At 41.2% G+C, this 115,343-nt stretch carries 102 protein-coding genes and 9 pseudogenes (2 of these 111 cut by a window edge); 53 read left to right on the top strand and 58 right to left on the bottom strand.

What is annotated here, in order from left to right:
• The 11 genes from NSTCB13_RS15445 to NSTCB13_RS15395 all read right to left on the bottom strand — a co-directional run.
• On the bottom strand, window positions 1-938 hold the 5' portion of the coding sequence (locus NSTCB13_RS15445) for a peptidoglycan-binding protein (RefSeq protein WP_445627814.1). Its footprint begins 484 nt before the window's first position; the window shows 938 of its 1,422 coding nt (coding positions 1-938); it begins with the start codon at window positions 936-938; its stop codon lies beyond the left edge, outside the window.
• A gap of 211 nt (window positions 939-1,149) precedes the next feature.
• Complete coding sequence (locus NSTCB13_RS15440) at window positions 1,150-1,659, bottom strand: SH3 domain-containing protein (protein ID WP_322704527.1); 510 nt, start codon at window positions 1,657-1,659, stop codon at window positions 1,150-1,152.
• A 291-nt stretch (window positions 1,660-1,950) separates the two neighbouring features.
• A complete protein-coding gene (locus NSTCB13_RS15435; protein ID WP_445627815.1) occupies window positions 1,951-3,462 on the bottom strand; it encodes an AAA family ATPase in 1,512 nt (503 codons plus the stop codon).
• A gap of 557 nt (window positions 3,463-4,019) precedes the next feature.
• Window positions 4,020-4,547 carry a YceD family protein gene (locus NSTCB13_RS15430; protein WP_445627816.1) on the bottom strand — a complete coding sequence of 176 codons (528 nt, stop codon included), beginning with the start codon at window positions 4,545-4,547 and terminating at the stop codon, window positions 4,020-4,022.
• A gap of 154 nt (window positions 4,548-4,701) precedes the next feature.
• Window positions 4,702-5,229 (bottom strand): Jag family protein, encoded by a 528-nt coding sequence (locus tag NSTCB13_RS15425; RefSeq protein ID WP_445627817.1) that lies wholly within the window; start codon window positions 5,227-5,229, stop codon window positions 4,702-4,704.
• Window positions 5,226-6,377: a membrane protein insertase YidC gene (gene yidC / locus NSTCB13_RS15420; RefSeq protein ID WP_445627818.1), complete on the bottom strand. Its 1,152-nt coding sequence runs from the start codon at window positions 6,375-6,377 to the stop codon at window positions 5,226-5,228. The genes NSTCB13_RS15425 and yidC overlap by 4 nt, the downstream gene beginning before the upstream one ends.
• Window positions 6,378-6,617: 240 nt before the next feature.
• Window positions 6,618-7,010 (bottom strand): PH domain-containing protein, encoded by a 393-nt coding sequence (locus NSTCB13_RS15415; protein WP_445627819.1) that lies wholly within the window; start codon window positions 7,008-7,010, stop codon window positions 6,618-6,620.
• A complete protein-coding gene (rnpA, locus tag NSTCB13_RS15410; RefSeq protein WP_445627820.1) occupies window positions 6,997-7,419 on the bottom strand; it encodes a ribonuclease P protein component in 423 nt (140 codons plus the stop codon). Before rnpA ends, NSTCB13_RS15415 begins: the two co-directional genes overlap by 14 nt.
• A gap of 26 nt (window positions 7,420-7,445) precedes the next feature.
• The gene (gene rpmH / locus NSTCB13_RS15405) at window positions 7,446-7,580 is read right to left on the bottom strand and encodes a 50S ribosomal protein L34 (RefSeq protein WP_099102484.1); all 135 of its coding nucleotides are present in this window, start codon (window positions 7,578-7,580) and stop codon (window positions 7,446-7,448) included.
• Window positions 7,581-7,686: 106 nt separating this feature from the next.
• The gene (locus NSTCB13_RS15400; protein WP_445627821.1) at window positions 7,687-8,199 is read right to left on the bottom strand and encodes a DUF2808 domain-containing protein; all 513 of its coding nucleotides are present in this window, start codon (window positions 8,197-8,199) and stop codon (window positions 7,687-7,689) included.
• A gap of 370 nt (window positions 8,200-8,569) precedes the next feature.
• Window positions 8,570-8,746, bottom strand: coding sequence for a hypothetical protein (locus NSTCB13_RS15395; RefSeq protein ID WP_448265400.1), 177 nt, complete (start codon window positions 8,744-8,746; stop codon window positions 8,570-8,572).
• Window positions 8,747-9,155: 409 nt separating this feature from the next.
• Between NSTCB13_RS15395 and NSTCB13_RS15390 the strand changes: the two genes are divergently transcribed.
• From NSTCB13_RS15390 to NSTCB13_RS15370, 5 genes are all read left to right on the top strand, one after another.
• The gene (locus NSTCB13_RS15390) at window positions 9,156-10,331 is read left to right on the top strand and encodes a Re/Si-specific NAD(P)(+) transhydrogenase subunit alpha (protein WP_445632182.1); all 1,176 of its coding nucleotides are present in this window, start codon (window positions 9,156-9,158) and stop codon (window positions 10,329-10,331) included.
• Window positions 10,332-10,488: 157 nt separating this feature from the next.
• Window positions 10,489-10,782 (top strand): NAD(P) transhydrogenase subunit alpha, encoded by a 294-nt coding sequence (locus tag NSTCB13_RS15385; RefSeq protein WP_138499926.1) that lies wholly within the window; start codon window positions 10,489-10,491, stop codon window positions 10,780-10,782.
• Window positions 10,779-12,182, top strand: coding sequence for an NAD(P)(+) transhydrogenase (Re/Si-specific) subunit beta (locus NSTCB13_RS15380; protein ID WP_445627822.1), 1,404 nt, complete (start codon window positions 10,779-10,781; stop codon window positions 12,180-12,182). Before NSTCB13_RS15385 ends, NSTCB13_RS15380 begins: the two co-directional genes overlap by 4 nt.
• 291 nt (window positions 12,183-12,473) lie before the next feature.
• On the top strand, window positions 12,474-13,724 hold the full coding sequence (locus NSTCB13_RS15375; protein ID WP_448272871.1) for a DUF262 domain-containing protein: 1,251 nt from the start codon (window positions 12,474-12,476) through the stop codon (window positions 13,722-13,724).
• Window positions 13,693-13,983 carry a hypothetical protein gene (locus tag NSTCB13_RS15370; RefSeq protein WP_448272870.1) on the top strand — a complete coding sequence of 97 codons (291 nt, stop codon included), beginning with the start codon at window positions 13,693-13,695 and terminating at the stop codon, window positions 13,981-13,983. The genes NSTCB13_RS15375 and NSTCB13_RS15370 overlap by 32 nt, the downstream gene beginning before the upstream one ends.
• Window positions 13,984-14,148: 165 nt before the next feature.
• On the opposite strand, the gene NSTCB13_RS15365 is transcribed toward NSTCB13_RS15370, so the two are convergent.
• The 4 genes from NSTCB13_RS15365 to NSTCB13_RS15350 are packed head-to-tail and all read right to left on the bottom strand — an operon-like array spanning window position 14,149 to window position 15,582.
• Window positions 14,149-14,592 carry a type II toxin-antitoxin system VapC family toxin gene (locus NSTCB13_RS15365; RefSeq protein WP_448272869.1) on the bottom strand — a complete coding sequence of 148 codons (444 nt, stop codon included), beginning with the start codon at window positions 14,590-14,592 and terminating at the stop codon, window positions 14,149-14,151.
• Complete coding sequence (locus NSTCB13_RS15360) at window positions 14,589-14,867, bottom strand: hypothetical protein (RefSeq protein WP_448272868.1); 279 nt, start codon at window positions 14,865-14,867, stop codon at window positions 14,589-14,591. Before NSTCB13_RS15360 ends, NSTCB13_RS15365 begins: the two co-directional genes overlap by 4 nt.
• 10 nt (window positions 14,868-14,877) lie before the next feature.
• Window positions 14,878-15,249 (bottom strand): hypothetical protein, encoded by a 372-nt coding sequence (locus tag NSTCB13_RS15355; protein WP_448272867.1) that lies wholly within the window; start codon window positions 15,247-15,249, stop codon window positions 14,878-14,880.
• 6 nt (window positions 15,250-15,255) lie between these two features.
• Window positions 15,256-15,582, bottom strand: coding sequence for a hypothetical protein (locus NSTCB13_RS15350; RefSeq protein WP_448272866.1), 327 nt, complete (start codon window positions 15,580-15,582; stop codon window positions 15,256-15,258).
• Between the two features lie 271 nt (window positions 15,583-15,853).
• Here NSTCB13_RS15350 and NSTCB13_RS15345 point away from each other — a divergent pair, with 271 nt between their 5' ends.
• On the top strand, window positions 15,854-16,072 hold the full coding sequence (locus tag NSTCB13_RS15345; protein WP_445627827.1) for a hypothetical protein: 219 nt from the start codon (window positions 15,854-15,856) through the stop codon (window positions 16,070-16,072).
• A gap of 16 nt (window positions 16,073-16,088) precedes the next feature.
• Here NSTCB13_RS15345 and NSTCB13_RS15340 read toward each other — a convergent pair whose 3' ends face one another.
• The 3 genes from NSTCB13_RS15340 to petN all read right to left on the bottom strand — a co-directional run bounded on the left by NSTCB13_RS15340 (window position 16,089) and on the right by petN (window position 19,664).
• A complete protein-coding gene (locus tag NSTCB13_RS15340; RefSeq protein ID WP_448272865.1) occupies window positions 16,089-19,253 on the bottom strand; it encodes a GAF domain-containing sensor histidine kinase in 3,165 nt (1,054 codons plus the stop codon).
• Window positions 19,254-19,405: 152 nt separating this feature from the next.
• Window positions 19,406-19,567, bottom strand: a complete 162-nt coding sequence (locus tag NSTCB13_RS15335; protein ID WP_094350864.1) for a hypothetical protein — start codon at window positions 19,565-19,567, stop codon at window positions 19,406-19,408.
• Window positions 19,568-19,574: 7 nt separating this feature from the next.
• Complete coding sequence (petN, locus tag NSTCB13_RS15330) at window positions 19,575-19,664, bottom strand: cytochrome b6-f complex subunit PetN (protein WP_017322509.1); 90 nt, start codon at window positions 19,662-19,664, stop codon at window positions 19,575-19,577.
• Window positions 19,665-19,943: 279 nt separating this feature from the next.
• Here petN and NSTCB13_RS15325 point away from each other — a divergent pair, with 279 nt between their 5' ends.
• The 4 genes from NSTCB13_RS15325 (at window position 19,944) to NSTCB13_RS15310 (ending at window position 24,867) form a co-directional block, all read left to right on the top strand.
• On the top strand, window positions 19,944-21,836 hold the full coding sequence (locus NSTCB13_RS15325) for an ATP-binding protein (protein ID WP_448265394.1): 1,893 nt from the start codon (window positions 19,944-19,946) through the stop codon (window positions 21,834-21,836).
• Between the two features lie 144 nt (window positions 21,837-21,980).
• The gene (locus NSTCB13_RS15320; protein WP_448265393.1) at window positions 21,981-23,243 is read left to right on the top strand and encodes a sensor histidine kinase; all 1,263 of its coding nucleotides are present in this window, start codon (window positions 21,981-21,983) and stop codon (window positions 23,241-23,243) included.
• A 125-nt stretch (window positions 23,244-23,368) separates the two neighbouring features.
• Window positions 23,369-23,800 carry a hypothetical protein gene (locus NSTCB13_RS15315; protein WP_448265392.1) on the top strand — a complete coding sequence of 144 codons (432 nt, stop codon included), beginning with the start codon at window positions 23,369-23,371 and terminating at the stop codon, window positions 23,798-23,800.
• A gap of 506 nt (window positions 23,801-24,306) precedes the next feature.
• Window positions 24,307-24,867: an exonuclease domain-containing protein gene (locus tag NSTCB13_RS15310; protein WP_448265391.1), complete on the top strand. Its 561-nt coding sequence runs from the start codon at window positions 24,307-24,309 to the stop codon at window positions 24,865-24,867.
• Window positions 24,868-25,034: 167 nt separating this feature from the next.
• On the opposite strand, the gene NSTCB13_RS15305 is transcribed toward NSTCB13_RS15310, so the two are convergent.
• From NSTCB13_RS15305 to NSTCB13_RS15290, 4 genes are all read right to left on the bottom strand, one after another.
• Window positions 25,035-26,378: a hypothetical protein gene (locus NSTCB13_RS15305; RefSeq protein WP_448265390.1), complete on the bottom strand. Its 1,344-nt coding sequence runs from the start codon at window positions 26,376-26,378 to the stop codon at window positions 25,035-25,037.
• 255 nt (window positions 26,379-26,633) lie between these two features.
• On the bottom strand, window positions 26,634-27,332 hold the full coding sequence (locus tag NSTCB13_RS15300; RefSeq protein WP_445627834.1) for a hypothetical protein: 699 nt from the start codon (window positions 27,330-27,332) through the stop codon (window positions 26,634-26,636).
• Window positions 27,333-28,504: 1,172 nt separating this feature from the next.
• Window positions 28,505-28,777: a GlsB/YeaQ/YmgE family stress response membrane protein gene (locus NSTCB13_RS15295; RefSeq protein ID WP_104909288.1), complete on the bottom strand. Its 273-nt coding sequence runs from the start codon at window positions 28,775-28,777 to the stop codon at window positions 28,505-28,507.
• A 372-nt stretch (window positions 28,778-29,149) separates the two neighbouring features.
• Window positions 29,150-29,650, bottom strand: a complete 501-nt coding sequence (locus NSTCB13_RS15290) for a DUF4174 domain-containing protein (RefSeq protein ID WP_445627835.1) — start codon at window positions 29,648-29,650, stop codon at window positions 29,150-29,152.
• 31 nt (window positions 29,651-29,681) lie between these two features.
• On the opposite strand from NSTCB13_RS15290, the gene NSTCB13_RS15285 reads away from it, so the two are divergent.
• The gene (locus NSTCB13_RS15285) at window positions 29,682-29,879 is read left to right on the top strand and encodes a hypothetical protein (RefSeq protein ID WP_448265389.1); all 198 of its coding nucleotides are present in this window, start codon (window positions 29,682-29,684) and stop codon (window positions 29,877-29,879) included.
• Window positions 29,880-30,049: 170 nt separating this feature from the next.
• Here NSTCB13_RS15285 and NSTCB13_RS15280 read toward each other — a convergent pair whose 3' ends face one another.
• A complete protein-coding gene (locus NSTCB13_RS15280) occupies window positions 30,050-31,030 on the bottom strand; it encodes an aldo/keto reductase (RefSeq protein WP_448272864.1) in 981 nt (326 codons plus the stop codon).
• A 509-nt stretch (window positions 31,031-31,539) separates the two neighbouring features.
• Between NSTCB13_RS15280 and NSTCB13_RS15275 the strand changes: the two genes are divergently transcribed.
• The gene (locus NSTCB13_RS15275) at window positions 31,540-31,722 is read left to right on the top strand and encodes a hypothetical protein (RefSeq protein ID WP_322710478.1); all 183 of its coding nucleotides are present in this window, start codon (window positions 31,540-31,542) and stop codon (window positions 31,720-31,722) included.
• Between the two features lie 207 nt (window positions 31,723-31,929).
• Here the strand turns inward: NSTCB13_RS15275 and NSTCB13_RS15270 are convergent, their stop codons facing one another.
• The gene (locus NSTCB13_RS15270) at window positions 31,930-32,088 is read right to left on the bottom strand and encodes a hypothetical protein (RefSeq protein ID WP_445627838.1); all 159 of its coding nucleotides are present in this window, start codon (window positions 32,086-32,088) and stop codon (window positions 31,930-31,932) included.
• 571 nt (window positions 32,089-32,659) lie between these two features.
• Between NSTCB13_RS15270 and NSTCB13_RS15265 the strand changes: the two genes are divergently transcribed.
• Both NSTCB13_RS15265 and NSTCB13_RS15260 read left to right on the top strand, forming a co-directional pair.
• Window positions 32,660-33,943, top strand: a complete 1,284-nt coding sequence (locus NSTCB13_RS15265; protein WP_448272862.1) for an MFS transporter — start codon at window positions 32,660-32,662, stop codon at window positions 33,941-33,943.
• 182 nt (window positions 33,944-34,125) lie between these two features.
• Window positions 34,126-35,226: an alpha/beta fold hydrolase gene (locus tag NSTCB13_RS15260; RefSeq protein ID WP_448272861.1), complete on the top strand. Its 1,101-nt coding sequence runs from the start codon at window positions 34,126-34,128 to the stop codon at window positions 35,224-35,226.
• A 302-nt stretch (window positions 35,227-35,528) separates the two neighbouring features.
• Here NSTCB13_RS15260 and NSTCB13_RS15255 read toward each other — a convergent pair whose 3' ends face one another.
• Complete coding sequence (locus tag NSTCB13_RS15255) at window positions 35,529-37,055, bottom strand: glycosyltransferase (RefSeq protein WP_448272859.1); 1,527 nt, start codon at window positions 37,053-37,055, stop codon at window positions 35,529-35,531.
• A 408-nt stretch (window positions 37,056-37,463) separates the two neighbouring features.
• On the opposite strand from NSTCB13_RS15255, the gene NSTCB13_RS15250 reads away from it, so the two are divergent.
• Window positions 37,464-37,736 (top strand): Precorrin-3B methylase, encoded by a 273-nt coding sequence (locus NSTCB13_RS15250; RefSeq protein ID WP_099102095.1) that lies wholly within the window; start codon window positions 37,464-37,466, stop codon window positions 37,734-37,736.
• Between the two features lie 6 nt (window positions 37,737-37,742).
• Here the strand turns inward: NSTCB13_RS15250 and NSTCB13_RS15245 are convergent, their stop codons facing one another.
• Window positions 37,743-38,204 (bottom strand): DUF3592 domain-containing protein, encoded by a 462-nt coding sequence (locus tag NSTCB13_RS15245; protein ID WP_448272857.1) that lies wholly within the window; start codon window positions 38,202-38,204, stop codon window positions 37,743-37,745.
• A 205-nt stretch (window positions 38,205-38,409) separates the two neighbouring features.
• Here NSTCB13_RS15245 and NSTCB13_RS15240 point away from each other — a divergent pair.
• Window positions 38,410-40,666: pseudogene (locus NSTCB13_RS15240) on the top strand (glycoside hydrolase family 10 protein).
• Between the two features lie 175 nt (window positions 40,667-40,841).
• On the opposite strand, the gene NSTCB13_RS15235 reads toward NSTCB13_RS15240, so the two are convergent.
• The 8 genes and pseudogenes from NSTCB13_RS15235 to NSTCB13_RS15200 form a co-directional block, all read right to left on the bottom strand.
• Window positions 40,842-41,486 carry a DUF938 domain-containing protein gene (locus NSTCB13_RS15235; RefSeq protein ID WP_448265380.1) on the bottom strand — a complete coding sequence of 215 codons (645 nt, stop codon included), beginning with the start codon at window positions 41,484-41,486 and terminating at the stop codon, window positions 40,842-40,844.
• A gap of 12 nt (window positions 41,487-41,498) precedes the next feature.
• Window positions 41,499-41,966, bottom strand: a complete 468-nt coding sequence (locus NSTCB13_RS15230) for a hypothetical protein (protein WP_445627845.1) — start codon at window positions 41,964-41,966, stop codon at window positions 41,499-41,501.
• A 103-nt stretch (window positions 41,967-42,069) separates the two neighbouring features.
• Window positions 42,070-42,372 (bottom strand): hypothetical protein, encoded by a 303-nt coding sequence (locus NSTCB13_RS15225; protein WP_448265378.1) that lies wholly within the window; start codon window positions 42,370-42,372, stop codon window positions 42,070-42,072.
• A 474-nt stretch (window positions 42,373-42,846) separates the two neighbouring features.
• Entirely contained in the window at window positions 42,847-44,250 is a 1,404-nt protein-coding gene (locus tag NSTCB13_RS15220; RefSeq protein WP_448272856.1) for a glycoside hydrolase 100 family protein, read from the bottom strand.
• A 610-nt stretch (window positions 44,251-44,860) separates the two neighbouring features.
• Window positions 44,861-45,130: pseudogene (locus tag NSTCB13_RS15215) on the bottom strand (SDR family oxidoreductase); the annotation flags it as partial.
• A 404-nt stretch (window positions 45,131-45,534) separates the two neighbouring features.
• Complete coding sequence (locus NSTCB13_RS15210; RefSeq protein ID WP_448265376.1) at window positions 45,535-46,197, bottom strand: class I SAM-dependent methyltransferase; 663 nt, start codon at window positions 46,195-46,197, stop codon at window positions 45,535-45,537.
• Between the two features lie 264 nt (window positions 46,198-46,461).
• Window positions 46,462-47,823 carry an APC family permease gene (locus NSTCB13_RS15205; RefSeq protein ID WP_448272855.1) on the bottom strand — a complete coding sequence of 454 codons (1,362 nt, stop codon included), beginning with the start codon at window positions 47,821-47,823 and terminating at the stop codon, window positions 46,462-46,464.
• 584 nt (window positions 47,824-48,407) lie between these two features.
• A complete protein-coding gene (locus NSTCB13_RS15200) occupies window positions 48,408-48,830 on the bottom strand; it encodes a hypothetical protein (RefSeq protein ID WP_445627850.1) in 423 nt (140 codons plus the stop codon).
• 404 nt (window positions 48,831-49,234) lie between these two features.
• On the opposite strand from NSTCB13_RS15200, the gene NSTCB13_RS15195 reads away from it, so the two are divergent.
• Entirely contained in the window at window positions 49,235-50,656 is a 1,422-nt protein-coding gene (locus tag NSTCB13_RS15195; RefSeq protein ID WP_448273214.1) for a WGR domain-containing protein, read from the top strand.
• Between the two features lie 400 nt (window positions 50,657-51,056).
• Here the strand turns inward: NSTCB13_RS15195 and bchM are convergent, their stop codons facing one another.
• Window positions 51,057-51,743 (bottom strand): magnesium protoporphyrin IX methyltransferase, encoded by a 687-nt coding sequence (bchM, locus tag NSTCB13_RS15190; protein WP_322710586.1) that lies wholly within the window; start codon window positions 51,741-51,743, stop codon window positions 51,057-51,059.
• A 210-nt stretch (window positions 51,744-51,953) separates the two neighbouring features.
• Here bchM and NSTCB13_RS15185 point away from each other — a divergent pair.
• From NSTCB13_RS15185 to NSTCB13_RS15160, 6 genes and pseudogenes are all read left to right on the top strand, one after another.
• Window positions 51,954-53,139 (top strand): annotated as a pseudogene (locus NSTCB13_RS15185) (DUF58 domain-containing protein).
• 206 nt (window positions 53,140-53,345) lie between these two features.
• Entirely contained in the window at window positions 53,346-53,711 is a 366-nt protein-coding gene (locus NSTCB13_RS15180) for a ferredoxin thioredoxin reductase catalytic beta subunit (RefSeq protein WP_099100573.1), read from the top strand.
• Complete coding sequence (locus NSTCB13_RS15175; protein WP_448272853.1) at window positions 53,708-54,100, top strand: DUF309 domain-containing protein; 393 nt, start codon at window positions 53,708-53,710, stop codon at window positions 54,098-54,100. Before NSTCB13_RS15180 ends, NSTCB13_RS15175 begins: the two co-directional genes overlap by 4 nt.
• Before the next feature lie 348 nt (window positions 54,101-54,448).
• The gene (locus tag NSTCB13_RS15170; RefSeq protein WP_448272851.1) at window positions 54,449-54,946 is read left to right on the top strand and encodes an LptA/OstA family protein; all 498 of its coding nucleotides are present in this window, start codon (window positions 54,449-54,451) and stop codon (window positions 54,944-54,946) included.
• Between the two features lie 30 nt (window positions 54,947-54,976).
• Window positions 54,977-55,705 carry an LPS export ABC transporter ATP-binding protein gene (gene lptB, locus NSTCB13_RS15165; RefSeq protein WP_445627854.1) on the top strand — a complete coding sequence of 243 codons (729 nt, stop codon included), beginning with the start codon at window positions 54,977-54,979 and terminating at the stop codon, window positions 55,703-55,705.
• A 464-nt stretch (window positions 55,706-56,169) separates the two neighbouring features.
• A complete protein-coding gene (locus NSTCB13_RS15160; protein WP_448265372.1) occupies window positions 56,170-57,285 on the top strand; it encodes an LptF/LptG family permease in 1,116 nt (371 codons plus the stop codon).
• A 271-nt stretch (window positions 57,286-57,556) separates the two neighbouring features.
• Here NSTCB13_RS15160 and NSTCB13_RS15155 read toward each other — a convergent pair whose 3' ends face one another.
• The 8 genes from NSTCB13_RS15155 to NSTCB13_RS15120 all read right to left on the bottom strand — a co-directional run bounded on the left by NSTCB13_RS15155 (window position 57,557) and on the right by NSTCB13_RS15120 (window position 62,917).
• Window positions 57,557-58,177 (bottom strand): CP12 domain-containing protein, encoded by a 621-nt coding sequence (locus NSTCB13_RS15155; protein ID WP_448265371.1) that lies wholly within the window; start codon window positions 58,175-58,177, stop codon window positions 57,557-57,559.
• Between the two features lie 224 nt (window positions 58,178-58,401).
• Window positions 58,402-58,998 carry a CPBP family intramembrane glutamic endopeptidase gene (locus tag NSTCB13_RS15150; RefSeq protein WP_445627857.1) on the bottom strand — a complete coding sequence of 199 codons (597 nt, stop codon included), beginning with the start codon at window positions 58,996-58,998 and terminating at the stop codon, window positions 58,402-58,404.
• Between the two features lie 154 nt (window positions 58,999-59,152).
• On the bottom strand, window positions 59,153-60,208 hold the full coding sequence (locus NSTCB13_RS15145) for a DUF3326 domain-containing protein (protein ID WP_448272849.1): 1,056 nt from the start codon (window positions 60,206-60,208) through the stop codon (window positions 59,153-59,155).
• 110 nt (window positions 60,209-60,318) lie between these two features.
• Window positions 60,319-60,498 carry a hypothetical protein gene (locus NSTCB13_RS15140; protein ID WP_335192520.1) on the bottom strand — a complete coding sequence of 60 codons (180 nt, stop codon included), beginning with the start codon at window positions 60,496-60,498 and terminating at the stop codon, window positions 60,319-60,321.
• A gap of 113 nt (window positions 60,499-60,611) precedes the next feature.
• On the bottom strand, window positions 60,612-61,427 hold the full coding sequence (locus NSTCB13_RS15135) for an IS5 family transposase (RefSeq protein WP_448273213.1): 816 nt from the start codon (window positions 61,425-61,427) through the stop codon (window positions 60,612-60,614).
• 147 nt (window positions 61,428-61,574) lie between these two features.
• Window positions 61,575-61,895, bottom strand: a complete 321-nt coding sequence (locus tag NSTCB13_RS15130) for a 2Fe-2S iron-sulfur cluster-binding protein (protein ID WP_445627859.1) — start codon at window positions 61,893-61,895, stop codon at window positions 61,575-61,577.
• Between the two features lie 397 nt (window positions 61,896-62,292).
• On the bottom strand, window positions 62,293-62,586 hold the full coding sequence (locus tag NSTCB13_RS15125) for a helix-turn-helix domain-containing transcriptional regulator (RefSeq protein WP_448273211.1): 294 nt from the start codon (window positions 62,584-62,586) through the stop codon (window positions 62,293-62,295).
• On the bottom strand, window positions 62,579-62,917 hold the full coding sequence (locus tag NSTCB13_RS15120) for a type II toxin-antitoxin system RelE/ParE family toxin (protein ID WP_448272848.1): 339 nt from the start codon (window positions 62,915-62,917) through the stop codon (window positions 62,579-62,581). The genes NSTCB13_RS15125 and NSTCB13_RS15120 overlap by 8 nt, the downstream gene beginning before the upstream one ends.
• Here NSTCB13_RS15120 and NSTCB13_RS15115 point away from each other — a divergent pair.
• From NSTCB13_RS15115 to NSTCB13_RS15065, 11 genes and pseudogenes are all read left to right on the top strand, one after another.
• Window positions 62,916-63,053 carry a hypothetical protein gene (locus NSTCB13_RS15115; protein ID WP_448272847.1) on the top strand — a complete coding sequence of 46 codons (138 nt, stop codon included), beginning with the start codon at window positions 62,916-62,918 and terminating at the stop codon, window positions 63,051-63,053. The two genes, NSTCB13_RS15120 and NSTCB13_RS15115, sit on opposite strands and share 2 nt — an antisense overlap.
• A 493-nt stretch (window positions 63,054-63,546) precedes the next feature.
• A complete protein-coding gene (locus NSTCB13_RS15110) occupies window positions 63,547-63,942 on the top strand; it encodes a hypothetical protein (protein WP_448272846.1) in 396 nt (131 codons plus the stop codon).
• Window positions 63,943-64,155: 213 nt separating this feature from the next.
• The gene (locus NSTCB13_RS15105) at window positions 64,156-65,112 is read left to right on the top strand and encodes a DUF4351 domain-containing protein (protein ID WP_448272844.1); all 957 of its coding nucleotides are present in this window, start codon (window positions 64,156-64,158) and stop codon (window positions 65,110-65,112) included.
• 12 nt (window positions 65,113-65,124) lie between these two features.
• Window positions 65,125-65,415: pseudogene (locus NSTCB13_RS15100) on the top strand (DUF4351 domain-containing protein); the annotation flags it as partial.
• A gap of 335 nt (window positions 65,416-65,750) precedes the next feature.
• Window positions 65,751-68,415: pseudogene (gene acnB / locus NSTCB13_RS15095) on the top strand (bifunctional aconitate hydratase 2/2-methylisocitrate dehydratase).
• Window positions 68,416-68,638: 223 nt separating this feature from the next.
• A complete protein-coding gene (locus NSTCB13_RS15090) occupies window positions 68,639-70,552 on the top strand; it encodes a DUF3696 domain-containing protein (RefSeq protein WP_448272843.1) in 1,914 nt (637 codons plus the stop codon).
• Between the two features lie 50 nt (window positions 70,553-70,602).
• Window positions 70,603-71,634 carry a hypothetical protein gene (locus tag NSTCB13_RS15085; RefSeq protein ID WP_448272841.1) on the top strand — a complete coding sequence of 344 codons (1,032 nt, stop codon included), beginning with the start codon at window positions 70,603-70,605 and terminating at the stop codon, window positions 71,632-71,634.
• 42 nt (window positions 71,635-71,676) lie between these two features.
• Entirely contained in the window at window positions 71,677-71,907 is a 231-nt protein-coding gene (locus tag NSTCB13_RS15080; RefSeq protein ID WP_448272840.1) for a type II toxin-antitoxin system MqsA family antitoxin, read from the top strand.
• A gap of 50 nt (window positions 71,908-71,957) precedes the next feature.
• On the top strand, window positions 71,958-72,230 hold the full coding sequence (locus NSTCB13_RS15075; protein ID WP_448272838.1) for a type II toxin-antitoxin system HicB family antitoxin: 273 nt from the start codon (window positions 71,958-71,960) through the stop codon (window positions 72,228-72,230).
• A gap of 140 nt (window positions 72,231-72,370) precedes the next feature.
• Window positions 72,371-72,583: a hypothetical protein gene (locus NSTCB13_RS15070; RefSeq protein ID WP_445627862.1), complete on the top strand. Its 213-nt coding sequence runs from the start codon at window positions 72,371-72,373 to the stop codon at window positions 72,581-72,583.
• On the top strand, window positions 72,570-72,842 hold the full coding sequence (locus NSTCB13_RS15065; RefSeq protein WP_445627863.1) for a type II toxin-antitoxin system RelE family toxin: 273 nt from the start codon (window positions 72,570-72,572) through the stop codon (window positions 72,840-72,842). The genes NSTCB13_RS15070 and NSTCB13_RS15065 overlap by 14 nt, the downstream gene beginning before the upstream one ends.
• A 372-nt stretch (window positions 72,843-73,214) precedes the next feature.
• On the opposite strand, the pseudogene NSTCB13_RS15060 reads toward NSTCB13_RS15065, so the two are convergent.
• Together NSTCB13_RS15060 and NSTCB13_RS15055 are read right to left on the bottom strand one after the other, a co-directional pair.
• Window positions 73,215-74,895 (bottom strand): annotated as a pseudogene (locus NSTCB13_RS15060) (response regulator); the annotation flags it as partial.
• 321 nt (window positions 74,896-75,216) lie between these two features.
• A complete protein-coding gene (locus NSTCB13_RS15055) occupies window positions 75,217-77,127 on the bottom strand; it encodes a GTPase family protein (RefSeq protein ID WP_448272837.1) in 1,911 nt (636 codons plus the stop codon).
• 252 nt (window positions 77,128-77,379) lie between these two features.
• Between NSTCB13_RS15055 and NSTCB13_RS15050 the strand changes: the two genes are divergently transcribed.
• Both NSTCB13_RS15050 and NSTCB13_RS15045 read left to right on the top strand, forming a co-directional pair.
• Complete coding sequence (locus NSTCB13_RS15050; RefSeq protein WP_094347923.1) at window positions 77,380-77,670, top strand: DUF433 domain-containing protein; 291 nt, start codon at window positions 77,380-77,382, stop codon at window positions 77,668-77,670.
• Window positions 77,667-78,041 carry a DUF5615 family PIN-like protein gene (locus tag NSTCB13_RS15045; protein ID WP_448272835.1) on the top strand — a complete coding sequence of 125 codons (375 nt, stop codon included), beginning with the start codon at window positions 77,667-77,669 and terminating at the stop codon, window positions 78,039-78,041. The genes NSTCB13_RS15050 and NSTCB13_RS15045 overlap by 4 nt, the downstream gene beginning before the upstream one ends.
• A gap of 580 nt (window positions 78,042-78,621) precedes the next feature.
• On the opposite strand, the pseudogene NSTCB13_RS15040 reads toward NSTCB13_RS15045, so the two are convergent.
• The 4 genes and pseudogenes from NSTCB13_RS15040 to NSTCB13_RS15025 all read right to left on the bottom strand — a co-directional run bounded on the left by NSTCB13_RS15040 (window position 78,622) and on the right by NSTCB13_RS15025 (window position 82,841).
• Window positions 78,622-79,336: pseudogene (locus NSTCB13_RS15040) on the bottom strand (serine/threonine protein kinase).
• Window positions 79,337-79,455: 119 nt separating this feature from the next.
• Entirely contained in the window at window positions 79,456-80,556 is a 1,101-nt protein-coding gene (locus NSTCB13_RS15035) for an AI-2E family transporter (protein ID WP_448272834.1), read from the bottom strand.
• Window positions 80,557-80,676: 120 nt separating this feature from the next.
• Complete coding sequence (locus NSTCB13_RS15030; protein WP_448272833.1) at window positions 80,677-82,110, bottom strand: bifunctional orotidine-5'-phosphate decarboxylase/orotate phosphoribosyltransferase; 1,434 nt, start codon at window positions 82,108-82,110, stop codon at window positions 80,677-80,679.
• Between the two features lie 227 nt (window positions 82,111-82,337).
• Complete coding sequence (locus NSTCB13_RS15025) at window positions 82,338-82,841, bottom strand: cytochrome b/b6 domain-containing protein (protein WP_448272832.1); 504 nt, start codon at window positions 82,839-82,841, stop codon at window positions 82,338-82,340.
• Window positions 82,842-83,091: 250 nt separating this feature from the next.
• Between NSTCB13_RS15025 and NSTCB13_RS15020 the strand changes: the two genes are divergently transcribed.
• The 4 genes from NSTCB13_RS15020 to NSTCB13_RS15005 all read left to right on the top strand — a co-directional run bounded on the left by NSTCB13_RS15020 (window position 83,092) and on the right by NSTCB13_RS15005 (window position 88,829).
• Window positions 83,092-83,238, top strand: a complete 147-nt coding sequence (locus NSTCB13_RS15020; protein ID WP_445627872.1) for a hypothetical protein — start codon at window positions 83,092-83,094, stop codon at window positions 83,236-83,238.
• Between the two features lie 205 nt (window positions 83,239-83,443).
• A complete protein-coding gene (locus tag NSTCB13_RS15015; protein ID WP_448272831.1) occupies window positions 83,444-84,931 on the top strand; it encodes an SIMPL domain-containing protein in 1,488 nt (495 codons plus the stop codon).
• 762 nt (window positions 84,932-85,693) lie between these two features.
• Window positions 85,694-88,102, top strand: coding sequence for a DUF4347 domain-containing protein (locus tag NSTCB13_RS15010; RefSeq protein WP_448272830.1), 2,409 nt, complete (start codon window positions 85,694-85,696; stop codon window positions 88,100-88,102).
• Entirely contained in the window at window positions 88,071-88,829 is a 759-nt protein-coding gene (locus NSTCB13_RS15005; protein ID WP_448272829.1) for a DUF5050 domain-containing protein, read from the top strand. The genes NSTCB13_RS15010 and NSTCB13_RS15005 overlap by 32 nt, the downstream gene beginning before the upstream one ends.
• Window positions 88,830-88,939: 110 nt before the next feature.
• Here NSTCB13_RS15005 and NSTCB13_RS15000 read toward each other — a convergent pair whose 3' ends face one another.
• Entirely contained in the window at window positions 88,940-90,469 is a 1,530-nt protein-coding gene (locus tag NSTCB13_RS15000; protein WP_445627875.1) for a PAS domain-containing protein, read from the bottom strand.
• Between the two features lie 474 nt (window positions 90,470-90,943).
• Here NSTCB13_RS15000 and NSTCB13_RS14995 point away from each other — a divergent pair, with 474 nt between their 5' ends.
• Together NSTCB13_RS14995 and NSTCB13_RS14990 are read left to right on the top strand one after the other, a co-directional pair.
• Complete coding sequence (locus tag NSTCB13_RS14995; RefSeq protein ID WP_448272828.1) at window positions 90,944-92,311, top strand: AAA-like domain-containing protein; 1,368 nt, start codon at window positions 90,944-90,946, stop codon at window positions 92,309-92,311.
• A 530-nt stretch (window positions 92,312-92,841) separates the two neighbouring features.
• Window positions 92,842-93,645 (top strand): PEP-CTERM sorting domain-containing protein, encoded by an 804-nt coding sequence (locus NSTCB13_RS14990; protein WP_445627877.1) that lies wholly within the window; start codon window positions 92,842-92,844, stop codon window positions 93,643-93,645.
• Window positions 93,646-93,812: 167 nt separating this feature from the next.
• Here the strand turns inward: NSTCB13_RS14990 and ebsA are convergent, their stop codons facing one another.
• Window positions 93,813-94,187 (bottom strand): type IV pilus biogenesis protein EbsA, encoded by a 375-nt coding sequence (ebsA, locus tag NSTCB13_RS14985; RefSeq protein ID WP_322688958.1) that lies wholly within the window; start codon window positions 94,185-94,187, stop codon window positions 93,813-93,815.
• A 649-nt stretch (window positions 94,188-94,836) separates the two neighbouring features.
• On the opposite strand from ebsA, the gene NSTCB13_RS14980 reads away from it, so the two are divergent.
• Window positions 94,837-96,243: a glycosyltransferase gene (locus NSTCB13_RS14980; RefSeq protein ID WP_448272827.1), complete on the top strand. Its 1,407-nt coding sequence runs from the start codon at window positions 94,837-94,839 to the stop codon at window positions 96,241-96,243.
• Window positions 96,244-96,419: 176 nt separating this feature from the next.
• Here NSTCB13_RS14980 and dnaX read toward each other — a convergent pair whose 3' ends face one another.
• The gene (gene dnaX / locus NSTCB13_RS14975; protein ID WP_448273209.1) at window positions 96,420-99,656 is read right to left on the bottom strand and encodes a DNA polymerase III subunit gamma/tau; all 3,237 of its coding nucleotides are present in this window, start codon (window positions 99,654-99,656) and stop codon (window positions 96,420-96,422) included.
• 409 nt (window positions 99,657-100,065) lie between these two features.
• Here dnaX and NSTCB13_RS14970 point away from each other — a divergent pair, with 409 nt between their 5' ends.
• The 7 genes from NSTCB13_RS14970 (at window position 100,066) to NSTCB13_RS14940 (ending at window position 109,909) form a co-directional block, all read left to right on the top strand.
• On the top strand, window positions 100,066-100,236 hold the full coding sequence (locus tag NSTCB13_RS14970) for a hypothetical protein (RefSeq protein WP_445632268.1): 171 nt from the start codon (window positions 100,066-100,068) through the stop codon (window positions 100,234-100,236).
• Complete coding sequence (locus NSTCB13_RS14965) at window positions 100,157-100,843, top strand: hypothetical protein (protein ID WP_448270069.1); 687 nt, start codon at window positions 100,157-100,159, stop codon at window positions 100,841-100,843. The genes NSTCB13_RS14970 and NSTCB13_RS14965 overlap by 80 nt, the downstream gene beginning before the upstream one ends.
• Before the next feature lie 197 nt (window positions 100,844-101,040).
• Window positions 101,041-104,892: a CHAT domain-containing protein gene (locus tag NSTCB13_RS14960; RefSeq protein WP_448272826.1), complete on the top strand. Its 3,852-nt coding sequence runs from the start codon at window positions 101,041-101,043 to the stop codon at window positions 104,890-104,892.
• A gap of 75 nt (window positions 104,893-104,967) precedes the next feature.
• A complete protein-coding gene (locus NSTCB13_RS14955; protein ID WP_445627881.1) occupies window positions 104,968-105,150 on the top strand; it encodes a hypothetical protein in 183 nt (60 codons plus the stop codon).
• Between the two features lie 135 nt (window positions 105,151-105,285).
• Window positions 105,286-106,971, top strand: coding sequence for a M14 family metallopeptidase (locus NSTCB13_RS14950; protein ID WP_448265349.1), 1,686 nt, complete (start codon window positions 105,286-105,288; stop codon window positions 106,969-106,971).
• 41 nt (window positions 106,972-107,012) lie between these two features.
• Window positions 107,013-107,480, top strand: a complete 468-nt coding sequence (locus NSTCB13_RS14945) for a GNAT family N-acetyltransferase (protein WP_448265348.1) — start codon at window positions 107,013-107,015, stop codon at window positions 107,478-107,480.
• A gap of 737 nt (window positions 107,481-108,217) precedes the next feature.
• Complete coding sequence (locus NSTCB13_RS14940; RefSeq protein ID WP_448265347.1) at window positions 108,218-109,909, top strand: fasciclin domain-containing protein; 1,692 nt, start codon at window positions 108,218-108,220, stop codon at window positions 109,907-109,909.
• 54 nt (window positions 109,910-109,963) lie between these two features.
• On the opposite strand, the gene NSTCB13_RS14935 is transcribed toward NSTCB13_RS14940, so the two are convergent.
• Window positions 109,964-110,629 carry a class I SAM-dependent methyltransferase gene (locus NSTCB13_RS14935; protein ID WP_448265346.1) on the bottom strand — a complete coding sequence of 222 codons (666 nt, stop codon included), beginning with the start codon at window positions 110,627-110,629 and terminating at the stop codon, window positions 109,964-109,966.
• A gap of 67 nt (window positions 110,630-110,696) precedes the next feature.
• Between NSTCB13_RS14935 and NSTCB13_RS14930 the strand changes: the two genes are divergently transcribed.
• Window positions 110,697-111,104, top strand: a complete 408-nt coding sequence (locus NSTCB13_RS14930) for a hypothetical protein (RefSeq protein ID WP_448265345.1) — start codon at window positions 110,697-110,699, stop codon at window positions 111,102-111,104.
• Window positions 111,105-111,111: 7 nt separating this feature from the next.
• On the opposite strand, the gene NSTCB13_RS14925 is transcribed toward NSTCB13_RS14930, so the two are convergent.
• Complete coding sequence (locus NSTCB13_RS14925) at window positions 111,112-111,669, bottom strand: hypothetical protein (RefSeq protein ID WP_448272825.1); 558 nt, start codon at window positions 111,667-111,669, stop codon at window positions 111,112-111,114.
• Window positions 111,659-111,808, bottom strand: a complete 150-nt coding sequence (locus NSTCB13_RS14920; protein ID WP_448272824.1) for a hypothetical protein — start codon at window positions 111,806-111,808, stop codon at window positions 111,659-111,661. The genes NSTCB13_RS14925 and NSTCB13_RS14920 overlap by 11 nt, the downstream gene beginning before the upstream one ends.
• A gap of 157 nt (window positions 111,809-111,965) precedes the next feature.
• Between NSTCB13_RS14920 and NSTCB13_RS14915 the strand changes: the two genes are divergently transcribed.
• Both NSTCB13_RS14915 and NSTCB13_RS14910 read left to right on the top strand, forming a co-directional pair.
• Window positions 111,966-112,739, top strand: coding sequence for a hypothetical protein (locus tag NSTCB13_RS14915; protein ID WP_448265343.1), 774 nt, complete (start codon window positions 111,966-111,968; stop codon window positions 112,737-112,739).
• 381 nt (window positions 112,740-113,120) lie between these two features.
• On the top strand, window positions 113,121-113,357 hold the full coding sequence (locus NSTCB13_RS14910; protein ID WP_448272823.1) for a hypothetical protein: 237 nt from the start codon (window positions 113,121-113,123) through the stop codon (window positions 113,355-113,357).
• 140 nt (window positions 113,358-113,497) lie between these two features.
• Here the strand turns inward: NSTCB13_RS14910 and NSTCB13_RS14905 are convergent.
• The 3 genes and pseudogenes from NSTCB13_RS14905 to NSTCB13_RS14895 form a co-directional block, all read right to left on the bottom strand.
• Window positions 113,498-114,383: pseudogene (locus NSTCB13_RS14905) on the bottom strand (hypothetical protein).
• Window positions 114,384-114,452: 69 nt separating this feature from the next.
• The gene (locus NSTCB13_RS14900; RefSeq protein WP_445627891.1) at window positions 114,453-115,043 is read right to left on the bottom strand and encodes a DUF1517 domain-containing protein; all 591 of its coding nucleotides are present in this window, start codon (window positions 115,041-115,043) and stop codon (window positions 114,453-114,455) included.
• A gap of 129 nt (window positions 115,044-115,172) precedes the next feature.
• Window positions 115,173-115,343 (bottom strand): annotated as a pseudogene (locus NSTCB13_RS14895) (pentapeptide repeat-containing protein); it runs 1,393 nt beyond the window's last position.

Below are 115,343 nucleotides of genomic sequence, written 5' to 3'. Positions count from 1 at the left end.
ACTAATCTGACATTTTCTCCGCGATCGCCTACAGTGAGATAATTTCTACCTGGTTGTTGAATGCTACCTGTAGAGACTCTACGCACTGAGTCCAGAACTTGGGCATTAGCAATGCCATCAACAGGTAATCCATTATTTCGTTGGAATGCAATTACAGCTTCTCTAGTCATTGGGCCAACATTCCCAGTGGCATCAGCATTTAAATAACCTAGCTGCCGCAAACGCACTTGCAGTTCTTTGACTTGTTGAGTGGAAAGACTCGATCTTCCTGGAGTCACAGAAGTACCCATTAGTGCGTTCCAAGTTTGTCGATTCACAATCCCGTTAGCAGTTATGCGATAACTTCGCTGGAATGCAATTACAGCATCTTTAGTAATTCGTCCAAAATTCCCAGTGGGATTAGTATTAAAGTAGCCTAACTGCCGTAGACGCTGTTGTAATCTTGTGACGGCTGCACCAGTTTTGCCTTGAGAAAGAGTAGGATATTGACCAACTGGCGAACGTGATGCGCCACCGATATTTCTATTAGAAATTCTACTTTGACACGCTCGTTGCAAGGCTCGTTGAGTGCTAACACCTACAACTCCATCAGCCGATATTCTATTGGCTCGCTGGAATTTGATTACAGCATTTTGAGTCAAGCTAGCAAACTTACCTGTCATTGGGCCGTTAAAATAGCCTAACTTTTTTAAACATCTCTGGCTACTGCTAACTTCAGGCCCATTACTTCCTATTTTTTGAAGTGCTAAAACTTCTCCAGCAATACTCAGAAGCCCCGTAATCAGAGCCACTGATAAAAAACGCATTGCACCAAAAGTCGATAACTTTTTCCAATTTAAAAATTTAAAATTAACTACGATAGGAACAACCTTGATGCTTTCGGATGCCTCGTAGACTGAGGCAAGCTTGATTAAATGGCTAGCTACCCCTGTTTTCACTTGCTTTTTTAAGTTAATAAATATAAAAAAGTATACCACTTACTAGATGTAAGAATTACTTTTCGTATGATTCTTTACAAGTAAGTGTCCTGGGGAGTGGGGGACAAGGGGGACAAGGGAGACAAGGAGATAAATAAAACTCCTAACTCCTAACTCTTAACTCCTAACTCAGCACTATTTTGCCCAATGCCCCATGCCCCATACCCTATACCTATTGCTCATCAACTTTTTCAGTATTACCTGCTTTCACCCAACCTTCTTGTTCGCTATCTTCCAAACGGATCTTTTGCCAAGCTTTATCCTCGCTTTCTGACAAAATAATAATTTTTTGATTAAAAGCAACTCCACCAATCTTTTCAGCTTCTTGATTTGGTTGCGATCGCAAACTCAAGCCTTCAGCCCAACTAACACGTCCTCGGTAAGCTCCCGATGGTAATGGTTTGGATGATGGAGTAGCCTTTGGTGATTCTGTGGGAGTAGAGGTTGGGCTTGCAGACGATTGAGTAGATGTTCCAGGTGTAAGAGCGGGCTTACTTTCTCCAGGCTCAGTTTTTTTAGGAGCTTGGGCTTTCACTGAAGGACTATCATTGGAAAAAATGGGTTTGGCAGGGGCTATGCCAGTACGATTCATAAAATAGAGTGCAATTGCAGCACCGCCACCTATTAGCACAGCGATCGCTAAGAAAAATCCCAGTATAAACTTTGTTAAGCCAGACAACATAATTAAAACCTGATTATCAAGAGTCAAGGGTGTAGGTGAGCCAGTTATGTACGTATTTTCCCCCATTGAGGAGAGTGGTGTTTAACTGGCTCTCATGGGTTACGAGTAGAGAAGCAAATAACCCATCAGTATAAGAATCAATAGTCCATAATAATTCATCATGAACTATTGACTTTTGACTAACTGATTATTGTAGCTATGCTGAATAGACATCTGGTGAAATTAAATATGCGTTATCCAAAATCTTTGTAGAGACGTAAGCACTCCTGCGTCTCTACATTATTTTTGGGTTCACGTAGTGCGCCGGAGGCGTTCGCTCAAAGGATTGTGTTTAGATGCTAAACGCGCTCTTCCAGCAGCAGCCCATTCTTGGAGTTGCTGAATTTGCTCTACGGCAGTTCGTGCTAAGGGTATGATTTGACTAGCTGCTTCTAAAATGTCGTCGGTAGCAAAGTCGCGATTTTGGCTAAATCCAATATGCATCGCTTCAATTAAAGTTTGCTCAATCTCGGCCCCAGAAAAATCAGGGGTTTCATAAGCTAGCCTGTCGATGTCATAACTTTTCAAGTTATGGGGGCGCAGTCGGGATAAATGAACATCATAAATTGCTTTTCTCTCTTCTTGGGTGGGCAAACCCACAAAGAAAATTTCATCAAATCGTCCCTTGCGGAGCATTTCTGGCGGTAAAGCTTGGATGTCGTTGGCGGTGGCGACGACAAACACGGGTGAGCTTTTTTCGGCTAGCCAATTAATAAAAGTGCCAAACACACGGCTGGCTGTTCCGGCATCACCTTTGCTACCAAGCCCTGCAAAGGCTTTATCTATTTCATCAATCCATAAAATACAGGGAGCGAGGGCTTCAGCTACTTGAATCATTTGGCGAGTGCGAGATTCTGATTCGCCCACTAAACCACCAAATAACCTGCCCACATCCAAACGTAGCAGGGGTAAATGCCAATGATGAGCGATCGCTTTTGCCGTTAACGATTTACCAGTTCCCTGAATACCCACCAACATTAAACCACGGGGGTGCGGTAATCCGTACTGTCGCGCTCGATCTGTAAATGAACCTCCCCGCCGAATCAACCAATCTTTCAAGTTATCCAGTCCGCCAATATCAGAAATTTGCTCAGTGGCGGGGTAGAAGTCCAGGATTTGGGTTTGGCGGATAGTTTGGCGCTTTTCTTCCAAAACCAGTTCCATGTCTTCTGGTCGCAATTCTCCGTGGGTTGCGATCGCTTTTGCCAAAACCCGGCGAATCCGTTCCATCGAAAGTCCTTGACAAGAGCGCACCAAATCATCTAAAACTTTTCCAGAAAGGGAGTTACCAGTACTTTGTAGTAAGCGATCTATCTCAGTTTTTATTTCTGAGGCGGCTGGTAAGGGAAACTCGACGACTGTCAGCACTTCCGTTAAGTCATCAGGGATGGCGATGCGTGGCGACAGTAGAACAATATTTTTTGGTTGCGATTTGAGAAGTCTGGACAGATTGCGGAGTTTGCGGGCGATCGCCACATCTTCTAAAAAGCGATGATAATCTCGTAAAATCATTACCGCAGGTGCGGAAGCTGGTAATTTTTCAATAAATTCCAAAGCTTGCAACGGGTTACGTCGCCCAAACCCAACATCATTGGGGTTTCCCTGGTAGCCATCGACAAAATCCCAAGTATACACCGGGCGATTACCCTGGTTGCTTGCTTCTTCCCGGATAGCTGCTTCTACCCGTTCTTCCTCGTATGTAGGAATATAAATCAAGGGGTAGCGGGCACGTAGCAGCAGTTTAAACTCTTCACGGAAGTTCATATATATGTTATTGGTTAGTTTCTCTTGAACGCAATGTACAACTTTCTTGGTTCAGAAAGCCAATGAGTAATTAGCAAGAACAATACAATATTGCTTTTCTCGTTCAGCAAATATGGGACTCGTATTTGATTGCGTGAAAAAACTCAGTATACATTTATTCCTTCTTCCCTATTCCCTATTTTCTCCCTACGCAAATAATTTCTCCAAATCAAAGCGGATTCCTATATGCACAAGTTAAAATAATGCTGTTCTTAAATAGACTGTTAATTTAAAATTAAAAACCTAGTGATTTCTAAAAATCATTAATATTTTTTATAACGTAATCTTGGGAAAATAGGTGATTGAATGTTACTTTAAGCAAGAGCTTGTAAAAATTATGATTGACTTAGTTTTAGTAATTGATCAAATACAACAATTATTGATATCTTTTGGATAGAAATATGAATATCAACTAACTTATACCGAAAGTATTTAATAAAATATAAAATAATAAGCCTGTATAGACAGGCTTAGTTAGCACAGCCGAAGACTTAAGTCTGACGTAATTATCAAATTACTTATCCTGGAAGTTGCTTTTTTAAAGCTTCCAGAGAAGCCCAACGGTTATCAACTGGAGTCTCACGACTATCAGAAGTATCAGGACTATCAACTGTACTACTTACAAGAATACCTGGACAATTGCGATCGCATAATTGGCGCTGCGGTATTGCCAAACACATCTGCTCATACAGCCATTCGTTGGGATAAAAATAACCATCAGGCGGTAAGCTTTCCAGCAAATCTTCCATAACCACTTCCCTTTCTAAGGGCAAGTCATTTGCCTGATTTGCAGTTTCATCTAACCAGATAATTTCCTTCGTATCAACCCCTAAACGGTGATTGTATTGCTGCAAGCAGCGGTTGCACGTACAAGTAATAATTGTTTCTGCCTGAGCTGACACTTCCAGGTAATTGCCATGATGTTGCACGCGCACATGACCGCGAACTGGAGTTAACGTTTCTAGACCAGGCAGAAATTCTTTAACTTGAACTTCCTCTGTTCGCTCCGATGCTCTAGTTAGCTGCGGAATATAAATTGCGTCCATAGGATTTGTGAGACATCCTCACTAAAATTTATCTCGATTATCAGCAATTATACTGATACTGAATCTTTATTTTATCCCTTAATAAAAAGAGAAATTTTGAAATTATATATGGTTATGAGTTTTCAATTAACTCCAAACTCATAACTCCTAACTCCTAACTCCTAACTCCTTCCAACGAAGCGGGACAAACAACCAGATGGCGATGTGGCTCTTTACCGCGACTGAAGGTTTCTAAATCTCCAAATTCTTTTAAGAAGGTATGAACTTGACGGCGTTCAGCAGAACTAAGAGATTTGATTTCTACTTCTCTACCAGAAAAGCGCACTTCATCGGCTGCTGCTTCTGCTAATGCCCGAATTTCGGCTTCTCTTTTGACCCGGTAGCCATTTAATTCAATGGTGTAAGAGGCTTGTTTTTCTGGGGGTTGGCTAAGGTTTAGAACCGAATTTGCGAGATACTGAATCGCATCTAACACAGAACCATCAGCACCAATTAACACCTGGATTTGTTCTGATGTCAAATTAGTTTGGTCAATAGTCAACCAGTAGTTATCTGGTTCTGGAGAATCGCCGTCTTGAGATTGGGCAGTTTCTAAATGACCTTGAATTTCAGCAGGTATTCCAGTGAGTTCCAGCAGGGTTTTTAACCACTGCTGACCTCGCTGCATCGGAATGTCGCTCATGATCCCCCTGTTGCCTTTTTCTTAGGACTTTTTGGTTCAAACGGTAATGCTTTTTGCTCTGTGACTGCTGCTTCTTTCTCCTGGGTTTCTACAATTTTTTGTAGTTCCTCCGGTAGAGGTTCGCGGGAGAGAAGATAAGTTTGGGCGGTTTGGAAAATATTACCAATCACCATATACATCAGCACCCCAGCTGGTAGGGGGAAGAACAAGAACATCCCAGAAAAGATGACGGGGGTGATTTTGTTAACTGTATCCTGCTGCGGATTGCCACCACTGGAATTTTGCCCGGAAAGCATTTGGCTAACATAAAGGCTGATTCCAAAGAAGACGATCATGGCGACGATATCCCAGTGGATTGTGCCATCTGGATCTTGTGCGCCAACCCTGCCTAAAGCATCAATGAATAAAAAGCCTTTTTCTGCGGCTAATCCAGGAATTGTTCCTTGAATAGTAACTTCTCCTGGTTGCAAGGCTTCTACATTGCCCTGGGCATCAATTTTTATTCTATCTTCACCTTTGGTAACTTTCCAATCAGGAATCAGCTTATTTTCTGGGTGTTCTGCTAAGAGTACCTGAAATGGTTTACCTTCAACAGTCTGATACTGTATTTTGGTTTGTTCTCCCACCGCTAATTTATTTCCGCTGGGAATAATGGCAGCTACTTTAACGTGTTCCCCATCTGCAATGTAAATATTTTGAGGAGCAGTGGCAAAGGCTTGCGGTTGAATTTGTTCGATTTGTTCTGCGGGAAGAATTTGCAGGTTAACGCTGTAGTTCGCACTTGCAAAAGGCGAACCCCGCAAGGTAGCAAACAGCGCTAACAAAACTGGCATTTGCACTAGTAAGGGAAAACAGCCTGCCAAAGGGTTGCCAAATTCTTTTTGGACATTAACCATTTCCTCCTGCTGCTTTTGCGGATCGTCCTTATAGCGCTCTTTGATTTCTGCCATCCGCTTCTGCATCAGAGGTTGTACAATTCGCATTTTCCGCATGTTGCGAATTGAGCCAGCACTCAGGGGATAGAGCGCGAAGCGGACTATCAAGGTCAAAGCAACGATCGCTAATCCGTAGCTAGGCACAATACCATAGAAGAAATCTATGATTGGCAGCATCACGTTGTTCGAGAGAAAGCCGATACCAAAATCCATTATTCTGAATTCAACCTGAGGTACTGTAAACTGAATCTAATTTATCTAAATCATGATTTGTCGGCGACTATCTTTCGCTACGGATAGCCGCACATTTTGAGTGCTGAGTGGTGAGTGCTGAGTGCTGAGTTAAGAGTTAAAGAGTTAAGAGTTAGGAGTTAGGAGTTTTGTTTGTCTCCCTTGTCTCCCTTGTCTCCCTTGTCTCCCTTGTCTCCCTTGTCTCCCCTGCTCCCCTGCTCATCACTTGTTAGCAGGAGCGCTAAATTCGGGATTTTTCGCCGCAATTCTTTCGTTTATGTAGTCATAGACTTCGCGAAACTTGGGAATTGCACGCAATTCCAGACGACTGCCGTTTTTTAGGGTGATTGCCATATCTCCCCATAAGCCAATGCCACGGGGAACTTTGACGACTTTGACAATTTCTGAGTAAATTACGTCAGTGCGATCGCGCCCTTGCCAACCTCCGGTAACAGTAATTCGGCGATCGGTGATGCGGAAACGCAGCCACAATGCCCTGACAATTGCCCCGACTGCTAATGGTAGCCCGACAATGGTTAGCCCTATCAGTAGGTTGACAATTAAATCCCCAACATGGGGCCCACCTTCATAATAAACATCTTCACGAATTCCCATCGAACACCTCAGCTTGTGCCAACAACTGCTCTAATTCTTGCAGAAATTGTGGGCTTACGCACTTAGATTCTGCTGCTGTGGGTTTGACAATGAATACTAGCCGCCATCCTGGTGATAATTTTGGCAGTAGATTATATAAAGCCGCAGTAATTTGCCGTTTGATTCGGTTGCGAACCACTGCCCTTTTGCTGACTTTTGTGCTAATTGAAATACCAATCCGCGTGCTAGCAAGGAGCTTTAAGTCAGTTGTTTGTGTAGTCTGAGTGGCAGTGTCCAAAGAAGGTTTCGTTGAACATAAGGGCTTTAAGGCTCTCAATGTTAAATAAGAGCCATGACGCCGAATTCCTTCTCGAAAAACTGCCTGGAAATCCTTGCGGGATTTTAGCCGATTTGTTTTAGGCAAAGCCACAGATGCTCTTTATCGCTCGATCTGTCCTAAACACTCAGACGGTGACGGCCCTTTTTTCTTCTGGCGCTAATCACGTTTCTGCCGTCTGGTGTCCGCATCCTGGCGCGAAAACCAGAGGTTCTTTTTCTCTTACGGCTAGTACCGCCCAGTGTTCTTTTCATACTCTTCTCCTCTTAAGTGATTTTTATAAAAACTCACAATCTCTAATTTTATCACTTTCTTAGGGAATTGGGAATAACCGATTGGTTATATCCCTATTCCCTATTCTTAAGTAATGCTCAAAATCCATGTTCCCATATAGCGCAGTAGTGGTACATCCCCAGGGGAAAGCACTTGACAGTTAAAATAGTAAACTCCGCCGAAGGATGGGTTTTTCACGTTAGATAACACTACCTCGACTGGGCTACCTGCTGGTACTGGATCTTGAGGAAAAATATTGATCAGTTTACCTTCTTTGTCCCATTTCACCTCAGAAAGCGGAACTGCTTTGCCTTTGACTCGGACTTCAATTTTTTTCTGGTCAAAAGTTCCTTTGTAATAATCAGGGTAGGTAATGGCAAATTGACCAACTGCCAATTTCATTCTTTTGGCTGGAATCTTTAGTATGTATCGATCCCAACCATTAGCTTGTCCCCCAAAATCTAATCGGAAGGGTAGCTGATTTTCTTGTTTGACGCCGCTAAACAGCGTAAATCCAGGTAAGCTTTGCGCCCAAGTCAAGGCTGGTAATCCAGTAACCAAAAAGCTACTCACGGCTAAAGCAGAAAGTAAACGTCGCATAATCGGGCTTCCTCTACGAAAATATAAATCTGTTATCTAAAAATAACTGTGTGTTAGTATTCTTTACTAAACTTTACTACTAGCTTCCTGACAATGGACGTTTAATATCCAAAAAAAGTGCCATCCTGCCTGAAGTTTAGGCAACAGTAAAGTTACTTAGTATTAAAACAAACGTATATTCAATTTACTTCATTACCCTTAGAGCTAATTTGTAAACTCAAGTAAAGTACTTGTCTTGCAAGGATTTCAGGAATTTGAGTCAAAAAAATACTTATTCGCTGAAACTCAGACCTAGTAACGAGTTGAGTATCCTTCAGATTTTCTTTACGAATCAGCTCTTATGTAGCCATGATTTGATTGCTAAGTTGGGTCAAATTTGAACTAGATATAAACACAGTTGGGGGTTGGATTGTGTTTCTAAATATGTATAAGTGTATCTAAATTTGAGAATTTTGTTATAAAAATTGAGGTGTGCCATCAGCGATCGCCAGTTAAGTTGGGCTAAATTGATTAAAATAAGTTGGATTGGAATCGAAGTCGCAATCATTAAAATTTGATTGGGAAATTATCAAGCTTTCAAAATTCGGTCAATATTACTCTATAAGAAAGGAATACCAAAATTTCTCAATCCCGAAAACAACCTAAAGATAAAGATGCAAAATTTGGGAATCAATTTAGGATGTGCAATACATAACCCTGTTTGCAACTATCTGAAAATATGACATCTGCGAGCGGCAAAGCAAAAAGTCCGATTGGAGGGAACCTCCGCTCAGAACTTTACAAAAAAATGAGGCTTTGTCTAGAGAGCAAAGAGTGGGAGAAGAAAGATTCAAGGTTCAATCTACAAGTAAAATTCATGGCTGATGTTCCTGCCTAAGTACCATGAGTGCGGGACACCCATCATCTGGACAATCGCTTACTTGGCAGAGATTAAGTATTTATCTTCAGGAGATTTCATGAGAATAGCAGTTGCTAAAGAAATTGAAGTTTGTGAACGTCGTGTGGCATTAATTCCTGACACCGTTGCCCGATTGGTAAAACAAGGTTTGGAAGTTTGGGTAGAAGCGGGTGCAGGAGAACGCTCATTTTTTGGCGATCCTGACTATGAAGCAGCAGGAGCCACAATAATCAGCGATACTGCCAAATTATGGGGTGAAACAGATATTCTGCTGAAAGTAAGTCCACCGCAAGAACGAGAAGATGGACGCTCAGAAGTTGATTTGCTAAAGGAAGGGGCTGTTTTAGTCAGTTTCCTCAATCCCTTGGGAAATCCTGTTGTGGCGCAGCAACTAGCAAATCGGAAAGTCACAGCTTTGAGTATGGAGATGATCCCCCGTACCACCAGGGCGCAAAGTATGGATGCTTTGTCCTCGCAAGCTTCATTAGCCGGTTACAAAGCAGTATTAATTGCCGCCGCCGCGTTACCGAAATACTTTCCGATGTTAACCACAGCCGCAGGCACGATCGCTCCAGCGAAAGTATTTATTATGGGCGCTGGTGTCGCTGGATTGCAAGCGATCGCCACCGCTAGACGCTTGGGAGCAGTAGTAGAAGCCTTTGATATTCGTCCCGCCGTCAAAGAAGAAGTGCAAAGCTTAGGGGCAAAATTCGTTGAAGTCAAATTAGACGAAGAAACCGTCGCTGCTGGCGGTTACGCCAAGGAAATTTCTGAGGCTAGCAAACAACGTACCCAAGAAGTTGTCGCCGAGCACATTAAGAATTCTGATGTAGTGATTACTACAGCCCAAGTACCTGGGAGACAAGCACCACGGCTAGTTACAGAAGAAATGGTGGCACAAATGAAACCCGGTTCAGTAATTGTGGATTTGGCTGCTGAACAAGGTGGTAACTGCGCTTGTACCGAACCCGGCAAAGATATTGTGTGGAACGGCGTAACAATTATCGGCCCGATCAATCTTCCATCATCGATGCCAATTCATGCCAGCCAATTGTATGCCAAGAACGTAACATCGTTGATTCAACTGCTAATTAACAAAGAGAAAGCTTTGCAGGTGGACTTTGGCGACGACATCGTTGATGCAGCTTGCGTTACCCACGCAGGTGAAATTCGCAATCAACGAGTGCGGGATGCGCTACAAGCATTGAATACTCAACAACCAGCGGTTAATTAGGGAGATGTGGTTCGACTGCGCTCACCAACCGGGAGATAGGGGGGGACAAGGGGACAAGGGGACAAGGGGGTAAACAAAACTCTTAACTCCTAACTCCTAACTCAGCACTCCTAACGCCCCATGCCCAATGTCCATTTATACAAGGAGTTTTGATTTCATGACAGAGGCATTACTTGCTGCTTTGTTTGTATTTGTATTGGCATCTTTTATCGGCTTTGAAGTTATCAACAAAATCCCACCTACTTTACACACGCCCTTAATGTCAGGCTCAAACGCGATTTCTGGCATTTCGGTACTTGGGGCAATAGTGGCTTCAGGTGCTAGAGAAACAACTGTGTCAGTGATTCTCGGTTTAATTGCTGTAGTACTAGCTACAGTCAACGTTGTAGGTGGCTTTCTCGTCACAGATAGAATGCTGCAAATGTTCAAGAAGAAGGAGATTAAGGCGTGAGCGACTTTTTACCAACTGGCATTCAGCTGACATATTTAGTCGCTGCATCCTTATTCATTTTTGGTTTGAAAAAGCTGGGTTCACCAGCTACAGCCCGAAACGGTAATGTGATTGCATCTGTGGGCATGTTGCTGGCAATTGTGGCAACAATGCTAGATCGGAATGTGTTGAACTACGAGATGATATTGTTGGGCTTGGCGATTGGATCGGGAATTGGGGCGATCGTTGCCTACAAAGTCCAAATGACGGAAATGCCCCAAATGGTGGGTTTACTCAACGGTTTAGGTGGTGCGGCTTCTGCATTAGTCGCCGTTGCCGAATTCTGGCGATTATTGGATTCTGGCGCACCCGTACCTCTAGATGTGAACATTTCCATGCTATTGGACGTGTTAATCGGTGGTGTTACCTTCACAGGTAGTTTTTTAGCCTTTGCTAAATTGCAAGGTTTAATTAGCGGTTCCCCGATAACATTTCCTTTCCAGCAACCATTTAACCTCTTACTTCTGGGTGCTTATTTGGTAGGCAGTGCCTATTTAATCATCACACCAGATAGCTTACCCATATTCTTGGGAGTGGTAGCTGTTTCCTTAGTGTTGGGTGTGATGTTCGTCATCCCCATTGGTGGCGGCGATATGCCGGTAGTAATTTCGCTGTTGAACTCCTTGTCAGGTGTGGCGGCGGCGGCGGCGGGTTTCGTGGTGATGAACAATATGTTAATCATCGCTGGTGCTTTGGTAGGAGCATCCGGCTTAATCCTCACCGAAATTATGTGTAAGGCGATGAACCGCTCTCTCTTCAGTGTGCTGTTCAGTGCTTTTGGTACAGGGGCTACTTCTGGCGGTGGTGCTGCTGGTGGTGCAACCGATCAAACTGTCCGCAGTATCGATCCCGAAGAAGGAGCGATGATGTTGGGTTATGCCCGTTCTGTGGTAATTGTGCCTGGTTATGGTATGGCAGTTGCCCAAGCGCAACATAGCGTCCGCGAATTGTCAGATCAGTTAGAAAAAATGGGTGTTGATGTTAAGTATGCCATTCACCCCGTTGCTGGGAGAATGCCGGGGCACATGAATGTGTTGTTAGCAGAGGCAAATGTGGCTTATACCCAGTTGTACGACATGGATGATATTAATCCCCAGTTTGAACAAGCGGATGTGGCTTTGGTAATTGGGGCAAATGATGTGGTAAATCCAGCGGCGCGGAGTGATGCAAATAGCCCGATTTATGGTATGCCGATTTTGGAAGTAGATCGGGCGAAGCAGACGATTGTGATTAAGCGCGGTATGAGTACGGGTTTTGCCGGTGTAGATAATGAGTTGTTCTACAAGGATAAAACGACGATGCTTTTTGGTAGTGCGAAGGATATGGTGGCGAAGTTGGTTTCGGAAGTGAAGCAACTTTAAGAGAAACGAACCGCAAAGGCGCGAAGGGTGCGAAGTCAAGAAAGAATTTAGAGAGTTAGCTTGCCTTGGGGGTGTAATGCCTTTAGGGCAAGTTTTTTGGAGATTGTTTCACGTAAAAACGCAAAGAAGACTTTAATAAAAACGTACTAATTTTGTACTAATCAAAGGCTAATTCATGTATTGAGTATAATTTCGCAGTCAAAATTGTCTCTTGGGCTTTGACAAAACAGTAATTTTAAGTTTATAAAGTATAAAGTTACACAAAATAAACGTTAATTAATTTAACTACCTATGGACAAAGAATTATATTCACTATCTAAAATTTTTACAGAAAAATTATATAGAATACCAGACTACCAGAGAGGATATGCTTGGAATCTGAAGCAACTTAAAGATTTTTGGAATGATTTAGAACAACTGGAAGATAAAAAAAATCATTATTTAGGAGTTTTAACTTTAGAAGAAGTTTCTAGCGAGGTTATCAATCAGTGGCAAAATGATTCATGGATCATACAGTCCAAAGGTTATGACGCTTACTATCTTGTTGACGGTCAACAGAGATTAACAACTGCAATAATTCTCATTCAAGGATTGATTGAGTGTACAGATAAAAATACTAAGTTAAATTATAATACCGTTGAGGAAATCCGCAAAAAATACATATTTGATTCAAAAGATGAGGGTATTTCTAGATCGTATATCTTTGGTTATGAAAAAGATAATCCAAGTTATGAATTTTTAAAGACAAAGGTTTTTCACGAGCATTCTTTTAATATTTCTGACAAGCAGGAGACGATTTATACTCATAACCTCGAAATAGCTAAAAAATTTTTTAGAGACGCATTAGAAAAATTGTCTCATGCTGAAAAAGAAAATATATTTCAAAAATTAACACAACATTTATTGTTTAATTTATTTACAATTTCTAATGATATAGACGTTTGTATCGCTTTTGAGACGATGAATAATAGAGGAAAACCTCTTTCAGTGCTTGAATTACTGAAAAATAGATTAATATATCTTTCTATAAAGCTTAATGTTGAAGATTATGAAAAAAGAGATTTGAGGCATAGTATAAATGAAGCATGGAAAACTGTATATCATAATTTAGGTAAAAATAAAGATAATCCACTAGATGATGACAAATTTCTATTCAATCATTTTATTTTGTATTTTGGAAAAGATACAAGCGGTGAGGATGAAATATCTGCTGTTGAAACTTTTGGTGTCAATATAAATACAAGTCGTTATGTTATTCGTGCTGACTACTATAAATTTCTTTTAGAAAAAATATTTATATCTAAAAATATTGTTCAAGAAAATAATGGTAATGACAGCAATAATGCTATTAAGTTAAACACTAAATTCATAAATAATTATGTCAAAGATTTGCAAGAATCAGTTGTGTTATGGCATAAAATTTCTAATCCTTATTTTAGTGACTTTTCAGAGAATGAGAAAATTTGGCTAGATAAACTAAACAGATTAGGACATATTGGAACGACATCTGTTGTTCCTCCTTTTACCTCTTTCATCAGCTAAAAACTCTAGCTTTAGCAATAAATCTTTTCTTGCAAAAAAAGGTAATGAAATAAATACTATTGGATATAGATATGGGTCTTTTTCTGAAAATGAAGTAGCGACTTATGAAAATTGGACAGCTAAAGAGATACTTAAAAGAGGTATTGATTTACTAAATTTTATGGAAGAAAGATGGAAAATTAGTATAGGAAACGAACAAGAAAAAATAGAATTTTTGGGTATAGGATTTGTCTTAAAAAAAGAAGGGTTATCTAATTAAGCAAATATGCATTCCTTTGCCTGAGACAAAAAATGATTACCACACAATAGCCAAAATGCGCTCGCCCTCTTCTTCCTTCCTCTGTGTTCTCTGCACCTCTGTGGTTCGTTAAAAAGAGCGATCGCTAAATCTCACACTGCGATCGCTCTGGCAATATAATTAAGACTACGGTGTAACACTACGCGGATCAACAACTACAATTGCAGAAAAACGTTTAAAGTCATCAATATTAAATGTAAGTAGATGTGTAATCTGATGTGTTATCATCGCCGCAACTAAACGTGCATCATGCACCTTTTTTCCCATGACTTGGTATTTAACAATTAGAGATTCCCACTCACCAAAAATTGCAGGTGTATCAAGGTGTAGTATAAATATCTTCTTAAGTTTATTAGTTTCTTCTACTGCTTGAGCCGTGGATAAACCTAAACCATTACTATTAATTGGTCTTGTAGCGACAGCCCAAAACTCAATGAGATTCTGTGGAATTATATATAAGAATTCCCCTTGTCTCTTGAGCATCAAGATGGCTCTTTGAGTATCAAAGTGCATTGGGCTATTTTTTTGCACCAAACGCAGCAAAATATTAGTATCCACCAAATAGCTCATAACATTTCATCTTCTCTGGTGTAAATACTCTCTCGACTAATCGCTGCATCTGAAAGTGCTGGTGCTAAAGAAAAAGCAGGACTATTTATTAAATCTGTTAATATAGCTTCCCATTCTTCCTGAGTTGATACTTGATAAAAAAAACTTTCTTCATGGCTCGTTAAACTGTTTTCAATCAGAGATGCAAGATAAGCTTCTACCGATAAACCTTGTGCAGCAGCTTCAGCAATAAGACGAGCCTCTATTTCTGGTTTCAATTGTAGCTGTATGGCCATTTGTTGTCTCCTAATTCCCTGAGTTGTAGAAGTCTTGATCTGGATAATGACAAAAATCTTCTCCCTCTAAGTCTGAAAATGTAGATTTTCCTTGATTTCTGACTTGGTTCCATAACTCTGCTGCTTTCAACATCACTTCTGTTGTAATAGGAAGATAGATAATTTCTGACTTTAGTTGATTAAGTTTTCTAATTCCTGATAATTTATTTGCCCTTAATAATTCTCGTCTAATTTCATAATCTATAATTTCTGGTAAAATTACTTTATATTCTCTCTCAAATAGCGTATAAAACCATTCTTGACATTGCACAGCTAGAGGCGTTGCTTTTGGATTAGTAATTAATCCCACAGGTGCAGAATCCAAGATAATAACCTTACTCATCCTATGTTAAATAGAAATACCTTTCATAGATTCAATAATTTCTAAGGTTTTTTGCTGTTCTTCTTGTTCATCTAACTCATTCCATGACTCAAATATTTTTTTGATGTTTGTTTTCCTTTCTTGTCGTTTGATGGGATCGCTATGATTAATTTCATTAAGAGCATTTTCCCAGTTATTTAATGATGTCTGTTTCATCGTCATACTTTGACGAAATAGACGTACAATTTGTAGTAATTCTGGTAGATATTCTTCTGGAGTTTGTTGAATTTCTAATAATAGTTCAGCGCGGAGTGTAGGTGATGATTGCGCTGTTAGCGGTTGATTATTGTTCATAAATACCTTGCAAGTAAATTATTTAAAAACACGAGTAGATATTAATCAGTTTTAGCACTGGTAGTTATATTATATTTTAGCGTGAATAGCTATTTTAATTTACTGAGAACGTCCCGACGCTGACATGGTATCGAACGGAGCAAGAATCAGTTCCTAATCGAGTGCGCCTATTGCGTGGGATAAAAAAGCGATCGCTAACTTTTTGAAATGCTTAGGCTTACCGTAAGCATCGTCTTCTTCTGTTCCTCTGTGTTCTCTGCGTCTGTGTAGTTTGTTAAAAAGAGCGAGCGCCTACAAAATCTCTACTAGTGCTGTTTTCTCTACGGCTCTGTGGTTTGTTAAAAAGAGCGTAGGCGAAGCCTTCGACGGGCTTCGTCTGCAAAATCTCCATTGTGCGATCGCCCTCTGCTTCCTCTGTGTCCTCTGCGCCTGGAATGGTTCATTAAAAGTTAAAAAAGGTGTAGCCTCTCGTAGAGAAGGCATCACCTGATTTCTTTGTTAACTAACTATCGTTTTATTGGGATTTCTATCCAGAACTCACAGCCATTAGCAGGTTCAGAAACACATTTGATATTACCGCCGTGTTTTTCTACAATAATTTGGTAACTAATAGATAACCCTAAGCCAGTACCTTGTCCAGGTTGTTTGGTGGTAAAGAAAGGTTCAAAAATGCGCGATCGCACAATTTCAGGAATGCCACAACCATTGTCAGCAATGCAAATCAGAACAGCATTTCCTTCTATAACTTCTGTACGTATCCAAATTTTAGGATTGCCAATTATTTTTCCACTAGTTGCTGAGTTCTCCAGTGCATCGATCGCATTGTTGAGAATATTCATAAATACCTGATTCATCTGGGCTGCATAGCAGACTACCGGGGGCAATTCACCATATTCTTTAACTACCTCAATCGCAAAAGAATTAGTTTCTGGTTGCAGTCGATGTTGTAAAATTAGCAAAGTACTGTCGATACCTTCATGAAGGTCAACGGGCTTCATTCCTGCTTCGTCAAGTCGAGAAAAACTTCGTAACGACAAGACTAATTGAGAGATCCGCTCTGCACCCATCTTCATTGAAGTCAGAATTTTGGGCAAGTCATCACTAATAAAATCTAAATCTAGTGCTGCTACTTGCTTCTGAATTTCTCCTATTGCTTTAGGATACTGTTTCTGATAAAGGCGCAGTAATTTAAATAAATTTTCGGTATGTTCAGTAACATAAGTGATATTCCCATAAATGAAACTAATCGGGTTATTAATTTCATGTGCTACACCAGCAACTAACTGCCCTAAACCTGCCATTTTTTCACTTTGAATTAACTGACTCTGAGTGTGCTGTAATTCCTTCAAAGTCTGTGTCAGCTCTTCTTTTTGACATTGAGTTTGTTCTAGTAATTCCGCTTGCTGAAGTCCTACGCCCAACTGAGTACCAATTTGCATCAACAAATCTACTTCATCTTCTTGCCAATCACGGGGTTTGATATTTTGATAAGCTGCTAGTAATCCCCAAAGTTTCTCACCCTGAAAAATCGGCACAATCATATATGCCCTAGCCTCCATGAGTTCAATCAGGGCAATATAAGGAATAGAATCATCGGTGCTATAAATATCTTTAATAACAAGAGTTTTACCATTAGCAAAATCCCCACCTTGGGTTTCTTGCAAGTAATTACTTGCATCGGCGTAGCCCGCACTTCGACTTGGCTCAGTGACCATCGTAGACATTGCAGGTACAATTTCCTTTACTGGTGTCCAACCTTCGGCTAAAGACTCAGCAACAAATTTGCCACTCCAATCAGTCCCAAATCGATAGATTGTCACTCGGTCAACTTCCAATAGCCGTCGGACTTCTTCTGTACTGGTTGCAAAAATGGTGTCAATATCAAGAGAGTGGCGGATTTTCTCCACTGTTGCAGCTAAGGCCTTCTGTCTTTCGGCTGCTTTGCGTTCTCGCTCGGCGGCTTGAGCCAGTTTTTGGGCTTGCACCTGCATTTGTGTTAAGGATTCAGCTTGCTGTAATGCTACCCCCAATTGAACGCCAACTTGGGCTAGTAAGTTGATTTCTTCATCTTGCCAATAACGGGGCTGGGAGTTTTGATAAGCTACTAGCAATCCCCACAGCTTTTCACCCTGAGAAATTGGTACAAAAACTTCATTACGTGCATACTTACCCGCTTGTTTTCCTTGCACAAGAACGCCTTCTGTCACAGACTGCGGCTTAACCATTGGTGTCCAGCCATCAACGATGGAATCAGCCACAAATTCTCCACTCCAATCAGGATAGAAGCGATAAATTGCGACTCGTTCCACTTCTAATAACCGACGAACTTCTTGAGTAGTGGTTTTAAATATGGCTTCAATTTCAAGAGACTGACGAATTTTTTCTACTGTGTGCGCCAACGCTCTTTGCCTTTCAGCAGCTTTGCTGATATCTGCTGCTTGAATCTGCATTTGTTGGATAAATTCCGCTTGCTGCAAAGCCACACCTAGTTGGGTGCCAACTTGGGTAAGCAAGTAAACCTCATCTTTTTGCCAATCACGGATTCCAGCATTTTGGTATGCTGCTAGCAAGCCCCAGAGCTTTTGACCGTGGTAAATAGCAACGATCGCATAAGCTCTTGCTTGATATATCTCTAAAATTTTAATGTAGCAATCACTAAAGCCTGAATTGTAAATATCATTACAAATTCGGTACACTTCACACTGAGTGAAGTTTCCACCCTCTGTATCTTGTAAATAGGTATCAGCGACTGGAGGTTTAGCTAAATCTTTGGCACTACATTCGCTGACGTTCTCTTTCAATTCTGGCCGTTGCGACTGTTGATCTATGAGGGAAACCCAACCCTCTGCCACTGATTCAAACACGAATTCACCACTCCAATCGGGATTGAAGCGATAGATAGCCACGCGATCGGCATTTAGCAGCTGCCTAAGTTCTGCGGTGGTTGTGTGGAAAATGATTTCCAAGTCTAAGGACTGGCGAATTTTCTCAATGGTGATAGCTATAGTTTTCTGCCATTGGGCCGCTTTTTCTCTAGCTTTTGCTTGTGCTAGTTCTGCTGATTGTAGTTTGACTTGTTCCAGGAAATCTGCTTGCTGTAAAGCAACTCCTAGATGTTCGGCAATTAATTGCACAAACTCAATTTCTGATACTTCCCATTGTCGAGGATTACTACACTGATGAATACACAACAATCCCCATAAATCTTTACCTTTGATCAAGGGGGCAATTATACTGGCACGTACTTGGAATTTTTCCAGAATCTGGATATAGCAATCACTGGCATTTACTTGATAAATATCAGTTATTGCTCTAATTCGACCTTGCTGATAAAGTTCTGCGAACTCCTCACTAAAACAGTGGTCGCGCAGTTTGGCTGCTAATGCCGAATCCCATTCGGTTGCCACATCTTCATAGATAAATTCTCCTTCCCATGCCAAATCAGGATAAAAACGAAACACGCTAACCCGATCGCTTTTCAGAAGTTGGCGGACTTCAGTGACTGTAATTTTGAAGATAGTTTCTATGTCTAGAGACTCCCGAATACGGGCAATAACTCCAGATAAGGCTTTTTGTTGCTCATTCTGATGTAAAGAGCATGTTACATCTGAATGAGATTCTTGCCGTTCTGAATTTGGTTGTATGGGTTGAGTAGTAGAGGAGTTTTCCATTCCCAGTGGGACTTTAAATATTGAAAGTCTTCTATTTAATGATTCCCGTTGCGATCGCAAAGGTAACAGTTATTTCCTGGGAATGTCATAAAAACAATGTAGGGACACGATTGTATCGCGTCCCTACAAAAAGATTTTCAATTACCAGAAAACTATCGCCGCTTGGGAGTGGCGCTGCGGGTGGTGCGTTTTTCTTCATCTCGGCGACGGCGATCGCGCCAATCTGCCAGGGTTAAATAACCAATACCACCAGTGACTACTACGAGCAGCACTACAGCAAATAAAGCCAAAATACTCAAGAATGGACTTTCCACAATGCCTCTATAGTCCGTTACGTCCCCACACTACCATTGCAATTGACCAAGTAAACACAACTAACAACGCTACCCAACCTAGTGTCAAAATCTCCATAGTCCTACTTTTCAAATAATTACAAAAGGTTTCTAATACTTATCATACAGGGATTGGGCAGGCTGAGATTTTTTTATCAATCAGATTGTAACTTTTGCGTGTGATGTTTACGACAAGGTACGTTTACACAAAAAAGACACCAACTTTTCTTGATACGTTAGTACTTTAAGCAACGATAAACACGAATGTAAAAAAGTAGCGATCGCGCTTTCTGACTTGATACTTTTGGGAATACTAGGGCTATGGGTACATATTTCCAATCCAGCAGCCCCTAATATCATGCCGACATTTTTTAACTATCCTTTCCACTCCAACGGTTTTATTCCCCACGGACATTGTTATCTCTGGCAAACTGGATTAGTCTGGCTGCACATTATTTCTGATGCCACGATCGCTCTAGCCTATTATTCTATTCCCTTCCTACTGATTTCTTTTATTTACAAGCGTAAAGACGTTCCTTTTAATGGCGTCTTTTTGTTATTTGGTGCTTTTATCATTGCTTGTGGTACTGGACACTTGATGGATATTTGGACGCTTTGGCATCCAAATTATTGGGTTGCAGGTAGTTTAAAAGCTCTAACTGCAATTATTTCAATATATACGGCATTTGCGTTATTTTATCTCATGCCTCAAGCTTTGACACTACCCAGCCCTTCTCAATTAGAAGTTATTAATCGAGCGCTTTCAACTGAAATTGTCGAGCGCAAGCGCATCGAGAAAGAACTACGCCTTGCAGAAGAAGTCGCTCAAAACTCCAGCCAAGCCAAGAGTGAATTTCTCGCCAATATGAGTCATGAACTACGCACACCTCTTAACGGGATTTTGGGCTATACACAAATACTTCAACGCACAGAATCTTTGAGTCAGAAAGGACGTAAAGGAGTCAGCATCATTTATCAATGTGGTTCTCATCTTTTAACCTTAATTAATGATGTTCTGGATCTCTCCAAAATAGAAGCCCGGAAACTAGAATTGTATTCTGTTGATTTCTACTTACCTGCCTTTATAGATAGCGTGACTGAAATTTCCCGCATCCGGGCAGAACAAAAGGTCATCGCATTTCACGTCCAACTCGATCCTGATTTGCCAACGGGCATTCATACTGATGAAAAACGCTTGCGGCAAGTGCTGATTAACTTACTTAGTAATGCAATTAAATTTACTAATCAAGGCAGCGTCACTTTCAAAGTTAAGGTCATTAATCAACAATTAAACACTAATGGACATACTAACTACAAAATTCGTTTTGAGGTAATAGATACTGGTGCGGGGATAATCCCTGAACAAGCGCAGAAAATCTTCCAACCCTTTGAACAAGTAGGAAATCAAAAACGACAATCTGAAGGTACAGGCTTGGGATTAGCAATCAGCCAAAACATTGTTTTGTTGATGGGTGGTCAAATTCAAGTACAAAGTGAATTGGGCAAAGGTAGTACTTTCTGGTTTGAGGCAGAATTTCCAGAATCTAAAGACTGGGCAAAGGTTTCTAGAGTGATTGAACAAGGAACTATTATTGGTTATCAAGGACAAAACCGCACCATTTTGATTGCGGATGACAAATGGGAAAATCGATCGGTAATTGTAAATTTACTAGAGCCAGTTGGGTTTATTGTTGTAGAAGCTAGTCAGGGTCAGGAAGCATGGGAAAAGGCTCTAGCCCACAAACCAGACTTGATTATTACTGACTTAGTGATGCCTATATTGAATGGATTTGAGTTGATCGATCGCTTGCGTCAGTCTGAGCAATTTAAAGAGATTGCTGTCATCGCTTCCTCAGCTAGTGTGTTTGCAGCCGACCAGTACAAGAGTATTGATGTAGGTGCAAATGCATTTCTACCAAAACCTGTAGAAGCTGAAACGCTACTGGAAATGCTACGACAGTTTTTGCAACTGGAATGGATTTTTGACGTGAAGGTAGATGAAATCAAAAAAACCAATATAGATGCTTTGGAGCGACCAAATGAGATAATTTATCCTGCCAAAGAGGTTTTGCAAGATTTACTCGAACTAACGCAAGACGGTGATATTCAAAAAGTTTTGCAACTGGCCGAGGAACTGTCTAAATCTGATGAGCATTTAAGCATTTTTGCCCAGCAAATTATCCAGCTTGCTAGTAATTTCCAACTCAAACGTTTGGAAACTTTTCTTGTAAGTATTCAGGAGTCAGAATAAATGAGACGAACTGTAAAAGCATTTCAAGACTAGTTAATAACTAGCTATGCTAATTCCATTCTGAATTCTGAATTCTGGTTTCTGAATTTTTTAATTCAACAATATATCAATTAATTTGAGTCAAATTTAAATTGTTAATTCATCATGCTTAAAACCTCAGATACCGGATTTATTTTGATTGTGGATGATAATCCCACAAATTTATCTCTCCTGTGTGAAGCACTTAATAGTGAGGGTTTTCGTTTTCGGGTTGCAGTTGATGGAGAAAGTGCGATCGCCCAAGCCGAACGCAATCAACCAGAGTTGATTTTGCTGGATGTACAAATGCCAGGTATTGACGGATTTGAAACTTGTCGCCGCATGAAAGCCAATCCTGTTACCCAAAACATTCCGATTATTTTCACTACTGCTTTAGCGGATACAGAGAGCAAAACGAAGGGATTTTCCCTTGGCGCAGTTGACTATATCCCGAAACCATTTGCCCAAGAAGAAGTGATTGCCAGAGTACGCGTACATTTACAACTCAAACAATTGACTGAATCTTTGGAACAAAAAGTTAGCGATCGCACCAGGGCTTTGCAAAAAGCCCAAGTCCAACTAGTACAGCAAGAGAAACTATCAACACTCGGAGAGTTAATCGCTGGTATTGGCCATGAAATCAATAACCCTATCAACTTTATTTCCAGCAATATTCCACCCTTGCAAGAATATATTACAGCAGTAACCGAGTTGCTTCTACTATATGAACAAGAGTATCCAAACCCAACAGCCAAAATTACCAAAACTATTGAGAACTTGGATCTAAACTTTGTTCTCGAAGATATGGGAAAAATCTTGAACTCACTCCACATAGGAAGCGAACGAATTCGCAACCTTTCTAGTTCACTCCGCAGTTTCTGTCGCTCGGATAGCGATGCCAAAATATCTGCTGATTTACATCAAGGAATAGATAGTACCCTAATGATTTTGCAACACCGTCTCAATGCTAATAGCGATCGTCCCCGCATTGAAGTAATTAAAACTTATGGAGAATTACCACAGGTTAAGTGTTATCTAGGGCAGATGAATCAAGTATTTATGAACATTCTCGCAAATGCAATTGATGCCCTTGATGAAGCTATAATGGAAGGCAAAATCAGCAATCTAATTCCTCAGATTAAAATTACCACAGAAATAGATTCTGAACAATTGGTTATAATTCGGATTGCTGACAATGGGATTGGTATTCCTGAACGGTTGAAAAAACGTTTGTTTGAGCCGTTATTTACGACAAAAACTGTAGGCAAAGGTACTGGACTTGGCTTGTCGATCGCATATCAAATTATTGTAGAAAAACACAACGGTATATTAGACGTGAATTCTCAACCTGGCATGGGAACCGAATTTATCATCAAAATTCCTACTTGAGAGCGGTATTTAATTAATGACAAAGCTGCTCAAGCATTTATCATACTGGAGAGTAAGGAAAAATTTCCCTAATATCCAATCCCTTATTTATATATGGAGTGAACTCAATTTTAGATCCTCAATTAATGACAGAACGCATAGAATCCCTTAAGAGTGGAATCATTGGGGGATTATCTGTGTGTTTGGCTTTTGCAATCGCTAGTCTGTTGAATACTTTCGTACTGGCAAAGTATTTTCAGACACTTGTATGTCTGCAAAGCGATCTTAACTGGCGCTTGTTGGTGAGTGGTGCAGTTGCAACTTTTACTGGTTTCCTATTTGGTGTCACCTACCGCTATATCATCCGCTGCGATCGAAATCCTCAACTCAAAGCTGGTGGCGTGTTAGCTTTTGGCTTGGTACGCGGATTAACTCAGATAGAATTTGGGTGGAATCACAGCACAATTTGGCCTTTTTTGGTGTTAGCGGCAGAAAGTTTGTTATGGTTTGCGCTGGCTGCGATCGTTCTTGATCTCGCTATTCAATTCCTTTGGGTTAAACCTTTTTCATCAATCTAAATTTCTGTAGTCTTACAGCTACCTGTAAGCCTCTACAGGAGGTTGTGGTTCAAATAAATCAAAAAAGCTGTGAGCGTTACATTTTTGTAGTATAATTGTTACAATAGAATTACAAAAACCACATTCCGCAGGTGATTTGAAAATCTGGCTATTTTCCATAACCAAGATAGAGCAATGCTTTGAGGCATTTAACATTTATTCTGCATTCTGCGATCGCAACTGAGTTGAGCGTCAAAATGAAGCTTATTGATACTATTGTCAATAAACTTAGCATGTTTGACCTGAAATACTTCTATAACCCCCTATAGATAATAAAAAGCCTGAAGTGTTTGTACAAGTTGAGTTTTAGCCATTTTGTAAAAATTCGGATTTTGGCAAAAATACCTGCGGAGAGCAAAATTTTGAGTATATTTACTCATGCGGAATATGGGACAAAAGCAAGTGATTTTTTAAAAATATGTATAAATAATTACTAATTTAAATTACCTTTACTCTATTTACATAATATGAATAATAAAAGATCCCATTATTATCTGATAGTCGATTTGGAAGCTACGTGCTGTAACAGTAAAACTATTCCCCGTCACGAAATGGAAATTATCGAAATCGGTGCAGTGATGCTCAATCGAGCAACGTGGGAAATTGATTCAGAGTTTCAGCAATTTATCCAACCGGTGAGACATCCGCAACTGACAGGTTTTTGCACCGAATTGACTAGTATTCGGCAGCAAGATGTTGACGAAGCACCCAAGTTTTTAGAGGCAATTTCTCGTTTCAAAGAATGGATTGATTTGTTTCCCAACTATATTTTTTGTTCTTGGGGTAATTACGACAAAAACCAATTTATTCAAGATTGCGCGTTTCATAATTTTCCTTATCCTTTTACTTCAGAACATATAAATATCAAAGAGGAATTTTCTAAATATCTTGGTGTATCTAAAAAATTTGGCATGGCACAAGCTCTCAATGAGTTGGGGATAGAATTAAAAGGCACGCACCACCGTGGCATTGATGATGCCCGCAATATTGCAGCTATTTACAGACAGATGAAAAACAAAAAAAACTAAGCTTAAGCTAAAACGCTCTAACTCGAATGGCACGCTTGTAAAGCCCAAAGACTTATTGTATCCTCGTTCCCAGCCTCCAGGCTCTTAAACAGTTGGGGCAAGGGCTGTATCTTAACAAGCGTGCCATTTTGCTCTAACTCTTTGTTAAATCCCTTTATGTAAAATAATTACGAATGACGGATTTTTAAAGTTCGGTGTTTGTTACCGACTATCCATAGTAGAACAATTAGCAATACAAGCGCTTTGATCGTTGATGGCTCCACTACCTTCTTCACTTGCGTGGGGGTTTGAGGAGTAACATTACACGGAATCTCAACGATTTGTGTGTGATTAGAACCATTACCACTAGGAGTCAGATCGCATTCGCCTTTATTGGTGAGAGACAAAGGTACATTTTCTGGAGAAACAGGTGTAGGTGGTTGAGGAGATAGAGAAATAGGTGGTTGAGATGAAGAAACAGGTGGTTGAGCTGACGAACTATCGCCACTCAGTAGTAGAAGCAGAATTAAACCAAGACCCCCAACGCCAATTATTGGCCAAAGTGGAAAGGAATTAGAACTGTCTGGTACCAAGACATCTCCCGTAGAGCCAGGGAAAGCATCAAAAGCTATTGTTTCTCCATCCAAAGCTAGTGGATTGTCACTTAGCAAAGTATCTCCTGCGATATCTTCTCCTAAAAGCTGATTAAATTCCGCTGGAATCGCATTGTTGGGGCGTCCTAGTTCCCCACCTTCTTCAGAGTATGGAAAGGATAGTACTTCAAAAATCTTCTGTTGGAGTTGGTTCTGATCTCCAGAATTCAACGCATCCAAGCCTGTAGAGATTCTATTTAAATAAAAATTTGTCATCTCTGGCGAAAGACCTAGAGACTGAATCTGCTCTTGAATATTAGAAATTTTTGAGGCCTCTTCAAAAAGCAGTCGTCCGTATGACAATTTCAGGTCTAGTAATCCATTACGAAGGCTAACCGAGTCATTGACTCCTGAGTATGGTGCCCAGTAGAACTGCTTGGTTACAAGTCCGAGTCCTTCTACTGGATTGCGACCAAAAGATTGTCCAAGAAGGTATTGAGATCCATCCATGATTGCGGGAGATGCATTTCTCCAAAATGAGGCGTAAGGCACCGCAGAGAGATTGGGATTATTGCCGTAGAAGCTAGCGAAATTCTGGAAGTTTTTTTCCCCACCGGCTGCTCGGATCAGAAGGTTTTGATAACTAGTCCCATTGTTTAACTCCACTAATCGTTGGATTACCGATCCAGTTTTATTGCAGGTCAGACCAAATCCCACATCACATCCAGGAATGACTCGCATTTGGCTCAAATTCTGGTTATTAAGTTGGTACTGGAGATACTCAGACTCCAATCCTTGTTGGATGCCATAGCGTCCAACATTTAGCTGTGCAAAAGCAGACTGACATGTAGTGAGGACTACTGCAACAGATGAAAATGCGATCGCTGCAAAGCGAACTACTTTCGGCATCGCAATTCTTTGAACAATTGATCTAGACAAGATGCACCTCCACTAAACGACAGCTATTTAATTAGGGATTGGGCATGGGAAAGAGGACTTGGGGACAAGGGGAAAGATTTGTTGTAAGTTCTAAACTTTTGTCCCCTTGTTCCCTTATCTCCCCTGCCCCTCGGTCACTGAGCGTTGGTCATTGAGTTTCGACTGCGCTCAACTACCGCGTAGCCGAAATGAGTCGTTCGCGCAGCGTCTCGTAGAGAAGTGCTGCTCCCCTGCTCACTGCCCTACTTCCTCAATTCAACTCTTAGGTAAATAAATGTTGATCGTGATTCCCGTACCTTTAAGGTTTCCTGATGAGAGTGTGTGATATAAGACCATCGCCCGGTTTGGTTGGTCAAAAAGATACCCACGACGTGTAGGTTTGATCTTCCCTTCTTTGACCAAGGAAACGAAGGCTTGTAGATATCTACGTATACCTTGACGGTTCTCTTTAGTAGTATTCGTATGATGCTCAATCAGCATCATAAAGAAGTCCAAGCTACGATTTTCCTGACCTTGAATTAGACTGCCTTCATCTAGGAAAGAACTTGCTATGAGCCTGCTATTAACTTGTTTGACCTTAAATAAAGTAAAATAACGTCCCTCTTTTTTAGGATCGTTGGCATAACAGACCCAGGAACCCTCTTTATTTTGTGTAAAACCCTGTTCAGCAAGGTAAGAAAGCAAAGAATTACTTGTTTTAATTTGTGGTGGAGGTAATAAATCTTCAATGGGATCTAAAGAGCAAATCCTCTGTGTTGTTTTTTGTGGATAAACAGCAGGAGTCTGTTGGGTATTGACGCGAAAGGGCTGTGTTGTTTTCTGTGGATAAACAGCAGGAGTCTGTTGGGTATTGACGCGAAAGGGCTTGTCATCAGACATTGCCATGCTAGACATTGCAGCCAACGCAGATAATTGGAGAACGATCGCTCCAAACAAACGAACTATGATATTCATGTTTTTCCTGTTACTCTTAGTGACTTTGTGAATAATCGAATTTTTACTAGATCGATCTCGATCTAGCAGTCCTAAATTATTTGTTAAATTTAAGTGTTTGCCTGATTTGATCGAGGGTAGCTTAAGTTTTCACTAATCAAATAGGACTTTTATATATAGGTAACTAAGCACAAAGAGAATCAATATCTAAATAAAACACACAATGTTAATGTCTTGTTGACAAGACAAATTAAGCTTTTTGATATTTTTACATATACAAAAAACTCTTGACATTGCGTCAAAACTTTTCTATTTACTCTTGTCTAATTTTTTGCCATCTTAAGAAGGTTTTATGCCTTTCTCGCTGGCTATGATGATTCCTAAAAAAGAGCTTTAGTTAGCTCTTTAGTACCTTATATAAGCAGAGTTTAAAAAGCTCTGTGCTTTGCACGTTAGGGCTTTTGTTGATTTCCTGGGTAGGTTGAATAATTTTTTGTTTTTTGCAGGTAGCGCACCTAACTAGCTCTTTCAGCATGGTTACAAATTGATGTATAAATAATATCTCCCTGACAGTAAAATAATATTACCATGAGCTTAAGACATGCAACAGTATTGTGGACAGTTGTCAAAGTTGTACACTATGAATCGCAACTACCTCTTCATTAAATCTCATCGCAAATAGGTGAGAGGCAAGCTTAATCTATATTACACACTACTAGTATGAAATTATTAAATAATCGCAGTGTGTAAACTGATATTGTCATGTATTAAATAGAACTTTGTCTAAAGAAAATACGTATAAGAAATAGATTGCGATCGCTAACCCAAGTGTTTAATTACCCTACTAGGCGATGTTTATGATGGTCTACGCCTATGCACCAAACAAAGTTAAGTTAGATTAAAAGTATAAAATTTGCGATTTAGCACGCTATTGCTGTTGTTGCTACAGACCCTTATAAGCCTGTAAGGCAGATATTTACGACTTCTCTAATACCAATTAAAAAAAATGTTTGCGACAGATAGGGCATCTAAAATAAAATCATAGCCTCAACATTATCAACCTGAATAATGTTGAGGCTATCAGCATAACAAGCGGCAAATTCTGTCAATAATTGTTGATAAATAGAACTTACGCATTGACAGGTAAGACAAAAAGTGCGTAAGTTCTAAAATAGTTAATTCAATTTAATTTATTACAAAGCACTGCGGCTAGTTAACGCATTCCACAAGAAGACTGCAACAATCGCACCCAGAACTGCTACTGCAATACCGGGAATACTCAAAGAGGGAGCAGCTAGAGCAAAGCTTCCTGTACTAAAGAATACACCCAAACTACCACCAATAAAAGCACCAACGATCCCTAATAAAATTGTTGCTAAAATTCCGCCGCCTTGATGACCTGGGTAGATAGCCTTTGCGATCGCACCAGCAATTAGACCTAAAACAATCCAAGCAAGAATATTCATTGTTTTTATTTGATAAACGTTTTTTAGTGACAAATACACAATAGCAATCCAAATATTGACATTCAATCTATCAACAGAAGCAATGATCGATAGCCTTGAGGATGAACGCTATTACTTCTGGTGATGAACTCTCTTAATTGAAATGGATAATAAAAAAGCTCCTAGTTGGTATAAAACCAGGAACTAATAAATTTATTGCTTGATAATTGCAGTATATACCTTTTTAATGATTTTTCTCATCTACTTGAAGAATTAAGCTCAGGTTTGAGGGCAGCTACTTTTGTAGGAACTTGTAGAATTCTAGCGTCATTCTAAATTCTGACTGCTGACTCCTGAATTCTGTTTGATAAGAAAACCAACTGCTTTACCAATTTATCGTTCTTGCATTTCTCGCTGACGCATCGGCATAGCGTCAATTTGCTCAAAAATTGCTGTCGGTTGCACTGGTGTAGATTCTTGGCGCTTAACACCACCATCTTTGCCGATCAAAATCACGCGAAAATTTTCTTTATTAACCCCAAAGCGATTTCGCAAATTGGCAGCAGAAGACTCATCTATTAACTGTCCGTTGGCATAGCTTTTATCTGTTGCCAAAACTTGAACAAGAACTAAATCTCGATCTTTAAAATCGTTTTGTTGCTGGTTAAATAACTGCATCTGTTGCTGATAGTTATGGTTATCAACAGATGGTGCAAAAAGTAGCAGCACTCGATTTTGCCATTTTTGGGAACTGAGGTTAAATGAAGACATTTTGATCGTATGGGTTGAACCTTGGACAGTACCGGCAATACTAACAGGCGATAGGGCTATAGATGCGGCGATCGTCAGAGCGATTAATACTGAGTTATTCACTTCGGGGCTTGTTAGGCTCATAATGACAATGACACGAACGAGGTTTGATGAAATGTCAAAAGCTTTTCCAGACTCTTCTCAACTACAACAGTGGCATCAAGGTATTGAAATGGCTAACCGCAATAACATTTTCTGTCATTGTCGTAGTTGCAGCCATGAATGGGTGGACTCTGTGATGGATGCAGTTTGTAGTAAATGCGGCAGCAAAGATATTGAACATATCTCGTGCTGGCAGTTTCCAGATGATTGAATTAGTATTCAAAGATATAGCCGATAAAATAGCGATGTCTACGACGGGCTGCGCCTACGCTACTTTTGACATTTCCTCTGAAAATTCTGGATGATTACTTTGTTAAGCTGCGGTAATATTTGCTTGTGCATCGAAAGCGGAATTTGAAAAAATACTCCATTTCAGATAGATTAACGGTTAACAGTACTCATGTCAGGATAGCGATCGCCAGCTGCGACATTTTTTGGTGCAACTGTTTCCAGTCGATGCAACTCTTGTTCAGTCAGGGTAATTTCGGTAGCTGCAATATTCTCCTCCAAGTAATTACGGCGTTTTGTACCAGGGATTGGGACAATATCTTCTCCTTGAGCAAGTAGCCATGCTAAAGCAAGCTGACTAGAAGTTACTCCTTTTTCGCTGGCGATCGCTTTAACTTGCTCTACTAATTGCAGGTTTTTATAAAAATTCTCACCTTGAAAGCGAGGAGAATTTCTTCGATAGTCATCAGGTGCAAGATCGTCAGGACTAGCGATCGCACCTGATAAAAATCCTCTTCCTAATGGGCTATAGGGAACAAACCCAATTCCTAATTCTCGCACGGTAGGTAAAATTTCATCCTCTGGCTCTCGACTCCAAAGAGAGTATTCTGTTTGCAGTGCAGTAATCGGGTGAACTGCTACAGCCCGTCGAATCGTCGCCGGAGCAGCTTCCGAAAGCCCCAAATAACGAACTTTTCCCAGCTTGACTAACTCTGCCATTGCCCCGACAGTATCTTCAATGGGGACAGTTGCATCTACTCGATGTTGATAATAGAGGTCAATTACTTCCACTCCCAGACGTTTTAACGAGGCATCGCAAGCTTGATGGACATATTCTGGTCTGCCATCAACCCCTTTAAAGCCACCATCTTCAGTACGGACATTACCAAATTTAGTTGCTAAAACTACTCGATCGCGGCGATCTTTAATTGCTCTGCCTACTAGTTGCTCGTTGGTAAACGGCCCATACATATCAGCAGTATCAAGAAAATTCACTCCGAGTTCTAATGCCCGATGAATTGTAGCGATCGCCTCAATTTCATCCCGACCGCTATAGAACTCAGACATTCCCATGCAACCAAGTCCGATAGTTGAAACTTCTAAGCCTTGTTTCCCTAACTTTCTGGTTCTCATAAAAGAATTTCCTACTCAGTAATTGGTCTTAGAATATTACCCTTTTCAGCATTATCCCTTTCCCTTCCACCAAGTCATCTATTATTAGAAGTATTTACTGATATAAGTAAATTGATTGGCGGGTAATTGACATTCGATTTTACCAGCCGTGTTCAGAGAGCTTTCTAGTTTATGCACATTTATTATGTATTTTCTAGTCAATTACTAGCCAGTTGTAGAGAAGCGATGACCAAATGCTGTAAATTGGCTGCTGAGTTCTTTTACAGCTTTGGGTCAACTTAGGCGATTTGTGGTTGTTCTGTTCTGTTGATATCTCATTTAAACTGCAAAATATACAGTTGTAATGCCAATGAATATAGAATCGTCACTTCAAGTTCACTTTTAGCAAAAGTTCGTTAAGCACGCACAATAATGGTCGGTTGTTACATACACTAGTCTGATTGTGATTAGTCAGAATATAGTAGTGCGAGATATTGCACTCTTACAAAAGTTAAATTCAGAGGTAAACTATGTTTCCTTTTTGGGGTAATCCATGTTATGGAAGCGAACCCATTTCGCACAAAGCTAGCTTAGAGCGGAAATTAAAATTCTTGATTTGGCTACGAGATGATTTAGAGTCTAAACTGGCTGGTCTTAATGCTTCTATTGATACCGTTCGTCAGCAAATAGAACGTTCAAACTCATCTACTTAGAACTTAGCTAATACAGCAATTCATCTCATCACCTATCTAATAAGCAAGTGATGAGATAAATTGCAAGTGAATTGACGACTACTAACCTAGTTAATTAATCAGTCCGTTGTAACTAATAATTGATTGCTGACCGACTCTTTTGGTTAAAGCAGCTATTAGTTATAGCGGACTGATATCTTGTGAAGCACCTGCTTCATCCAGGGAGTTTCAAATTTTAGAAATAGCAAAAATGCTTGAAATCGTAGGCATTCCCATCTCTGACACAAAAGTGCGTAACTCGATGGCTGCTTGCACTCCTCCAAAGCTACCAGCAAAGTAGCGAACAATACCAGCAGCAATCCTGTCGGTCAACAAACCAATAGACACATTTCCAGTTTTCCTTCGACCCAACCCAAAAAATCCAGCTTCAAATCAAATATCAATAACTTTAGGCGATGTCTACAACGATCTACGCCTATGCTTTAACTATTTTATTAGACATCTTGCAAAAGTAGCTTTTGCTTTCCGGTTGGAGAAAGGTTAAAGGTTACTGGGTTTGGGAAAATTCTATACCTTTACCCTTTAACCGTTCCCCTTTTCCCCGACAAATGCCAAGAAGTCTATTGTCAAGTCATCTCTGTGATTAATAGGTGTGAGTTTTGGGAAGGCATAATCTACACCGCTTGCCAATCACGCACCACTTCCAGGTTAACCTAGACCTGCCACTGACCCAGAACTCAGTAGCAGTCAGGTTCACCATTAAAAATTGGGATATTTTACAAAAATATTTTTCAACGGTGATTTAAGTACAACATTTGGGAACAATTTATGGAACTCAGATTTTTGTAGGTACTTAGGTAATTTCTAAGTATCTACAAAAAACAGATAAACCTGTTCAAAATGCAGCCTGAGTTTCCCTAAAAGGGAATAAATCACCAAACTGGCAATATCTATAAAAATGCTTAATTCGGAAATTCAGAAAGACCTTCGCCATAACTTTACTGTCAATGTTATTGAAAGTGGATTTTTTGGTTTTGGAAGTGGTTTTGCTTCATTTTTCACGATTATTCCACTATTTGTTAGTACTCTTACCGATTCTGCATTGCTTATCGGTCTGATTCCAGCTATTCCACGCTTAGGCTGGCAATTACCTCAGCTATTAACAGTTAGTAAAGTAGCTAGCCTACAGTGTTACAAACCAACTGTAATGTCGTTGACAATTCATCATAAGCTTCCTTTTTTGGGATTAGCACTGGTGGCTTTATTACAACTAGAACTCAATCACCAAACTATCTTACTGTTGACATTTGCCATACTCATTTGGCAAGGGCTAGGCGGTGGATTTAGCGCCACTGCTTGGCAAAGCATGATTGCTAAAATTGTTCCCTCCAGAAAGCTTGGTATTTTTTACGGTACTTTAGCAGCATCTGGTAATTTGATGAGTGTTTGTGGTGCTGCGATCGCTGGTTTACTGCTTAAGGAAATTGCTCAACCATTTAACTTTGCTCTGTGTTTTTTGTGTGCCAGTTTGGCAATGGCTCTATCTTGGTTTTTTATGTCTAGGACGCGAGAGCCAGTAAGTATCGCACCATCAGCCTTTGAAAGTAGAAGTGAATTTTGGGGCAGTCTGATTGTGATTCTCCGGCGCGATGAGAATTTCCGCTGCTTTGCGATCGCACGTATGATCTCACAGTTAGCACTGATGCCGCTTCCCTTTTATACACTCTATGCCGTACATCACTATGGGATGGAAGAAGCGTCTATTGGGTTGATTACGACTCTATTGATGGTTACACAAACTATTGCTGGGTTAGTTTTGGGTTGGTTAGGCGATCGCACAGGTTGCAAGTTAATTTTACAAATTGGTTGTGTCGCTTGTGCATTCAGTTCGATTTTTGCTTGTTTAGCACCCAATGCAAACTGGTTTTACTTGGTATTTATAGGAGAAGGAATAGGTATGATGGCTCTGCAAAATATTGCTGCGGTAATGACCTTAGAGTTTGGCAACCAACATCAACGACCAGCCTATATTGGTCTGGGTAATACCCTTATTGCTCCTGCCACCATCCTTGCTCCCCTACTAGGGGGATGGATAGTGGAGAATATTGACTATAGAACTACCTTCTTGGTAGCAGCTATCGGTGCATTAGCTACAGCACTGCTTTTGCACGTAGGAGTAAGCAATCCACGCTATGTTGAAGAAAATTTTAGTAACAATTCAGTTAATGTTTTGCCTGAGTAGTAAACATTCGATCTTAATTCGTAATCCCTCCTACCTTCTGCCTCAAAATCCGTAACTTTGTACTTCATGCAAATAAAAACTGCTGTAAATCACTCTTGGGAGTGAAAGTTGGATGATTCTAACTATGGTATGAACCTAAAAGCAGTTAACAAAGCATTGCAAGGTTTAGGCTCATGATATTCATGCCTCATAATTTTCTACTTGTATGGCTATTTCAACTGCTGTCGGTTGGGGTGCTTGGCGGGGGAATCTACATTCTATATGAGTGGTATGAACGAGAACTTGTAGGAACGCCCTACTTGGTGGCTGGACTAGTAATGGTTCTGTGGACTTTTGGCGGTCGTTTTATCAATTTGCCACTGCTGCGCCGTCCTGGAGCCGAGGAACCCAAGTTTATGCGTAGCAAAACCGTGCAGCGCTTGTCACGCCCAGATGGGAGTGTGTTGCAGGTAGAGTTTTTTGGCCCTGAAGATGGTCAACCAATTATCTTGTCACACGGTTGGGGACCAAACAGTACTGTATGGTATTATGCCAAACGACAACTAAGCGATCGCTTCCGAGTCATTGTTTGGGATCTACCAGGGTTAGGAAAATCCGCTAAACCGAAAAACAACGATCATTCTATAGAAAAATATGCCCGTGACTTGGAAGCTGTTATTGCCATAGCAGGGGATAAACCTGTTATCTTGGTGGGACACAGCATGGGCGGCATGATTAACCTGACATTCTGTCGCCTGTTTCCAGAGCAATTAGGGAGCCGAGTGGCTGGCTTAATTCTTGTAGATACTACTTACACTAATCCGGTAAAAACTTGTATCTTTAGCAATCTGGTACGTAAATTACAGAAACCGCTAATCGAACCTGTGTTGTACCTGACTATCGTGCTGTGGCCGATTTTTTGGTTGATGACTTGGCTCTCCTATTTGAATGGTTCGCTGTATATCACCGTCGAACTATCTGGATTTACGGGTACTGAAACACGCGGTCAACTAAGTTTTGCAGGTTTATTATCAGCATTGGGTTCGCCTGGTGTTCTGGCTCGTGGCACACTGGGAATGTTGAAGTTCGACGAAACAGACACACTTGCAACTATTAACGTTCCTGTGTTGGTAATGTGTGGGGCTTCAGATATAGCGACAAAACCTGTGGCCAGCGATCGCATGAAGGCAGAATTACCTTACTCTGAAAGAGTCACCCTAAAACCAGGTGGACACATGGCATTGATGGAACAAAACCAGCAATTTTCTGAAGCAGTCAGCAGATTTTGCGCTGGCTGCTCATAGCTGCCTAAATCCCACATTTAGCATCCATCAAAAAATATTGCTCCAGGGTTGACGTTTCGGTGTTTCGCGCAGTCTGTAGCAACTTCCGTCTTCCCTGCAAGAACTTCTGCCTTAACGTTTCGGTGTTTTGCGCAGTCTGTAGCAACTTCCGTCTTCCCTGCAAGAACTTCTGCCTTAACGTTTCGGTGTTTTGCGCAATCTGTAGCAACTTCCGCCAAGACGTTTCGGTGTTTCGCGCAGTCTGTAGCAACTTCTGCTTTCCCTGCAAAAACTTCTGCTTTGACCCCAGTTTTGCACTTTATTTAATCCACATTGCTTAGTACCTTTTGATTAGATCCAAAGTAGAGTTCGCTCAATTCTTCCAAAGAAACATCGGTCTGCGATTCTGGATTGCGGAAGTAGGGATGGATAGGAAGGAGTTCAGCGCGAGGGCTTTTCGGTGAAGACAGAATTTGCTCAAGCAAAGACAGGTAATTTTCGCCAGTAGATTCCCAAGTGTACTTCTTCAGCACCCGTTGCTGACCAGCTTGGGCAAAATACTCCCACTCTTGAGCATCACATAGCAACCGCTCCAAGCCTCGTGCAATATCAGCAGGATCTTCCGGATCGACGAGTACCCCATATTCCTTATCTCCCTGTTGCAAGCTCTCGCTAGGGCCACCGTTCTTGGTTGCTACCACTGGTAAACCTGCGACTGCTGCTTCTAAGGGAGCAAGCCCAAAGGGTTCGTAGAGTGCAGTCAGCGCAAATACTGAGCGGCGTTTAACCATAAATCTATAGGTTGCTGCCAGTGACTCTTGAGATTGATGTAACAAGCCAAATGCACTGATTTTGCCCCACAAGTCGTTTTCTTTGACCGCTTCCCGAATCGGGGCTAATACTTCTTCAGTGATTTCGTCGCTAGCCTCTTCTCGTAAAGGATTGTCCAGCGCCCCTGTAATTATCACCAAGTTAGCTCGTTCTTGAAGTGTTGGACTGATTGCGAAAGCTTGCACTAGCCCCAATATGTTTTTTTTCAGTTCTAATCGACTGGATGCTAAGATGACGGGCAAATCTCGACGGTCTTCTGCAATGTCCCGTGCCAATCGTTCCTGAATGAACTCATAAGTAGCCTCCTCGTTTTCGAAACGCGCTTTTGCCCCAAAAATCGAGAAATCTGCTCCTGGTGGAATCACTGCAAAGCGGTTGTCGTCGTCTACATCCACTGCACCACTATAGACTCGATGAGAATACTGTTCAAAACGTTCTTGTCGTGTGCTGGTAATATTAACCGCCGAGCGATTCATGCTCAGGCGTTCGGCTAAAATGCGATATCTGAAATAGAATTGCTCGTCTATTTCTGTGAGATTTTCTGGAGTGACTTCTAATTTGTCAATCTTTTGAGCGCCGAGAGAATGAGCAGTAAAGGTAAAAGGTATGCCTGTCTCCTCTTCAATTAGAGCGCCACAAAGTCCTCCATCAGCGTAGTGAGCAGTCATAGCATCGGGTAAGCTACCTTCCTGTTGATAAAATTTCAAGATGTTGGGTACCCAATCAGCGACAAGATGAGGCCATAACAACTCTTTAGAGAGAAATTCTTTTGGCCCAGCTGGTAAGCGGATAATGCGAACATTATCGATCCCTTGATAAGTGTCAATCGCTTCGGCAAACTCTGGCCACTCCGGGTCAATAATTTGACGGGTGATAATATCAACTTTATGACCCATTTGAGCTATGGCTATAGCGACTTGCCTAACGTAAATTAGCTGACCCCCAAAATCTGGGTGTTTCGTGATGTGACTATTGCCTGAATCAAAATTGCCTTGAGGATTGAGAAATCCAATATGCATAGCCCACTTCCTAATACAGGTTAATTTCTACCAGAGATTTTTGCTTGAAGACGGCAGCATAATAGCTTAGTGAGCTTGTTAAAAACTCCCAAGGCTGAAAAACGCAAGCAGTGAAGCTGTAGATAAATAGCCAATTCACGCATTTATCCTAATGTTTAAGTTAATCGCTACTGCGGCTGGCGCATATATACCCGATGACATAAATAGCATGGTAACTTTCAAGAAACAAGGCAGGAAGTGAGTAGCAAGTGGTACGCCGTCGGCTGCGCTGCTCTTAGAAAATACAAGGGAAAATTACTTAATCTACCGGATGCGTTATGAAAAGCTGACATCAGCTAGCTTGGAATTTGAAATGTCAAGATAAATCTGACTCGCTAGGATAGGATTAGAAATTTACTGCATTTGAGTATGACCAAGCAAGATACTCCGCTTACGGGAGACGCGCTGATTAAAGAAGTCTGTCGGCGGATTCGAGTAGCCCGCAGCTATTGGGATGCTCACAACAATGCTGCTTGTCGGGGCGAACGCGATCGCGCCTTAGCCCTTTATAATACTCTGACTAAAGAACAAAAAGACCAGATTCCGCAAGTGTTGCGGGTGTGGTTGCGTTACCGGAGTGAGAAATATTTTGGCGCACACCGAACACCGCCAAAGTCAGCACGAAAATCAAAACATATCTAATTTAGATTACCCACCTGAAGACCAGCGTATAGGCAACAATGCGCCTACGCTAAAAACCACAGCTAATCCACCGATACCAAACATTCCCCAAGGTACTAAACCTTCCAGCGGATTCACTACGCGTGCAGTACTTATCGGTTCTTTAGGATTGTAACGTATCACCACTATCTGGCCGTTGCTGGAGCGGTAGGACTCATAATTGCCTGTAAAGCGAGTGCGTTTACCGTTGGCTAGAAACTCGATAACTGGCGCATAGGTTTCTTTTTGCTCATTGTTATTCGTACTGCTGCGATCGCGACGACTGATGCTGTCTACCACCGTACCGCGTGTTTCGTTTAGCGTTGCACCTTCGTGCGCAATGATGTTACGTACCCAAAAACCGCCTCCAATAAACAGCAATCCAATCACCAGCCCAATACTTGCGCTTAGTTTGTCATCAAAAGTGTTCTGGTGAGGTTGGAAATTCATGGGTTTGACGATGGCACAACAATAAATTTCATCACAGCATCTCGATTACAGCTTACATTTGAAACATTTCTATTTGGCACCACTAACCTTATAACTGCGTCAAATATCTTGTAGCTAAATTACTGCATCAGTTTTCTGATGTAGTAATTTAACGTTTATATGGTATTAAATATAACCAATTAACCTCATTTAGTAAGCAAAAGTAATGACAACTCAGTTTTGGGAAAAAAGTAGAGAAATTAATGCAACTCTAACTAACTTACTATTTAAGCCTGTACACAGACGAATATTACTAGGTCTAAGCAAAGCGAGTCAACAGACATCGCCGTGGATTTTGAAAAAGCGTCTGCTGCCATTATTATGTCTGATATCATTCTTTCTAGTATTGCTACTAAACAGCTTTGCCCCTGCTGTTGCCCAACTACCTCCTCAACCTCGTCAGGAAATTCGGGGAGTGTGGCTAAGTGGTAACGATTTTAGCGTTTTTAGAAATCGTTCGCAGGTGCAAGCAGCCATGAGCCAACTGCGGCAGTTAAACTTTAATACTGTTTATCCCGTAGTCTGGAATGATGGTTATACACAATACCCCAGCGCCATCATGCAGAAAGAGGGGATACCCTTTTTCTTCAAGGGAATAGATGGACAAGATGTAATTGCAGACATTATTACTCAAGCGCGCAGACAAGGGTTACTAGCAATACCCTGGTTTGAATTTGGTTTTATGGTTCCTCTAACTTCGGAACTTGCATCGCAGCATCCAGATTGGCTAACACAAAAAGGGGATGGGACTCAAACTTCAATTAGTGCTGCGGGTGAAGTAGCTTGGTTGAATCCTTTTCACCCGGAAGTGCAAAATTTTATCAGGGAACTTGTCATAGAAGTTATCGCTAAATACGATGCTGATGGCGTTCAATTTGACGACCATACGAGTTTACCTGTGGATTTTGGTTACGATAAATACACGATAAGTCTATATACTCAAGAAACTGGCAATCCTCCTCCACCCAATCCCCAAGCCCAAGCATGGATAAAATGGCGGGCAGATAAAATTACTGCCTTTATGATAGACCCTCTACCAAACCGTGAAAGCCAAAAAACCGAATGCTATTTTTTCAGTTGCTCCTAATTACTATAATTTTGCATATAAAATGCAACTGCAAGACTGGCTCAACTGGGTACGGTTTGGTATTGTCGATGAGTTAGTGATGCAGGTGTACCGTAATGATGTGGAAAGTTTTATCGCTCAAATTACCCGTCCAGAAATTTTAGAAACCCAACAAATTATTCCAACTGGTATCGGTATTATGGCGGGTTTACGAAATCGCCCAGTTGCTATCCCACAAATCCAATCCCAGGTAGAAGCAGTGCAACAACGCGGTTTAGGTATCGGCTTTTTCTACTACGAAAGCCTTTGGGATATTGCTCCTGAACCAGCAGAGCAACGCCAGTCGGCATTTGCGGCTCTTTTCCCAAATTCAGCGTTGCGCGATATCTCGCAAAATACACCCCGCCAGCCAACTTTTAACACCATAAGCTTACCTTTATATCCAAAACCTTCCCTTGGGCAACGTGTTCGCGGTTATTTTTTGGAAGTTGCGATCGCAAATGGTCAACCAAAACGTATTTTATTAGATACAGGGTCAGCAGGGCTAAGAGTTCCCAAAGAGTTTTTAGGTAATTCTCCGATCCAAAGAACAGGTCAAAATATCAAGGAAGTATTAAGTGATGGTACTATCCTGGAAGGAGAATTAGTTTATGCGAATGTCCGGTTTGGTTTGATTCCCACCGCCGAACCTGTTCCCGTACAGATTGTTAGTAGTCGCCAATGTAGCGCCGACAAACCTAAGTGTTCAGCAAACAGTGGTGTACCATTTTCGGGAATTATCGGTGTTAACTATTTTGAAAAATCACTTCCCTATAACCCGTTGAGAAAATTATCAGGCAATCTGAGTAACGGATTTATTGTCGTTGGCAATGGTGGTAGTAATAATAATGGCAGCCTAATTCTCGGTTTAACTGCCGAAAATCAAGCAGGTTTCAAAATGGCTTCTTGGAGTCAACAACCCGAAATTAATGGTGTACCCGGTAAAAGATGGGACTCTCGACTGAATAAAGTTTGTTTAACTGTTGCTGGGAGTTCTGCGAAAAATTTGTGTAATAGCAGAGCGATCGCTGATACTGGAACTATTAATGGTTTAACTGAATTCAAGTCAGCTTCGACAGCAGGTAAACTCAAACCCGGAGTATTAGGGTCAGCAAATGCTGTAAAAGTAGGAATTAATGGCATTTTTGATTACAGTTTGACACCAGGAACCCGTGACGGATTTAATCGCTGGAATTTGAGTATCTCGCCACAATCAGAACTGGCTATATTTGTAAATCCTGGAATTGCCTTGTTTGATAAATACGATGTACTCTTTGACCAAGTTAATGGTAAACAGGGTTTTCGTAGTCGGCGGTGAGAAGAAAGTAAAGACTTGCTTACTCAGATAGCGTTCAATTAACCCAGGATTTACACAAACATTACCGAAACCCAGATGTAGAGACGCGATTTATCGCGTCTTGAAAGACCAATTATTTACACCAATAACCTGTTAACCTAAGCGTATTGGCTTTTAGCACAGTAAAAGCCAATCACTAAGTAGAACGTTGAAATACTACTGAAAGATTATTAGCTGGCATTTGGTAAATCTGTTGCAATATCAGATTTTGTGCCCTAGCTACTGCTATGACATCATCCAAGTTACGCACACCCCACTCTGGGTTTTGAGTGCGTAAATATTCGTCAAAAGCTGCATTACTCGCAGCTGTATGTTCTCCACCTTGTTTAAAGGGTCCATATAAATAGAGAATACCTCCTGCTTTTAGGATACGACCTGCCCCTGCCATTAACCCCAGACAGGCTGACCAAGGTGAAATGTGAATCATATTGATGTTGACGATGGCGACAATTGGCTTTAGATTTAGCCAATCAAATCCACTATTTTCCACACCCCAAACTGGTTCTTTTACATCTAGTTCAAGCGGTGCATAAACGTTATCACATACATTGTGTTCAGTCCATGAAATAATGCTGGCTCTTGATTGTGGATTTATATCGGTTGGGAGCCACAGATAATCTTTGAGCCTGGATGCAAAAAAGACTGCGTGTTCACCAGTACCACTTGCTATTTCTAAAATAGTGCCGCTCTTTGGCAACACTTGTAAAAGTACTTCTAGAATTGGTTCGCGGTTACGCTCGGTTGCTGGTGCGTATTTTCGTGCGTCTTCAGAAGCTTTCATGAATTTGGCTCTCTAGCTCAAAAAAAATTTTCTAGAGATTGGATCTTGTTTGAGGGATTGCATAAAATCTCTCAAAGTCATCATGCTGCCTGTTAAGGTGAACTTAGGAGTGCCATTTTGAGCAACGATTCTCACTTCATTGTCTTGAATCTGAATCTTATTTTTAATAATATCCCATAGAGCATCGAAGCTCTCATCATCCTTACAACCATTGGCTTCCAGGAATTTTTGGCGTACTTCTGTTTTTAGTGCCAGTGCTTCTGCTGCTTGAGTACGTGCCTCAAAGTGCTTAACTACATCTTCATAGGCACTTTCTCGCAGAGTTTTGTTTTCAGCCAGAACTTCTTCTAACTGAGTTTTGATGGCTTTCAGTTGGGATGCTAAAGCAGCTGATTTTTGGTATTCAACTTTTAAGGCTTGCTTTGCATTAACTAACAAGGTTTTATAATCTAGCCGATCTTGATTTTTTTCGGATTGCATTTTTATCTCTCGATCGACGCATTTTCGGGGATCAACTCTCGTCAGTTATATAACAAAACTGGCGAGAGCTTAGTAAATATTGTCTGTGTTATCTGAGTTTCGGCTATTGCACCAATAATGGTGATTCAGAGTGAGCATTCTCTTGAATACTACTCAAACTAAAACTAATGTGAGAACGGATAGCTCGTTCATAAACACTAGTCTGCTGAGTGCGTACCCCTACAGCCTGATATATTAAGTTAACTTCCGGGAACTCAGACCAATACATCAAAAAAATATCTTTAGCTGGAGTAATAATTTCATAATTATTCTCTTGTCTTTTCTTTCTAAGTTTACAATTATTTAGTTGTAATTTTTGTCTGAATAGTTTTTCAAATTCTAGAATTAAATCTGAAGTAGTTTTCATGGTTAATACACGTTAAAACGTGCTAATTCTGCAAAGACTATCTGTTGATATTACTAAGTATGACACTTCAGATACCTCTTATAACTTAGTGTATCAGTTATCGGGTATTTGAGAAGGGTATTCAGAGGCAGGGTCATTCCTTGGCGTACTCCCTGATGGAGTAGACTGTGCGATCGCTGTCACCTTTTAATATTTTTATGGTACAAAAATACTATTTGATAACTTACGTCAGTATACCTAGTACAGTCGAAAGTTTGTCTACCTTTAACCAGTTGCTCAAAATAACTTGTCTGCCTATTGTCTGCCGAATTGAGATGGTAGCTGGATTTACACCAAGTTGTACTAGTTAGTAGAAACACCCTGTATAATTACACCACTAAATCATTTTTGGAGTCAAACTTTGCCAGGTATTGATTACCCAATACTGTTCGGTTCAGGTAAGAGACGCGATGAATCGCCGTCTCTACAATCTACCTACAGGCTACAGCCTGGGCCTTCAAGACCCTCTGCAAAACTGATTAATTCCAAGTACTCTGGATTTTCCACAAGCTTTTTAGCAGCTAGCAATCCGGCAATGCTCCAAGTTTGATAAATTCGGGCTTCTTTGCCAATTAAACGACCATTGTTGCCATCGTAGTATTCCGGGAATTTATCTCTAAATAAACGCTTTTCGGCAATAGCGATCGCTGCTTGAGCAAGTTCTGTGCGACCGGCTTTCAATGCCGCAGCGGTAAATAACCACAGTAAAACCGGCCAGTTACCGCCGTTGTGATAAGACCAAGCCCTGTTTTTAGAGTCACATCCTGTAACAATTCTCCACTCTAAACCTTCCATTGCGGGAAAGCAAATTTTAACAGGCATATAGCCGATTAAGTCTTGCCAACGTTGGGCGAATAAATTCATAATGCTTTGAAATTCTTTTTCGCTTGCTAAGGAAGTTAAAATTGCCATCAGATTTCCCAGAGCAAAAAAGCGAAAATCTATCCGTCCCGGCCCCAGATTTCCCGCTAAATATCCTCCAGTTTCGGGCAACCACTCGGTCAACCAATTCGGAATTGATTCTGAGTTGATGTTGAATTTATTAACAATTTCTTTACCAAATTCGTTATCTTTGTAACGATAGATTTCCCCCAATCGCTTTAGGTCTAGCCAATAATAGTTGCGGATATGATATTTCAAAGATCCCAATCGCCTATTGACTTTGCTAAGGTAGCTATCGCCATCCCCATCTGGTAAAAGCAGTTCATTAGCAGCTCTCAAAGACGCGTAGAATAACACCTGAATTTCTAAAGGATGTTCGTAAACTCCCATGCGACGGTCAATCATAAACGCGCCATCGGGAACTAACATTGTTGGGTACATGGAAAACCGATGTACTAAGCAAAGATCCAAAATTAGTTTGATTCCGGCTTGAAAATTTGGCTGACGCGCTAGAGTTAAATCACCTGTAGCTTTTTCATAAGCTCGTAGCAGAAGAATCCACCACATACAAGAATCAACTGGGGGAACACGAGCGATCGCTTGCTCTCCAAAATCAGCGACCAAAAATTCCTCATTCCCTTTAGAATGAACCTTGAAACTGGCAGGCATTAATCCTGCTCCCGGTTCAAAGCAGTCCATCTGCTTTTCATGACTTTGTAATTTCAGTGTTTCTACTAAGAAGTTACGCACAATCTCTGCTTTGCCATGCATGAGAAACACCAAGGCAGAAGGGACAAAATCGCGGAGGAAGCACTGGTCATAATTGAGTGCATCTGACTCCGGATCGTGGGCGGCTACAGTACCAATCGGTTTTCCTTGGTAATAAATTACAGAATTTTCCAATAATTTCCAGGCTTCTGCTTCCATCTGACTGTTCTTATCGATCGCGCTAGTCATAGGCGTTGAATTCCACTAATGGTATGTATCGGCTTAATTGTGGAAAGTACGCCAGCTTAACCTCAAGCTGACCAAGAAGGGGGAAAGGGGAAAGGGGCAGGGGAAAGGATACAAGCCCCTGTTTTTAACGTGAGTCTCCAACGAAGGCGCGCCTACGGGAAGGGCGAAAGAAAACTGCGTTTTCTTAGGAGTTAGACAGACCTCTCCCGGACAGCCTCCCTCACCTTTTAGGTGAGGGAGGAGTAACGAGAAAAGAAAAGTTTTTGCTCCCCTCTCCTCGTAGGAGAGGGGGTGGGGCTTTCAAGGGCAGGCTTTTAGGCTTTCGATAAATAGTTGAGAATGTTCTCAATTATTGAACGTAGTTTTAAGTTCTCAGACAATGGTTTTGGTTTTAAAATCCCAAAAATTTGTCTAATCAAAAAAACCTGCCCCAGAAAGAGGGGGTGGGGGAGAGGTCAAAATAGCACTCGTCGAACTCACGTTGTTTTTAAACATGGAGCATATGTAAAGATGTATTTCGAGATACGTAGTACGAGAAATGCTACGTCCTTACTTCAAGCCCCTAACTTTAGTTATGGGGTTCCCTTTTCCCTTTCCCCTTTAACCTTTTCCCTGCCCGAAGGGCGTTGACACGAATACCTTGGCTTGCATATTCCAAAGCTAAAGTTTTGGTGAGGTTTTCCATGCTGCCTTTGCTAATGGAATAACTGATATACATCGGTCGCCCAATAATTTCGTGAACGCTAGAAATATAAACGATCGCTCCCCGATGATTAACAGACAGGAGGTATTTAATAGTTTCACGGACGCAGAGATAAGCACCCCGGAGATTGACTGCAATTACTCGGTCAAAGTCTGCTGTGATAACTTTGTGGGATGGACTATAGCTGATGTTCCACCTGTAATTAAAACATTCTTTCCTTTTAAGCCTATCATATTTCTTGCCTAAGCTGCCTTTACTCAAATTTGCACTCAGTCAAACAATTTTGGATTTTAGATTATTCTTTGGTTATTTAAAGCTGTTAATGTCAACCCCTATTGGAGGTAATTTAAAGTTAAAAAATGGGTATTTGATAATTTTGAATTTCTGAAAACAATTCTCAAAAATGAGGCTACAGATTCAAGAGATGGAAAATTATACCAATTCAATTAATGATTGCAATACGTACTTGGGTAAAGACGCGATGAATCGCGTCTCTACAAATGGTCTATTTGTCGTATTCTTTTTTCAAATTGGTATTAACTTGAATCTGACACCTTTTAATTACGAATTGCTATTAATCTCTATCGCAAATTCGCTGGCACTTGTTCAGGGACTACCCAATAGTAAACAGTTTTGCCCTCTACATTAAGAGTCTGGTCTGGTTTCCAATCGCCCATATCGAAGGCGTGGGAAACAATGCGAGTCCCAGGTTTAAGTTCTTTCAACAGCTTGGGACGGAGTTTGGCGTTGATCTCTGGCAGTAAATAAAGTGTAACTACTGTTGCTTGACTCAAATCAGTGTTAAACAAATCTTGTTGGACAAACTTGACGCGATCGCTTACTCCTGCTTTTTGGGCATTAGCATTAGCTTCTTTGATGCGATCGGGGTCAATATCTATACCGATGCCGCGCGTACCAAATTTTTGTGCCGCAGTATTGACAATTCTGCCATCACCACTACCAAGATCGTAAAGCACATCATTTTTACCCACTTTTGCCACTTGTAACATTGCATCTACCACTGGCTGTGGTGTAGGTACATAAGGAACATCTCCAGGACGTTCTTGGACTTGAGTTGTGGGAGTTGTCGCCGCTGGTGTTTCGGTTTCGGTCTGACCTGTTAAAGTAGAAGGCTGTTGTGTTCCGGCTTCCAAATCTTGTTGTTGCGGCGTACACCCAGCAATTCCTAAACTGGTAATACTAACGCTTGTAACCAGTAAAAACAGAATTTTTTTGAAGTCCATGAATTTTCTCCTTTGTTAATAGTTATTGAATATTGGGTATGGAGGCATTGGCCAAACAGGGCGTTAGGAGTGCTGTTAGCGTCAACGGGGCGTTTAGCCCGTGCGGAGTTAGGAGTTAAAAGTAGAGACGCGATTAATCGCGTCTGTACAAGAGTTAGGAGTTTTGTTTACCCTCCTTGTCCCTCTATCTCCCTCATCTCCCGGTTGGTGAGCGCAGTCGAACCACATCTCCCTGCTCCCCTGCCTCCCCTGCTTCCCCTGCCCTCACGTCCCCCTACGTTGACGGTAGTTATTCCAGAACAACAGAGGAATACCTGCTGCCACGACTAAAACACCTGCGATCGCTCCTACACCTGTATAAACCAAGCTGGAGTACAGCAAGTAAGCGCAGACGGCGCAAAACAGTAATGGAGTGAAAGGATAAAATGGCACACGAAAAGGGCGAACTATGTGGGGTTCGCGGATGCGCAATACCAGCAGTGATACGCCGGAAAGCAAAAAGAAAAACCAAAAAATCGGGGCAGTGTAATCCACCATTGTTTCAAAGCCTTTGCGGGTGAGCGTGCCTAAAAAAACCAGTGCTAAGGCGATCGCTGCTTGCAAGAATAAGGCATAGGTAGGACTGCTCGGACGTTGTTGCCAGCGTCCCATAAAACCAAATAGCGAAAAATCCTGTCCCAGTGCGTAATTGGTACGCGCTCCAGTAAAGATTGTGGCGTTGGTTGCTCCCAAAGTCGCGATCGCAATCAGCACACTGATAAACAAAGCTCCCGGTGCGCCCCAAAGAGAGCGCATTAAATCTGCGGCTACTGCTTCTGACTGTGCCATGTTTGCTAATCCCAGTCCCCGTAGGTAAGCCAGATTGATTAGCAGATAAATGGTTGTAATGATCCCAATACTCCACATTAGCGATCGCACGATATTACGTCGTCCATCTTGAATTTCTGCACAGATGTAAGCCGCCTCATTCCAACCACCATAAGATAGCAACACAAACACCATCGCTAGTCCCCAGGTTCCTGATGATGCAGATTCTACAGGAGTGGCAGAATTAGGAATGGCGGTAAGCCCAATAATGACTACCAGCAACAAACCTAGAACTTTCGCAGCACTCAGCAAGTTTTGTGTCCACTTACCCTGTTGCAAACCGACAATGTTCAAAGCAGTTAAAAATGCGATCGCTATGGCTGCATATATAGAAGACGAAAACGTGCCTAGCCGCCATATCTGAGAAATATAATCACCAAAAACAAATGCCAAAAGAGCAATGGAACCAGTTTGAATCACTGTCATCCGCGCCCACGCAAATAAAAAGGCGACTCTTTGCCCGAATGCACGTTTCAAATAATAGTAGGCACCACCAACGTCAGGATAGACAGTGGCCAATTCTGCATAGCATAGCGCTCCTACTAGAGACACTACACCACCCATTAGCCAAAAAAGCAGTACAGCAATATCGCTACCTGCTTGACTGGCTACTAGAGCCGGAGTTTCAAAAATCCCCGCTCCGATGACAATACCGACAATTAGAGCCACTGCGTCTAATAATGTCAGGGATGGTTTGGGTGTTGCTAGTTCAGTTGATGTTGTTTGATCGAGCAAATTGTAGTTTTTACGTCTACTCACATTATTTCCTTATTAGTGTTGAGTTGGGACTTTTGGCTTTGTTTTACAGTCTTTGTTCAACAGAGGAATCATCTATGTACTCCAGATTTGGGAACTCACGATTCAATAAGACCTTAAATCACTGTTTTAGCTGTACTTCTATGGTTAACAATAAATGTGACGAGAAAGTGACAGTCACCAGTGATACAGCATATTGCAAGTTATATTCATCTGGTAATATTCAGATTAACCTCCCTGCGTAGCTTGCCGCCGTAGGCATCGCTCTAAATTCTCTTGCTAGACAACATCATTTTGCAAATAGGGTAAAAAATCTGAATTGGTAAAACGTCTTCCACTAGTGAGATTTATACCCATCTAAAGAATGATTGACTGATAAGGGGTAATCGTGCTTTGTTTGATTAAAAAGCTGGTACTGCTATACGTAATTTTTATACCGCACAAGTTTCATTGATTGAAAATTGATACTTTATTTACGCCCTGCTGTACTCAAGACAGCGATCGCTCCATAGTTTCGCTTAAGTATGGATGCACATATGTGCGTTGTTAATTAATAAATAATATATCGGCTTCTTATCCCTAATTTTTTAGTATCTGCTACTGGGAAAAAGTAAAATGTCTATTATTTCACCTACTACCAAACCCAATACAGCTAGGACAGTTATAATCCAAAATGAATCTAGTTTATTGTAGCCAGAAAAGCGCATTTCTAAATCAGCTAAAAGCGTAGTGGCTAAGGGTATCATAAAGAGCCTTAATAATATCGACCAAGTTGCTACTAAAGCAATTGATATACTTAAAAACAAGATAACAACTAAAGTTTTCGAGCCAAACTCGACTAAACGCTCTAACCAAGAAAAACTTTTTCTGGCTACAGCTATAACCATAGCAACAACAAAAGCTCCTACTAACCAAATAATATGATTAGCAGCAAGATACCATCCCAGAAGAATGTAAGCCAATAAGAGGAATATTAAAGGCATTAAAGGAATCCTGTTAAAAAATTCCATATTTATACTGCCAAGGCTTAGAAAAATACCAGGTTAATCCCTTAATTCTATTCAAAAAATGTTACTACTAAAATTTGTAAATATACCAGCTTTGCTCAGGATATTTCTCTATCTATAGAGCCAATTGAAACAGATACTCTTTCGTCATGACAATAGACTTAGCTTGTGTAGCGTACCAATCCGACTTTCAAAAACCTTGTTAACTAAGTAGTGTCTGTAATTATACTAAAATTTTGGTATTATAAATAACTTAAAAAAATTATTAACTCGCGATCTAGATCACTGCTAAAAGCTCAAGATACTTCCCACAATAGATTGGGGCAAAGTCTAATTCTGTAGCTAATTTGCATATCCCAAACTTGTCTGTATATTTAAACATTGGTATTGATTTGATGAGAGAAGTTATCCCAGAAGAAAAGACATATTTAGAGCTTTCCGAAGCTAGTGGAAGCTCTCACAAGTTTTATGAAGTGATAGTTCAAGATAACCAATTAACTATACGTTACGGTCGTATTGGCGACTGTGGGCAAACTCAAACAAAAGCTTATCCAACTTTTGAGAAAGCGAAAGCAGAGGCTAGTAAAAAAATTAAAGAAAAGCTCAAAAAAGGTTACGAGGTAGCTGTTATGGGTGTTCGCCAAAAGCGTCCTGTGACACGCCGCCAAGTCAGCAGCACTATTTCCACCGCAAAACAAGCTCCGATTATTTGGAAGTTTGCTTCATCTTCAGCTGCTTTTGGAATTTTCATTGATGCCAAACGTTGCTGGGTTGGAAATCAAGCAGGTCAAGTTTTTGCTTTGAATCATCAAGGTCAAGCGATCAATCGGTTTAAGCTTCCTGATGGCGTTAAATGTTTAGTTGCCGATGATATTTGGATTTATGCTGGTTGCGATGACGGCAATGTTTACGACCTGACCGGCAAGCTACCGCGTCTAAGCTATAAAATTGATGAAAATGTAGATATTTTTTGGTTAGATATCAAAGATGGATTGTTAGCCGTCTCTGATGCTAATGGTGGCGTAACGACAATCGATCATGATGATGAATCACAGTGGACTCGTCTAAGTCAAGGTGATTCCGGCTGGATGGTACGTTGTGACCAATCAGGGATTTATCACGGTCATAGCAAAGGCGTGACTATGTACGATCGCCTTGAAGGTAGGATGTTATGGCATCAAAAAACTCAAGGCAGCGTACTGTTTGGTTGGCAAGAGGCATCAACAGTCTATGCCGGAACAAGCGACCATAAAGTTTACTGCTTTAATAAAAATGGGGAAGTTGGCCCCGTTTTCAAATGTGATGCGTCAGTTTACTCTTGTGCTACCGCACTTAACGGCAAGTATGTATTCGCCGGAGACAATAGTTCTTCCATTTACTGCTTTGATGGACTAGGAAATCGTCTTTGGAAGCTTTCTACAGGGTGTGGCTCGGCTTTATCTATGCAGTTTTTCAACAACCATATTTATATTGTTACAACAGATGGTTATTTGGCTTGCATTGATGCTAGTGAAACTGCGATTGGCTCTGCTCAAACAGGCACAGTTCCCGAAGCTGTAGTAATTAAAGCACCATTAGGTGAAGGAGCAGCACCCTCATCTGTTCTAGAAACTACTACAAATACAAGCTCTGGGGTTATTGTTGAATGCTTTCGAGAAGGAAGTAAATTGAGAGTTCGTGTTGTTTCTGAGGGTTACAACCACAACTGGAAAGTGCAGTTTCCCAAAGATATTCGTATTGAAGGTGCGCGTTACCTTGTTCAAGAAATACGTGAATCAGCCAGTGGCGGATTCTACCGTGCTTATGGTGATATTCAAAAATTAGTTTAACTAGTGGTACGCCAAGGCAACTTGGCTCTTTTAAGGGGAAGGTGGGGCCCCAAGAAGGGGATAAGGGGAAGGGGGAAGGGGGAAAGGGTTTAAATCTCTTACCATGAATTCCCTTTAACCTTTATCCAATCTCCACCTCAGATTTTTGGGTTGGCAGACTACTAGATAAAGCCTGAGCTTCAGCGCTAAAACCCTCGATATTTGAGACGATCGCAATCTCAAAAAGCGCCGACACTAAAGCATTCAGTCCCAGATTAAACCGTAAAGACTGCGATCGCCCTTGAGCAAATTGAAACTAAGAATGAAAAATAGCACAACGCCCCATGCTCAATTACAAAATTATCTTTGAGATTGTCAAATCGCAGCAAAGGTATAATAAACCTTTGCTGCGATTTTAACCTTAATTGCGTGTAGCTTCCAGTAAGCGAGAAAAATAGAAGCGAGTTTTCGTCATTGCCCGTCGTTGCAAAGAAAAGCCATTGCTTTCTAAGATTTTCACCACATCAGCCTCACGATGTAAATAAGCACGAGTGGCTTTACTTGGCCCAGGAAAGAAACTGCCAATTTTCTTGAGTATACTCAGGGCGCAGGTCTTCGGCGCAAAACTGAGAATTATCCGCGACTGTGCCAAAGAACAGAGGTGAGATATCATCTCATCGGCTTTTTCTTGAGGGTAATGGATGAGAACATCTAAGCAAATAACGGTATGGTAGCTACCACTCAACGATTCTAAATCCTGCACGGCAAAAGTCGGATTTTCGTTATTTCCCAAAGTTTGCTTTGCTCTATCTCTGCCTTCTTCTACCATTTTTTCCGAAATATCGGTGGCATAGACTTTAGCACCATCTACAGCCAGGGGAATGCTGAGACTACCGACACCACACCCAGCATCACAGATTGATAGCTCTGGTAAATTGTTATCAGCCTTCAGCCAACCGAGAACTGTATCCACAGTTTGCTGGTGTCCATTGCGGATGTCTAATTGGACGTTGTTGACTTCGCCATCGCCGTAGATTCGCTTCCAACGGTCAAACCCTGTGGAATTGAAATACTCGCGAACAATCGTTTTGTCGTCGGCTGCATTCATAAACTTCGATTTTTAGGGGTTCCCAATGCTTAAAATTATCATTGATAGGAACCCATAAGAGCGGTCTTCCAGATTTTTCCAGATGATAGTTGCCCCCTGAATCCAGCAAGCTTCAAATTGCTTGACGCTTAATAAATATTACTATTATGGTTTTTTTGGCATATTCTAAGACCCTGTGAATTTGGGGTGGTGTTGGGCTAAAAAAGAAACATGAAAATTATTAAACCGATCACCAATTGGTTAGAAACCCGCGCTTGTGCCCCTGCATACGGCGGTTGGGTACTAGCTGCAACGGCTATTTGTTTTTTTGGCGCAGGTATCAATACGATGGCTGGTTGGCTTTACGCCATTAGCGGCATTAGTTTTGCTCTTTTGGGTGTAGCAGCCATTTTACCGCCGCGCTCGCTCACAAATCTATCCATCACCCGCCGTCCCATCCAACCAGTATCAGCAGGCGACGAGCTGACGGTGGAATTAGAAATCTGCAATCAAACACAGCAGCCTGTAAGTTTATTGCAAGTTGAAGATATACTGCCCTTCGTCTTAGGGAAACCAGTACAAAAGGCAATCGAAACAATTCCTCGCCAAGGTAGTTACCGTTGGGTATATTACCACCCGACTGTATGTCGGGGTGTTTATCGCTGGCACACAGTTGAACTTGCTTCTGGTGCGCCTTTGGGATTGTTTTGGTGTCGCCGTCAGCGTGATTGTGGTGCCACAGCGATCGTTTATCCCACAGTGTTACCCTTGGCTACCTGCCCCCTAGTAGATGAAATGGGACAAGAAGAGAGCAAAAGGGGCGATCCTCGTGGTAAACCCTTGCAAACAGCGACAACGGGGCTAGTGCGATCGCTCCGTCCCCTACCGTCTAGGAGATCCCACTCGCTTGATTCACTGGCGAACTAGCGCTCGTTATGGCGAATTAAGGGTGCGGGAGTTAGAAATGGTAACAGGTGGACAAGAAATAGTGATTGCCCTCGATAGTGCTAGCAATTGGGAAGAAGAAAACTTTGAACAAGCAGTAATTGCCGCAGCATCGTTGTACTTTTATGCACAGCAACAAGAATTACAAGTGCAACTGTGGACAGCATCAACAAATTTAATCAAAGGCGATGCCTACGGCAAGCCCGAAGGTCTACGCTTTGTTCTAGAAACCTTAGCAGCAACCAGAGCCTTAGAAGATGCCAGTTCAGTTGTTCCTAAAAGCTATCCTTTGATTTGGCTGACTCAAAACCCCCTAAGCCTTGCTACTCTTCCTCAAGGTAGTCGCTGGGTTTTATGGCCAAATATTTCCTCACCAGCAGAACAAGAGGTAATTAATTGGGAACACCCTGGTATAGTTTTGCAAAGCGATCGCCCACTGCAACCCCAGCTACAAAAAACATTACATTCATAAATCAATTCAAATTTTATAATTTCAAAGACTGCTGACAAGTTCAACTTCTGCGATTTCTGAGATTTTCTCCGATCCCAGGACAGCAGATATATCAGCCTTTGAGCAAATGTAAAACAATTTGAGGGGAAAAGGTTGGGGAAATACACCCAGTAATCCCTTAGTAAGGCTGAGGTACAATGCAAAGAAATATTTAAATTATGAACGACATGATCGCATCAGAACATAACACAAAATCCAGCGATAAAAGCCTAGAGGCAATGCGGCATTTTTCCGAACAATACGCCAAGCGTACTGGAACATACTTCTGTTCTGAACCTTCTGTCACCGCAGTTGTGATTGAAGGATTAGCCAAACATAAAGACGACTTGGGTGCGCCTTTATGTCCTTGTCGCCATTACGAAGATAAAGAAGCTGAAATTCACGCCACATATTGGAACTGTCCTTGTGTGCCAATGAGAGAACGCAAAGAGTGCCATTGTATGTTATTCCTCACCCCTGACAACGAGTTTGCTGGAGACAAACAAGAAATCTCTCTGGAAACAATCAAAGAAGTACGAGACAGCATGGGATGAGCGAAATCATCCCCCAAGAGTTTTGGCAAGGCGTAGAACAGTTCAATTCTGGACAGTTCTACGCTTGTCATGACACTTTAGAGGCTTTGTGGATTGAAGCTAGCGAACCGGAAAAAAGCTTTTATCAAGGCATTCTCCAAATTGCTGTGGCACTGTATCATTTGGAAAATCGGAACTGGCGAGGTGCTGTAATTCTATTGGGAGAAGGCAGCAATCGCCTACGCCGTTACCCATCTAGTTACAGCGGCGTTGACGTAGATGAGCTATTGAGTCAGAGCGCAGTTTTGTTGACGACATTACAACAAATAGGGCAAGACTTGATTGCTGCTGGCAATCTGGGCGAAAATCAAGTCTTATCTTTGCCTAAAATTGTGCTAACGACTGATTAGACATCTGGTGAAATTATGCGTTGCCCGAAATTCCTGGTAGTGGTTTGTCAAATTCATTTAACGGTTAGAGAGACGCGATAAATCGCCGTCTCTACAGTGAATCTATCCATCAATTATTTATTGACAGACTAGTAGGCACAATTCATATAGCGTAAAGCGGCTTAAGGCAGGGTATTGTGCCTACGTCATTTTCATTCAGATGTCAATTACCTGAAACCTTGAGGTTGAGGGTAGCGTCACTATTTCAGCCAATAGTTATCAGAAATCACTCCAGATTGTATATTTCATAATCTGGATAAAGTACTTGAGATAATTAGAATGCAATGAAATCCTAAATCCCCAATTGCTATGATGCTCTGCTATCAATTGCCCTTATCCCAGATACGTCGCTTTGGATTAGCTTTAATGCTACCAGCTATATTTTTGGGCGCTTTTGCCTTCCCTACCCAAGTGCAAACCGCTACTGCACAAACATCTCAGGCAAATCGCCCCCTGACTATCCGCGCTGATGTACAAGAATATGACGCGAAAAATCAAGTAATCACCGCTCGCGGGAATGTGCAAATGTTGTATCCGGCTCGCCAACTTCAGGCAACAGCTGCCCAAGCACAGTATTTTAGTAAAGAACGCCGAATTGATTTCAGTGGCAATGTCTATATTTTGCAACAGGGCGGTAACAGTATCCGAGCAGAAAAAGTAACCTATTTAATTGATGAAGGGCGATTTGTTGCTTTACCCCAATCCAACCGTCAGGTAGAGTCCATCTACATGGTGCAGGAATCAGATAATAATGGACAAACTGCGACACCTGCCCCAAAAACACCACCTTTGAAGCCTTCTAATTAGCATTTACCACCAAGAAAGGGTGCTTCCAGCGTGAAAATTGTTTTAGAGAATATTCACAAATCTTACGGCAAGCGAGTAATTGTCAATCGTGTCAATCTTTCTGTTGCTCAGGGGGAAATCGTTGGTTTACTAGGCCCCAATGGGGCTGGTAAAACGACGACTTTTTACATTGCGACAGGTTTAGAAAAACCCAATCAAGGAAAAGTTTGGCTGGGTAATGTAGACGTGACGGGAATGCCAATGCATCAAAGGGCAAAACTGGGTATTGGTTATCTAGCACAAGAAGCAAGTGTTTTTCGCCAACTCTCGGTAGAGGATAATATTCTGTTAGTGCTAGAACAAACTCATGTGCCACGATGGGAGTGGGCAAGGCGACTCAGAACTTTACTGCGGGAGTTTCGGTTGGAAAAATTAGCTAGGAGTAAAGGAATTCAACTTTCTGGTGGTGAGCGACGGCGGACGGAATTAGCAAGGTCTTTAGCTGCTGGACAAGAAGGGCCAAAATTTTTACTTTTGGATGAACCATTTGCCGGAGTCGATCCGATCGCAGTCTCAGAAATTCAGCAAATCGTCGCACAACTGCGCGATCGCGGCATGGGAATCTTAATTACAGATCATAATGTCCGTGAAACCTTAGCCATCACCGATCGCGCCTACATCATGCGTGAGGGACAAATTCTCGCTTTTGGCGCTGCTGACGAACTCTACAGCAATCCTCTCGTGCGGCAATATTATTTGGGGGATAATTTTCAAGTCTAAATTAACAATTATTTAGTTAATAATTTTAAAAGATATTTTGATTTTTGATTCTTCAGCATGAATTTATGAATTCATTTTAGTTCTGCTTTCTGTGCTATTGAGAATTAAACTTTGATACTGAATAAATTAGATACAGTAGTTTGCAATTAAGTGAGGTAGAGAGCCTAAACTTCAAGACCAGATATAGGACTAGTATTTGATTTTTGAAATTACTCGTAGAGGCAGGGAACAGGCAATAGGCAATAGGCAATAGTGAAGAAGAGGATTATAAGTGTACGGATTTTTTTCAGAAATCAAACCGGATTCCTATATAAAGGCTATTTTTCTTCTGCCTCCTGCCTCCTGTCTGCTGCTGTATACTTTGCTTTGCCAGGGTTGCTAATATCTAAATTTTCAAGTTGCTTATGATATCAAAGAAGCTCACGTCTTTTAATAGTCTTTATTCGCTGCTGCCTTTTACGATCATGGATCGCTACCTTGCCAGCGAATTGTTAGCGCCGTTTTTCTTTGGTGTCGGAGCTTTTTCATCAATTGGCGTCACCATTGATGCTGTATTCGATCTCGTCAGAAAAATTGTCGAATCTGGGCTACCTATAGACATTGCTATTCAAGTTTTTTTGTTAAAATTTCCCAACTTTATCGTTTTAGCCTTCCCCATGTCTACGCTGCTGGCTACTTTGATGACCTACAGTCGTCTTTCTAGCGAGAGCGAACTAATTGCTTTGCGTGGTTGTGGTGTCAGTGTCTATCGCATGGTGCTAACTGCTGTGATGTTAAGTCTTGTAGTCACAGGAATGACATTTGTGTTTAACGAAGAAATTGCACCAGCAGCAAATTATCAAGCGGCGATGACTCTGGATAAAGCGCTCAAATCAGACAAGCCCACTTTTAAACAGCAAAATATTTTCTATCCTGAATACCAGGATGTTGTCCAGCCAGATGGCTCTAAGAATCGGATATTGACACGCTTGTTTTATGCCGACCAATTTGATGGTAAGCGGATGACAGGGTTGACAATTATAGATCGCTCAACCAAAAATCTGAATCAAATTGTGGTATCAGAATCTGCTCAGTGGAATCCTTCTCAAAATGTCTGGGATTTTTACAACGGTACAATCTATTTTGTCGCAGCCGATCGCTCTTATCGTAACATCGTCAAATTTGAACACCAACAACTGCAACTACCGCGCACGCCATTAAGTCTGGCAGAAAAAAGCCGAGATTATGGTGAAATGAATATTGCTGAAGCACTAAATCAACTAGAAGTGGAAAATCTTGGTGGCGATCGCCAAAAAATTCGTAAACTTGAAGTGCGGATTCAACAAAAAATCTCTTTGCCCTTTGTATGCGTGGTTTTTGGCTTGGTAGGTGCAGCGATGGGAAGCATACCCCAGCGAACGGGGAGAGGTACCAGTTTCGGGATTAGTGTGGTAGTTATTTTTTCGTACTACTTAATATTCTTTGTTAGTGGGGCGATGGCACAAGCAGATGTCCTTTCTCCCTTTATGGGGGCTTGGTTGCCCAACTTTCTTTTTTTGGGAATAGGTTTATTTTTATTGATCCGAGTTGCGAGAAGGTAAATTCAAATAGCAGGAGGTCACTGAGCGTTGGTCATTGAGTTTCGACTGCGCTCAACTACCGCGTAGCCGAAATGAGTCGAAGTGGGGCAGGGAGCAGGAGGTCACTGAGCGTTGGTCATTGAGTTTCGACTGCGCTCAACTACCGCGTAGCCGAAATGAGTCGAAGTGGGGCACGGGGACAAAGAGACAAGGAAAATAATTCCAAACTCCTAACTCCTAACTCCTAACTCCTAACTCCCAATGCCCATTCCTCTTCGTCCCCACACTTCAATTACGGGTGATAATTTCGACATTCTGGTGCATTGGGGTTTTCCTTGCAGTATTCTTCAAAAGAAACTTTAGCTGATATCATACCCTCAGCTTTCTGATGAGCTGCTTCTGCCTGAAGTTCTTCTACCTCATCCCAGGCAGCTGCACAGGCTTTAGAATAAGCACCTTGTTCAGTGCAAATAGCACGAGCTTGCTCAATTGCTTTTTGAATTCTCTCCTCCAGCAGTAGCGCTTTTGGCGCTTCCACAAAGTCGCTTTTAGTCAAAATGTCGGTAATCGAGATGATGCCCAACAGCTTGCCTTGAATCACAGGTGCGCGATGAATACCAGTATTAGCAAATAACCGCGCTACATATTCCACACCCAAATCAGGATTGACCACGATGCAGGGCTTGCTCATAATTTCATAAACCCGCACTTGCTTTGGATCTTTCCCGTAGGCTGTTATCTTATAAACAATATCTGTTTCTGTGACAATGCCATAAGCATCATTGTCATAGCGACGATCCACAACCAGCGCCCGCAATCTTTTGTCCTTCATCAGCCCCACCGCTTCAGCAACAGTTGCCGAACCGCGAATGGTAACTACGTCTTTGGTCATGATATCTTCAGCTTTCATCATTGTTGTAGTCTCCTGGTTAATAGTCCGGTGCAGCACTGCGCCCTCATGGACGTATGAAGCGTTGCAGCGCACAGTTTGCTCTAACTAGAAAGTAAAAAAAGTGGAACTTTTGCCGAGCTACAACAATAAATTAGACCAGTTGTCAACTTATGATGTTATCCAATGTAACCAATGCTCAAAAACCAAGCATAAATTGTGATAATATTTTGTCGGTTAACAAATATTTATTTTTTAATTGCCGAAAATCGCCGCATTTTCCAGAAATAGCTAGAAATCAAATTGGTAATAATATGAGCAACAATCGGCACTAACAAGTTACCCGTAAGCAGGGCGCTATATGCCAATATCATCCCGACAATTGTTGCCCAAATTACATAAGGCCATTGTTGGGAACCGCTAAAATGCAAGATGCCAAAGCAAAGACTGGATACAATTACAGCTGTCAGATCGGAGCCTAAAGCTGGTAGAATCACGCCTCTAAATAACAATTCTTCACTCAATCCTGGTAGCAACCCCAGCCAAATTAAATCTGGTAAAGCTAAAGGCTTCAGTACTACTTCTAGGTAATAATCTGCACTCTTACGATAGGCAGTCCATAGACGGTAAGTTAAGCCACTTAACGCAGTCAGCACAAACCCCAACCCTACACCTAACAGCGCTTCTCTTGGATTCAAGTCCCAAGAAAATAGTGAAAAGTTGCCAAAGTATAACGAAAGTTTAGCGACTATCAACAAAATGATTGCAGTCGCTCCCATCGCCCCAAGTACTTGGATGCGCGTCAGGTATGGAATTTCTGGCTCTTGCTTTTGTTGTTCAATCACGGGTTTTAGGGGAATGGGGGCAGGGGGGCAGGGGAGCAGGTGGTCACTGAGCGTAGCCGAAGTGGGAGCAGGGGAGCAGGGGAGCAGGGGGCAGGGGGCAGGGGGAGAATAATAAATGACCAATGACAAATGACTAATGACTAATGACCAATGACTAATGACTAATTGATTGCAAAGGTAATAATTTGGGACGGAGAGCGGAGGGATTGATGCCTGCTTTATGTGCTACCAATACACCTACTGCTTCTAAATATGAGTTTACCTGTATAGATTTGATCCCCAACGGTTGGGCAGGAACTTTTATCAGAGTTTTATTTTCTTCTACTGTAATTATTTGGCATCGTTTTTGGCTTAAACTCAGTAAAGCACTGCTACCACAGGCAGTTGCAGGTACGATCGCAGCATCCACTTCATCTGCCCAAATATCTCCTTTCTCTGATGCGATCGCTCCTTTCTCTATTATAAATTGTGGGGCACGACTTAATCCGACGAGTACGCAGGGCAAAAAGGTATAGCCCAATTCTTCGGCGGCGGAACGCGGAGATAAATCAGCTTGTGGAGGTTCGCTCAAAAGGGCGGGAGAATGGGCACAAGGTATTTGAAAGGTTCGCACTAGCAAATGGCTAATTACGGCTTCTGCACCCGCTAAAGAATCTACCCCTTCACCTTGACGATATTTCTCTACTGCTTCTAAGTCCATATCATCGGGGAAACGGGCTACAACTGCGATCGCTTCTGCTCCCGCTTTTTTAATTAATATCTCGGCTGCTCGTAACAAGCTATCTGGATTGCCAATTGTTCCCCAACTAGCCCCCGATGCTGTAGTCCGTAATTCTACATTTAATGGCGCATCGGTAATTACATAATCTGTTAAGGTTAATCCCAGAGTTGCTCTCACTGCATCGGCGGCTTGTATATGTCGTAGCCGTAACTCTGGCTCAATGCCTTGGTCTAAAAGCAAACCTATTTTATTAGTGCGGACTGGACGCAACCCCCAGCATCCAGAAGCGAATTTGTCAAGTCCGTAACCTTCAACATAAAAAGCATTGGGGAGATTCCAATACAAACTTGCGCCATTCAGGACATTGGGGTGAGTAATTAGGCGATCGCAAACCTGTGCTATAACTTTGGCAACAGGTAAAGCATCTCCTGCATAACCCCCAATAGCAGCCCCTACGCCTGTTGGTACAATTAAGATAGCGGTGTACATATTGAGTGCTGAGTTATGAGTGATGAGTGATGAGTTTATGAATCAAAAGCCATCAAATCCTAACTCTTGTACAGACGCGATTAATCGCGTCTCTCTAAATCGCGTCTTTCCTAACTCTTAACTGTGGTAACAACGGCTTCAACTATAGCTTTTTGTTCGTCAGTATCCACAGAAGTAACTGCCCAACGCAGAGGTTCGCCTTGTTTCTTTAACTCTGTTTCAATTACTTCTAGTAACTCTGCGGGAGTTTCTTGTAAATCAATTTCTGCGGTAATAAAATGAGTCGTCATTTTGGTAAATCCTGTTGGTCTGTAGTTTCTATAATAGCTGACTTCATCTCCGATGAAATACTTATGTAATTTATCGAATTTGGTAATCTCAGAGCTGATTCGTAAACAAAAGCTTAAGAAGCCATCCGCTTGATCATCAGACGAATCAATGAGCCATAAATCATAGCTTCACTTAACTCTGTGTACAACTCATAATCCTTACTCAAACGCCGAAATCTATTAAGCCAGCCAAATGTCCGTTCCACAATCCATCGTTTCGGCAATCGCTCAAATGTTTTCGATATCCTTTCAATCACCTCAACACGAACCTTTTCTCCGCAAACTTTCTTGACTGCTTGAGCAAAGTTTTCTCCTGAATAGCCTTGATCTACCCAAACAACTTCCAATTTGGACAATTCTTTAACCGCCTCATGCAGTACAACCACAGCACCTAAACGTTCTGACGCATTGGCTTCAGTTACTAAAACACCAATCAACAACCCTTGAGAATCTACAACTATATGTCGCTTACGCCCTTTAACCTTCTTACCACCATCGAAACCGTAGACCCTCCCCTTTTTTTCCGTGGTCTTCACTGACTGAGAATCTGCGATCGCCACGGTAGAATTTTCATCTCGCCCTAAATCTTGTCGCAGTTGATAGCGCACTTGGTCGTGAATCTGCTGCCAGATGCCTTTACGCTGCCATTTTTGAAAGTAGCCATACACTGTTGTATATGGAGGAAGGTCATGAGGTAGCATTTCCCATTGACACCCAGTACGTTGCACGTAGAAAATTGCATTCAATATTTCTCGTAAATCTACTTCTACAGGATGCCCAAATCCCTTTGGCGTAGGGAGAAGAGGCTTGAGAATCAACCATTCAGCATCGCTTAAATCACTTGGGTAGGGTTTGCGGTGTGGATTCTCAATCGTAGGTATACGGCTCATCGACAACAACATAAATTACACTCGATTTAGCCTATAACCTTAACAAAGCCGGATTCAGCTTTCTTTAGATTTTCTTTACGAATCAGCTCTCAGAAACAGTTATTCAGTTATGAATAATTATCCGATATACTGATAACTGTTCACAGATTATTTGTCTTTACCAAATTGTAATTGATAAACTATGTCTTCCTTTTCTGTTTCAAGTTTCAAATCAGAAAGGGGTTTGGCAACACAAAGTAATACGTAACCTTGCTTTTGCAAATCTGGACTAACGCCCATACCATCAGTTTGATCCACGGTTCCCTGGCTTATTTGACCGGCGCAAGTTGTGCAAACACCTGCATTGCAAGAACTCGGCAGTTCCAAACCAGCAGCATCGGCAACTGATAAGATCGTTTCATCTTCGGGAACTTGCAAAGTATGAATTTTGCCTTGATGATTAATTTCTACGGTGTAAGTTTTGGGCATAGACAAAAGAAGGTGATTCTACGGGCAAATATATTAGTTTATCTGAATTAGTTAAAAATATCCAGATGTTACTATAAGAATTTAGGTAAAAGGCAGTTGACCAGGATTTAGTAAGAGAAGCGATGAACTCTCTTTATAGTTTATTTGGTACAATCCGCTAAGTTCTCAAAGCCGCCGGAGCTAATGTGGGTGCTTCTCGTGATTCAGTGGAAGGAATTGCGTTGGCGCAGCCCGCACTTCGACACCTTTCGGCTTCGCGGTAGTTGAGCGCAGTCGAAACTCAAGGCAAGAAGCTCAGTGACCCACCGCAGGCATCGCTGTAAATCAACAATATACACTATGTATCGATGATTGCACTCACAAACAAACTTTGGTCATCAATGTTACAACATTAGGCTTACGGCTTTACTGTTACAGCAAAATGTAACCCTAAAGCATCCAACAAAGAATTTAGACTGTAAAACTCAATTTCGCCTTTCTCTAATAGCATCTGGTCAAGTTTCTTGTAAAGTTGCTTGACTTGTGCAGAAAGCCGATCGACGCCACCATGCGCTTCTATGACATTTTTCAATGCCTTACTTAACATTTTCGGATCGCTTTCTTCTAAAACAACTTCAATATAAACTGCTGCTTCTAGTGGATTTTTTAAGTCTTGAATCAGTTTTTCGTGATAGCTGGTACTTCTATGCATCATCTCTACTCCTATAGTCTTTCCAATATTCCTTGGCTTTAGCAATATCTTTATCTTGAGTGCTTTTATCGCCACCACACAAAAGAATAATAATTGTTGACCCTTCCTGCCCAAAATATATGCGGTAGCCAGAACCATAGTCTATTCTAAGTTCAAAAACACTATCACCAACTGATTTACAATTACCTAAATTACCCTCCTCTACTCGGTCAAGCCTTGCTCTGATTTTAGCCTTTGCTTTTCTATCCCGCAGAGAGTCAAACCACTCAGAAAAAATATCTATACCATCAAATCTTAAATAATTCCTGATTTCTTTTGGTTGAACTTCCATGTTGAAATTTTCCCAAATGCGCGATCGCATTATCAGCGATCGATCTAGGGTGCGATCGCGCCCGTTACTGCAACAATATGATTTAAAGCTGTCACGAACAAACTTTGGTCATCAATGTTACAACATTAAGCCTTAAAGCTAGAACATTAAGCCTTAAAGTTACAACATTAAGCCTTAAAGCTAGAACATTAAGGCTTAAAGCTAGAACATTAAGCCTTAAGGTTACAACATTAAGGCTTAAGGTTACAACATTAAGCCTTAAGGTTACAACATTAAGGCTTAAGGTTACAGCGATGCCTGCGGCGGGCTGCGCCAACGCAGTTGACATAGAAGACAGACCATTTGTAGGGGCACAGCAATAGACTTCTTGGCATTTGTTGGGAAAATGGGAAAGGGTTCTGTATTGTCCCTTTACCCTTTTCCCCCTCTTGCAGAGGTCTAATGCTGTGCCCTATTGTCTGTTGCTTAAACGTAATATTATTTTGCTGAAAATCAAACTTTGAGGATTAAATTCCGAGAAATCACGGACATCAATAAAAACTTTTACTCAAAAATGCGCTTTTTGCTGAACCAAAATCCAGGTTAATTGAGACAAAATAGCTTTGTAAAGCTTTGAAAGTTGTAAATTTATGACTCGAAAAAAACGTACTTCCCTGGTTCTAAAAAAAGCTGAGTTTAGAGTTGCCGGACTAAAAGCGGTCGATCAAAATATCAATTTCGATGATACTTACAACCTGCAAAACCTGACTCAATTAATAAAGCAGTTTCATAATATGCTTGATGATTATAACGCTGCTATAGCTATGATTGACTCTTCTAAAAAAAAGCTAGATGAAATGGAAAAAACCTTAAGTCATGTTTCAGATAAAATGCTGGCAGTGGTTGGCTTAAAGTACGGCAAAAACAGCAATGAATACGAACTTTCAGGCGGGGTTCGAGACAGCGAACGTATTCGTAAAAGCAGATTGACACGGTTAAAATCTAATCAAAATAAAACTTCAGATGAAAATGCAATAACTACCTAGTAAATACTTCTCGGTTAGCGCAATTAGTCGTTGCAGATCCCTCCAATACCCCGATAATTTGGGGGCTTATACCCTCTTTTACCTCCCTTTTTAAGGGGGTCGCCGTAGGCGGGGGGATCTGAATTTAGAACGACTCAACTTTAATAAATGAATCAGAACTACTATATAATAAAAATTTGCCTCAACCCCAAAATTCCGCAATCTTAAAATTGAATGACCCGTTTTATACACGATAAATTCGCCAAAGACTATCTAGAAGAATTATTAAAAAATTACGGCGAAGTCAAAGCATCAGAAAAAGTTTCAGGAGAGATTAAAGAAATAGATGTTTTATTCACTCCTACCAAACAGCAAAGCTCTAATATAGAAATACTAGGTTTGCTAGGAAGATTTGCGGAATATCCTGCACTCATAGAACCCTTCCGTAATCCAGCTTCTACCGATGAAATATGCGACTGTATTCTAAAATTATTAGAAGTAAAGGCTCTTTTACGACGAGAAGCTAAAACTAATAAAACCAAACTTCAGAACTCGGAAATTCCTAAATTGTGGATTCTGACACCTACCGTATCTGAAACTAGGTTGTCTAGCTTTGGAACTATGCAACAAGCAGGTTGGTTACTAGGAGTACATTTTCTGCCAGATGCCTTGCGGACAGCAATTGTAGCGATACACCAACTACCCCAAACACCGGAGACTTTATGGTTGAGGCTTTTGGGAAGGGGAAGCGTGCAGTCACAAGCGATTATCGAGTTGCAAGCGTTACCATTAAATCATCCATACCAAAAAGCAACTCTCGAATTAGTTTACAACTTGCGCGAAAACTTGAGAGTAAATCAAGAATTAGAAGCAGATGATAGGGAGTTAATTATGCGGCTAGAACCACTTTATCAAAGAGACAGAGAACAAGCCAAAGAAGAGGGAAGGCAAGAAGGAAGGCAAGAAGGAAGGCAAGAGGGAAGGCAAGAGGGAAGGCAAGAAGGAAAACAAGAAGGAAAACAAGACTTAATACTGCGTCTACTAAATCGCCGTATTGGTGAAATTGATGCATCATTAATCGGGCAAATTAAAGGCTTATCGATTGAACAATTAGAAAATTTAGGAGAGGCATTGCTAGATTTTTCTAGTGTTGCTGATTTAGAAACTTGGTTAAACCAACAATCAATCTAATTCATTTTGATTGATAAAGAGTTAATTATGCGACTAGAACCACTTTACCAAAGAGACAGAGAACAAGCCAAAGAAGAGGGAAGGCAAGAGGGAAGGCAAGAGGGAAGACAAGAGGGAAGGCAAGAAGGAAAACAAGATTTAATACTGCGTCTATTAAATCGCTGTATTGGTGAAATTGATGCATCATTAATCGGGCAAATTAAAGGTTTATCCATTGAACAATTAGAGAATTTAGGAGAAGCATTACTAGATTTTTCTAGTGTTGCTGATTTAGAAACTTGGTTAAACCAACAATCAATCTAATTTATTATTACTACACCTGGCAACTATAAGTCGCGGCTATACAAACTTGTGTTGAGCATCTCGACTTCGCTCGATGAAGCCGAAGTCGAAATACGAAACCCACCTCTGTGGGTTAAAAATTCTTGATTTACTCTTAGTCCACGGAGGTGGACGAAAGTTTGTGTAGTAGCGAATTTTATTGCCTTATATTTTCCAAAATTTCAGTATAAAAAAGTTGCTAATAACCAATTACCAGTAAGGCTTTCATCATAAAAATAAGCTAAACTCTTATAGCCAAGTATTGCCTAAAAATATTTCATAATTGAAGGGAGAACATCCCAATGGAGAACATAAAAATGCTAGAACAATATCGTAAACACGTTGCCGAAAGAGCAGCACTCGGTATTCCCCCTTTACCATTGGATGCGAAGCAAACCTCAGAATTATGTGAATTACTGAAAAATCCGCCAAAGGGTCAAGAGGAGATATTATTACATTTATTGAGCGATCGCGTTTCTCCTGGTGTCGATCCAGCAGCTTATGTCAAAGCTGGATTTCTCACCGCCATCGCCAAAAAGGAAATCACCAGTCCTTTGGTTTCGCGCATAGAAGCGGTGCAATTGCTGGGCACGATGGTAGGTGGTTACAATGTGCAATCTTTAATCGAACTGCTGCAATGGCCCACCGTATCCCTCTCCGACTCATCCGAAACACCTCTAGTAATGGGCGGACAAGGAAAGGAACCCATCGCCGCCTACGCCGCCAACGCTTTAAGCAAAATCCTCTTGGTGTACGATGCCTTCCACGATGTTTTAGAGTTATCTAAAACCAATCCTTTCGCCAAACAGGTGATTGACTCTTGGGCGGAAGCTGAATGGTTTACCATGCGCCCCACAGTACCAGAAGCGATTACTGTCACCGTTTTTAAAGTTCCTGGCGAAACCAATACCGACGATTTATCCCCCGCCCAAAGCGCCACAACTCGCCCAGATATTCCCTTACACGCCTTAGTGATGTTAGAGTCACGGCAACCGGGAAGCTTACAAACCATTGCCGAATTGAAGAAAAAAGGGCATCCTGTAGCTTACGTTGGAGATGTAGTTGGTACAGGTTCCTCGCGTAAATCTGCCATCAACTCAGTATTGTGGCACATGGGAAATGATATACCTTTTGTGCCAAACAAACGCGCTGGGGGTTATGTTTTAGGTGGTGCGATCGCGCCAATCTTCTTTAACACAGCAGAAGATGCCGGTGCTTTGCCTATTCAGTGCGATGTCACCAAACTAGAAACCGGCATGGTAATTACCATCCATCCTTACAAAGGCGAAATCACAAACGAAGCAGGCGAAGTTATTTCCACCTTTGACCTTAAACCTGATACCATCCTCGATGAAGTTCGCGCAGGTGGACGCATCCCCCTACTTATTGGACGTACCCTCACCGATAAAACTCGTCTTGCACTTGGTTTAGAACACAGCACAGTTTTTACCCGTCCCCAGCAAGCCTTTGATACAGGCAAAGGCTACAGCTTGGCACAGAAAATGGTCGGTAAAGCTTGCGGATTACCTGGTGTGCGTCCCGGCACATCTTGCGAACCCATCATTACTACCGTTGGTTCTCAAGATACCACAGGCCCCATGACCCGCGACGAATTAAAAGAACTCGCCTGTCTTGGTTTCAGTGCAGACTTAGTGATCCAAAGTTTCTGCCATACAGCAGCTTATCCCAAACCAGTAGACATTAAAACCCACCACGAACTCCCCGATTTCTTTGCCTCTCGTGGCGGAGTCGCCCTCCGTCCCCGGTGATGGTATTATCCACTCTTGGTTAAACCGGATGCTGTTACCCGACACCGTGGGAACTGGCGGCGACTCTCACACCCGCTTCCCCTTGGGTATTTCCTTCCCTGCCGGTTCTGGATTGGTAGCCTTTGCAGCCGCCTTGGGTGTGATGCCTTTAGATATGCCAGAGTCAGTATTGGTAAGATTCAAAGGTGAATTGCAACCCGGTGTCACCCTGCGCGATGTCGTGAATGCCATTCCTTACGTAGCAATTCAAAAAGGTTTGCTGACAGTAGAGAAACAGAATAAGAAAAACGTCTTCTCCGGGCGAATTCTAGAAATCGAAGGTTTGCCAGATTTAAAAGTTGAACAAGCCTTTGAACTCACCGATGCTAGCGCCGAACGTTCTTGTGCCGGATGCACAATTAAGCTGAGTGTAGAGACAATTTCTGAATATCTGCGTTCTAACGTAGCGCTACTGAAAAATATGATCGCACGCGGCTATCAAGATGCGCGTACCATGCTGCGTCGTGTGGCAAAGATGGAAGAATGGTTAGCAAATCCCGTGTTATTAGAAGGCGATGCCGATGCAGAGTATGCCGAAATCATTGAAATTGATTTGAACGAAATCAAAGAACCAATTGTTGCTGCTCCCAATGACCCCGATAATGTTAAGTTATTATCGGAAGTTGCTAACGATCCAGTGCAAGAAGTATTCCTCGGTTCTTGTATGACGAATATCGGTCATTATCGGGCAACAGCGAAAGTTTTGGAAGGCGCTGGTGAAGTAAAAACTCGCTTGTGGATAGCACCACCAACGCGCATGGATGAACACCAATTAAAAGAAGAAGGTGTATACAGCGTTTTTGGGGCTGCGGGTGCTAGAACAGAAATGCCAGGATGCAGTTTGTGTATGGGTAATCAGGCGCGAGTTGCTGATGGAACAACAGTGTTTTCTACCTCTACCCGCAACTTCAATAATCGCATGGGTAAAGATGCACGAGTGTATCTTGGTTCAGCAGAATTAGCCGCAGTGTGTGCGCTGCTGGGACGGCTTCCGACAGTGCAGGAATATTTGGATATTGTGGCGAGTAGAATTCATCCTTTTGCAGATGATTTGTATCGGTATTTGAACTTTGATCAAATCGTCGGTTTTGAGGATGAAGGGCGCGTGATTGCGTTGGAAGATATGCCAAGGCTTGAGGATATTTTGGGTATGCCAGCTAGTAGTTTGCGTTAGTAGATAATTAAAGTAGGGTGGGCATTGCCCACCTGACACCATCTAGTAGGACTTTAGCAGGTAAATAAAATAAGATTTTATTAAGATTTATTATTAAAAAGTTATAAATTATCCAATAAAAATAGTTGGCTTTTATACTGTGATAGCTAATATCAATTTTTATACCTACAAGTCTAATAATTTTCCTCTCTTATCGTAAAAATACTTTCAAAAATAAATACTTATGCTAACTAAATGGACTCTTCAGTACTTTAAGTCAGTCTGTGCTAAAACCACACTTGATATGGCTCCGCTAACTATATTTACTGGAGCGAATAGTTCGGGAAAAAGTACTATTATTCAAAGCCTTCTATTAACCACTCAAACGTTACAAAACCCTGTTTCATCTAGGTCTGTCATCTTAAATGGGCATATTTTAAGAATTGGAGCATTCAATGATATTGTCTCAAATAATCATGAATCAAAAAATATTTTCATAGGGTTTGAGCTAACTCCAAGTGTAGATGAGCGTGAGAGTCCTATTACAACATCTATGCGTTTTGATATTACCCGTAGAGTTGAAGCTTTAACATCTATAGATTGCTCTTTTAGCTTTTCAGCTAATGGTTCTGAAAAAGAGAGAGAAATAATACAACTGCAACCACGCTTGGAAGAGTCTAGACTTAAAGTAAATTTTAAGTTGGTAGGCTCACCGAAGGAAGAAGAAGTTTATATTCGCAGAAGCAAAAAAAGTATAAAACAACGTCTACAAGAATATCAATTATCACAAAAACTCCTTCACAAAGTAGAAGTTGCATCTTTAGAATATGAAGTGAAAAAGCTAAGTTACTTGACAAAAGCAAGATATCGTCGTTATTATCGTTTTCATGCAATCGGGCAACCAGTAGGGGCATTGCTCAACCACTTTTTACCAGGAAAAATTTCTATTATTTTCGATGCTGTTGAAGAACAATCAAGACAGTTAGTTGATTTTCTAACTATTCAAGAAGATGAAGAGATATTGTTTTATAGAACAAGAGGCATCAGCATAGATGAGATAAATAATTTATTAAATGAAAATGTTAAACTTATCATTGTAAATACGCTTAAAGAAGCATCTAAAGATATTTATAAGACAGAGAGTTCCAGTAGCAAAACCTTTATTAACAATATTTTAATTTTAGAAAATGACTTTACCATTCAAAACCTATCAAACTGCTATAAATTACCTACTGCTAAAAAAAGAACATTAGCTCAAAAGCTAGCTGAAAAATATGATGATATTCTCAATGCTGTCAGAGCTAATCGCCCTCTAGACAACAGAGTTTCGTATCTTCCCCTACCCGATATTTCAGAACTTGCGGTTGATTATATTCAGGGATTTTTTACTCGTTTTGTGAAATATTTAGGGCCATTACGAGATGAGCCAAAACCAGTTTATTCTCTTGCTGGTACAACTGATTCTAAGGATATAGGTTTCAGAGGTGAACATACAGCTGCTGTCTTGGATGTTAATCGAAATACAAAAGTAGAGTATATACCTAGTGATCAACTAAAATTTGGTAGCAGTGAAACTATCACTAAGGCTGATTTTTTACCAATCGCAGTACTAGATTGGTTGAATTACATGGGAGTAGCTAGTGATGTCCAAACATTGGATAAAGGTAAGCTAGGTCATGAACTCAAAGTTACTACTACAGGTTCTTTATTATTGCATGACCTTACTCATGTTGGAGTAGGTGTTAGTCAAGTTTTACCAATCTTAGTACAATCTTTGTTAGCAGAAAAAGGTTCTACTTTAATTTTTGAGCAACCCGAATTACATTTACATCCTCGTGTTCAAACACGTTTGGCAGACTTCTTTATCTCAATGACAATGCTGAAAAAGCAATGTATTGTAGAAACTCATAGCGAATATTTAATAAATAGACTTCGCTATCAAGCTGCTGCTTCAGAAGGGGAAGAAATATCTAAAAATGTACTTATGTATTTTGTAGAAAAGCATAGTGGTGAGTCTAAATATAGGTCTGTAAAACTTAATAAATTTGGTGTACTTGAAGACTGGCCAAAAGGTTTCTTTGATGAGAATGAAGAAAATGCAAGAGCTATTATAAAAGCTGCTATGGAAAAAAGAAAAAACGAGTCAACTAAACAATAATAAACTTATATATAATATAAAATATGTATAAAATATACCTAGACCCGTATTTGCTTGTTTATCCTCAAGCAAATTCGGGAATTGATGAATTTCAAAACTATATTCATAGCCTAATTTCATGGGGTGAGGAAATACAAAAAATAAAGGAAGCTAATTTAGCTACATTATATTTATCTGCAAAAACTCCTGAAATATTAGCTATCACTAATGGATATCCAGAAAGAAATGAGTTAGAAAAATTGATTGTAGATTTAGACTTACAAAATATAATACACCCTCATGATATATTTATTTTAATTGAAAGCTTTTTAAAGCTTCCTTCTATTGAAGACAGACTTAATATAAATGCAATACTAATCGATAATATACAGTGCGATCCTGTTTTTTACCTTGATGGAAGAAATGAGATTTTTGTACAAATCTATTATGAATTAACAGTTTTAATATTTTTGTTATGTAAAATAGAAAATTTAGACCATAAACATCAAATCATCGTTACCCGCTATATTCAAGCAGAAAATACACAGTTTTTAATAGAGTGTGAAATAGTAGATTGTGAATTTTGTACTAATTCATGCTATGTAAATATTCCCTATGATGTTAGGATTCGTTTACAATCCTTTGTCAATCCGAATAGTTTACATAATTATTTTGATGCCTCAGATATTTGGATTAATGCTAATCAGTGTGAAGAAGTTTATAAAAAAGCTATTACTATTTTTGTTACACAGACAAATAAGCAATTAGAAAAGCCAAAAACTATCGATGAAATTACTTATTGGTTATTTGGTAGCCGTTTATTAAAAAGCTTAAAAGATTTAGGTTTTCTAGATGAACATATAAAAACTAAAATGTTACTTCGCACTTGTGCTGAAATAATTTTAAAACAAAATATGGGTGATACTCATTGGTTGAGAACAGGTAAAGGTGCAAATAATCCTCAGAAAAAGCGTAAAAAAGATGGAGCCAAAGCTTGGAGAAGAGATATTGATCACGAATATCATTTACATTACTGGGAAACAGAGAGTGGAATAGAATTCGCTTCAGTTGTAGTTCATAATGATATGAAGATTCCTGAATAGCTTTTATGAAAAAACAACAATAAAATTATTGTAAGAGTACAAATGTTGTATAATATTTTTAGAGGTCAAAGTGTCAAAATCCGCCGAATTACTAGAACTTATGGTAAGGGTAAAGACCTGCTAGTAATAGAAAATATTCCAGTGATAACCTGTACTGATTGCGGCGAAACTTATTTAACTGCTGAAACTCTTCACAAAATTGAACAAATCAAAACTAACCGTAAAAAATTAGCTGTTGAACGTCCTGTAAAAGTGGCTAATTTTGGATCATAAATAATTGCCAAAATTAAATATTGCTTCAGCTATCCACTTAATACACATCTATGGACTTTTCCACAACAGTTTTGCGAAAGAGTGAGGGTTATTGGGTTGCTTTATGTTTAGAAAATGGACTGGTAGGACAAGGGATAAATCAAAAAGCAGCAATCAAGCAACTTAAAGAAGCGATCGCCTCTTTTTTGGAAGTTTATAAAATCGAACCTAATATCTACCATCCTTCACTCACTATAAAAGAATTACATAAGTTTTTGAAACTGGAATACACTGAACCAGACAAAGTGATAAAATTTTTCACCATAAGCGTTCCAACAGACTGATAATTGTATCTGCAATTGTGTTGCGATCGCACCCCTGATTTCTCAAGTGCGATCGCGATAAACTGTTAAAATCTAATTACCTGACACCAAAATTTTAACAGGTGAACACCAATAGATTTCTACACATAGGAGTTATTAAAATGCTTGAACTTCACAAAAGCTATGTTATCGATGATAATCAACAACCTATTGCCGTACAAATTCCTATCGCTGAATTTGAAAAGATTGAAGAAATTCTTGAGGATTATGGTTTAGCAAAATTCATGGAGGAAGTAGAGGAAGAAAAACCATTATCAAAAGATGAAGCACTAAAATATTATCAATCACTAAAAGAAGAAAATGTGGCAAGTTGAATATACCAAAAGGTTCTTGAAAGAACTTGCTACTTTACCAGTTGAGATTCAAAGCCGGATAGAATCTATTGTCTTTCAAGAACTTGAATCAGAGAATCCATTTGAATTAGGATATCTCGAAAAGCTGAAGGGCTATAGTGATAAATATAAGATTCGAGTTGGTGATTATCGTATTGGCATTACTCTCGATCAAGCAACAAAAACATTAATTTGCCAACGAGTTGCTCACCGCAAAGACATCTACAGAATTTTTCCTTGAAGCACTGTAAAACTTGCTATTGTCATTACTGTATATATACCCTAATACCAGTAAAGCGGCAAATGCTGTGTAACAACAATTTATTGATTTTATATATGTCATTTGCAGTCAAGCTTTAGGAGTACAAAGATAATAATTTTTCACCTAATTAACCATTCTATCAGCGCGATCGCACCCTTGCACTTTGCACACAGACCTAACCCCCTTCCCTACTAGCGTTGGGGGAGAAATCCGGCTCCCCTCTCCGCTTCGGAGAGGGCTGGGGGAGAGGTCAATCTATGCGATCGCGTATGTTCCAAAACAAGGCAACGGATTTGTATTAAGTACGTATGTAATAAGCCTTATGAGGGGAGATCGACGGTTAAGATAATGTCAACTTGATAATACTTCATCAAAGTATCGATCGATTTCTGCTTTGAGTACGTCAAAGTCTACAGGCTTGGTTAAGTGGGATTTGAAACCAGACTTCAGCGCAAGCTGCCGATCCTCTTGGCTACCGTAGCCGGTAAGCGCAATCAGAATTGAGCGAGTAAATTTGGAGTCTTTACTCAGTTCTTGTGCAACGGCGAATCCATCCATTTCGGGAAGTCCGATGTCACAAATAATTACATGAGGCTCAAGCTTCTTTGCAGTTTCTACCCCTAAAATTCCATCCTTAGCAATGGAAACTTCATGCCCAAAATGCTCAAGTAGTGCTTGTAATGATACGGCTGAATCCTCGTTATCTTCAATAACTAAAATTTTCAACGATTTTTTCGCCGTCTCTGTAATTTCTAGTTCGTTGTCCGAGGCTGTAATTTTTTCGCATATAGGGAGAGTGACTTTGAATTCTGCTCCCAAATTTATCCCTCTACTTGAGGCTTCAACATTACCACCATGAAGTTCTACAAGACTTTTTACTACCGAAAGTCCCAAACCTAGCCCGCCCCGCGAACGAGCTAAACTGCGATCGGCCTGGGTAAACGGCTCGAAAAGTTCTGGTAATATTGTCGGGGTCTATCCCTATTCCTAAGTCTCTTACAGATAAGGCCGCCATACTACCTAAGCCATTCTCACCTGGAATAACTGAGAAATCTACCCAGATCGTCCCATCTGGCTGGGAAAACTTTAAGGCGTTATCAAGAAGGTTCCCAAAGATTTGGAAGAAGCGAGTGGAATCAACATAAGCCCACACGGGCGTGTTTGGCAAGTCTTGTACTACGTTAAGATTCCATCTCTTGATTGCTTGTGCGTGGTCATTGAGACTTTGGCGAACCAATTCAACCAGATTAACCTTCTCAAGGTTTAATGAAATCTTCCCATAAGTGATGGACGACACATCAAGTAACTCATCGATCAATTTCGAGAGATGCTTAATCTGGTTTTGCATCATTAAAACTGTTTCCCCAACTGCGCCAGTCTGTCCTAGCTTTAACTTTAGTAGCTGAACGCCGTTGGAGATGGGGGCAACGGGATTCCTCAGTTCGTGAGCCAGCATGGCAATAAATTTGTCTTTTAGGGCATTTTGGTTCGTTAGTTTCTGGAAAAGTTGCACGTTAGCGATCGCAACTGCTGTAGTATCGGTTAAAGTCTCCAGCATTCCGATCTCTTGGGGCGTGGCTAGGTGTTGTGTACTCCAGTAGGCTCCAATCGCACCCATGGGATCGGAAACCCGAATGGGAACCATCACTAAACTTTTAACAAAAGTTACCTTGTACGCCTCAATCGGAATTCGCGCATCCTGGTAAATGTCCTCAATTACGGCTGCTTTTTTATTCAGCATTGCCCAACCGGAGATGCAAGACTTAAGGGGAAAACGCATACCTTTCCAAAGCGGGCCAATGGCGTTTTCATCGACATAGTGGCAACATTCACCATCCCGCAATACAAAAGTTACTCCATCAGCATTTGTGAGATCGCGAGCAGCCAAACGCACAATCTCAATAATTTCTTCAATAGTCCGCACACAAGCCAAATCCTTCACAACGGCAAGCAGCCTGTTGTAAGAGGAAATGCTATAGCTCGGATCTAAATTCTGTTCTTGAGAGATGGAGGTTTGTAGTATATTTTTCATAAAAACTCCGAACAAAAAGATATCTGTATAAAAACTTAGGTAAAGCGGGTAGGTTCAGTAGACACCTACTCTTAATCGTAATCTTAACCTCGATCTTGAGATTACAATCTGTTCCCGCATTTTTACTTTTCCTTATATAGGATGAAATTCCTCAAAATTGCTAAGTAAATATTCGTAATTTTCTTTGATTTATTAATGCAACTTTTGGCGTTTAATCTACGGTGATTACGTAACAGCTTAAACTCGTTATTTAGACGTAGTATTTGCAAGAAAATCGAAGATGCGTCACAATCCCTCGTAGACATGGCCATCGCAGGCAAATTATTTGGCGATCGCTAAATAATACTCAAATCGCTCCCGGAGTTGTTCAACTGTCAGATTTTGAGTCCAGTATTCCACTAGAGCGTGACCAAATGCCCAGGCATTGCGATCGGGTGCAGCGGAATTTTCCAGCAGTAGCGGCCAAAGGGCTAGCAACTCAAAGTTGACCGAGTTGGGGTTGAAGAGTGAGAAAAGCTCATATCCCATTTGCAGTTTGCCAATGACAATCGGCAACTGTTCCACAGGAATTTGCTTTGCCAGCATATACGCTAGGGCTGGAGATCCAGTTGAGAGGGTAGAAACAAACTGAAGGACGGGACTTTTGAGCAATGCCGTTAATCCTTGTGTTGTCGTCATTTGGAAGGTGTAGTGGTCAATGATTTTGGCGGCGGCGACGATGCGAGTTTCTAGGTTGCGCAAAAAGCGGGCGAGACGGAGTTGCTTGGTAGGTGCGATCGCATCCACTAATCCCAACGATAGCGCTTCTACTCCCCAGGCAACTCGATTTGTTTTGCTGTCACTTGTAACCACGGGTAAAACTAGATTACAGAAGTTTCCTAGCAATTTAGCGCGATATTCAGTGGCTTCTCTAATGGCAAATTCTTTGGGACGATCGCCCCATTCCCAATCATAAGGCGGTTGCCATTCGCGGATGGGACGCAGCCGGTCTACCTGAGTAACGATCGCGATCGCAGGTAAATCTGCAATTTCTGCTTTGATGGCTTGCAAAAAGTCCACATCCATTTGCAGGGCAGGATCGAGGGCAGGGGTGGCTAACAACAGCAAATCTGAATTGATGGCATAATCAAGCACCAAGTTTCGGAGTTCGGCACGGTTGACTTGTTCGTAACCAGGTGTATCCAAAAGCGTCAGAGTTTCACCACTTTCAGTTTGCCATTGATAATTCTGAATGCGATCGGTACTGGGTAAAACATCGACGGCTGCGAGATCCGCCTGAAATAGCGTATTAATCAGGCTACTTTTTCCCGATCCGGTGCGCCCCACCAGCAGAATATTCACGGGTTTTTGCTCAACCGCCTCGGCTGGTTGAGCTTGAGTCAGGATGTCTCGGAGTGTTTGAGTTTTTGCCTGGGGTAAAGTTGGCGTGGAAACTACGGTTGCTGTAACTGGTAAGGTGCTACGTCCGTAAAGTGCGATCGCTTGTCGGCATAAGTTTCTCAAAGCAGCTTCCCGGAATAACTGGCTCAAATTCCCCAATAATTGCTGAGTTGCTTGGTTACTAGAACCCTGACTAGCTTGTTTTGCCACCGCCGCCACCGGATTTAAGATCCACTGTGCCCAGTTCCAAGCTTTCCAGAATTTCCGAGCCGATGGTTCCAACTTTCGGTAGACTTCATATCCTTGGTATGCTTGTCCAACCGTCACCTGATTGAGGATCGGGGATAACTTTTGCATCCACTTATCCATATCATCCACCGTTCCCCGAATCAGCCCGTAAGCTTGGGGGACGTAAATATTCAACAGGGGATATTGAACTTCAGGATTGTAGATACGAGCGATCGCTACGACTAAATCCTGGCATCGCGTCCAAAAAGTTTGCCAGTCTTCCCAAATTGGGCGATCGCTTTGTGCTGCTTGGAGAATTTCTTGAAGGGCGGTTTCTGCAAGTTTTGTGGTGTCACTTCCCACAGGTAGCTTTGCTGTATCCTCTGCTGTCGATTCCAGTTCTTCACGGACTTGAGTTAATACAGCTTCCACTTGGTTAACAGCTGGTTGAGTCCATTTGACTAGCAGCCAACGCCAACCAACAAATAAAACGGTGAATACACCCCAAATCCAATTAATGCCCCACGCGTGAATTTGTGAACCGGCAGACACCAGTAAGAAAATGATGATAAACGCGATCGGAATTGCTAAAACGACCCACTGCCAAAGTTTTAACCGCACCATTGCCCCATACCTGCTTTGAAATGTTGGGAAATTCGAGTTTTTGTCAAAATTACTCTTATAAAAAGTCTATCGTCTCTAATGCAGGCAGGATGTTTGGTATTCTGGGATTAATGGTAGACTCCTAATTATTAGGGATAAATGTTTTATTTTGCTGTAGGTAGCTAAATAAACAACTGGATATTTATATTTCTAGATTAGAAGAAGTTTAAAATTGCTCAGTTGTTTATGAGAGCAAAATTTAGTAAACAAGCTATGCAAACAATTACCGACATTGGCACGCTGATTGTCAGCACACCCGGAACCTGTGGTGGTCGCCCTCGGATTGCGGGACACCGGATTACGGTACATAATATTGCGATCGATTTCAACGCAGGCATGAAACCGGAAGAGATAGTTGTCCAAAGACCACAGCTAATGTTGGCACAAGTTTATGCAGCGCTAGCTTACTACTATGCTAACCAGGAAGTAATTGACACGGAGATTGCCGCAGAAATTGAAGAATACGACCGTTTGGAAGCTGAGTACACGGCGAAGAGACAGTGAGCCAAATTCGTTTGTATTTAGATGAGGACAGTGTTGAGAAGTCCCTAATCAAAGATTTCTGTAATGCAAACTTAGATGTTGTGACAGTGGCCGATGTGAGCAGGCAGAGCTATTCTGATGATGAGCAGCTAATTTGGGCAACAGAGCAAGGGCGTGTTATCTATAGCTACAACCGAAGAGACTTTTGCTGCTTACATAACGAGTTTTTAGCCACAGAAAGAAATCATGCTGGCATTATCTTGTTGCAGCAACAACGCTATTCAGTAGGGCAACAGTTACAAGGGTTGCTCAAGTTGGTTGCTACTCGTTCGGCTGAGGAGATGGTAAACCAACTAGTATTTTTGAGTGCTTATATTGATAAAAGCTCTTAGAGGTTGTTTGAAAAGTGGTTGACTGTGATTTTAATTACCCCCCTTAATCCCCCCGATGCATTGGGGGGAAACTGAAAAATCCAGTTCCCTCCCCTTTACAAGGGGAGGGTTAGGGTGGGGTAAAAATATTTGATACATCAATCATAACTTTTCAAACATCCTCTTATCTCGACTTTATCCAAAATTAAGAACTCGGTTTTCTTTATCCGGCAAAAACCTTAGCTTTTCGGCAAATACTTTTTCAACGTCACAGATTATCGATGAAGTTAAAAAAGTAAAACTACTGTCCTACAAAGGTTTCAGCTTAAGCGAGCGCGTTGCGAAAAAAATGGATAAAGTCGAGCTTATATCATGTCCGGCTAATCACTTCTGATTACCGTATCTGTGCAAAAATCCCAAAAGTCTCTTTCCCCCTGCTCCCTGCCCCCTGCCCCCTGCCCTTTAAATGATAAGTCTTCAACCGGACATGATATTAGACCACTGTCAGCGTTTTAATTAATACTAGGCTTTATTGATAAGACTGCTATCTTAATAAACATATCCTTGAAGCGATCGCACAAAAGTTGTCTATCCATCGCTCTTAACGTTTTAAATACTTATTTAAATACTTAATATTAGTTAATTTTAGGGATAGTTGGCAGCAAAAAGTTTTAACAGAAGTTCCCAGACGATAAAATTTGCGGACGATATCTAAGATAGAGTGTGGTACGCGCAGTCGCAGTGGGTAAAACACGGGCAGATATAACCAGTAGTAAGCCTTTTTTAGGTCATTCCACTTTGAGCAAGCTTCTTGATGCAGGAAATCTGATATATCTACGACTAATCCTCTGCCTTGGTACATCATGACATTACGCCCGTGGACATCATGAGGGTGGAGTCCACGACTTCGTGCATAGTCAAGGGCTTCATCGATGTCCTTTATTACCTGCTTGGGAATTAGTAAACCAAAGTGCATACAATCGTAGAGAGTTGTTCCATAAAGCCGTTTCAAGACTAAAAACCCATCCTTGGCGTAGAAACACTCAGAAAACGCTGGATGATAACCTAGACGATGGTAAACTTCTACTTCCTCTTCAAAGCCTGGCCGTCCCTGGGGCATAAATCTTAACTACATAGTCAGGGGAATCAGGGTGATAAACTACTGCGGCGTAGTTTCCTTTGCCAAGTAGCCGCCAAGGTTGTGGAAGATAGCTGACCTTAATTGGATCGCAGGGATTGACACTTTCAATCTGTAATTTAGGCAGTAGTTCTTGATAAATGTTTTTGACTAACAGTTTTAGGGGCAATTTGTCCATATTAATTCCTTAGCCAATTTACGAGGTTTGGGAATAAGGTTGACTTGAGTGAATTACGACCTAAATGATTCCGTTGCAACTTGCCGTTAACAGTAGAGATGGCAATTTTTATCCACAACTCATTGCGATATTGATTTTTCGACCAACAATTCCGATCCTGCTTCACCCTCACCCAGGTTATCAGAATTAACAGATTTAGAAAAACCATCTGCTACATCTTTGATAAAACCAGCTACAGGTACCGCAACTAGCAAACCCAAGACTCCGCCAACATTGGTTCCTACAAGCAGAGCAATTAATACCCATATTGGTCTAATGCCAGTAAATTTGCCTAAAAGACGGGGTGCGATCGCCTGATCGATTAACTGATCGATAACAACAGCTACCGCAAAAACCTTAGCTGCTAGCCAAAAGTCATGTGACGCTATTATTAAAGTTATCAAAACCAAACTGACGACATCACCAAAGGGAATTAAGCTCAAAAGTCCGACTCCCAAACCAAAGAGTAAACCAAATTGGACTTGAAAAGCTAAAAACAATAATGTTATTGAAACACCCATCAACAAAGCCAAACTTACCTGACCAATTAAGTAATTTTGAAAGTTTTGCTGAATAGACTGGGCGATCTGCTGGGCACTATTTCCAGGTAACTTCTTAAATATCGCCTCCCAAATTCTTGGCCCATCCAATAATAAGTAAAAAGTCAGTACTACTGTGATTAACGCCTCAGAAATACTATCAATTGTATCTCTGATAATACTTAAAAGTTTATCTGAAATAAACTCTATTTCATTAGGTAATTGGTCAGTAATTTGTGCTAACAACTGACTTAAATTTACATTTAATTTATGTTTAAAAAACCAATTATTGAGAATTTGAAGTTTTTCTTCGCTAGAATCAATCCATTGCGGAAAGACTTTAACCATTTCATTAAATTGCTCTAAAACAATGGGCAATAAAGTGATACCCAAAGCCACAACAATTACTAAGGCTAATATAAAAACTAATGCTACTGCATAGCTGCGTTTAACTTTCCGCTGCTGGAGAATTGAAACAGGATAGTTTAAAACGAATGCAAGCAAAATAGCCAAAACAAGAATTGTGACGACAGGTTGAAAGTTTTTAATCAGCAAAAATGCTAGCCAACCATTGAGAAAGACTAGAGGAAATAACAAAGTAAAAATTAACCATCTAAGTAGTTGATTCAGAGGAAAATTCATAATTAATTTCAAAGCAAAAATTATTTTAGTTACTAGATTGAACCGAGTAATTAAATCTGCTCAACAGGAAGTAGACAAGAAAAATATTTCCAGATTCTCCACTTCCCATGATTGAAATGATTAACTTTCAGCGAAAGCTAAAAATTGTTCCTCATTTATTCGCCCTGCTTGATAGAGAGTATTAGTAATTTCCGAAATAGTTAAAACCGCATGGCTACGATAACCATTTTGCTGTAACCTATCTTTCACTCCTTGTTCGTGATCGATAAATACCACAATATCATTAACATTTAATCCAGCTGATTCCAACTTTCCTGCCCCTTCCATGACACTTTTGCCGCTAATGAGAATATCGTCAACCACTACAACTGTTTCACCAGCATGAAAGTTACCCTCAATTACTCTCCGAGTTCCGTGTGCTTTCACCTCTTTACGCGGGAAAATCATCGGACAATGAAGGCGCAAAGCTAAACCAGTCGCAGTAGGTAATGAACCATAGGGAATACCTGCTAATCTATCAAAATCCAGATTCTTCAAAATATTCTCATAAGCTGTGAGAACTTGATTAAAAACTTGGGGATTGGAAATAATTTTGCGTAAGTCGATGTAATAAGGAAATATCGCTCCTGATGCTTGGACAAAGCTGCCAAACATAATGCAGTCAATATCATAAAGTTGTAAAATCAAATCTTGGTGTGGGTGCTGATTTAGAAAACAAACATCAGGAAACCACACAGAACAAGTAGAATTTTCGTAAATAATTTCAGTTTTGATTTGATTGATTTCTGCACGTAGTGACTGGACTTCTTTTGATAATTCGATATTTACCAACATATCTTGAGGAACAGGAATCAGTAAACCATCACCATTACTATTCAAGCCAGCTTCTAAAATTTGTTTCAGGTTTTGAGCCTCCGCCCAGATGCTACGCGCCATAATAATTCGTTCGGGTGCAACTGCTCGAATAAGTGCTAAAACTTCAGGATTTGTAGTTCCCACTTCCAAACCCAATTGTTCTGGAGTTCCCCAGGTTTTTGATTCTTTTACTACCTGTAAATAAAGGGGTGATTCGTTTGTCGGATATTGCTGTAGAGCTTCTGCACCTGGATTAGAAGTACAGCATAAAATAAACACCGCTTTATCAGGATAGACTAAAAAAGGTGCTACGTGATCTTGTCCTGTATAAGGGCTGAGAGTGATTGCGTCCACTTGCCATTTGGTAAACACAGTCTGGGCAAAGATGCTACTAGTATTTAAGTCACTGTGTTTGGCATCTAAAATCACTGGGATATGGGCTGGAATAGCTGCTAAAGTTTTGTACAGTAGTTCTAAACCAGGAATACCTAATGCTTCGTAAAAGCCAAGTGTCGGTTTATAAGCACAAACGAAATCAGAAGTTTCCGCAATAATGAATTGTAACCACTTTTCCAAACCAGCAATCAGTTCTTCAGATTCATAACGTTTAGGCATCATCTCTGGATTTGGATCGAGTCCTACAAATAACAAGCTTTGATTTTGTAAGATATTTCTATTCAATTTATCAAAAAAGTTCATTTTTTTTAAAAAGTCATTTGTTATTTGTCATTGGTCACTTGTACTGAGTTTCGACTGCGCTCAACTACCGCGTAGTCATTGGCGCAGCCTCTCGTAGAGAAGTATTGGTCATTGGTCATTTGTTATTTGTCATTGGTCATTGGTCATTTGTCACTTGTACTGAGCGAAGCCGTTGGCGCAGCCTCTCGTAGAGAAGTATTGGTCATTAGTCATTGGTCATAGTTTAGTTAGTAAAACATTGATTCTGTTAATTCGGTTCCACCCGCCTTACGTCCTAATTGATAGTGAATTATTGCAAATAAGATAACCATCGGCACTGAGGCAAAGTGAACAATTCGCAATGCTTGCCAATCGCCAAAACAATCCACAATCCAGGAAAATTGAGCAGGTTTATACATTCCTATCCCTGTAAATAATGCCAGCAGCAAAATAGGAATAATTGCTGTATAAGCAATTCGATGCCAAGCATAAATTAGGCGTTGGGAATTTTGAGTTTTTTGTAATGCTTTCAAGTCATTAGCACTGACAAAGCGATGTCGCCAGCGTCGGGTAATTAAAATGTAAATTCCATACCACAACAGGTTCAGCGAGAATAGCCACATTGCTGCAAAATGCCAGTGTCTACCTCCTGCAAGCCAACCTCCTAAAGTAAATATCAAAGGAATGTGCAAACCTGCGCGTCCACCAAAAACAGGGTTAGCGTTGTAAATTTGTAGTCCACTGGTGAGCATGATAAATAGACTAATGATGTTACACCAGTGGAAAATTTTGGCTCCTATTGCTTGAGTGGGGTCGCTTTCGAGTTGGAGAGGGAACGTTGGAAGTCATAAATTTTGACTGATAAAATTTGTTGTTTATCTGTCTTAGGTAAATAGCCCAGCAAGTTTGGGTGAGTATTACTCACTTTTATTTTCCCATCATTTAGATTCAGTATTTTGGGATTAATGGTCTACCATCTGCTGTTTGATTACCAGTAGACCGATGTCAATCCAATACCTAAATCAGCAGCGCAGCAGTACAGGATTGCTCTTTTTTGGTGGAATGGGGTTTTCTGACGACCCTAGAGTTGTCAAACGATCGCATTTTGGCTGGCGAATGCGAGAGCGTTTTTTATCCAGTATGTATTAGACTTCTTGCATAAGTCGGGAAAAGGGGCAGGGGAAAGGGGAAAAGGTTCTGCAAAAGTCCCCTTCCCCTTTAACCTTTTCCCCCAAGAGTGCAAAAAGCACTTTTGCAAGAGGTCTATTGGTGATAAACGCGGTTTACTTTTTAGACATCATTTAAGATTAAAACATCAACAGGTATCAAACATCATTTAAGCAAGGAGAATAAGATGGCTAACACAGATAATCTCATCGATGTGAGAAATTTGGGTGTTGCGATCGCCGATCCCTTAATTGGTAGCACTACTCCAAAAACTCCTCAGATATTGGAAGTTACTGGTCAAGGAGAGGTCAATGTTGCTACCACTTTAACTGATGTAGAATTGGGGATTAAAGTACAAGGAAAGACTGCAACCGAAGTTCAACAACTTGTTGCTCAACGTTCAACAGCGGTAGTTGATGTACTGCAAAAGCTTGGGGCGCAAGAACTTCAAACTACATCTATTCAACTAAATCCTGTCTATAGTTATGAAAATAGTACTCAAACTCTAACAGGCTTTGAAGGCCTGAACACATTTGAGTTTGAGTTACCAACAAATCAATCTGGGGCAGCAATTGACAAAGCTATTCAAGCAGGCGCAAATGTCATACAGAATATCAGCTTCACTGCCTCAGATGAAGTATTGCAGCAGGCACGCCTGCAAGTTCTCAGCGAAGCTGTTAAAGATGCTAAAGCTCAGGCTCAGGCTGTTTTTAGTACCTTGCAGTTAACCCCCGGACAGATTATTGACATTGATATCAACTCAAATGACAATCCTAGACCATCTCCCTTCGTGTCTAATCTAACAGCAGATAGGACTTTTGCAACAGCTAGTACAACTCCTATAATTGGTAGTCCTCAGACGGTAAAAGCTAGCGTTTCTCTCGATATCGGTTATTCTCCAAATTCAGCAGGGACTCTTGCTTCGGCTGCTAATAATCTCATCGATGTGAGAAATTTGGGTGTTGCGATCGCCGATCCCTTAATTGGTAGCACTACTCCAAAAACTCCTCAGATATTGGAAGTTACTGGTCAAGGAGAGGTCAATGTTGCTACCACTTTAACTGATGTAGAATTGGGGATTAAAGTACAAGGAAAAACTGCAACCGAAGTTCAACAACTTGTTGCTCAACGTTCAACAGCGGTAGTTGATGTACTGCAAAAGCTTGGGGCGCAAGAACTTCAAACTACATCTATTCAACTAAATCCTGTCTATAGTTATGAAAATAGTACTCAAACTCTAACAGGTTTTGAAGGCCTGAACACACTTGAGTTTGAGTTACCAACAAATCAATCTGGGGCAGCAATTGACAAAGCTATTCAAGCAGGCGCAAATGTCATACAGAATATCAGCTTCACTGCCTCAGATGAAGTATTGCAGCAGGCACGCCTGCAAGTTCTCAGCGAAGCTGTTAAAGATGCTAAAGCTCAGGCTCAGGCTGTTTTTAGTACCTTGCAGTTAACCCCCGGACAGATTATTGACATTGATATCAACTCAAATGACAATCCTAGACCATCTCCCTTCGTGTCTAATCTAACAGCAGATAGGGTTTCTACAACTCCTATAATTGGTGGTTCTCAGACGGTAAAAGCTAGTGTTTCTCTCGATATTGGTTATTCTCCAAATTCAGCAGTGATTCTCGATCTACCTCTTAATGGGTTGCAGCAATTTGCTTAATCAGGACTTATGCAAGTTTCACAAGCACGTGGCGGACTACACCGCGCCCAATACCGTTCGGTTAACGTGAGTTCGACGAGTGCTATTTTGACTTCTCCCCCAGCCCCTCTCCTTGTAGGAGAGGGGAGCAAAAACCCTCCTTACTCGTTACTCTCCTTCGCCTTTTAGGAAAGAGAGGCTGTCTGGGAGAGGTTTGGTGAGGGGTTTTTAGAGCCGTCGAACTCACGTTAAAGTTATAGTTCTCAATTCTGTCCGTTTTATAAGTAAAAGCACAGAGCAATTAAATTTAATAGTATAAAAAAATACAAAGCTGAGCAGATAAAAAAATTAGGTTGATTTATAAGCTTTTGAAGTAAGTGTGACATTGCTCGGTTGTGCCTCATCAGAATTTCTCCTACTAACTGCCTTCAGACTTTTTATAATTCCTTTAAACAATATTTCAGTAATCATCCAGATGACTTAAGACTACTAAACTAACAAAAATGGGATCAAAGTATAACAAGTCAGGCTATATAAAACTCTTATCGCCAAAATCTTCTTGAAATATGCCTTGTTAGAGTTCCTGTTTTAGTCTTCTTATGATCATCTTACTTACAAAATATGACTATTATCATAATTTGAGTAAGGATTACAAGCATCTTTGAAAAATGAATAAAGCTGCTATGTAGTCTATTCTGAATCGCATTATGCTGCCGCCTCACAGTCGAAAAATTCATTTTATGAACTGTCTTTAGTACACCAATATCGAGCATAAAAACTGAAATGGATAATCAACAATTGCGTGTCGATTCTAACCAAATTATTGTCTTCATTGATTCTGCTATAGAAAATTCCCAACACCTAATTAAAGGTGTAATACCACAAGCAGAAGTAATTGTCCTCACTTCCCAGCAGGATGGTGTTGAGCAAATCACCGCAGCTTTACAAGGACAAGTTCGCTTCACTAGCGTTCACATTGTTTCTCACGGTGCCCCAGGAACTCTTTATCTGGGAAACACAAAGCTGAGTCTTAGCACTCTGGATCGCTACTCCGAACACCTGAAGGCTTGGTTCACCCCATCCCTGTTTCTTTACGGCTGTAATGTGGCCATGGGTGATGCAGGAGAGGAATTCCTTACAAAACTTCACTACTTTACAGGTGCAGCGATCGCTGCATCTACAACACCAATTGGAAATGCAGCACTTAATGGAAACTGGGAACTAGACAAAAATTTAGGAGCAGTAGAATTTTGTCCAGCATTTCTTCCATCTGTAATGGAAAGTTATCCTACAGTGTTTGAACAGTCTAACCCTATAGTGGTGGGCAATACCAGTTATTTTACCACCTACGACAATATCAATGGCACAGAACTGTGGAGAATTGATGCCAACACTGGCAATCCGGTACTAGTCGCAGACATTAATCCCGGTAGTGCCTCCTCAAATCCCAGCAATTTCACTGTTCTAGGTAATAGCCTCTACTTTACCGCCAACAATGGTTACAATGGCACAGAACTGTGGAAAATTGATGCCAATGGCTATCCACAACAGGTACAAGACATTAATCCCGGTAGTGCCTCCTCAAATCCCAGCAATTTCACTGTTCTAGGTAATAGCCTCTACTTTACCGCCAACAATGGTTACAATGGCACAGAACTGTGGAAAATTGATGCCAATGGCTATCCACAACAGGTACAAGACATTAATCCCGGTAGTGCCTCCTCCAATCCCCGCAACTTCACAGTCGTAAATAACATTCTCTACTTTGTCGCCACAGATAATTACAATGTCAGCCAGTTGTGGAAAATAGACCAAAATGGCTATCCACAGCCCTTAAGTGTTCCTGGTGGTCTGCCCAATAACAGCAACATCACAGTACTAAACAATCGGCTCTACTTCACTGCATCGGAGGGGATGAATGGCACTGAACTGTGGACGATTGACCCTAACAATGGCAATCCGATCAACCTCAACATTAATCCCGGTAGTGCCTCATCAAATCCCAGCAATTTCACTGTTCTAGGTAATAGCCTCTACTTTACCGCCAACAATGGTTACAATGGCACAGAACTGTGGAAAATTGATGCCAATGGCTATCCACAACAGGTACAAGACATTAATCCCGGTAGTGCCTCCTCCAATCCCCGCAACTTCACAGTCGTAAATAACATTCTCTACTTTGTCGCCACAGATAATTACAATGTCAGCCAGTTGTGGAAAATAGACCAAAATGGCTATCCACAGCCCTTAAGTGTTCCTGGTGGTCTGCCCAATAACAGCAACATCACAGTACTAAACAATCGGCTCTACTTCACTGCATCGGAGGGGATGAATGGCACTGAACTGTGGACGATTGACCCTAACAATGGCAATCCGATCAACCTCAACATTAATCCCGGTAGTGCCTCATCAAATCCCAGCAATTTCACTGTTCTAGGTAATAGCCTCTACTTTACCGCCAACAATGGTTACAATGGCACAGAACTGTGGAAAATTGATGCCAATGGCTATCCACAACAGGTACAAGACATTAATCCCGGTAGTGCCTCCTCCAATCCCCGCAACTTCACAGTTGTAAATAACATTCTCTACTTTGTCGCCACAGATAATTACAATGTCAGCCAGTTGTGGAAAATAGACCAAAATGGCTATCCACAGCCCTTAAGTGTTCCTGGTGGTCTGCCCAATAACAGCAACATCACAGTACTAAACAATCGGCTCTACTTCACTGCATCGGAGGGGATGAATGGCACTGAACTGTGGACGATTGACCCTAACAATGGCAATCCGATCAACCTCAACATTAATCCCGGTAGTGCCTCATCAAATCCCAGCAATTTCACTGTTCTAGGTAATAGCCTCTACTTTACCGCCAACAATGGTTACAATGGCACAGAACTGTGGAAAATTGATGCCAATGGCTATCCACAACAGGTACAAGACATTAATCCCGGTAGTGCCTCCTCCAATCCCCGCAACTTCACAGTTGTAAATAACATTCTCTACTTTGTCGCCACAGATAATTACAATGTCAGCCAGTTGTGGAAAATAGACCAAAATGGCTATCCACAGCCCTTAAGTGTTCCTGGTGGTCTGCCCAATAACAGCAACATCACAGTACTAAACAATCGGCTCTACTTCACTGCATCGGAGGGGATGAATGGCACTGAACTGTGGACGATTGACCCCTAACAATGGCAATCCGATCAACCTCAACATTAATCCCGGTAGTGCCTCATCAAATCCCAGCAATTTCACTGTTCTAGGTAATAGCCTCTACTTTACCGCCAACAATGGTTACAATGGCACAGAACTGTGGAAAATTGATGCCAATGGCTATCCACAACAGGTACAAGACATTAATCCCGGTAGTGCCTCCTCCAATCCCCGCAACTTCACAGTCGTAAATAACATTCTCTACTTTGTCGCCACAGATAATTACAATGTCAGCCAGTTGTGGAAAATAAACCAAAATGGCTATCCACAGCCCTTAAGTGTTCCTGGTGGTCTGTCCAATACCAGCAACTTCACAACTCTAGGAGATAGCCTTTACTTCACTGCATCGGAAGAGATGAATGGCACTGAACTGTGGATGATGAACTCCACGACTGGCAACCCCATCAACCTCAACATTAATTACCAGAATGGTGCTTCTAATCCCAATAATTTCACAGTTGTGGGTAATAGCCTCTACTTTACTGCCAATGATGGTTACAGTGGGACAGAGTTGTGGAGAATTGTTGCTAATAGCTATCCGCAACAGGTAAAAGACATTAATCCTGGGATTGGCTCTTCCAATCCTCATAATCTGACAGTGATAGATAACACTCTTAACTTTATTGCTGATGACGGTATAAATGGTACACAAATGTGGAGAATTGATCCTAATACTGGTACTCCGAACACTTTGGGTATTTAACTTCCCAGAAAATACTTCAGCCTCCAAGAATGGTTTTCCAGCCTCCAGGCTGGGAACCAGTTGGGTTGGGGCAAGGGCTGTATCTTAACTTAGTGCCATTCGTTCATTACCTAAAAGTTGGCGTGTTTTCTAATCGCGGCATAGTGTCTTGCTGTTGTATTCATCTCAATCACCAACTCTGTCCCTCGATCTAATTGAGAATTACACTTAAGTTTACCTTGATGTTTTTCAACGATAATTTGGCGACTAATTGATAACCCTAGTCCTTGACTTTTGTCTACTGGCTTGGTTGTAAAAAACGGTTCAAATATATGTCTTTGGATATGGGGAAGCATACCTTTGCCATTGTCAAAAATGCGAATTATAACTTTGTGTTTTTTACCTAGTAGTTTGTCCTTTACCCAAGGTTCATTATTGTTGACCAATGATAAATGACTGCTAACAACTTCTGTATGAATCAAAATTTTTGGAGTAAAAGAATAATGGTGCTTCATCTTCTCTTCTAAAGCATCAATTGCATTAGTCAAGATGTTCATGAATACCTGATTTAGTTCACCAGGGTAACACTCAATTAAGGGTAATTTCCCAAAGGTTTTAATTACTTTAATTTCTGCTCTATCAGGTTTTTCTTTGAGACGATGTTGTAAAATCCTGAGAACACTATCAAATCCTTGATGTATGTCAACCTTTTGCATTTGACCTTCGTCAGAGGTAGAAAAATTTTGCAAGGCGAAAACAATATCTTTCACGCGCTCAGAACAGGCTCGCATTGACCACAGTAATTTGAAAAATTCTGTCTTCACGAAACCAAGGTCAAGGTGTTGCAAATGTAAGGCAATAACTGGAGTAGGCGTGGGATAGTAATATTGGTAAAGTTCAATAATTCTGATTAAATCTTCAGCGTATTTACTAGCAGGATGGAGATTGCCGGAGATAAAGCTAACGGGGTTGTTAATTTCGTTAGCCATATCCGCCACCAGTTGACCGAGATTAGCCATTTTCTGGTTCTGCAATAACTGCTTTTGGGTATATTTGAGTTCATCAAGAGTAGTTTCTAGCTGCTGTGATTTTTCCTTAACTTGGTCTTCGGTAGACTGGTGTTGAGCAATTTCTCTTTGGAGTTGTTCAAATAGTTGGTATTGTTGAGTAGCGATAGCTTTATCTTGATTAATATCCTTGTGCGTTCCCACCATCCGCACTGGTTTACCGAATTTATCCCACTGAAATACTTTGCCACAAGTCAAAATCCACTTCCACTCCCCGGATTTAGTCAACATTCGCAATTCGACTTCAAACACAGGTATGCATCCTTGCAGATAATCGTGCAATACCTGGCGAATTCTTGGTAAATCTTGTGGATGTACCAGTTGTTCAAAAGATTTATAATCGTTGTCGATTTCGTCTACTTTATATCCCAGGATGCTTTTCCATTGGGAATCGTAATAGGTTTTGTCAGTTACCAGATTCCAATCCCACAACCCCAAGCCATTAGCGATTAATGCCATTTGTAAGGCGGCTTGTGAGCATTGGCAAGGATCTAAATTTTCTAGAGATAAGTCTTTGGTTTCTGGGAAACTCTGAGAATCTTGTACTGAAAGTAGAGCTTCTGATTCATGAGTAGCGGGTTCTTGGATATGCATAGCTGCTGGTACGATGAGGAAGATATTCTGTAGCTTTCTCTCTACGCTGTTTTAGCACCCTGACGATTCAGTTATGGACAAATCGCCTAGTTGGTTTATTAGGCTGTAACTTAGGTCAGGGATATATCAGCCGATATCATCAATTGAAATGGAATTTAGAAGAATGTAACCTCTGTTGCGATCGCAATAGCAATATTTTAGAAAAAATCGCTACATTGTTGTGCATCTACATTCTAAGATATGTCTAAAAAAAGTAGTTCAAGTCACATATAATTACCTAAAAATCCCGAAAAAGTTGTAAAAAAAATTCTATGATTGAATCACGCTAAATAATTTCAAGATGCAAAAAATTGTCAAGGCTTTTTTGTAGCTTTTTGAGTCAGGTCTGGCTGCTATGCATACAAGGCAGGCGACATTGACTTCTAAAGCTTAATGGTGTGAGAAAAGATCGTGCTGAATTAGACTCAATGAGTAATGACTATAGATGAACTAGTATTGCTACTAAAAGCCAGTCAAGCAACCGGTTTAACGACGCTCCAAGAATTGATATTACGTTCTTCGTGGGAAGGAGAAACCTACGCCAATATAGCTATTGAAGCGCACTACGGCGAGGAACGTGTTAAGAAAATTGCTGCTCATTTATGGCAAGTACTGAGTAATTTTTACAAAGAACCAATAGATAAATCCAACTTTCGCCAGACTCTAGAAAATCACCCTTTTAGCGAAGCACATCAGCAGTTAATTAAGGAATTCAACCGAGCCGCCACAGCGATATCCTTAGAATTTCCTAGTGATCCAGTATCTCTTAATTCCAGATTTTACATTCCTCGTTTGCCAATTGAAGAACTCGCTTACGCAGAAATGGCTGAACCTGGGAGTGTAATTTGCATCAAAGCACCCAAAAAGATGGGGAAAAGCTCTCTGATTCTCCGGTTGCTTGCACGCGCTAACAAGCAAGGCTTTCGTACCGTAACTTTGGACTTTCAGCAAGCAGACAAAGCAGTATTTGCCAATTTGGATAAATTTTTGCGTTGGTTCTGTGTCAATGTTAGTCGGGAGTTACAGCTAGAACCAAAACTCAATGATTATTGGGATGAAGATATGGGTAGCAAAGTCAGCTGCTCTATCTATTTCCAAAAATATTTACTGCCTGCGCTCTCAAGTCCCCTGGTTTTAGTATTAAATGAGGTGGATTGGCTATTTGAGTATCAGGAAATTGCTGGAGAGTTGCTACCATTAGTGCGATCGTGGCATGAACAAGCCAAAAGGGTAGAAATTTGGCAAAAACTGCGTCTGGTTCTGGTTTATTCAACAGAAATTCTTGTTCCCATAAAACTCACTCAACCACCATTTAATATTGGTTTGACAATTAATTTACCTCCCTTTACGAAAGAGCAAGTGCAGGATTTAGCACAACGTCACGGCTTGGATTGGACAGATGGTAAAGATGCCGATAGTTTAATGGCAATGGTGGGAGGAAATCCTTATTTGGTGCGATTGGCATTGTATCATCTTGTAGGTAAAGGTGGATTAAAAGGAGATTTAGGGCAGTTATTGCAACAAGCACCTACAGAAGCCGGAATCTATAACCAGTGTCTAAGGCAATATGTATTAGCACTTCAAGATGAACCAGAATTAGGAGATGCTTTTTATGAAGTGATTAATACTACAAATTATGTGAAATTAGAGCCAAGCTTGGCATATAAATTACAAAGTATAGGGCTAATTAATTTAGAAGGCGATCGCAGTACTCCTGCGTGTGAATTATATCGGTTATATTTCCAACAATATCTCAAAAAAAGTGAGCATTTCAATAATACTCATGTTGAACAATTGAAATAAGAAAATCAACAGTTATCAGTTCTTTATAGTTTAGATGAACTAACTTAATTAGTTAATTACTGCTACTTTGAAAGCTACCTGCAAATTGAGGGGCAAAATTTTGCTCGTCAAAACACTCCAATATCACTGATTTTTTGCGATATAAAAAAGAATTCAGCTATTCGGAATTCAGGAGCGGAGCCGGAGACGCTCTGCCTCCGGTCAGAATGAAGACGCTCGATGACTCGCTAACGCTTCGCTATCAGTGGGGGATTCAGACCCGCCGCTGTTTTGTTTAACACTAAATATGCAGATTGAGTAGAGGTGTTAAACCCCTGAATTCATCCAGTAGTCGCACAAAATTCATTCTGAATTCTGACTTCTGACGCCTTTATTCTGTTTTACTAAAAATAGCAACTGATAAGACTTTTTTTGTCGATGAAATTTCCATTACTAGCTTGGGAATAATAAATCATGCATGAGATAAACTTGCAATTAATCTCAGCATATTAGGTGTGTTTACTATCGACAAATAAAGGAACAACTTGTTAATGAAAGTGAGTTCATTAGGAATTAAGTTAGGTCTTGCAGCTGTTAGCAGTAGTTGTCTTGCAGCAGTAGCGATCGCTATGAGTGGGGCAAGCGCAATTGCTGCTCAATTCATCACAATTGAAAGCACTGGTACCTTATCAGGAACTATCGAACTGCCCAGAAATAATCCTAATTTCAATAACAGTATTACTCGTATTGATACGGATGATACTGGAACTTATTACCGGAACTTAGGTACTAATAATAATCCTAATTATGTTCCTGTATATCAATCAGACTATTTACAGGTAGAAACACGCTCCGATGGAAGTCTGCATCATTTTGTTGACTTTAAAGGTATTCCAATTGTCTCGTTTGATGGTGTTCTGACATCACCTGTTCTTTCTGGTGGTCAATTGACTACCTTTCTTTACCAGGGACAATTGCCAGGAACCACATTTCAAGGAGTAGTTCAAGATGAATTTAATCTTACAAAAGCTTTCTACACTGGTACTGTCACCGACCCAAACACCGGAAAGAAGTATCAAGGTACTTTTGAAGTGAGTGGATATGGGGAGCGATATAGTAATCCCAATGGTAATTTAACTCCCACGGTCTTTGATTTCAAGTCTGATATCCCAGGTTTACCAGGTGTAACATCTTTGACCATAACTAACGCTAGTTTGGCAAATTTAAGAATCATAGTACCTATAAATGAAACTTCTATTCCAGAACCCGCTAGCCTTCTCGGAACTCTGATGGTAGCTAGTTTTGGTATCGTTCTGAAAAGAAGAAAAGACAGCGGACTTAGGAAGACGTTTTAAAACTAAAAGCCTGTTGTAAAAAAGCTCACAAGGCTGAAGCTGAATTGTAAAAATCAGTGCCTTGTGAGCAAATAATCTCAGACAATAAGGACTTTAATCCTTATTACTAACTTATTTATCTATCAATTTAAAATAAGCCGGACTTTTGCAAATCCGGCTGAGTTTAATCATTCATCTATACGCAGTAGCTTGCGATAAAACGGTTGCGAAAAATCGGTTATACGATAACGTTTATAGTTATCCATAAGTTCAATTAAAAAATTAATAAACTCGAAACTAGCCATCATCAGTTCATAACTCAGGTCAGCATTGCCATCAAACTGAATTCGGCAACGGGTTAAGTCTGAGGGTAAAGTAGCAACATTCCAAGAGGCGACAAAGGGGACATGTTCGCTGGCTTCAATTTTCCGATGTCCCTCCAAGACCCCTTTTTGATAAAGACTGATGGCATAGGGTAAGAAATTGCGCCTAGCACCCTGAACATAAGGTAAGTAAACACTCGCTTGTTGTTGAGTTGCAGGCTGGAGTTGCTCAATAGACATAGTTAAATATTCCTCAAGTTAGTTAGCAACTGGGGATATTAGTGGATGTTAGTAGTATTCCCCAAAGATGTGTCTAAAGCACATAGTGGTCAGTGAAGAAGGGAATAGGGTACAGGTTACAGGGTACAGATTATTCCCTATCACCTGTCACCTGTCAGCTCTCTAATCCCAATACCAATGCCCCATGCCTAATAAATGAAGTTACTACTAAGAAATATTAAAATTTCGGTTACAATGATGCTGCATTAACTGTTATCGAATCTGGGAACGGTAACACTAAAAATCCCTACTGTACAGTGGTGGATGCCGTTATTGCAGTTTTTCCCAACAAAAAGCTGCTGCTACCTTGCTATTACTTTACCCAAACCGGAGTTCTCATTAGAGAAAGTCCGACTCTACAAGCTTCCTGCCGAAGTGGCTATTAAAGGAATCAAGCTTCTGTCTAAGAGTAGCAAACGCGGTTAATATGAGGTAATTACGCACAGTGGCGGTGACAACAAATGTAGTCCCAGCGGCTTTTGGCTTAGGGATAGCGGGTATTGCAGTTTGCCCATTCCGATTAATATCGGGAAAAGTAGCTTAGGGATATTTGTCCGTAAAATTACTAACTGTAGACAAATAGTGGTTTTTGAATCAAGCAACCTAACCTATGCCAGCGAATTCCTGGCCCGAAGAAGATTCTTATCAAGAGCTCGATCCGCTCAACTCCTTGTTATCTGACCTATCAGTAGATGAGGAGTCAGTGTTAGAGACAGATTCTATGTCTCTACCATCCCGGTTTCAAGGTCGTAGAGGCAAAGCAGCTCTAGTCTTGACTATCGTCTGGAGTGGCACGATCGCTCTACATTTAGTTTCTTGGGCTTCCATTTTTATTCTAGGACTGACCACCATTCTAGGATTTCATGCTTTGGTGGTGGTGTTTACCAAATCCCGTCGCTATCCAAAAGAAATGCAGGGAGATTTACCTTCTGTTTCGGTGCTAGTGGCTGCGAAAAATGAGGAAGCGGTAATTGCTAAATTAGTCAAAAATCTTTGTAATCTGGAATATCCAGGTGGGGAGTACGAAATTTGGATAATTGACGATCGCAGCAGTGATAGCACGCCACATTTATTAGCGGAACTCGCACAGAAACACGACCAGCTAAAAGTACTAAGGCGTTCAGCAGAAGCTACTGGTGGCAAATCGGGAGCGTTGAATCAGGTATTGCCGCTGACAAAGGGCGACATTATAGCAGTATTTGATGCTGATGCCCAAGTAACACCAGACTTACTGCAACAGGTAATACCTTTATTTCAAAGAGAAAACGTGGGGGCGGTGCAGGTGCGAAAAGCGATCGCCAACGCTAAAGCAAACTTTTGGACTAAGGGTCAAATGGCCGAAATGGCCCTTGATACTTGGTTTCAGCAACAGCGGACTGCCCTTGGTGGCATTGGCGAGCTGCGGGGCAATGGTCAATTTGTCCGGCGTTCCGCCTTGGAAAGCTGCGGTGGCTGGAATGAAGAAACCATTACCGATGATTTGGATTTGACAATCCGTTTACATTTGGATAAATGGGATATTGAGTGTGTTTTCCATCCAGCGGTGCAAGAAGAAGGAGTGACAAATGCAGTTTCACTTTGGCATCAGCGCAACCGTTGGGCAGAAGGCGGTTATCAGCGCTATTTAGATTATTGGGATTTAATTCTCAAAAACCGGATGGGATGGCGTAAAAGCTGGGATTTGCTGATTTTTATGCTGATTATGTATATCTTGCCGACAGCAGCAGTCCCAGATTTATTAATGGCGATCGCTCGTCATCGTCCACCAATGTTAAGTCCGATCACAGGCTTGTCCATTTCTATGTCGATGGTAGGGATGTTTACAGGTCTGAAGCGGGTACGTCAAGATCAAAAATTCCCACTTTCTACATATCTTACGATGCTGGTGCAAACCCTGCGTGGCAGTTTATATATGTTGCACTGGTTAGTCGTCATGAGCAGCACTACTGCTCGGATGTCGGTAAGACCAAAGCGCCTGAAATGGGTGAAAACCTTGCATACGGGGAATGGAGAATAGGGAATAGGCAATAGGGCATGGGGCATGGGGAATAGGGAATGGAGCGGGGGATGGGGAATGACGAATAGGGGAGAGTTTTCCCCTCTGCACCCCGCCCAATGCCCAATGACGGCAGTTGCTCCACTTGGGGAGACCCCAAGACCGCACTGCCTCCCCAATGCCCAATCCCGAATTTTTTATTCATCATCCACGTCTGCTTCTTCTACCCATTCTGGTGTAGTTGTGGAATCGGAGAATTCTGGGAAATCATCTGCAAAACGGATGATTTGTCCGTTGAAAAATTCTGCTAGACGTTGAGCTGCGATCGCTACTTCGTCAGGTTCCCAATCAGGTGCGGGTGTTTGTTTTGGGGGTGGAGGCAAAGTTTGCATCCCGTTTGCATTTACCCCGTTTCCATTTGCCCTATTTCCATTTACACCATTGCCATTTCTTGCTGCTGTCGGTGCTGGTGGTGGATTAGTTGGCCGTGGTGCCGACGCTGGAGGCGAAATTTGCTGGTTGTAACTGGGAGTTGGTGGTTGCTGAGAGCGAGTAGAATCTTTTGGTGGAGGATTTTTTTTGGCTGAGGTAGGAGTTGCAGAACTGACTTGTTCCAGATTTACCTGAACTTCACGTTGAAAAGTCTGCTGGAAAGCTGCTTTCATCATCGGGAGATCAGATTTAAGTGTTTCATACCATTTAGCCCCTTTAACAGCAATACGCGCTACAGTACCGTTAAACTCTATTAGCTGGCACATTTGTCCAAGTAAAGCTTGCCTGGAAGGCATCGGAAAATTAGTACGCACCTGTTGCCAAACCTGAGTTAAGTCATATTCTGTTTCGCCAACAACTTCTGAAGTTACTGGTTCAAGGTTCGCAGGTGGCACGGGCACGGATACAGGTTCTGGGGTTGGTGGTGAAACTGATTTAGCAGCAGAATTGTGATTTGTTTGCCGTTCAACTGGGGGAGATGAAGTAACGGGCTGATTTTGGGCAGCCGCTTGATGATTGGCAGATGCAGAATTATGATTTGTTTGCGGTTCAGCTAAAGGTACAGAAGAGACGGGGTGATTTTGGGCAACGACTGGAGGATAGTTTGGAGATACAGCAGGTGTATTAACTCGTGGCGCGACACTTGAGGTTTGTGGCTGAATATTCGTCGTCGCACTGGGTAACAATCCTAGTAATGTTACCTCCAACCACAAACGTGGCTGGGTGGTATTTTTAATTTGTACTTCAGCTTCTCGCAAGTGTTTCTGTCCCGCCAAAATCACGCTCATATCGAAGTATTGAGCAAACTCAACCAGCGCTGTCCAAGTTTGCTGAGTACAAGCAACTAAATCGTGGCGGTTGGGTGCTGTTTTGGCAATCAGTAAATCGCGGTAAAAAGCAGCGAGATTTTGCAGAATAGTTAGGGGTTCTCGACCGCGATCTAGGATGTAGTGGGTACAGTCTAGAACCGCTTCCGGTTTATCTTGAGCGATCGCATTTAAAAGCCCTAGCAAGTCCTGTTCGCTTACCGTCCCCACCAAATCCCAAACTCGCTCTGGTGTGACTTCACCTGCTAACAAGCTTAATTGGTCGAGTAGACTTTCGGCATCTCGCAAGCCTCCCTGAGAAAGTTGGGCTACCAGGGTGACAGCATCAAGTGAAATATGAATGTTTTCTTTAGAGGCGATCGCGCTTAAATGCTTCACCATCGCTTCTAACTGAATGCGTCTAAAATCAAACCTTTGACAGCGCGAAATGATTGTTGGTAACACCCGTTGCGGGTCTGTTGTCGCCAATACAAAAACTACATGTTTCGGTGGTTCTTCTAGTGTCTTGAGTAGCGCATTGAATGCCTGGGTACTGAGCATGTGGCAATTATGCACCAAAAGCCCATTCGCAACAAAGTTATGATTATCTTCTACTTCAATGTCATAGACTCGCTCGATCCCAGCGAGGTGAACAGATTCGACAGTCTCCAAACTTGTAATCCATTGAGGGGATGGAATATTGTTTAAGGTCTGCCAGCCATTTTCTACTGGTGCTTGCCCCCAACCGTATATAGTGGTATGTCTTGCCTGTACTACTTCTGGTGTAAAATTTTGTTGTTGCTGAGTATCCCATTGCTGTAAGCCAAGTAGCAATGAGTTGGTTTTCTGCGGCAGAGAATCCTTCGGTATGTAGTTGAATTTGTGGACTTCCTTCTGGACTGAGGGTAAGTGAACCATCATCGCAAAACCACCAAGCAATTCCTTCTGGGGTAATTCGATTAAGCCAGTCCATAGAGACGAGTTTTTTATCCCTATTCGGTTTAACGATGTCAAAAACATCTTTGAGTTGGGGATGGCAACCTGTGTTACAGGTAACTGATATGTTTCCGTATCCTTTGTTAGATGTAATTCGCAGTTTTGGACGTAATTCTTGAAGGCGATAGGCTTTATATTCCAACCATTCTTGCTGCTTTTCTGAGTGTGTCCAACACAATCTAGGGAATCTGCTGTATTTATTGGGATAACTGATAGAGCAATCTCCAAGCAAGGTTCCGTAGATAAGCCCAAGTGCATTTGGTTGTATAACTGCCGCATCTGCAAGGAACTTTTTTGTTCTAAGTTCCCAAATTCCGTGTCCTTTTTTATATGGATGTTTTTCCCAGCGAGACTGGATACTGATGATTCCTCGCCCCTTTTTTTGTAAAAAGGTTGGAATATCAAGCTTTTCTCCACACCCGCAAGCACAGAAAGGTCGGAGTAATTCGGCTTGTTTAAGGATAGATTCCAGGTCGTATGATTTTTGCCCTGATGTATTTCCTTTAAATTGGTGTCCGCTAGCAAATCTCCGGGTGCGTCCATCGATACCAAATTTGTAAATGAGGATGCCGCATCCGCATTCACAGGGGATAGTATCTTCACTCCTTCTTTTACGTCCAATGCTTGTAGCCATCCCTGGTTTGTCCTAATTAAATGATTATCGGTACATCTAATTTCTCGGTTAGTTGTCTTTATAACCAGGGTTTGCCGTTCTCCTTGGTCTAACCATCTGACAACTTTCTTGAATTCCCACTTAAGAGATGAGTCGTTGTAACTCAGTACTTTCTTCCCTTTAATTTTGGGATCGTCAATTCTGTGAAGTCCCTCATCAGTCAAGATCAGAGAATCTCCAGTTAAGCATTCGTCGATTACATAAACCTTGTAGCGACACTGCACAGGAGCAAACTGGGCTTTTTCAATCAACTCGCGGATATTATCGACACCAGTATTACTAGCGGCATCGATTTCAATTACATCTAGGGTGTAGCCCTTAGCGATCCCCTGACAAACCTCACACACGCCGCAGGGTTCAGCCGTGGGCCGATCGCTTTTGAGACAATTGAGGGACTTAGCCAAAATCCGGGCACTAGAAGTTTTCCCCGTACCTCTTGGCCCAGTGAATAAGTAGGCGGGGGCGATTTTAGATGTGCCGATCGCGTTCGTGAGGGTGGTGGCGATCGCCTCTTGACCCCACCAGTTCAGCAAAACTTTTGGGGCGATATTTGTGGTGCAAGGGTTCGTAAGACATGGAAAAATAGACTTCAATGCCTTTCAATGTTGATTAGTAGCACCGAGTCGAGTTGAGGATTCAATTATTTTAAACTCTCGTACCTGGCTTTATTTATCGATGTTGCATAGGTCTTGCACTCAACTAATGCCGTAAATTTTGGCACTCAGGAAAGCAAGCAACCAGAGCCGATCCTCTACTATGATTTCAACATCAATAGTATGGGAATTATAGCATATCATTTAGTACATTTGTTCTATTAAAAAACACAGGGAAGCAGAGGAGAATAACTCTTGACAAATGACAAGTGACTAATGACAAATGACTATACGTTTTATTTACGGAACTAACGCCATAGTCCAGTGCGATCGCTACAATTTTATAGATAAAGTAAAACTCGATGGTGCAGCAGATGCTCAAGCGGCTATTTCAATGGCTCAAAAAGCTTTTTCAGAGCTTGTTTGGTGGAAAACAGACTGCCTCAAAATCTAGGGGAAATGTCCAAAAAGAACCAGCGCCACCCCTAAGCGATACGGATCTGGAATTTCTTTTCAACGAACTGTTGCAAGGAGTACATCAAGCACGAGGGGAAGCATGGGCACAGAAGTGGCTGCATAATATCGAACATCGCATCACAACTCAAGACTGGGTTGAGTGGCTAGGGCGCTTTGGCGACAGATTGCTCGCATCTCCGACACCCAATAATGAAATGGCGGCGCGGTTAGTGCAATTGGGTGAGTTAAAAGTCGGAGAAATTGGAGATGTTGCCTATAATATCGGGATGCAGTTGTTGACACGCAATGAAGGCGAACCAGTTTGGGAATATGAAGGACCAGATGCTTTTAGCACTCCTTTGCCCTCTGAGGGAACTGTCTCAGTATCGGAGTCAGCAGATGCACCAGAGAACCTCCCAGAGGGAGAATACCAAACTGTCACCCTAGAACAGTTGTTTGTAATGTTACAGGAGGATGAAAATTTACGTCAGCAGATTGCTCAACAGCTTGCGGTTGAAACAGACGATCCACAAGTGCTTGTCCAGGCATTAATTAGTCAGTTATATCCTGCTGGGCAATCGACTACAGAGCAAACTGAAAATTAACTGCTTGCCACAATCAAATTCAAGAGTTAAACCTGGGAATTGTAACGTTGTAATGCTATGCTCTTGAAGATTTGTATATTTTTTGCTAACCTGCTACGGAAGCGCTGTCCGAATCTAATGGATTTTTACGTAATTGATGATTTTTTTAAGACAACGATGGCTACAATCTAGAAAAACAAAATCCAAGAGTGTGGCAGATGCTCAGGCGGATATCGCAGTCGCTTAAAAGGTTTTTAAAGCGCCTCATTGCAAGTAAACAGAATAGTTCTCTCAAGGCTTCGAGAGGACGCAATCTGGTGGGAGTACCACCAGAACTAACCAATGCGGATCTGGAACAATTGTTTATCCAATTGTTAGAAGGCGTGCATCAAGCACGAGGACGACAGTGGGCATTGAGGTATCTGCAACGAATCGAAAATCGCATTCCGGCTGAACGTTGGATAGACTGGTTGGTGATGTTTGGTGAAAGCTTACTAGCTTCACCTACACCAAATCCTCTTTTAGCAACACAGATGGTGCAATTAGGGGAACTTGGTGTTGGCAGAATTGGAGAAGTTGCTTATGACATTGGCATTCGGCTAATGCAAAACTTACCTACAGAAATAGAAAATTATCAGGACAATCAAGCACAAGACGATCTAGAAATCACTCCTGGGCAAGAACTGATCCGTGAGTTGGGCGAGCAGCTATGGGAATATGATGAGCCAGATGTAATCGAAACTACTCCTGGACAAGAACTGATCCGCGATTTAGGCGAGCAGTTATGGGAATATGATGAGCCAGATGTAATCGAAACTACAACCGATGAAGAAATTATCCCAACTTCTCCCGGACAAGAGCTAATCCGTAGCTTTGGCGAGCAATTATGGGAATATGATGAGCCAGATATTGAACCAATAACGTCAGCAGATCAAAATGTCTTTGAGGAGACATCGCCCGAAAACTTCGAGGAACTGGTATGGGAATCTGAAAGGGAAGACGCCCAAGCCACAATACCAGAAAATATCCCTCTGCCGACAGCAGAAGATACAATCAACTTGTTAACCCAACTTCGGTTTGACGAAGAAGAAGTTGTTCAAATTACTACACCAGCAAATTTTCTTTCCACGAGACAAAAGACTGAATTAGCAACGTCTCCCTCGGTGGAAACCTGGGATAACACTTTGACGAATTTAGAGCCAAATGTAGCTAATACTTTAGATGAGTTGTGGGTGAAGTTGGATCAAAGTACCAATTTAGTCCAGCAACTTGCTTCAGATTTGGCAGTTCAAAGCAGTAATTCTCCTGGTATTATTGAGCGGCATAACGATAATCCAATTCCCCACGCTCAAGGGTGGTTTTACCAAGGTCTAAGCCAAGCGAAAACAGGCGATTTGCTAGGTGCGATCGCATCTTACGATCGAGCGATTGAAATGCAACCCGAATTATCAGAATATTGGTTTAATCGAGGCTTAACGCTGTTCCATTTAGAACGTTTTGATGAAGCGATCGCGTCTTATGAAACAGCCATAGAATTGAAACCAGACTTTTACAAAGCCTGGTACAACCGGGGTGGAACTCTCGGAGAATTAGGATACTTTGAAGAAGCGATCGCTTCTTTTGACAAAGCTATAGAAATCAAGCCAGACTATCAAGAAGCGTGGTCTAGCAAGGGTTTGGCACTGCTGAAATTAGGTTGGCTACCAGAAGCTATTGCTAGTTATGACCAAGCGCTACAACTCCAACCAGAAGACCAGGAAAACTGGTATTACCGAGGCATAGCCCTAGCCGTCAGCGAACAATTTGCCGAGGCGATTATATCTTACGACAGAGCTATAGAAATTAACCCAGATTACCACGAAGTGTGGATAGATCGGGGTGTAGTGCTGTTTAATTTAGGCAGGTGGTCAGAAGCGATCGCTTCCTGGGACAAAGCACTTTCAGTTCAAGCCGACTTCTACTTAGCTTGGTACAACCGAGGTATAGCATTAGACAACTTAGGGCGCAGACAAGAAGCGATCGCCTCCTATCAACAAGCGATCGCCATTAAACCCGATTTCCATTTAGCTTGGTATAATCAAGCAGTAGCACTGTTTTATTTAGAACAATTTGCCGAAGCGATCGTTTGTTATGACAACGCTTTGCAAATTAAACAAGATTATTGGGAAGCTTGGATTGGTCGGGGAACTGCGATCGGCCATTTAGTAGATTTTGACGTTTTGCAAAATTTGTCGAGTAGTATCATCGCGACAAATCCTGCCTTACAACAGGGCGGCTACGAAGGAAAATTAAAAAGCTACGAAGAAGGGTTAAAGCATCTGCGGACAGATACCCATCCAGAAGGTTGGGGTAGATTGCATTTTGCGATCGCTAATACTTACTATGAGCAAGGCAAAAAACATACCAATCCTCGCGATTATTGGCGCAAAGCTGCATCTGAGTACCATCAAGCGCTGTTAACCCTGACATTAGAATATTTTCCCCAGTTGCATCTAGAGGTTTTGCAATCTCTCAGCAAAGTGTTGATGGGTTTGGGACAAACCACACAAGTTCAAGAATTGCTGCAACGTGGGACAGATTTATTGCGACAATTACTCAGTGAAGAAACTCGCTCAGATGAAAGTAAAAAACAGTTAGCTTTAAAATTTGCCGGCTTCGATCAATTGGCAGTTGATTTAGCTGTAGAGTCGGGTGATTTAGTAGAAGCTTGGGAAATTGCCGAACAAGGTAAAAATGCTTGTTTAAACTGGCTGCTTTCTGGCTGGAATAATAATATTTACTCGCCTTATTATGGCGCAATTCAACAACTATTCAATCCTTCAACAGCAATTATTTACTGGCATATTAGTCCAGTTGCCCTACATACTTTTATTCTCAAAGACCAAGCACCATCACCAATTCTCCTGTTTACACCCATGCAAGATACTGGGGTAATACCTTTAGGAGAAGATGCTATTCGTCTCAATGAATTGCCTCTACCCGAAGCAGTGCAACGCCTAATTGAATTTGAAATTTGGCTAGAAAATTGGCATCAACAATACCAAGAATATCGCAGCACAGCCCACGACAAAGAAAGTAAAAGTCAGCATTCTTGGCGAGTTGAGATGGAGGAGAAGCTGTTGCAACTGTATGAAATCCTGAATATTTCCACAATTGCACAGGAACTCGAAGGTATCACCCAACTGGTCTTAATTCCTCACCGTGACTTGTACAGATTGCCCATTCATACACTTTTCCATTTTTCTTCGCCATCACCAGAAGAGTTACCGAATGTGGAATCAAATTTCAGCTTTACTTATCTACCTAGTGCCCAAATAGGTTTATCAATCAGAACTGAGGATATTTGGCAGTGGCAAAATAAGTTACTGCTCAGTGTTGAACATCCTGAAAGTACAGGTTATCCCACACTTAAATTTGCCAAACTGGAGTCTGAAATTGTTAGTCAGATGTTCAATAATATCCAACGAATTCAAGGGGCAGAAGCTACGAAAAGTATTGTTGAAAATGCCATATTTGATAATTATAATATATTGCATTTTACAGGTCATGTTACTAATAATTTAGCTGAACCGAAAAAGTCAGAATTAGCATTAGCGGGTGAAGACAGACTTACTCTAGATGAATGCCAACAAAATCTAGATAGTTACAACCTTATTACCCTCTCTGCCTGTGAAAATTTAAGTACTAACAACTACACTATCACCAGCGAATATGTAAGTTTAGTCAGTGGTTTTGTAACTCAAGGCGTACCTCATGTAGTGAGTACTCTTTGGACTGTAGAATCTTCGGCTAGCGCCTTGGTGATGATCGAGTTTTACCGACGATTACAGCCCAATAAATCAGCAGTTACTGCCTTAGCTGAAGCAACACGATGGCTGAAAGAACTAACTGCTGGAGAACTGACAAAATGGTATGAAGATATCTTAAATAATCTGCATCCAGAAGAAGTAAGAATTCAAACTTATTTAGCGACTCAACTATATAGAAATAGTAAAATGGCATCAGATAAAATTCTTTATAATCATCCTTATTATTGGGCAGCATTTACGATTACGGGTAAGCCTAATTAATACTTTTAAACTTTGATTACAGCTATAAAATTAGCCAGATACTTGTTTTTAGCTTCATCTCAGAATTGGGTAGAAATGAAAACAATTGAAGAATTAAAGACTCGAATCAAAGAACTCAGTAGTCAAGCTGTAAAATTTAGTAAAAAAGCAACTGAAGTGTGTTTGACTAATCGCGAACAAGCTAAACATTTCAGACAACAAGCTAGAGAAGCTAGTAAGCGTTGTCAGCTATTGATACAAGAATTGAAACGGCAATAGGTTTAAAATAATTCGTACTGATACCAATTCACAAAAAATATGATACAGATGCAAACCATAAAACCTATGCTAATTGTCACTTTCTTAATTTTGAATTTTGAATTTTGAATTTTGAATTGGTATGAGGGGTTTATTATGCCAGATGTTCGGTTTGATAAATACTATCGTTATGAAGACTTAACGCGCATTCTGCACAGTTATGCGAAGGAATTTCCCCAACTAGTACGCATAGAAAGCATTGGCAAAAGTTACGAAGGACGTGACATTTGGCTATTGACAGTTAGCAACTTTGCCACTGGCGCACATCAAGAAAAACCTGCCCTCTGGGTTGATGGCAACATTCACGCCACTGAACTAGCACCATCAAGTGTTTGTTTATACCTATTGCAAACATTAGCGACAGCTTATGGTACTCACCCAGAAATTACCCGTTGTTTGGATACCCGCACCTTCTACATTTGCCCCCGTGTTAATCCTGATGGTGCGGAGTTGGCATTGGCTGACAAACCGAAATTTATTCGCTCCGGTACTCGCCCTTATCCTTATGATGAGGAAAGCAACGATGGCTTAGTGATGGAAGATATCGATGGCGATGGTCGGATTTTATTGATGCGAATCCCCGATGCTAATGGGGCTTGGAAAGTCTGTCCGACTGAACCTCGCCTGCTGGTGCGACGCGAACCTACAGAAATCGATGGTCAGTATTATCGCGTACTACCGGAAGGAAAGATAGAAAATTATGACGGAGTTCAGATTCAGATTCAGCGTTCTAAGCAAGGGCTAGATTTAAACCGGAATTTTCCATTTTTGTGGCGGCAAGAATCTGAGCAATCGGGGGCTGGTTCTTATCCTACATCTGAAACAGAAGTGCGATCGCTAGTTCAATTTATCACTACCCATCCTAATATTACAGGAGCGATCGCTTTTCATACCTTTAGCGGTGTTCTCATCCGTCCCTACACCCACCTCAGCGATGATGAATTTCCGGTCAATGACCTCCGCACTTATCAACGCATTGGCGCAAAAGGTACTGAACTTACTCAATACCCAGCCATCTCTGCCTTTCATGATTTCCGCTACGACCCCAAAGACGTAATTACAGGTACATTCGACGATTGGGCTTATGAATATCAAGGTCTATTTGCCTGGACAGTAGAAGTCTGGAGTCCGCAGCGCCAAGCTGGAATTAATGATTATAAATACATCGATTGGCAACGAGAACACTCTGTAGAAGATGACCTGAAGTTGCTGCGTTGGAACGATGAGAAACTTGCAGGTAAAGGCTACGTAGATTGGTATCCCTTCGAGCATCCCCAACTCGGTCAGATTGAACTAGGCGGCTGGGATACCATGTACGCTTGGACAAATCCACCCCCTGAATTTCTGGAGAAAGAAATAGCCCTCTTTCCAGAATGGCTAGTTTGGCATCTATTAATATCTCCGCGTTTAGAAATTTACGAAGCCAGTGTCCATAGCTTGGGTGATGATACTTATCGGGTGCAATTAGTTGTGCATAATACAGGCTGGTTGCCCACTAATGTCACCCAAAAAGCTTTAGAAAAAAAACTGGTGCAAGGCTGTATCTGTGAAATTGAACTGCCTCCTGGGGGAACTTTGGTAACGGGTAAGCCCCGTGAAGAGTTAGGTCAATTAGAAGGACGAGCCTACAAGCCTTCAACTCCCATTAGACGGCACAGCGATCCTACCAAGGATCGGGCAAAAATGGAATGGGTGGTACGTGCGCCCCAAGGTAGTACAGTTAGACTGCTAGCCCGTCATCAACGTGCTGGAGTTGCTCGCACTGAATTGACATTTCCATAATTTGGATATTTAAAATTGTCAAAAATTATCCTAATACAGCTTTGCCTAAACCGATAATTACCGTTCGCCTAATTACACGCGACGAACTTCCCCAACTTTTGGCTTTATATAAGCATCTAAATCCTGTCGATGCACCTCTACCGACTGATGATGTTTTACAATCTATCTGGGATGGGATTTTACACGATCCCCGTTTGTATTACATCGTAGCTGATGTTGATAACCAGCTAGTAGCAACATGTAATTTAACTATTGTTCCCAACTTGACACGTGGCGCACGTCCATACGGCATTATTGAAAATGTTGTCACTCATCTCGATTTTCGACAACAAGGATTGGGTACACAAGTGCTGCATTATGCCTTAACATTAGCATGGCAGCAACAGTGCTATAAAGTGATGCTTCTGAGTGGCTCAAAACGTGAAAAGACGTTGCACTTCTATGAAAATGCAGGGTTCAAACGTGGAGTAAAAACCGGATTTGTTGCCTTCCCTCCAGAGGAGTTGTGAGCAGAACCGATACAGATTATACCTCTTTTCAAAATATTGGTTGATCTATGGGTTCCTTTTCATGAAATAGTCTTTTTTAAAAAAATAAATTCCTAGCCAAAAATGCTGGGGCGATCGGGCTTAGAATTTTTGATTGCGATCGCTAATTTCCAGTCTAGTATTTGAAAATTTACCATTAATGACAACTATCTAAAGAATGAAAGTTTTTCTTCAAAATCTAGCCCTGAGTTAGTTGTATGATTTCGATCGAACTACAATAATACAGCATATCGCCAAGATACTTTTATTTATTAAATCTTGCTAAAGATCATGATACATTGAGTTTGACGGCATTAACCCTCCTCGGCAATTATAAAGAGACGGCTATTAAAAGCCAATTATTTTACTGCTTGACTGGAATTTTAGAACTGAATAAAATCGCCTACTTGCATTAACTCTCTTTATTGTTGCAACATATATTAACACAGGAGCCATGCTTAATTCTTAGTGTGCTCTGCGGTTCTTAAAAAAATAGGAATTCGATACTATGTGTGGTGTACATGAGGATAAACGTTATGAGATATCAAAGCAGCTACTCATAATGTTCAGCGTTTTAATTTTCCAGAGCTAACAGGTTTCATTTCTGGTTTTCATGTCGAGGCGAACCAAATAATCATCTGAGATATTTGTATTCATTTAACCTTGCATCCAGTATTTTCCACATCATCAACCCAAGAAATTGAAAAGAGGATATTTCCATGTCTAGTTTGTCTCGTTGGTCATCAACAAAGGTTGCTTTGCTAGTTCTGGGAATGACAGCTGCTACAATAACTCCCATCGTAATTTCTGCCCCAGCTTCATCTCAAACTCCTGTTCCATCTACGACACCATCACCTGAGACACCATCACCTGCGACACCATCGCCGACTTCAACAGTTAACCTGTCTGATGTTTCCTCAGATTATTGGGCGCGTCCCTTCATTCAAGCCCTAGCTGAGAATAACGTGATTAGTGGCTTTCCTGATGGCACTTATAGACCAAATCAGCCTGTGACTCGTGCGGAATTTGCTGCTTTGATTCAAAAAGCTTTCAGTAACCAAAACCGAGTTCGGCAATTAAGTGCAGGTGGATTTAGTGATGTTCCTGCTAACTACTGGGCCGCTGCTGCAATTCAAAACGCCTACGAAACTGGATTTTTGGCAGGCTATCCTGGGAATGTGTTTAGACCAAATCAAGAAATTCCTAGAGTGCAGGGGATCGTTGCCTTAAGTAGTGGTTTAGGTTTAACTGGTGGCGATACAAGTACTCTCACTACTTACTACAACGATGCCTCAGCTATCCCAGAGTATGCTGTTGGCAGTGTGGCAGCAGCGACAGTAAGTAATCTTGTTGTCAACTACCCGGATGTAAAACAACTCAATCCGCAACAGTCTTTGACTCGTGCGGAAGCAGCAGCACTTTTATATCAAGCTTTAGTTAAACAAGGACGGGCGCAACCCATTGCTAGCAATCTTCCAGCTAGTCAGTACGTTGTAGCTGGAACTCCTACAAGTACTGATATTGTTTCTCTAACGGCATCCAGTAGTTCTTTTACAACTCTGACTTCTTTATTAAAGACAGCTGGTCTAGCAGATGTTCTTCAACAGCCAGGCCCTTATACAGTCTTTGCTCCCACCAATGACGCATTTGCTGCTTTACCTGCTGCTACCTTAGAACAGTTACAGCAACCAGAGAACAGAGAAGCGTTAGTTAAGATTTTGAGATATCATGTGGTTCCGGGTGCGGTAACTGCTAGTCAACTCTCGGCAGGGGAATTGACAACGGATGAAGGAAGACCTGTAAATGTTAAAATTGATTCCGCTAACAGTCAAGTCTCGGTGAATAATGCCAGAGTTCTCCAAGCGGACGTGAAAGCTAGCAATGGTATTATCCATGCAATTAACCAAGTCCTGATTCCGCCTGATGTTAACATCAGTCAGTTAAATCAGCCACCAACAGGAAATGGGACACCTGATGTTAACGTAGGTAGAGCTACTCGCGGTGGCAGAAGCTATATCGGAGTTGGTGGTAACATTGGTTTGAGCGGCGATGATACAGCTCTGAGCGACACTAACTTTACAGTGATCAGTAAACTTGGTCTGACAAATTATCTCTCAGTGCGACCATCGGTAATCTTTGGGGACGATACAATATTTCTAGTTCCTGTGACTTTAGATTTTTCTCCCCGCAGAGCAGGTTCGGTAGGCGATAGAACCTATAGTATATCTCCTTACATAGGTGCGGGTGTCGCAATTGAAGCTAATGCTGATACTGATATTGGATTACTGTTAACAGGTGGTGTAGACATTCCTCTCGGTTCTAAACTCACGCTAACAGGTGGTGTAAATGCTGCTTTTGTAGATGATACTGATGTCGGACTACAATTAGGAATTGGCTATAACTTCAGGTAAATAGAAGTAGAACATGCAATCAGGGCGCACAACTAACTGTGCGCCTTTGCTGTATTAAGGTCGCTTGATTGCTAAAGTAAGTCCATCGGCGATGGGGACAAGGGAGAGGGTAATGCGTTCGTCATGATGTAACTTCTCGTTCAGCGCCCGGATTGCTTGGGTGCTTTCATCTTGATTTTGCTCATCAGCTACTTGTCCAGACCATAAAACATTATCGATCGCAATCAATCCACCTGGACGAACTAATTGCAGCGATCGCTCATAATATCCATCATAATTTTCTTTATCAGCATCAATAAAGGCAAAATCAAAAGTTTCGGCTTGTCCAGTTGCCAATAGCCGATCTAAAGTTTCCAAAGCTGGAGCCAATTGGAGATCGATTTTATCAGCAACTCCAGCTTCTAGCCAATACCGCCGAGCGATCGCAGTAAATTCTTCACTCACATCACAAGCGATAATCTTGCCATCAGGCGGTAGTGCCAAAGCTACAGAAAGTGAGCTATAACCCGTAAATACTCCAACTTCTAGGGTTTTCTTCGCTGCAATTAACTGCACCAGAAGGCTCATAAACTGCCCTTGTTCTGGTGAAATCTGCATTCCACTCCGGGGATGATTGGCGGTTTCTTGGCGCAACTTCCCAAGAATCTCTGGTTCTCGCAGCGAAACAGATAAAAGATAATTGTAGAGTTGTTTATCAAGACCTATAGACTGTTTTGGCATGATAGATCGGAGAATTGAGAGAAACTACAGTTATACTATCGCTGATCGGTGGAATCTCAGGAATAACATGGTGCGGTTAGTTTTGACAGCAATATTGCTGGTGCTAGTGACAGCTTGTGGCAGTATTGGACTGCTACCGACTAGCGAGTTAGTGCAAAAAGCGATCGCACTTGGGCTAGAACAAACTCAACAAAAACTTAGCCAACAACTAAATCTAGATTTTCAAGGATTTGAAATCAAACGGCTATCAATTACCCAAGAACAACCCCTAACGATTGAAAATTTACCAGCTTTCCACGTTCGGGGAACCTACGATTTGATTCTCAAGCTACCAAAACGTCGCTTGACGCAACCAAAACAACCCTTTGATGTTTACTTGCAAATTCAGCAAGAAGGTAAAACTTGGCGATCGCTAATTACCGAAAAAGGTAGCAAAGATACTCAACCAATTTGGCGTAGTTATTTAGTTGAGTAAACCCATATCATGAAAGTGCTTTTTTACGGTTGCGTAAGAATTGCAAACCAGTAATGTAAACACCAAATACCAGTAAACCTGACATAAAACTGGGTTCAGGAACACTAGCAGTAGATACAGAATTGATACTTACAGCAAAGTCTTGATTTAAGTCTACATTATCACCAAATGAACTGTCGGCAGCACCAATAAATATAAATTTTGCATCACTGGGAACTTGTACAAGAACACCATTAAAATCTACACGTGAAATGTAAAAAATACTATTATCTAAACACTGCAATGGAAGACAACCGTTGGGAAGAATTGCATTAATAGCGCCAGGAACTCTGTCAGTCGTTGCGCCATCATACTCTCCGATGCTTGGTAGTAAGGTATTGTCAGCGCTGAAAGTAGCCCACATTGCACCAAAATATTCATTAGTCGGATCGCCAAAGGGTGAAAAACTGCCAAACCGTTCCAGTTTAATTGTGTCCCCGGAATTAATTCCCAAATCTGTTAGAGAAAAAGGTACGCTGTCAGGACTAAATGTATATGAGGAAATAAAACTTGCACTAGGGGTCAATGTTGAATTTAGCTGCCAAAGCTTGAGCAGAATCAATTTTGAATAATACTACTAAGCTGAAGGCAGTTTTAACAGTTGCAACTGATAATTTGGTGAATAATTTAGGAATTTTTTGATTTTTTAACAAGGCTGACATCATGATTTCCTACAAATTGTTAATTACTGAAATCAAAAAAAATTTAAGTCTGAATTCTGCACAGTATGATGTGTGCTACTAGAAAAAGCATCACAAGCATTTCCGTATAACTGGTGAGGCATAGTCATGATCGAGGTATAGTTTCACCGGAGACGACAAGATGTATATTAACTTTTTCGCCAGTTCCATCGCTGGAATAGTGGTTGTGGTGCTAACGGCTTTTGGCTTACTGCAATGGTTGCACATCCCTGCTGGTAACTTTCTTGATTGGGTGATTGGTGGTGCTAGTTTTTGGTGGCTATTGGTAATTGTTACCGTACCGTGGAATGTGCATTTTCAAGCTAAAGAAGTCTTAGCAGAAGCCGCACAATCAACAGAGAAAGGAATTCCAGTTGATGAGAAACAAGTGAAGTATGTCACATTGTTGGCAAAGCGATCGCTCTGGGTTGCCATTGCTTTACACTTATTCTCAGCTGTTGGTCTTTATACTCTTGCTGCCACTGGTATTAGTACAGTGGGATATATAAGTTCTGGTGCCGCTTTGTTATTAACAATTCTGCGTCCTGCGATTCGCGCTTACGAGTATTTATATGCGCGGTTAGCGATGATTCGCCAAGAATGGAAGTATCCGCGCGAAGATATTTTTGAACTGCGCGATCGCTTCTCTATATTGGAACAAAAAATCCAGTCATTGGAAGATCAGCTTAATCCTGAACAACCCTATTCCTTACCCGCAACTCAACAACGTTTTGCCGAAGAAACTCGCAGAGATTTAGCCCGAATCGCCGCTAATTTAGAAGAATTACGGGCGACAAATCAAACGGAACATGAGCGTTTGGCAAGAGAAGCCAGAAATGCGATCGCGCAACTTTCCACTGACGGGCAATTTCTCGATCATGTCCGCGAAATTATTCGATTTTTTAAGACCACTTAATGATTGCTTTAATAGCTACAGCTCTAGCAGTTGTCGTTTATATAAAGTACATCTTTTAACCTCAACCCCAATGCCTCTGCTTACTAAGGAGAAGGGAGTGTTTGCCTTAGCAAATACGGGGTGAGGTTCCGAATGTATATGTTATAACTTTGTACGAATGATGATTAGTAAAGCTTACATAACTTCAGGAGTACTCACAGTGAATCAGATACAACTGACTTTAAGAGCTAATTTGTAAACTCAAGTAAAGTACTTGTCTTGCAAGGATTTCAGGAATTTGAGTCAAAAAAATACTTATTCGCTGAAACTCAGACCTAGTAACGACTTGAGTATCCTTCAGATTTTCTTTACGAATCAGCTCTAACTATTGGTTACTTATTAATGATATGCTATTTTTTAACTAATTGGTTGATATTTTCTTTACATCATCCTGCTTCCAATCCAGAAGATAAATTTTTCTCGTTTGTGATGTTTATGGTGACAACTATCTTCTGGCCTTTGATGATTCCGATGTCTTGTTTAGAAATGGTTCAACAAAAGCGTATAGACTTTAATAAAATGATACCTGTTCTCTTAGCAATATTTGTATTTAGTGTTTCATATTATTTAACCGAATAATTAATAATTCCTCCTCCTAAATTGCATAGATATTCAAGAGAAGCCGGAGGTTTGATTTGTTACCCTCCGGCTTCTTTATGCACAACTACCTTTACTTGTTAGGCAGTCTATTTATTAAACTTGAATAAACTTGAAATTTCTTAACGGCGTCTGCTGCCAAAACCAGTTGAGCGGCGGGGGGCTGAACTACGTCCACTACCAAAACCACTGCCAGAATTGCGTCTGGGTGAAGTGGCTCTACCAGAGGGGTCGCAACGTACTACCACCAAAACCAGAACCAGAAGGACGGTTATTACCTGTAGTGCTACGCGGTGTATTGCGTATATTTGTATTTCCAGGATATGACCTTCTAATTGTCCCTGTATTGCGGAAGGCAGTGCGATTTGTTACGGCTACGGGTGGCGCATTGTAGCGAGTTTGATAGTGTTGAACTGCTTGGCCATAGCTTGCGCCATATCCACCGAAGCCACTTAATCCTTGTCCTGGGTAATAGGCAGGGGGTACATAATATTGGGGTCTAAACAACATACTACCAATTGCCTGTCCCGCCAAGCTACCAGCTACAGACCCAGCAAATGGTGCCCAGAAGTTATTTTCTCGACGGACTACAACCGTCTCTTGTTGTCCTGTTTGGGGATTAGTTCTATTCTCAGTAACGTTGTGGACGTACTCAATTTTAAAGTCTTCCGTCAGATATAAAATTGGTTGCCCTTTTTCTACCTTCAGATAGCTTTTTTTACCCTGCTTGATTTCATCATCAGTTAACCGCGCCATTTGCAAATTTTCAGTTGCAAAGGTTGGGGGATTATTGTTAAGTAAAAACAGGCTATACTCACCAGTTGCATCGTCATAAGTGGCTTGTTGTATTTGATACTCGCCATCCCTCAACTTTGTACTAGTAGAGGTTTGGTTAACGTTCTTAGCTGGAGGAGTACTTTGGTTCTCGCCACCACAAGCAACAGTTGTGATACACAAACTCAGAGCTAAAAAAACGGCTGTAAATTTACGTACTATGGTCATGATCATTGGATTATTGTCCTATCTCTGAGCTTAACAATTTATCATCTAAGTAGTAAGTACGGACTACCCGACATATTACAAAGGAATCAATTCTGGGTAATATTGCAACAGTTGATCGCTACTAAGTTCATCGCCCAACTGTGCCGGTGAGAAATGTACTTGGATTGCCTTTAATTTATGTTTATAGTGCAAATTTATCAATGCTTTCAATCCTTCCTTGAGCGCCTGAACGTTAGAAAGATCGGTTTCCAAATCTGGTACTTCTCCTTCATAAGCTACTGTAATCATCACAATGACGTTGCGGGTAACAGGTATGGATAAAGGTTCATTCGATCCATTGGAAGCGTAATCTGGTTCGCTAAGATATCTTTCAGCAGAGTCAGTAAATAATTCATTTACGTAATCTCCCGCTTCGCCCTCATTAAAAAATACGTCACCTTCGTTAGCAGCAGAAAGCCAATATTCATCGTATTGCAGCAGGGTTTGGCTGATTTCTACCAATCCTTCTCCTAAAACTTCTAAATCGCCATCGGCATCGATCGCATCTCGTCCAGCACTATTTAATACTCCCAAAATTGGCGCTACTTCACCTCCCCCTAAGTGCAGAAATAGACGAAACACTACATAGCGAGTTCGACCGATCATTTTATTAAAAATATTGCTCATTTTTTCCTCCAAAATTTTTGTTTTTTGTCATTTGTCATTGGTCACTTGTACTGAGCGTTCGCGTAGCGTCTCGAAGAGAAGCCGAAGTATTGGTCATTTGTCATTAGTTCAATCCCCAATGTCTCATAACTAATGATTAATATAATGAAATCCTTTAACAAAATCTATAATAATATCTAATGAAGGTAATATATTTTTTGTTGAATCACTGGATATATCATAAGCTGAAGCATTAAGAGCAGAGCGATTAATAAATCTTTTTCCAAAGTTGGGATGATCGTAAACAATCAAAGTGTGGGC

The sequence above is a fragment of the Nostoc sp. DSM 114160 genome, assembly GCF_053470305.1.
This window is presented reverse-complemented; position numbering and strand designations above follow the sequence as displayed.

Coding starts and splice junctions, on each gene's coding strand:
- NSTCB13_RS15440 (WP_322704527.1), bottom strand. CDS start 1,659: ATGTTGTCTGGCTTAACAAAGTTTATACTGGGATTTTTCTTAGCGATC.
- NSTCB13_RS15435 (WP_445627815.1), bottom strand. CDS start 3,462: ATGAACTTCCGTGAAGAGTTTAAACTGCTGCTACGTGCCCGCTACCCC.
- NSTCB13_RS15430 (WP_445627816.1), bottom strand. CDS start 4,547: ATGGACGCAATTTATATTCCGCAGCTAACTAGAGCATCGGAGCGAACA.
- NSTCB13_RS15425 (WP_445627817.1), bottom strand. CDS start 5,229: ATGAGCGACATTCCGATGCAGCGAGGTCAGCAGTGGTTAAAAACCCTG.
- yidC (WP_445627818.1), bottom strand. CDS start 6,377: ATGGATTTTGGTATCGGCTTTCTCTCGAACAACGTGATGCTGCCAATC.
- NSTCB13_RS15415 (WP_445627819.1), bottom strand. CDS start 7,010: ATGGGAATTCGTGAAGATGTTTATTATGAAGGTGGGCCCCATGTTGGG.
- rpmH (WP_099102484.1), bottom strand. CDS start 7,580: ATGAAAAGAACACTGGGCGGTACTAGCCGTAAGAGAAAAAGAACCTCT.
- NSTCB13_RS15400 (WP_445627821.1), bottom strand. CDS start 8,199: ATGCGACGTTTACTTTCTGCTTTAGCCGTGAGTAGCTTTTTGGTTACT.
- NSTCB13_RS15395 (WP_448265400.1), bottom strand. CDS start 8,746: ATGATTGCGACTTCGATTCCAATCCAACTTATTTTAATCAATTTAGCC.
- NSTCB13_RS15390 (WP_445632182.1), top strand. CDS start 9,156: ATGAGAATAGCAGTTGCTAAAGAAATTGAAGTTTGTGAACGTCGTGTG.
- NSTCB13_RS15385 (WP_138499926.1), top strand. CDS start 10,489: ATGACAGAGGCATTACTTGCTGCTTTGTTTGTATTTGTATTGGCATCT.
- NSTCB13_RS15375 (WP_448272871.1), top strand. CDS start 12,474: ATGGACAAAGAATTATATTCACTATCTAAAATTTTTACAGAAAAATTA.
- NSTCB13_RS15365 (WP_448272869.1), bottom strand. CDS start 14,592: ATGAGCTATTTGGTGGATACTAATATTTTGCTGCGTTTGGTGCAAAAA.
- NSTCB13_RS15360 (WP_448272868.1), bottom strand. CDS start 14,867: ATGGCCATACAGCTACAATTGAAACCAGAAATAGAGGCTCGTCTTATT.
- NSTCB13_RS15355 (WP_448272867.1), bottom strand. CDS start 15,249: ATGAGTAAGGTTATTATCTTGGATTCTGCACCTGTGGGATTAATTACT.
- NSTCB13_RS15350 (WP_448272866.1), bottom strand. CDS start 15,582: ATGAACAATAATCAACCGCTAACAGCGCAATCATCACCTACACTCCGC.
- NSTCB13_RS15340 (WP_448272865.1), bottom strand. CDS start 19,253: ATGGAAAACTCCTCTACTACTCAACCCATACAACCAAATTCAGAACGG.
- petN (WP_017322509.1), bottom strand. CDS start 19,664: ATGGAGATTTTGACACTAGGTTGGGTAGCGTTGTTAGTTGTGTTTACT.
- NSTCB13_RS15325 (WP_448265394.1), top strand. CDS start 19,944: ATGCCGACATTTTTTAACTATCCTTTCCACTCCAACGGTTTTATTCCC.
- NSTCB13_RS15320 (WP_448265393.1), top strand. CDS start 21,981: ATGCTTAAAACCTCAGATACCGGATTTATTTTGATTGTGGATGATAAT.
- NSTCB13_RS15315 (WP_448265392.1), top strand. CDS start 23,369: ATGACAGAACGCATAGAATCCCTTAAGAGTGGAATCATTGGGGGATTA.
- NSTCB13_RS15310 (WP_448265391.1), top strand. CDS start 24,307: ATGAATAATAAAAGATCCCATTATTATCTGATAGTCGATTTGGAAGCT.
- NSTCB13_RS15300 (WP_445627834.1), bottom strand. CDS start 27,332: ATGAATATCATAGTTCGTTTGTTTGGAGCGATCGTTCTCCAATTATCT.
- NSTCB13_RS15295 (WP_104909288.1), bottom strand. CDS start 28,777: ATGAATATTCTTGCTTGGATTGTTTTAGGTCTAATTGCTGGTGCGATC.
- NSTCB13_RS15290 (WP_445627835.1), bottom strand. CDS start 29,650: ATGAGCCTAACAAGCCCCGAAGTGAATAACTCAGTATTAATCGCTCTG.
- NSTCB13_RS15285 (WP_448265389.1), top strand. CDS start 29,682: ATGTCAAAAGCTTTTCCAGACTCTTCTCAACTACAACAGTGGCATCAA.
- NSTCB13_RS15280 (WP_448272864.1), bottom strand. CDS start 31,030: ATGAGAACCAGAAAGTTAGGGAAACAAGGCTTAGAAGTTTCAACTATC.
- NSTCB13_RS15275 (WP_322710478.1), top strand. CDS start 31,540: ATGTTTCCTTTTTGGGGTAATCCATGTTATGGAAGCGAACCCATTTCG.
- NSTCB13_RS15265 (WP_448272862.1), top strand. CDS start 32,660: ATGCTTAATTCGGAAATTCAGAAAGACCTTCGCCATAACTTTACTGTC.
- NSTCB13_RS15260 (WP_448272861.1), top strand. CDS start 34,126: ATGCCTCATAATTTTCTACTTGTATGGCTATTTCAACTGCTGTCGGTT.
- NSTCB13_RS15255 (WP_448272859.1), bottom strand. CDS start 37,055: ATGCATATTGGATTTCTCAATCCTCAAGGCAATTTTGATTCAGGCAAT.
- NSTCB13_RS15250 (WP_099102095.1), top strand. CDS start 37,464: ATGACCAAGCAAGATACTCCGCTTACGGGAGACGCGCTGATTAAAGAA.
- NSTCB13_RS15245 (WP_448272857.1), bottom strand. CDS start 38,204: ATGAATTTCCAACCTCACCAGAACACTTTTGATGACAAACTAAGCGCA.
- NSTCB13_RS15235 (WP_448265380.1), bottom strand. CDS start 41,486: ATGAAAGCTTCTGAAGACGCACGAAAATACGCACCAGCAACCGAGCGT.
- NSTCB13_RS15230 (WP_445627845.1), bottom strand. CDS start 41,966: ATGCAATCCGAAAAAAATCAAGATCGGCTAGATTATAAAACCTTGTTA.
- NSTCB13_RS15225 (WP_448265378.1), bottom strand. CDS start 42,372: ATGAAAACTACTTCAGATTTAATTCTAGAATTTGAAAAACTATTCAGA.
- NSTCB13_RS15220 (WP_448272856.1), bottom strand. CDS start 44,250: ATGACTAGCGCGATCGATAAGAACAGTCAGATGGAAGCAGAAGCCTGG.
- NSTCB13_RS15210 (WP_448265376.1), bottom strand. CDS start 46,197: ATGGACTTCAAAAAAATTCTGTTTTTACTGGTTACAAGCGTTAGTATT.
- NSTCB13_RS15200 (WP_445627850.1), bottom strand. CDS start 48,830: ATGGAATTTTTTAACAGGATTCCTTTAATGCCTTTAATATTCCTCTTA.
- bchM (WP_322710586.1), bottom strand. CDS start 51,743: ATGAATGCAGCCGACGACAAAACGATTGTTCGCGAGTATTTCAATTCC.
- NSTCB13_RS15180 (WP_099100573.1), top strand. CDS start 53,346: ATGATCGCATCAGAACATAACACAAAATCCAGCGATAAAAGCCTAGAG.
- NSTCB13_RS15175 (WP_448272853.1), top strand. CDS start 53,708: ATGAGCGAAATCATCCCCCAAGAGTTTTGGCAAGGCGTAGAACAGTTC.
- NSTCB13_RS15170 (WP_448272851.1), top strand. CDS start 54,449: ATGATGCTCTGCTATCAATTGCCCTTATCCCAGATACGTCGCTTTGGA.
- NSTCB13_RS15160 (WP_448265372.1), top strand. CDS start 56,170: ATGGATCGCTACCTTGCCAGCGAATTGTTAGCGCCGTTTTTCTTTGGT.
- NSTCB13_RS15155 (WP_448265371.1), bottom strand. CDS start 58,177: ATGATGAAAGCTGAAGATATCATGACCAAAGACGTAGTTACCATTCGC.
- NSTCB13_RS15145 (WP_448272849.1), bottom strand. CDS start 60,208: ATGTACACCGCTATCTTAATTGTACCAACAGGCGTAGGGGCTGCTATT.
- NSTCB13_RS15140 (WP_335192520.1), bottom strand. CDS start 60,498: ATGACGACTCATTTTATTACCGCAGAAATTGATTTACAAGAAACTCCC.
- NSTCB13_RS15135 (WP_448273213.1), bottom strand. CDS start 61,427: ATGAGCCGTATACCTACGATTGAGAATCCACACCGCAAACCCTACCCA.
- NSTCB13_RS15130 (WP_445627859.1), bottom strand. CDS start 61,895: ATGCCCAAAACTTACACCGTAGAAATTAATCATCAAGGCAAAATTCAT.
- NSTCB13_RS15125 (WP_448273211.1), bottom strand. CDS start 62,586: ATGCATAGAAGTACCAGCTATCACGAAAAACTGATTCAAGACTTAAAA.
- NSTCB13_RS15115 (WP_448272847.1), top strand. CDS start 62,916: ATGTTGAAATTTTCCCAAATGCGCGATCGCATTATCAGCGATCGATCT.
- NSTCB13_RS15120 (WP_448272848.1), bottom strand. CDS start 62,917: ATGGAAGTTCAACCAAAAGAAATCAGGAATTATTTAAGATTTGATGGT.
- NSTCB13_RS15110 (WP_448272846.1), top strand. CDS start 63,547: ATGACTCGAAAAAAACGTACTTCCCTGGTTCTAAAAAAAGCTGAGTTT.
- NSTCB13_RS15105 (WP_448272844.1), top strand. CDS start 64,156: ATGACCCGTTTTATACACGATAAATTCGCCAAAGACTATCTAGAAGAA.
- NSTCB13_RS15090 (WP_448272843.1), top strand. CDS start 68,639: ATGCTAACTAAATGGACTCTTCAGTACTTTAAGTCAGTCTGTGCTAAA.
- NSTCB13_RS15080 (WP_448272840.1), top strand. CDS start 71,677: ATGTTGTATAATATTTTTAGAGGTCAAAGTGTCAAAATCCGCCGAATT.
- NSTCB13_RS15075 (WP_448272838.1), top strand. CDS start 71,958: ATGGACTTTTCCACAACAGTTTTGCGAAAGAGTGAGGGTTATTGGGTT.
- NSTCB13_RS15070 (WP_445627862.1), top strand. CDS start 72,371: ATGCTTGAACTTCACAAAAGCTATGTTATCGATGATAATCAACAACCT.
- NSTCB13_RS15065 (WP_445627863.1), top strand. CDS start 72,570: ATGTGGCAAGTTGAATATACCAAAAGGTTCTTGAAAGAACTTGCTACT.
- NSTCB13_RS15055 (WP_448272837.1), bottom strand. CDS start 77,127: ATGGTGCGGTTAAAACTTTGGCAGTGGGTCGTTTTAGCAATTCCGATC.
- NSTCB13_RS15050 (WP_094347923.1), top strand. CDS start 77,380: ATGCAAACAATTACCGACATTGGCACGCTGATTGTCAGCACACCCGGA.
- NSTCB13_RS15035 (WP_448272834.1), bottom strand. CDS start 80,556: ATGAATTTTCCTCTGAATCAACTACTTAGATGGTTAATTTTTACTTTG.
- NSTCB13_RS15030 (WP_448272833.1), bottom strand. CDS start 82,110: ATGAACTTTTTTGATAAATTGAATAGAAATATCTTACAAAATCAAAGC.
- NSTCB13_RS15025 (WP_448272832.1), bottom strand. CDS start 82,841: ATGCTCACCAGTGGACTACAAATTTACAACGCTAACCCTGTTTTTGGT.
- NSTCB13_RS15020 (WP_445627872.1), top strand. CDS start 83,092: ATGTCAATCCAATACCTAAATCAGCAGCGCAGCAGTACAGGATTGCTC.
- NSTCB13_RS15015 (WP_448272831.1), top strand. CDS start 83,444: ATGGCTAACACAGATAATCTCATCGATGTGAGAAATTTGGGTGTTGCG.
- NSTCB13_RS15010 (WP_448272830.1), top strand. CDS start 85,694: ATGGATAATCAACAATTGCGTGTCGATTCTAACCAAATTATTGTCTTC.
- NSTCB13_RS15005 (WP_448272829.1), top strand. CDS start 88,071: ATGGCACTGAACTGTGGACGATTGACCCCTAACAATGGCAATCCGATC.
- NSTCB13_RS15000 (WP_445627875.1), bottom strand. CDS start 90,469: ATGCATATCCAAGAACCCGCTACTCATGAATCAGAAGCTCTACTTTCA.
- NSTCB13_RS14995 (WP_448272828.1), top strand. CDS start 90,944: ATGACTATAGATGAACTAGTATTGCTACTAAAAGCCAGTCAAGCAACC.
- NSTCB13_RS14990 (WP_445627877.1), top strand. CDS start 92,842: ATGAAAGTGAGTTCATTAGGAATTAAGTTAGGTCTTGCAGCTGTTAGC.
- ebsA (WP_322688958.1), bottom strand. CDS start 94,187: ATGTCTATTGAGCAACTCCAGCCTGCAACTCAACAACAAGCGAGTGTT.
- NSTCB13_RS14980 (WP_448272827.1), top strand. CDS start 94,837: ATGCCAGCGAATTCCTGGCCCGAAGAAGATTCTTATCAAGAGCTCGAT.
- NSTCB13_RS14970 (WP_445632268.1), top strand. CDS start 100,066: ATGACTATACGTTTTATTTACGGAACTAACGCCATAGTCCAGTGCGAT.
- NSTCB13_RS14965 (WP_448270069.1), top strand. CDS start 100,157: ATGCTCAAGCGGCTATTTCAATGGCTCAAAAAGCTTTTTCAGAGCTTG.
- NSTCB13_RS14960 (WP_448272826.1), top strand. CDS start 101,041: ATGCTCAGGCGGATATCGCAGTCGCTTAAAAGGTTTTTAAAGCGCCTC.
- NSTCB13_RS14955 (WP_445627881.1), top strand. CDS start 104,968: ATGAAAACAATTGAAGAATTAAAGACTCGAATCAAAGAACTCAGTAGT.
- NSTCB13_RS14950 (WP_448265349.1), top strand. CDS start 105,286: ATGCCAGATGTTCGGTTTGATAAATACTATCGTTATGAAGACTTAACG.
- NSTCB13_RS14940 (WP_448265347.1), top strand. CDS start 108,218: ATGTCTAGTTTGTCTCGTTGGTCATCAACAAAGGTTGCTTTGCTAGTT.
- NSTCB13_RS14935 (WP_448265346.1), bottom strand. CDS start 110,629: ATGCCAAAACAGTCTATAGGTCTTGATAAACAACTCTACAATTATCTT.
- NSTCB13_RS14930 (WP_448265345.1), top strand. CDS start 110,697: ATGGTGCGGTTAGTTTTGACAGCAATATTGCTGGTGCTAGTGACAGCT.
- NSTCB13_RS14920 (WP_448272824.1), bottom strand. CDS start 111,808: ATGATGTCAGCCTTGTTAAAAAATCAAAAAATTCCTAAATTATTCACC.
- NSTCB13_RS14915 (WP_448265343.1), top strand. CDS start 111,966: ATGTATATTAACTTTTTCGCCAGTTCCATCGCTGGAATAGTGGTTGTG.
- NSTCB13_RS14910 (WP_448272823.1), top strand. CDS start 113,121: ATGATATGCTATTTTTTAACTAATTGGTTGATATTTTCTTTACATCAT.
- NSTCB13_RS14900 (WP_445627891.1), bottom strand. CDS start 115,043: ATGAGCAATATTTTTAATAAAATGATCGGTCGAACTCGCTATGTAGTG.